Raw genomic sequence first — 114013 nt, 5'->3', positions numbered from 1 at the left:
AAAGGCGATCCCGTTCATCATGGCGGGCGAAGCCATCGATGCGGCGGCCGCCCGCGATCTCGGCCTCATTGATGAGGTATTGCCAGAGGGGGTCGACGTGGATGACGCGGCCATGGCATACGCACGACGTCTGGCGGCCCTCCCCAGGGCTGCGGTGCGTGCTGCGCTCAGCGCATCGAAAGCCGCACATGAACTCCCTCTCCGCGAAGGTCTGGTTGCAGAACGCAGGCTTGCTTACTTGACTGGCCAGTTCAACTACGACTAGCGTGAAGTTGTCACTCAACGTGGAGGTGCGCTCAAATGGAGCATGGCGACGATCTGGTCGGAAAAATTCTTGGAACTGTGACGTTCCCCGTCGAAGCGGGAAAGGTTCGCGAGTTCGCGAAGAGCCTTCACGATCCCAACCCTGTATTCCGGGAGACCGAAGAAGCCCAGCGGGCCGGTTTCTCGGCGATTCCAGCCCCTCCGACCTATTCGGTGGTTGCAGCGCACTTCAATGAAGGTGATAGCGCGTTCTCGTCGTTGGGTCTCGACCTGGCTCGGGTCCTTCATGGCGAGCAAACTTGGACTTACCACAGGACGCCCGTCGTGGGCGACGTTCTCACCGGACAGACCCGAGTCGTGAGTGTCGAGAAGAAGCCCGGCAGTCGCGGCGGGGTGATGACTTTAGTCAAGCTCGGAACCGAGTATCGGGACCAGAATGGGGAGCCTGTTCTCACCGAGGAGTCGACAGTCATCGAGACTGCTGCCGTTGTCGGAGGTGGGGAGAAATGAACACCGATGCAGCCAAGCCGCTGAGCGCGAACGAGGCGGAGGTCGGACTGACTTCTCCCGTTTACACTGTTGGGCCGATCGGACGTACGGACATCGTCAAGTACGCCGGTGCCGGTGGTGACTTCAACCCCATTCACCACGACGAGGTCTGGGCCGTATCCATCGGGCTCCCGTCCGTATTCTCCATGGGCCTGTTCCAGGGTGGGCTGTCATCACGGCTGGCGTCAGACTGGATTGGACTGAAGAACCTGACGAGCTTCGGAACACGTTTTCGCAGCCAGGTATGGCCGGGCGAAGTGCTGAAGATCCGCGGGGAGATTATTGAGGTTGTCGCCGGGCCAGACGGCACTGCTGTAAAGGCCGCGATTACCGTGACCAATGAAGACGGGACCGACGTTAAGGTTCAGGCGTTGGCGACTGGAGTCCTTCCGCGTTAGGAAGAAGTGGCCGTTCCGTGCCACGACGTTTCGAGTAGAGAGAGTTATCGATGCAGTTCGAACTTAGCGAAGATCAACTGGACTTTCAGAAGAGCCTGCGGCGGATGATCTCCGATCGCTCGCCGATGAAGATCGTCCGGGAGGTGATTGAGACCGAGCCGGGCTGGGACGAGGGTCTGTGGCGGCAATTTGCCGAGCAGGCCGGATTGCCCGCATTGCTGGTGCCCGAAGAATACGACGGTGCGGGCGCGTCTCTCGTGGAGGCCATGATCGTGATGGAAGAGCTCGGCCGCGGCCTCGTTCCATCCCCCTTCTTCGCCACCACCGCGTTCGGAGTGGTTCCGATCCTCACTTTCGGCTCCGAATCCCAGAAGCAGGACTTGCTCCCAGGCATCGTCGCTGGGGAAATCACGGCCACCACTGCGATCACCGAGCCGTCCGGCAATTGGAGCCCTGATGGTGTGGAGATGGCTGCGGACGGTAGCGATGATTCCGTCACCTTGACCGGGACGAAGTCGTTCGTCATCGATGGTCACACGGCCAACAAGATTCTCGTGGTCGCACGATCGGGCGACCAGTATGGTTTGTATGTCGTCGATGGCGATGCCCCAGGGCTCTCTCGTACGAAGCAGACGACTCTCGATCTCACGCGCCCAATGGCGACGCTGGAGTTCGACAATGTCGCCGCTACCGCTCTCGGCGAGCCCGGAAGCTGGGACCGCATCTCGCACATGATCGACGTCGCGGCGACGCTCCTTGCCGCCGAGATGGTCGGTGCGATGGAAGCAGCGATGACCATGGCAGTCGAATACGCGAAGGTTCGCAATCAGTTCAGTCGCGCGATCGGCTCGTTTCAGGGCATAAAACACCGCCTGTCTGAGATGGCATTGGAAGTCGACACGTCTCGGGCTGCGACATGGTACGCGGCCCATGCGGGCGCCGAAGAACTTGAAGACTTTCCGACTGCGGCGCTCGTGGCGAAGGCAACAGCGGCAGCCGGCTTTGCGTTCACCGCGTCCTGGGTAGTTCAGGTCCACGGTGGTATCGGCTTTACATGGGATCATGACGCCCAGCTCTACTACCGCAAGGCCAAGTCCACCGAGTTGCTCCTGGGTTCGACCGCTGATACCTGGCTACAGTTGGCCGACCGGCTTGGAGTCTGATCGGAATTACGTCCACACTTGCTGCCGAGTTTCGCCCGATCAGAGACAGGAGTTGTACTTCGTGACCTCATTGTTGGATATTCTCTCCGTCGAACCGCAGGGACATGACATGTTTCTGGGGTCCTCCTCGGGGATGATCCAACATCTGTTCGGCGGGCAACTTCTCGGACAATCGGTGGTTGCTGCAGCCCGCACTGTGGAGGGGCGCGAGATCAATTCGCTGCACGGTTATTTCTTGCATGCCGGCGATGGTAGGCGCCCCGTTCAGTATGAGGTGCAGAGAACACGGGATGGCCGTTCGTTCAGTTCCCGTCGGGTGGTGGGGTATCAGGACGATCACAAGATATGGACGGCGGATCTGTCGTTTCACACCGGCGAGGCGGGCATCGAGCGGGCTGAGGAGCAGCCCCCTAGTCTCGCACCGGAAGAACTTCCGTCCTTCATGGACGGGATGAGATCCACGGTGGGTACCGGTAGCGAGTGGAATGACCTCGACATCCGGTGGGGTGGACCTTGGCCACCTGCGGGTAGGGCCCCCGCGGGTATGTCACCACGGAATAGCTTCTGGTTCCGGTTCAGCAAGGAACTTCCGGACGATGATGCGGTTCTCCACGCAGCCGTTCTGGCCTATGTCTCGGATCTTTCGTTTCTTACGCCCGTTATATTACCTGATGGTGCGTTTATGTGGTCTCCAGGAGTTCGGGCGACCTCGCTAGACCATGCTGTGTGGTTTCATCGTTCATTCTCAGTTGACGAGTGGCTGCTCTACGATCAGTACTCACCGGTCGCATCCCGAGGCCGAGGCTTTGCGATAGGCGGAATTAGTGCAATCGATCGTGGGCGCGTCGCGAGCACTGCTCAGGAGGGATTGTTTCGGTTCAAGAATGAGGTTCGATGAGCGATGTGGACAGTAGGCCGGTCGCTCTCGTCACTGGAGCGTCCCGCGGTATTGGCAGGGCGATCGCGATTGATCTTGCGGCGGCCGGCTTCGACTTAGTACTCGGTTATCACAGCGATAGACAAGGCGCTGAAGAAACCGCCGGTCGAGTAGCATCCGGCAGCTCAGCGGTTTCAGTCGGAGCCGACCTTCGCGACCTAAGCTCAGGCAAGGTTTATGTCGACGCGGCGCTCGGGCGTTTTGGTCGTCTGGACGCACTGATCAACAACGCAGGCATTGCTCGCGACCGACGTATCCGCCGTATGACGGACGCGGACTGGGCGGATGTTCTTGCGGTGGATCTGGGCGGGGCGTTCAGTTGCTCACGTGCAGGTGCCAGCGCCCTTGCCGAGTCTCCGCGAGGCACCATTGTCAACGTGTCGTCGATTGTGGGGATGAACGGTAACGTGGGGCAGGCGAACTATGCCGCTGCTAAGGGTGGACTGCTGGCGATGACGAGATCACTCGCTCGTGAGTTCGCACCCCAAGGCGTCACGGTGAATGCTGTCGCGCCAGGTTTCGTGCTCACCGACATGACGCTGACGCTGCCTGCGGAGATCATCGAGGCGAACATCGCGGCGACTCCTCTGGCGCGTCCGGGCGAACCTGAGGACATCGCATCCGTGGTGGCTTGGCTGGTCTCGAGTGCCGCGCGCTTTGTCACGGGTGCGGTGATCCCGGTCGATGGCGGCCTGTCTCTCTGACGTGGCCACGTCGAGGAGACTACTCGGTGGCCACGCCTCGGAGATAGTCGATATGCATCGCTGTCTGTGCGACAGCCGAGAGGCGCATGTATCCGTGGAGGTGCTCCCAGCCCGCCGTCCAATGCACCTGTTCGGCGACTCGCCAGACACTGGGCCTCTTCATTTCGGACGACATAATGGACTGCACTTCGTCCGAGCGACGGCGATGATGTCCAGTCGTCTCTTCGACACGGTCGCGAAGTCCTTTGAAGGAGTACCCATGTCCGGGGTGCACCATATCTACGTCCAGGCGAGTGAGCGCTTCCAATGAGTCGAAGTAGCGTGCAAGAGGATCCCGTTGTGACCGCCCGCCACCGACGCCGAGACCAATGCCAGGATGCGCCATCGGCAACAAGGTATCGCCGCTGAACAGGGAGAGAGATTCCTCGTCATGCAGGCAAATGCTGCCCTCAGTGTGTCCTGGAGTGTGAATTACCCGCAGTCGTCGACCAGGAATGTCGAGGACGTCGCCGTGATCAACTAGCACGTCGGCGTTCACGCTGATCCCGTCTCCCAGGTGCCTCTGTCGCCACAGCTCGGTGTAGAGTTTCGTGCGCTCGGCCAACGGTGCGCCCCAGGAACGAAGTCTTCGGAAGAAGTCAACGGCGATGGACAACGAGGCACCACTCCCCGCTGCTTCCGCCTCGGCGCGGTGCATTACTACCGGCGCACCACTCTGCTCCTTGAGCCACGGGGCGAGGCCGGTGTGATCGGGATGGAGGTGGGTGGAAACAATGGTTTTCACATCCGCGAGATGTTTCCCGATTTGCCCGAAGGACGACGCCAGCCTTGCCCGATTGTCAGCGGTATCCCAGCCTGGATCGATGACATGCACTGCTCCATGGGCGTCGGTGACGAGGTAGGTGTAGGTGTGTCGAACGTACTGGTCGCCCTTAAGGGGTAGCGGCACCGCCCAAACGCCCGGCTGGACCTGCAAGGTATCGGGGAGATGGTGACCGGTCCACGCTTCGAACTGGCTGTGATTCGGCCGGAGACTCAACGAATCTCTCCGAGCTCCTGAGCTGAGCCTTGGGTGCCGAGGCCGCCGAGCAATAGCGTGGTGATCTGGCGACTCGCCGAGTCTAGGGTGAGGCTCGAGTTGGGCCGTAACCAGCGCGCCGACCATCCTGTGAGGCCGATAACAGATTGAGCAGCCACGAGCGGGGTGATGTCTTTGCGTACCGAACCATTCTCCTGCCCCCGCTCGATGAGGCCACTAACGTTCGTCACGAAGGTTTTCATCCAGGTTTGGTACGAGGCATCGAGGTCCTCGGGGAGCTCGCGCTGGTCGCCGTAGATGACGCCGTAGTAGTCCCGATAGATCATTGACAACCGGATCTCGCCTTCGATGAGGCATGTGAGACCCTCGAGTGGGTCGGGCTTGGAAAGAGCTTCGGCAACGACAACGTCCGCGCGGCGGAGGACACGCTCGAAGACCTTGCCAAGAAGAAATCCTTTGCTCTGCGCGTGCACATACAAGGTTGGCTTCGCGATGCCCAGCTCACTAGCGAGCATCTGCATCGTCGTGTTCTGATACCCGTGCGAATGGAATAGTTCGGCCGCAACCCTCACGATGGTCTCGAGATCCGGGGTGTTCGCCCGCCGCGTGGTAACCGCTGAGCCCGGAGCAACGTCGAAAAAGGTTTCCGCACTCGCTTGTGCGTCTGACATCATTCACCATCCTCGATTTGCCGAAGAGCATCGGTTCAACGGCTCATTCACTGTCAACCCCACCAGGCATTGCCGCCCGCCCGAGGAGCGAGTGAGGGCCGTGACGGATACTTCGATCATGCCATGACCTCACCAGCCAGTTGTGCGACGCCCGTGGTGAGTCCTACTTGCGACCAGCTCGCTACGTCGGCGACGCTGGAGAACTGGTCAGTTTCGGCGTGTGAAGAGTGAACAGTTGCGGGGCAGCCTAGCGAGGGTTTCGCCGCGGTCGTGAGATGCGTCATCGCGGTTCCTGGCGCCGAGCAGCACGACGTTCTGCGCCTCGAGCGGGAGCTCTCCGGATGCGAGGCCGGCAATCTGCTGCCGATCGGTCGGTTGGGCGTCCCAATCGAAGTACTCGAGAGTCTTCCGGGCCGAGAACCCGGCCGCCTTGATCCGCACTCCGTGCTGGAAGCGTTCCGCGCACTCACTTGACGTTCGAGAACGGCAGCGAGGTAGTCCTCGAACGACGAACCCGCGTCCCGTGCATGGTCGGCCATACGAGCGGCGGCCTCGGTGATCCAGCGAGGTTTGAGCGCCCTGGCGAGATCAATGATCTGCCTCACGGCTTCCGTGGTCTGGCCGACGCCATCAGTTGTTCCGGTCGTCGATAACCAGCCCGAAGTCCCGGTCGCGGTCGGCCAGGTCCCGGGTCAGGTCGTTGTCGACCGCGACGGCAGAGGGGTTGCGGAGACGGGCGGCGGTCTCCACGTGGGCCGGGTAGTCGGTGACCGCCGCCCCACACGCTGAATCCCTCGCGTGGTCAGCGACGATCCACCCGTCGGTGCTGACTTTCACCCGCTCCAGGTCGGCAGTGACGTCGACCGTCTCCCGATCACGGAAGGGTCCAAGGACTGGTAGTTGGTGTCGAGGGGAACGTAGTAGTTCCGACCCAACGGATGCTGTTGCGCCAGCCCAAATGAATTGGGATCGGTGGCAACGGCAGCATCGCGGCCCGGTCCGCGTCGAGCCGGTCCACGGGAAGACGTGGATACTGCGGACCATGCGGGAGTTCGCTCTTTGTTCATTGGGTCCTGGAACTGCGTGTTGAAGTCCGCCGGGGAGGTGAAGGGCCGGCCCGGCATGAAGGAGGCCTCGCGCCAACCGTTGCGCCGCGCGACGAGACCCTTGGACTCCGGATCCCGCGGCGTCAGCAACACCCAAATGCGGGGCCGTGATCACCAACACGCGCAAGCAGCTTCGCCGTGCCCGTCTTCGAGCGGGATCTCTTCGGAGGGAACCAGCGATCACACCGCAGCGCATCTGCCGGACGCCACGTCAGCTGGTCCGCCGGGTTGATCGGGCGGAACTCCGGCCGCAGGCATTTAAACCGGCCGGGAACCAGGTTTTCGGCCAGTCCCAGCCGAGCCCGCTCGGCGAGCAACGTCGCCGGCATATCCGGCGTCTCCGCGAGCAAACCTCGCACCCGCGGTTCGAAGGCGACTAACGAGGACTCCGTCGGAGTCCTTCATACTGTGCAGCGCATCCGATCGGACCGCGTTGTTCATCGTCTTCCCACGATACGGGGCGTTGTGGAAATTGTACTCATGAGGTAGATTCAAATTGTACTCGCGTGGTAGATTACTAGCGAAGATGCGCCCGGCGATATGGCAATGCCAGCCGAAAACGTGCTGTTGCGCTCGCCGAGCGCCCGGTCTTGACACAATCCAATGGAGGATAGCTCGTGGGACGTCTGGAAAACCGAGTTGCTGTTGTTACCGGAGCCGGTGGCGGAATCGGCGCCGAGATCGCAAAATTGTTCGCCAGTGAGGGCGCGAAGGTGGTGGTTAACGATCTCGGGGCCCAGGTCGATGGCTCGGGAGTCGACGTCGGGCCCGCACAGTCGGTCGTGAATGAAATCGTCGCGAACGGCGGTGAGGCGGTCGTCAACGGCGGCGACGTCAGCAACTACGATTCTGCGGGAGAAATTGTACAGACTGCCATCGACGAGTTTGGCAAGCTCGACATCCTCGTGAACGTCGCCGGAATTCTTCGCGACAGGATGCTGGTCAATCTCGGCCCGGAGGATTGGCAGGCCGTGCTAGACGTGCATCTCACCGGCACCTTCAATACCAGCAAGCATGCAGCCGTTTACTGGCGGGAGCATCGCGGAGAAGGTCAGTATCGACTCATCAACTTCACCTCAGGGGCAGGACTTTTTGGCTCGCCGGGTCAACCTAATTACGCGGCCGCGAAGCTTGGGATCGTCGGTTTCACGTTGTCCTGCGCTCACGCGCTCGACCGGTATGGCGTCACTTCCAACGCGATCGCGCCGGCGGCAGCGACGCGAATGACGGGCACTATCCCACCGGAACGTGCTGCCGAGATGGGGATCAATCTCGCTGACCTCGCTCCGTCCGCGATAGCGTATCCAGTCGCCTACCTCGCAAGCGAGGAGTCCGGGTGGCTGAATGGTCGCGTCGTCGGTGCACAGGGCGGTCGTGTCACCCTCTACGAAAACTATCGCCCCGAATCAACGTTGGTTTCTCAAGACGCATGGACCATCGATGGAATCTTCGAGTCGTTCCCTCGCGCCTTCCACCCGGAGAAGCAGGGCCTTGCTGGCCTAGCGTGACGCTTCCCCTTACTGGTTTCAGGAAGGCGGATCAAGACCGTGACTGAAAGAAGTGATCTCGACGAGGGATTCCGAATGCTGACGAGACTGACCAATGTCGACCTCGAAACACTGTCCATCGGGGCCAGGGTCAGAGTCGCTTGGAACGACCAGGGCGCGGTTTCGCTGCCCGAGTTCGAACCCTTGGGCTGAACATTGGAAGAGTCCGATTTCACCCGCACAGGTGTCCTCGCGCGACACCCTCACACCGCGGGTAAGCCCACCGCAGGGAGGATTCGAATGGATTGTCACCTTCACACGGTGCGTTCCGGAGATGCAGCGACCACACCGGAGCAAATGTTGCGTTGCGCTCGCTCGGCGAAGCTAGATGTCATTGCCGTGACCGATCACCACGCGGTGGATGCGGCGAAGCGGATGCAGGATTCTGCGATCGAATATGGGGTTCGGGTGGTGGTCGGTGAGGAGATACGGACGCCCCTCGGGGAAATCATCGGCTTGTTTCTTCAAGAGCGCGTACCCTACGTTCTGCCGCTCGCAGAGGCTGCCGCGCGCGTTCACGACCAGGGTGGGGCCGTATATGTCCCCCACCCGTTCGATCCGAATCGATCTGGATTGGGACGTCGTGGAATCGATCAACTCGCGGACTCTGGTTTGCTCGATGTGATCGAGGTCTACAACGCGAAGATGACGGCCGAGGTCTCGAACCAATTGGCCGCATCGGCTGCTGCCGAGTTCGACGTGCCGGGGGGCGCTGGCTCCGACGCGCACGATCCCGAGGGAATCGGCGCAGTATTCATGGAACTCGATGATTTCTCCGATCGAGACGGATTCATCCGGTCGCTCGGCGATGCCACTATCCAGGGCCATTTATACGCCCACAGCAAACGGTTCCGAAGCCGGAAGCCGACACAGTTCGGATCTGCGCGAAAGCAATACACACCATGAAAGGAAGCAAAAATGGATCTGACCTATCCGCCTGAGGCCGAGGAGTACCGTACCCGCGTCCGCGGGATCATTGAGGGTGCCGTGCCATCTGGATGGGAGGGTATCGGCGCCATCTCCGATGAGGCCGAGCGCAAGGCATTCATGCAGCACTGGCGGAAGGTGCTTGCTGACGAGCAACTGCTCGCTGCGTCGTGGCCGAAGGACTATGGGGGACCCGGGCTTAGCGCGATCGAGCAAGTGGTGATCGCCGAGGAGTTTGCCCGCTACGGTGTACCCGCTGGCGATGAGAACGACATGTTCGGAATCAGCCTCCTGGGCAACACGCTCACTGTGTGGGGTACCGACGCGCAGAAGGCACACTACCTTCCGCGGATTCTCTCTGGGGAGGACCGGTGGTGCCAGGGATACTCCGAACCTGGAGCGGGCTCCGACCTGGCAGGGTTGCGAACCAGCGCGGTGCTGGAGAACGGCGAATGGGTGGTGAATGGTTCGAAGATCTGGACCTCAGCCGGCCACTCTGCCGACCACATCTTCACCCTTGTGCGCACCGATCCCGAGGCTGAGAAGCACCGCGGAATCAGCCTGCTTTTGATTCCGATGGACCAGTCGGGGGTGGAGGTCCAGCCGATCATCAACATGGCCGGTGACCACATCTTCAACCAGGTCTTCTTCACCGATGCCCGCGCGGCCGAGGAAAGTATCGTCGGACCGGTGAATCAAGGGTGGAAGGTCGCGATGACTCTGCTGGGCTTTGAGCGAGGCTCCGGTGCGACCACCGACGCCATCCGTTTTCAGAACGACCTCGACAGGTTATTTGAGATTGCGAAGACGACGGGAAAGAACAAGGATCCGAAGGTCCGAGAGCTGCTCGCCTGGTGCTACAGCCGCGTCGCCATCATGCGGGCTCGGGGCTATCAGACGCTCACGAAGTTCCTCAAGGGGGAGAACCCGGGGGCGGATGCGGCGATTGCGAAGTTGGTCTGGAGCGAGTACTTCCAGCGTTACACCGAACTCGCACTGGAGATTCTGGGAATGGATGCCGTTGCCCCGTCTGGTGCCGGTGCTGGCGGCGCGCTTCAGACGGCAGATGTGGGGACGCCCAATACTTCTCGGGCATGGGTGGAAACGGCTCTGTCGGCACGAGCCGCAACGATCTACGCGGGGACCTCGCAGGTTCAGCGCAACATCATCGGCGAACAGTTGCTCGGTCTCCCGAAGGAGCCGAAGGTGGACGCAGGTGCGTTCCGAGAGCTCATCAACACTTGACGAGGAGCGATTCCGCGGCGCTGATTTCGCGGGACTCGGCGTCGGGCTCGACTAATTAGACATTAGCTGAGTGGGAAAGTCACATCCGGTACGAGAAGGAGAAAAGCAATGAGGCTTTTTGAAGGAATCCGGGTCATCGAAATTGGCGGCGGAATCGCTGTTAATTACGCGACCAAGCTGTTCGGTGATTGCGGCGCCGAGGTGATCAAGATCGAACCGCCAACGGGCGACCTGGTTCGGAGGATGGCTCCGTTTGTTGGAAATGAGCCAGATGACAATGGGTCGGCGGTGTTTCTGCATACCAATACGAGCAAGAAGTCCGTGGTGCTCGATCTCGAGCAAAGCGATGCGCGAGACTCCCTCCTGAAGCTGGTAGCGACCGCGGACATTGTCGTCGAGGGACTGAAGCCCGACGCGCTCGCGGCGATGGGGCTTGGCTTCGATGATCTGGTCAAGGTGCAGCCCACACTCGTGATGACGAGCATCACGCCGTTCGGACAGGACGGGCCATACGCGCAGTATGAGGGCTCGGAACTCATTTACTACGGTATGGGTGGGCCGCTGGGGGGCAACGGCGTTGAAGATGATATCCCGGTCAAATTGGGCGGGTACATGTCCATCTATCAGACCGGCAACTCGGCAGCTACCGCCACCCTGGCGGCACTGCTTGTCGCGGAGGGCCAGAATGAGCCCGTGCACGTCGACGTCTCGGGCTTCGAAACCGGCCTTAGTTCCTCGGATCGGCGCACAACGTTTCTGCTCAACTACGCCTACAACGGCGAGTTGACCGGGCGCGGTAATGTGCTGGGAGGGATCCTGCCCAATGGCGCGTTTCCCACGGATGACGGCTATGTCCAGACGGTTGTGACTCAGGCGTGGTTGCCTCGAATGCTCGAGACCATCGCGGACGACGACCTGACGGCGTATTTCGCCAAGGTAGCGCAGGATCCGTCGATGTTCGCGACGATGGAGACAAAGGAGGCCATCGACGCGGCCCTTTACCCGTGGCTGCTACAGCGGACGCGGCAGGAAGCCATGGAGGAGGCCCAGCGACACAAGTGGCCGCTGACAGCCATCAAGACACCCACAGAGGTGCTCGAAGATCCGCATTACAAGATGCGTGGATTCTTCACCGAAGTGACCCATCCGATCGGTACGGTCGTGCACCCGGGCAGTCCGTTCAATATTGAGGATGGCTGGAACCCCAGCGCAGCGCCTCGGCTCGGCGAGCATACCGTCGCCGTACTGGCCGAATTCACCAGTTGAGTCGCAGCTAGCGACCGAGATTGTACAAAGGAGTATGATGTCTCACCTTCCTCTCGAGGGACTTCGCGTTATTGACATGACCGTTGTCTGGTCCGGCCCGACCGTCACGATGCTGCTATCTGACCTCGGTGCCGAAGTGATCCGCGTCGATAATCCATGGCTCTTCCCCAGTAGCACGCGCGGATTGGTGGCTCGTCCCACCGAAGCACAGATGAAGATGATGGGGACGATGGGCCGGGCATATCCGGACGGGCAGACTGGCGATCGCCCGCAGGATCGTCACGCCATGTTCAATTGGCACGCGCGGGGCAAGAAGCTCATGACGCTTGATCTGCGTAAGAAATCAGGGCGCGAGATCTTCCTTGAAATGATCAAGTCGGCGGACGTGTTCGTCGAGAACAACAATGTTTCCGTGCTAGAACATCTCGGCATCGACTGGCCGGTTCTGCACGAGACCAATCCCGCCCTGATCCTGCTGCGGATGCCGCCGGCCGGTATTGGCGGGAAGTACTCAACGTACTTGGGATTCGGCGCCCATTTCGAAGCGTTCTCTGGGATTACCGCTGTCCGCGGTTATGCGGACAGCGCGCCCGCGACGACCACGAGCGTGTTCCAAATGGACCCTGCGTCAGGCTCCGTCGGCGCCTTCGCGGTGATGGCCGCGTTGCGTCGCAGGCAGACCACTGGGCAGGGCGATCTGATCGTCCTCCCGCAGGTGGAGAACGAGATGAACCATATCGGTGAGATGTTTATAGACGCTGCCGCAAACGGTCATGACAGCCAGCCCATGACGAACCGGGACCTCAACTTCGTCCAGGGCGTCTACCCCACGAATGAGGACGATCGGTTCGTGTCCATCACCATCAGAGACGATGACGAGTGGCATCGTGCGACTGAAGTGATGGGGAACCCTGATTGGGCAGCGGACGACCGCTTCCTCACTCAGGCGGGGCGCCTCGCCTCGCAAGACGATATCGACGCCGAGATCACCAACTGGACACGCACGCGCACGCGCAACGAGGTGTTCACCTTGTTACAAAACGCTCACGTGCCCGCGGGACCAATCATGCTCGAAGATGATGTTTTCTCTGATCCGCACGTCAAAGCGCGAGGATTCTTGCGCAAGAATACGGGCTCCGCAACCGGTACGCATCTCTATCCTGGACATCAGTGGAAATGGAGCGGGCCACCGATGAAGTGGTCCCCGATCGGTGGACTAGGCGCAGACAACGAGTACGTCTACAAGGAGGTTCTCGGGTTCAGCGACGAACAATACGCCGATGCTGACCGAGAAGGTCACATTGCCGTGTCTTATCTAGACGCCGCTGGCAACCCAATCTAGTGGATTTCGTAGCGAGCAAGATGGAGGATTTATGAACCTGGCAGTCGTTGTCGACATCCCCGCCATGATCGTGCCCGATGATGTGGCGGTATTCGGAGATGGACACGAGAAAACGTACCAAGTGCTGAGGGACGAGGCCGCGCGACAGGCGGCGTTGATGGAATCGCTGGGTGTTTCTCGCGGCGACCGGGTGGGGCTCCTCTCGACCAACAGGGCCGGGGCGCTCAGTTCGTTCTTCGGCATTCTCATGGCTGGCGCGACAGTCGTACCGATGAATTACCGTGCCCGCGGAAGCGAGCTGGCCCACTTGGTGAGCGATTCCGGAGCGTCGCTGGTCATCGCGGAGGAAAGATACATTGATGGCATTTTGGCAGCGGGGATGACTCGCGACAGGGTGCTGACTCTCGAAGAGGCGCACTCCCGATCCGCTGGACTCGAGCCGAAGGACGAGCCTGCAGACGTCGACGATTCTGATGTCGCGGTCATGCTGTACACCAGCGGCACGACATCGCTTCCCAAGGGCGTCCTGCTCACGCATGGGGGATTCACGCAGTACGTCATGAGCCAGGGGGAGGCGGCAGACGGAGAATTCCATGGCAGGGTTGCTGTGGCCGCGCCGCTCTACCACGTCGCGGGGCTGTCAACGATTGCCGTCTCCCTGTTCTCGGGACGCGAAACCTATCTGCTCGATTTCGAGGCGGGAAGATGGCTCGAAACCGTCCAAAGCCGGAAGATCACTCACGCCTTCCTCGTGCCGTCCATGGTGTCGCTCCTCCTGCGACACCCCGATTTCGATCGGTTTGACTTAACGAGTCTTCAGATGATGACGTACGGTGCCGCTCCGATGCCGCCTGCTGTTCGGCATGCCATGCTCGAGCGGTTCCCGGCGAGCGTGTCGTTCTCGTGCGCTTACGGGCAGACGGAAACGAACTCCACCGTTTCGCTCCTCGGCCCGGACGATCACCGTCTTGAAGGCACGCCGGACGAGATCGAGCTCAAGCGGCGCCGCCTCAGTTCCGTGGGCAAGCCGCTCCCGGACGTTGAGATCCGCGTGACCGACGACGAGGGGAACATCGCCCCCGCCAACGTCACGGGGGAGGTGTTCATCCGAACTGGTCGAGCGATGGCGGGCTACTGGGGCAGGGCTGGAGGCACCCGCGTCACGCTGGACTCTGAACGATGGGTTCACACTGGAGACATTGGACACGTCGACGAGGGCGGCTACCTATTTCTGACGGGCCGAGCGAGTGACCTGATTATTCGAGGGGGCGAGAACATCTCGCCCAGCGAAATCGAAGATGTCCTCGAGCGAAACGAAGAAGTCGAGGAGGCGGTGGCTTTCCCTGTCGCCGATGACCACTGGGGCGAGCGCGTGGAAGCCGCGGTACGCCTTGTGCCGGGAGCGATCGGGACCGTCGACGCCCTCCTGGAAGAATGCAAGGCATCCCTCTCCGGGGCGAAAAGGCCCGACCGAATCCACATTGTTGACGATTTCCCCCGTACCTCGACTGGAAAGGTTCTCCGTCGTGGGCTCAGCAAGCAATTCGGGACGCCGCAGGTCGCGGATGTGGCGGTTTGAGGCGACGCCGTTGCACCATCGGAATGGGCGCTGGGTTCGGCGAGCTCGCATCGAAGTGCGAGTCTCGGGCGCACGGATCGAGCAGATTCGTCCGTTGATGACCGGGCGAAATACCGACAAGTGGGTAATGCTGCCCGGGTTTCATGACTCTCATGTGCATCTGCGTGCGGCGGCAGCCGCGAGGCTCTCTGTCGATTTGAGTGTTGCGGGTTCCATACCGGCGTTGCTCGCCATATTGCAGACGAGCGTCGCCGAATTCAACGGGAGATGGATTCGCGGTTGGGGATGGGACGAGAGCGCTCTCAGGGAGAGGCGGGCACCGACCGTCGCTGAGATTGATGCGATCACAAATGGCCACCCGTGCGCTCTTCATCATCGGACAGGGAAGGTGGTTCTTCTGAACTCGACGGCCAGGCGTATCCTGGCCGGCGCCGGCGATGAAACGGCTCCTACCGGTGAGCTTGTGCGAGCTGACGACCCCTCACTCTTGAGGATGCCGCGACAGCGCGAGCAATCACTCGAATCAAGTCTGAACGCTCTGTCCCGTGAGCTTGCAGCCATGGGACTCACGAGCGTCACAGAGGCTAGCGCCACTAATACCTGGGACGACATCGCGCAGTACGAAACCTGGGTGAATCGTGGCGTCATTCGGCAACGGGTCAACGCGCTTCTCGCCGTCGATCAAGTTTCCGCGGTGGCACGGAACAGGGAGCGCACTCCGAGCCGGGGAGGGGTGCGTGTGCTCGGCGCGAAGGTCGCTGCACCGTCCGACGGCATCGCCGAGTGCGTGCGACACGCACGTGGATTCGGATGGCCAGTCGCAGTTCACGCAACTGAGCCTGATGAGTTGGAGGCGGCGCTGGTCGCTATCGAAGCATCCGGTCCGCCGGCGTGGGGACGCGATCGTATTGAGCACCTCGGCCTTCCCCTGCCGGGTCAACTCGAGCGAATCAAAGCAACGGGGACCGCCGTGACAACGAACCCGGCGTTCTTGACAGAGCGCGCGCCCAAGTACCGGGAACTTCTCAGCCCCGTCGAGCAGGAGTGGCTCTATCCGGTCGCTAGCGTAATCTCGCACGGAATCCCCATGGCCGGCGCGAGCGACCGTCCGGTTACAGTGGCCACTCCGCTGGACACGATGTCGGCGGCCGTCTATCGTCGTCGGCGGGGCAGTGGAACCGAACCGTTGGGCGTCCGAGAACGCATCACACCGGACGACGCTCTCGGCCTCATCACCGATAAGGACGAGGTGGACGGACCGTCGCGTGAGGGTTGGAACCATCGGCGTGCATCGCACTCACCTTGGAGTCGGACCGCTGACACCGTCGTTCTCGGCGACGACCCGCGGCGGATGCTCGAACAGACCCAGGTGATGGCGACGTTCGTCGGAGGCTGCATGATGTGGAGGCGAGAAAAGTGACCTGAGAAGTGGGCTGTGCGAGAATGATAACGCAGAGATGAACATCCCGAAAGGAATGAATCGATCATGAATCAAGCAGGCAAGCGAATGAAGTGCGAAGTGTGCGGTGCGGAATTGGTCGTGACCAAAGGTGGCGACGGAACTCTGCAGTGTGACGACGTCGACATGGTCGCAAAATAAGCCTCCGCATCACACATAGTGTGACACGAACGAAAGGATTGCCATGCTGAAAGTCGGGAAGCGATACACCTGTGAGACGTGCGGAACGCAGGTGCTCATTACGAAACCGGGAGGCCAGTCGGAACCGAAGTGCCACGGGGAGCCGCTCACAATGGAGGAGCCTAAACAGCTTGCATCGTCGGATTAATCCGCGCATCGCATATGTCGCGACTGGCGACTGCGCTCTCCTCACGAGCCCCCCTTCCGCAACTTGTCGAACAGGCTAAGTTCGTTGAAGGTCTTGGATACGACCGTATATGGCTCCCCGAGATCAGCGGTCGAGATGCTTTTGTGACCGCCGCGATCCTGGCGACTCAGACGCAGACAATCGGTGTTGGCCTTGGCGTCATCCCTCTTCCCTCCCGGCCTTTGCCTGCTCTGGAGATGGCGGTTGCAACGCTCGCCGAAAGCGCCCCAGGCAGGGTGGCCGTGGGGCTGGGGGCGGGCCACCGCGAGACGGCGGCTCCCCAGTTCGGGTGGCGCGGACCGGCTTCTCCTGATAAGGTGGGCGAAGCGGTCTTTGCGATCCGCGCAGCTCTCGAGACTTCCACGCTACATCACTATGGCGCCGGGGGCGAGTCGTGCGTACTCAAACTGCGAGGGCAGCATATTGAGGTGCCTCCGCAGCTGTTCGTTGGCGCGCTCCGGCCGCGCATGGTGAAGATCGCTGCGGGAATCGCGGATGGGATGCTCCTCAATTGGGTGACCGAGGCTAGAGCGGCGCGATTGTGTGCTCTCGCTGGCGAGGTGGCGCGAGGACGGATGTTCACCACAGCGGCGTATATTCCGGTGTGCGTCGTCGACAGACCAAAGGATCGTGATCATGCATACCGGAAGGTCGCGAGCCAGCTGTCGTCGTACTTGCAATTGTCTGCCTATGGCGATCCGCTGGCCGACGATGGATACGCGGACGACGTCAAGGCTGTGCGTGAAGCGCGTCGCTACGGTCGCGATGCAACGGCGGCGGTGAGCGAGAGGCTGATCCAAGCGGTCGCTATGATAGGCGACGCGGACGAGATAAGAGCGAGGATTCGAGGACTGCGGGCCGCCGGGATAGATGAACCCGTCCTCGCTCCGGTAACGATCGGCAGGGATTCGGCATCGTCGTTGTTATTGACGTTGACCGCGCTTGCTGAGTGATGGCCAACTTGTGACGCCGTCGTTTAGAACGAACTGTATCGCTCAAAGCGAGTAGCCTTTGCACCGTGGAGCGGCGCTTGCACGATCCGCTCGATCAGTTGCGATTCCGCAGACCGCGATCGGCCGGTTTCTCAGCGGAATGGTTGTACCCCTCGGTACCGTTTCGTACTCTGAGGGCGTGACTATGAGGTTCACGACAACAAGGAAGTTCAGGTGTGCTATGCCGGAAGCAGTCATTGTTGCAACAGCCCGGTCCCCCATTGGGCGGGCCGGCAAGGGGTCTCTTAAGGACATGCGCCCCGACGACCTCGCCGCCCATATCGTGGGCGCGGCCCTGGGCAAGGTTCCGGAGCTGAACCCGAAGGACGTCAAGGATCTAATGCTCGGATGCGGGCTTCCTGGAGGTGAACAAGGATCTAACCTCGGGCGAACCGTGGCGGTGATGCTCGGTTATGACCACCTCCCGGGTGTAACAGTGACCCGGTATTGCGCATCGTCGCTGCAGACGACTCGAATGGCTTTCCACGCGATCCGCTCCGGAGAGGGCGACGTATTCATTTCTGCAGGAGTAGAAACGGTCAGCCGCTTCTCTAAAGGAACCTCCGATTTCATCCCCGGCCAGGATCTGAGCAACCCGTTCTTTCGCGGTGCCCAGTCCCGCACCTCGGAGCGGTCCGAGGCTGGCGCGCTAATGTGGCGGGACCCCCGGGAGGACTCTGAGGTGCCCGACATTTATATTGCCATGGGGCAGACAGCCGAGAATGTACAGCAGGTGATTGGGATGTCGCGGGAAGAGCAGGACCTTTTCGCGGTGCGCAGTCAGAATCTTGCCGAAGCGCAGATAGCCTCAGGATTCTGGGCTCGAGAAATTACTCCCGTGACTCTCCCCGATGGCTCGATAGTCTCCCATGACGACGGCCCTCGACCTGGTGTCACTCTTGAAGCGGTCAGCCAACTTCAGCCGGTATTCCGCCCGGACGGTACGGTGACGGCGGGAAACGCGTGCGCCCTCAACGATGGCGCAGCGGCCCTCGTCGTGATGAGCGACCTGAAGGCAAAGGACCTAGGTCTGGTACCACTGGCGCGGATAGTGTCCACGTCGGTGACCGCAATGTCACCAGAGGTCATGGGTCTGGCTCCGGTTACGGCGATCCCAGCGGCGTTAGCCAATGCCGGGATGAAACTCGAGGACATCGACCTTTTCGAGATCAACGAGGCATTCGCGGTGCAGGCTCTCGGCTCAGCCCAGCGTCTCGGTATTCCTCTTGATTCGTTAAACGTCAATGGCGGCGCGATCGCCGTCGGGCACCCGTTCGGTATGACTGGGGCGAGGATCACTACAACCTTGATCAACTCACTTCAGTGGCACGACAAGCAATTTGGCGTCGAGTCAATGTGCGTTGCGGGCGGTATGGGGATGGCCATGGTGATTGAACGCTTGTCGTGAGCTGGCGGCCCGATTTCATGCGTCGGATTGTTGACCACGCCGCACGGCTACGGCGTCATCGTCAACAACGTCATGGCCGACGCCCAGGTGTATCGCCCCGTGAGGTTGTGAACGCGGTCTGAGGGGGTGGCGCCGCCGATCCCGGTGTGGGCTAGGTGGTGATTGTAGTGATGGACCCAGTCTTGGTAGGTCGCGGCTCGGGCTTCGTCGCTGGAGTAGGTGTCGGCGTAGGCCCATTCCGCGGCGAGCGTGCAGTTGCACCGCTCGACCTTCCCGTTTTTGTGGGGCCGGTAGGCGCGGGTGCGGCGGTGCTTGACGCCGTCGCCGAGTGCGGCGGCGAACGCGAGTGAGCGGTAGCAAGACCCGTTATCGGACATCACCGCCGTCACGGTGACTCCGATGCCGGCGAAGTACGCGTCCGCGTTCCCAGAACGCCGCCACGGTCTCCTTGCGCTCATCGCCGAGGATCTCCGAGTACGCCACCCTCGAGTGATCATCGACCGCGTGATGCAGGAACGCACAACCGCGGCCCCCGCGACCATGCTCGTCGTTGTTCCGCTTCCCGGCCTGCCGGCCCAACGTCCGGTGCCCGCCGCAATCGGGGATCCGGCCGAGCTTCTTGATGTCCACGTGCACCAGCTGCCCGGGTGCGGCCATCTCGTACCGGACCGGCGTGGAGCGTCTCGACTCCGACGCGCATCCGTGCATCGTCGGGGAACTCGAGCGGCAGCCGCCCGGAGATCTCCGCCGGGGTCCACCCGCGCCGAAGTGCGGAGATCACCCAATCCACGAGCTGGTCGTGGAGCATCCGGTACGGCTGGTGCGAACGCGCCGTGCGGGTATCGGCGTGCAGCTGCGCCTGCCCGCCCAGATATAGCCGCTCGTGCGGGCCACGGGTATCGAGTCGGTTGCGCAGGTACGGGCGCAGGTTCGCGTGATCATGTTCGGGCTGCCACGATCCGCGGCGGCGTTCCCGGCTGATGGTGGAGCGGTGCACGCCGATCTGGCGGGCGATCTCCGCCAGGCTGGTGCCCTTCTCGAGCAGCCGCTCGATCTCGATCCGGTCTTCAAGAGTCAGATGACGGTAATGTGCGGTCAAGGAAGCGCAACCCTTCAGGTCGTGAGTGTGAATAACCACAACCTACGAGGTGTTGCGCTTCCGTTCAGAACTCGGGAGGAGGCACTCTCTCAGCCCGCTCGCGTAAAATCAGCCCAATGACCGATGCGCCAGCTGCCGACACCTCCGACTTCGGCGACGGCCTCGACCCGGCTGATCTCGAGACCGTGCTGCGCGTGCTCGCATCCATGGATCAGCTCGATGAGCAGCATCCCGATTACGTCGCCGTCCGTCGCGCGACCGCCGCGATGTTCAAGGCCGTCAAACGCGTGCGCCGCAAAGAGATCCGTGACGCGATCGCCCAAGCCGACAAGGCCGTCGTCGCCAACACGGCGACTGGCGCACCAGACCGCATCGACGACGAGACGCGCGGCAACGACCTGAAGACGACCGTGGACGCCCCGATCGCGGGCGAGCTGCTCAAGCCGCGCAACTGCTACATCTGCAAGCAGCCGTACACGCTCGTCGACGCTTTCTACCACCAGCTCTGCCCCGACTGCGCGCGCTTCAGCCACGGCAAGCGCAATGCCCGCACCGACCTGAACGGCAAGCGCGCGCTGCTCACCGGCGGCCGCGCGAAGATCGGCATGCACATCGCCCTGCGCCTGCTGCGCGACGGCGCCCACACGACCATCACCACGCGCTTCCCGCGCGACGCCGTTCGGCGGTTCTCGTCCCTGCCGGACTCGGCCGACTGGCTGCACCGGCTGCGCGTGGTCGGCATCGACCTGCGCGATCCGGCTCAGGTGATCGCGCTCGCCGATTCGGTCGCGGCCCAGGGGCCGCTCGACATCCTCATCAACAATGCCGCGCAGACCGTCAGGCGCTCGCCGGGTGCGTACTCTCTGCTGGCGGATGCTGAGATGCAGCCGCTGCCGGACGGACCGCTGCCCGAGATGGAGACGTTCGGGCACACGGTCGATCCGCACCCGCAGGCGCTGCAGGCATCCGTCGACTCCAACCCGCTGCTGTCCGTGGCTGCCCTCGGCGGCACTGTGGCGGAGCAGGGCGGCCAGGCGCTGACGGCCGAAGACCTCGCCAGGCTCGCGATGGCGCCGGGGTCGTCGTCACTGGAGAAGCACGCCGACGGAAGCGCGATCGATGCCGGGGGCCTCGTCCCCGACATCAACCGCGTCAACAGCTGGGTGCAGTCGGTCGAGCAGGTCGATCCGCTCGAGATGCTCGAGGTGCAGCTCGCGAACACCACAGCACCGTTCCTGCTCATCAGCCGGCTGCGGGCGTCGATGGCCGCGTCGGACGCGCACCGCAAATACGTCGTGAACGTCTCGGCGATGGAAGGCCAGTTCTCCCGCCGCTACAAGGGTCCGGGGCATCCGCACACCAACATGGCCAAGGCCGCGCTGAACATGCTCACGCGCACCAGCGCGGGCGAGATGCTCGAGACCGACGGCATCCTGATGACCGCTGTCGATACCGGCTGGATCACGGATGAGCGCCCGCACCACACAAAGGTGCGCCTGGCCGAGGAGGGCTTCCACGCCCCGCTCGACCTCGTCGACGGCGCCGCACGCGTGTACGACCCGATCGTGCAGGGCGAGGCGGGGGTCGACGTGCACGGAGTGTTCCTGAAGGACTACAAGCCGAACCCGTGGTGAGCCGTGGTGGCCGTCAAGTCTGGCGGCCAGGTGCAACTCTGGCGGCCGGATCAGCCTGGAATCACCGCCAGAATTGACTTGATCGAGCGATGTCAAGCTGTGTGGAGTCACGCGGCCTTGTTTTGTGGTTTCTCGTTGGGCAGGTTGATCCCGACCGTGCCAGCGGGTGTGGGTGTGCTCGGGCGGGCGCGGAAGCGTTCCGGGTGCGCCTCGAAGTAGCGTTGCAGGGCGTGTTCGCGTGTCTGCCAGGCCTCGCGCCAGGATCCATCGTGGACCTGGGACGGGGAGAACAACGCGATACCGGAGTGCTTGTGCTCCTGGTTGTACCAGGGCACGTACTCGCCGAGATATGCCCTGGCGGAGTCGAGGTCGGCGAAGACTTTCGGGTAGCCCGGCCGGTACTTCATGGTCCGGAATCCCGCCTCGCTGAAGGGGTTGTCATCGGACACGTACGGCCGGCTGTGTGACAGTTCAGTGCCGTGCTGCTCTTTCAGGAAGTCTCGCAGCAGGTTCGATTTCATCGCGGCGCCGTTGTCGGCGTGCACGATGCACGGCGTGCCGTGCATGGCGATCGCCTGCGCGAACATCTCGACGGCGAGGTGGTCGGCCTCACGGTCCTCGACCCGCCATCCGACGATCTCACGGGAGAAGATGTCGGTGATCTTGTACGCCTTGAACACCACCCCACGCCACGGCGAGTACAGGTCACTGATATCCCACGTCCAAACCTGCCCGGGGCCGGTCGCCTTCAGCACGGGTTTGTTCCGCGGCGCCGTGCGCTCCTTACGAGCCGGGACCTTCGGGCGCAGCATCTGGTCCTCGATCTCCGCTGCGATCCGCCACCAGGTGCGGCGGGAGCCGAGCATGATCCCTTGGTCCCATGCCGAGGCGAACGCGTGATCGACGGAGTTCTGTCCCGCCCACCCGGACAGGATGTGCTCGGTGATCTTCTCCCGGTCCGGCTCGCTGATCCGCGACTGGTACGCCCGCTCGGTCTGCGGGATCGGATCGGCGACCCGGTCCCGCGGGTGCTGCCGGTAGTGCCACGTCGACCGGGACACCCCCGTCAGCTCCAGCGCCTGCCGCTGGGATCCGGTGATCCAGGCCAACTCCGCCACGAGGTCGTTCTCCATGCTCAGGAACTCGACGGATCGGTCGTCGTCGGGATCTCGGCGGGCTCTGGCTCGCTCATCGCGTGCAAGAGCCCGATAGCTTTTCCCAGCGCATCGTTGGTGTCCTCCAGCTCCCGCACCCGCGCGGTCAACCGCGTCACCTCGTTCTCATGCGCGGCGCGTTCTCTCGCACGCTGCTTCTCCAGCGCGGTGCGCTTGCTCGGTGGGATCGTCATACCACTACCTTCTCGCGGGACCAGCCCCCGGTCGAGGTCACCCTCGAACACCGCGTCGCGCCACCGCCGCAGCCGGGCATACGACACGCCCCGCGCGGCGAGCCACGGCCGCTTCTGACCGTGCGGCTGCACCTGATACTCGTGCACGATCTCACGGATCTCCGTGGCCGTGAACCCTGGACTGACAGTCATCACCCTGACTCCCTACTGATCATGAACGACTCACAACCAGCTTGACAAAGAGGGGATCCGACACAGTTGATGCGACTCAGAGCCGGTCCACCCCGGTCACCGTCACGACGGCTTCACCCGCCTCGTCCGATGCTGCGAGGTCGATCGTCGCGGCGATGCCCCAGTCGTGGTCACCGGCGGGGTCATCGATGATCTGCCGCACGGTCCAGGTCGCGGAACCCTCGGTCAGCAGCAGGAGTTTCGAACTGCGGGCGTCCGGGCCGGTGAGGATGTCATCGTGCTCGGCGAAGTAGGCGTCGAGGGCGTCGTTCCACCCGTCGGAGCCGAACGTGGGATCGAGCGCCGCCAGGGCGTCGACGTCTTCGCGGGCGGCGAGCTGCACCCGGCGGAACAGTTCGTTGCGCACCAGGATGCGGAACGCGCGCACATTGCTCGTGAGACGCTTCGGCGCGGGCGGCACGATCGGCTCCTGGACGTGCTCGGCGGCCTTGAGAGCATCCAGATCGACGACGCCGTTGTCGGTGCCGGCCCGCAGCTCCTCCCACTCATCCAAGAGCGAGGAGTCGACCTGGCGGACGAGCTCTCCGAGCCACTCGATGAGGTCACGCAGATCCTCGTTCTTCAGATCCTCCGGGATGGTCTGCGACGCCGCGCGATACGCGTCCGACAAGTACCGCAGCACCACTCCCTCTGACCGTGCGATCTTGTAATACGCGACATATTCCCCGAACGACATGGCTCGCTCGTACATGTCGCGAACGACGGCCTTCGGCCGCAGCTCGAAGTCGCGGATCCACGGCTGCGCCGCGCTGTACGTCTCGAACGTCGCGCCCAGCAGCTCTTCGAGCGGCTTCGGATACGTGATCTGCTCGAGCAGCTCCATGCGTTCGTCGTACTCGATGCCCTCGCGTTTCATCTCGGCGACCGCGTCGCCGCGGGCGAGGAACTCCTGCTGGCTCAGCACCGCGCGCGGATCGTCGAGCGTCGCCTCGACGATCGAGATCATGTCGAGCGCGAAGGTCGCGGCATCCGGATCCAGCAGCTCGAACGCGGCGAGAGCGAAAGGCGACAGCGGCTGGTTCAACGCGAAGTTCGGCTGCAGATCGACGGTGAGGCTGATCTCTGGCTCTCGCCCCTTCGACAGGCTCAGGGAGCGAGGCTCCGACTGCTCGACGATCCCCGATTCCCGCAGCGTCCGATAGATTCCCAGCGCCCGCAGCGCCAGCATCCGTTGCCTTGCCCGCGGCTCGTGATTGTCATATACCAGCGCGCGCATATTCGCGAACACGTCTCCGCCGCGACCGATGACGTTGAGTATCATCGCGCTCGTGATCTGCATGTGCGAGGTCAGCGTCTCCGGCTCGGCGTCGATCAGCTTGCGGAACGAGGGCTCACCCCACGACACGAAGCCGTCCGGCGCCTTCTTGCGGATGATCTTGCGCTTCTTCTTCGGGTCATCGCCGGCCTTGCGGATCAGCGCGGCGTTCTCGGTCTCATGCTCCGGCGCCTGTGCGACCACGGTGCCGGCCGTGTCGAAGCCGGCGCGGCCCGCACGTCCGGCGATCTGATGGAACTCACGGGCGTTCAGCTGCCGCATGCGCGTGCCGTCGAACTTCGTCAGTGCCGTGAGCAGCACGGTGCGGATCGGCACGTTGATGCCGACGCCGAGCGTGTCGGTTCCGCAGATCACGCGCAGCATCCCGCGCTGAGCGAGCTGTTCGACGAGCCGCCGATATTTGGGCAGCATGCCGGCGTGATGCACTCCGATGCCCGCGCGCAGGAACTTCGAGAGCGTCTTGCCGAACGCCGTCGTGAAGCGGAACTCTCCGATGAGCTCGGCGATCTGATCGCGCTGCTCGCGGGTCGCGATCTTCATGCTCGACAACGCCTGCGCGCGCTCCATGGCTGCGGCCTGCGAGAAGTGCACGACGTAGATCGGCGCCTGGCCAGTCGTCAGCAGGTCGTCGACCGTCTCATGGATCGGGGTGAGCTCGTAGTAGAAGTGCAGCGGCACCGGACGTTCGACGCCCGTCACGGTCGCTGTCTCGCGGCCGGTGCGCCGACTCAGGTCTGCCGCCAGCGCGGTCACATCGCCCAGGGTCGCCGACATCAGGACGAACTGCGCCTGCGGCAACGTGAGCAGCGGAACCTGCCACGCCCACCCGCGATCCGGGTCGGCGTAGAAGTGGAACTCATCCATCACGACCTGCCCGACGTCAGCCGAAGGTCCCTGGCGCAGAGCGAGGTTGGCGAGGATCTCGGCCGTGCAGCAGATGATCGGAGCATCCGCGTTCACCGACGAATCACCCGTGATCATGCCGACGTTCTCGGGCCCGAAGGTGTCGACGAGCGCGAAGAACTTCTCGCTCACGAGGGCCTTGATCGGCGCGGTGTAATAGCTTCGGCGGCCCTCGACGAGCGCGGCGAAGTGCGCACCGACGGCGACGAGCGACTTCCCGGTGCCGGTCGGCGTCGACAGGATCAGGTTCTGACCCGAGACGATCTCGATGACCGCCTCGTCCTGCGCCGGGTACAGGCGGATGCCGGTGGCCTCTGCCCATTCCACGAACGCCGTGTAGACGGCATCCGGGTCGACTGCCCCCGAGGCGTCGCGCAGGGAGGTCGGATCGAGGCGCGCGGAGGAAGTCATGGTCCTTCGATCATCCCTCACCGCGACCTGGACGAACGTCGGGCACCGCATAACTCCGGAGAATCGGCCGGTTTCGACCCCGGCGACGCCGAAAAGTCGCCGGTCCGCGAGGTTCGTCCGGAGTTATGCCGCATCCGCTCCCCTCATCAGGCAGTCGCCGCGCGCAGAGCGATCTCGATCATGTCTCCGAAGGTCTGCTCGCGCTCCTGGGCCGTGGTCTCCTCGCCGGTGACGATGTGGTCGGAGACGGTGCAGATGCTCAAGGCGCGACGGCCGTAGGAGGCAGCCAAGGTGTAGAGCCCGCTCGTCTCCATCTCGACGCCCAGGGCGCCGTGGGCGACGAACGGCTCGGTCAGCTCCGGCCGCGTGCTGTAGAACTGGTCGCTCGAGAACAGCAGCCCGACGTGCACGGCGGCATCCAGCGACATGGTCTCACTCGCCTCGACCGCCGCGCGCAGGAGTGCGAAATCGGCGACGGGTGCGTAGTCGAGTCCACTGAAGCGCACGCGATTGATGCCGGAATCGGTGCACGCGCCGTTCGCGATGATGATGTCTCGCACCGAGAGATGCTCGGCCAGTGCTCCGCATGATCCGACCCGCACGATCGTCTGCACGTCGTACTCCGTGAACAATTCGGTGGCGTAGATCGCCATCGACGGCTGCCCCATGCCCGAGCCCTGCACGGAGACACGGTGCCCCTCCCAGGTGCCGGTGAATCCCAGCATCCCGCGCGTCTCCGAATACAGCGTTGCGTCATCGAGGAAGTTCTCGGCTATCCACTTCGCCCGCAACGGGTCACCCGGGAACAGGACGATGGGGGCGATCTGACCGGGCTCGGCGGCGATGTGCGTGCTCATGAACTCAGCCTAGGGTCAGCCCTCGCGGCGCTGGACGATCTCACCGATCCAGATGGGAGCGAAGGGAGAAGTGCAGCCCGGGGCGGTGGGGTAGTCGGCCAGCACCTGCAGCCGTTCGCCGATCTCCAGAGCGCGGGCGCGCAGGTGCGGGTGGTAGATGCCGATCTGCGCGAGCGTCTCGTTCATCGACCACTGCGGCCGTGCCGGCGCATCCTTCATGTCGCGTTCGATGCGGTCCAGCAGATCCTCGAGATCGAGCCCCTCCGGGTTCTTCGCCACGCGCTCGCTGGTCAGTGACCATGCCGCCGCAGCGACCGTCGGATCGGCGTCGTCGAACCACCGCTGTCGCATCTCTTCGGCGAGCGGCGACTTCTTGGCGATGTAGTTCACGAACCAGTCGTTGACCTTCGGTGCCCGCGTCTCACGAAGCATTGCATCGAGCTCGTCGGCCGTGAACTCCTTCGGTTTGCAGATCAGCAGGGCGAGCAGACGCGGTGCGGTCTCGCCGGTCTCCCAGAGCTCTTTCGCCAGAGCGTGGTTCGTCTTGACCTTCTTGGCGAGCGCACGCAGCTTTGAGAGGTTGATGCCGTGATCGTCGCCGCGCTTCTCATTCGCGGCGCGCATCTTCGGATCCTCGAGAGCGGCGAGCTGTGTGAGGACGTCGGGGACGGTGATCGTGTCGGACATGGGACCAGCGTAATCTCGGTCAGATCACTTGCACGGGGCAACGGATACCTGGTGCTGCAGCAATGCGGCGGTCGCGGGTGAGGAGCGCACACTCGAGCACCTCGGCGAGAGCGACATACGTCGCGTCGTACACCGTCAGGTTCTCGCGAAGTTGCATAGCTCGCGGGATCAGCATGCTCGAGGCGAACCGATCGGCTTCGAACCGCGCGAGGTCGTCGATCGTCGTATGCACACGCTCTTCGGTGACTTTGTGCCCCAGCCATAGTCCTCGCAGCGCTGATGCGACCTCGACGTCGAGCAGATCGGGAGCAGCCAGGTCGGCGCCGTCGATGCGTGTGGACACGGCGGCATCAAGGTCGCCGAGTAAATGGTCCAGAACAATGGACGCGTCGACGACGATCATCATTCCGATCGTCCACGTCGGATGGCTTCCATAATCTCTTCTGCGCTGAGAGAAATGCGATCGCCGCGCGCGCTGATTGCGGCAGTCAACTCTGCATTGTCCCTTTTGCGCGCCAGCCGAGTCAGCTCTTGCGTCAGATACTGCTGCAATGACTGGCCGTTGTGCTCAGCGCGTTGCGCCAGCACGGCGTGCACCTCGGGCGGAAGATCACGGATCAGAACGTTGGGCATGCTTACAGTATGCAAGCAAACCTCCTTCCGTGGGATGGATTCTGAAGAGTTCAGCGCAGCAGCGAGTGCGCGAATGCGCGCACGGCCGGAGTGAAGAGCCCGTAACCACCGTGGCCGCCGAGCGGAGCCAACACCTCCATGAGTGAGGTCACGGCCTGTTTCGCCGATGATTCACGTTCGGCATCGGTCGTCTGCCGGTACGGATACTCCTGGTTCTCATCCAGCGCCGCCAGCCCGTTCATGACGCGCTCGTTCAGATCCACGGATGCGGTCGCCGTTCCGTCGGCGACCGCGAGCAGCGCCAGTGTCTCCGCATGGTCCGGTTGGCCAGACCACGAGTATCCCTGGGACCTCCTCTGCGCTCCACTGCCGAGTTCGCGAACAGCGCGGAGCGGGTTGGCCGACAGCTCTCTGGTGTGCGCGACGGGTATGACGCGGCCCTTGAAGCGGCGGATGAACCGTAACGAGCGCGCGGTGCTGAGCAGCGCATGCCCGGGCGATGGTGGAGCACCGGGTGCCGGCACCCATTCCAGCGCCTGTTCTGCTTCCCGAGCGAGTTCGACCGGTAGCCAACCGTGTTCGTCCTGCTCCATGCCTTCCGCGCCGATCCGGTCGATCAGCCAGGCGAGGCCGTGCGTGAGAGAACGAGCCGCCGCGGCGTCGATCAGTGGAGCGGTCATGAGCTCGGCATCTTCCAGGTGCGAACGCAATGCCAGCCGCTGCAACGGCGCGAGAGCTTCTGCCAACGGCCGCAGTGCAGAAGCATCACCGAACGCACGGCTCATCTCGTGGAAACAGACGGATTCGCGATCGGGGAGAACCAGCCCGAACTCTCGTGTCAACTCGTGCTGCACATGATCGATATGGAAGCTGGCAGGCGACAACTCCCATGCGGCTACTGCGCGCGGCGTATCCGGCGTGCCATCGACGATCCGCACATGCGGTTCGCCGACGACGGTGGCAGTGGCATCATCGAGCACCTCAACCCTGCAGTCGCCAGCCATTCCCGGGATGCTCAGCGTCGGTCCGGCCTCCGGCTCGAGTGGCATCCCTCCGTACTGCCACGAGGCGCGGGGGATGATCGAATCGACATCGCCGTACCAGCCGGACTCTTCGTCGGGGCCGTCTGGCCGCGTCCGGCCGGTCGAAAGCAGGAACGACTCGCCCAGCCAGGACAGCGGGGCGCCTCGGCAGATGTCGAAAGTTCGTGAGATGGGCGGATCGGTTGGCGCGGTCACGCGGAGGCGCAACGCGGAGTGGCTGTGCACGAAGGATGCGTAGTCGGGATCGAAGAACATGCCGCAACGCTAAATGCCCACGCCGACCCCACGACCCCGTATCCACGCGACCCGTGCGCAACTGCCGCTGTCCCGCAACAGTGCAGGAGAAGTCACACCCTGTCACTCCTCGCCGACGAGCTCGTCGCGGATGCGGCGCAGGTCTTCCATGAGCGATCCGATCAGGATCCAATGACCGGATGCCGGTGGCTTCACCCGCAGCGGAGCGGTCAGCGCCGGGATGGCCGAGGTCTCTGACGACGGCTCAGGCGCGACGTCGGCGACCTGCACCGCGAGGCGCACATCATGACCCGCACGGCGAAGCTGCTCGGCGATCGCATGCACCGTCGGTTCCTCGGCGAGGGCGTCGTCGTAGTGGTCGAAGTACGCCCGCGTCATGCCGATCACCTGCGTGACGATCGGGGAGAGCCTGTCCAGAAGTGCGCGCATCTCGGCGAGGTCGCCGCGCTGCGCACGGCGCGGATTGAGCGTGAGCGATTCCTCACCTGCGGTGATGGATGCTTCGGCGGCATCGCGCATCGGTCGCAGCAGTCGCGCTTCCACCATCAGCCCCTGAAGTTGCGCAGGCGTCTGCGCAGTGGGCAGCGCCGAGGCCAGCCGGTCGAGACTCGCGGCGATCTCCGCGCCGAGCAGCCCGAGGTCGCGCCGCGCTGGTGCGGTGAGCACCGGCGGCACGATCAGGGCGTTGACGATGATGCCGATCGCGACGCCGATCAGAGTCTCGATGATGCGGTCCAGGGCGTACTGCGGGCTGGACGATCCGAGCGCGAGGACGAGCATCGCCGAGATCGCGACCTGGTTTCCCATGCCTGGGGTGGCGCGGAAGACCCATGCCACCAGCATCGCGACGACGATCGCGAGCAGGACCACCCAGCTCTGCGGCCCGAGCAGCAGGCTCAGCCCGGTGGCGATCACGACGCCGACGATCACGCCGAGGCTGCGTTCGATCGCCTTGGCGAACGACTGGTTCACACTCGGCAGCACCACGAGCAGAGCGGCGATCGCGGCGAACACCGGCAATGGACCGGGCACCAGCCATCCCGCGATGAGCCAGGCGCCGATCGTGGCCACTGCCGACTTCACGACCTGCAGCAGAGGAGCGCGTTTCGCGCTGCGCACAGCCGATGTCATCCCCATGCACCCACGTTAGCCCCGCGGTGTCATCCGCCTCGGCGTATGAGGCGATCCTAACTTCTGATAAATTAGGGCAGGCTTACCAAAGAGCCCGACGCTTTTGCGTCATCCCCCCGACCACCCGAAAGGGAAACACCCGTGCGCATCTCTCGTCTTCTCGGCCTCGGCGCCGCCGTGGTCATGGCAGCAGGCCTCGCCGCCTGCGCGGCCCCCGCCACCTCCGACAGCTCGGACTCCGACTCCCTGATCGGCACCAACCCGGCATCCGCCGACGCGTTCCCGGTCACTGTCACGCACGCGTTCGGTGAGACGACGATCAGCGAGAAGCCCGATCGCATCGCGACCGTCAACTGGGCCAACCACGAGGTACCTCTTGCCCTCGGTGTCGTGCCGGTCGGCATGAGCAAGGTCGCCTGGGGCGACGACGACGACAACGGCGTTCTGCCGTGGGTCGAGGACAAGCTCGACGAGCTCGGCATCGACGTGTCGCTGATGGGCGACAAGGATGCCGAGAAGGCGGGTGAGGTGCCGGTGCTGTTCGACGAGGCCGACGGCATCGACTTCGAAGCCGTCGCCGACACGAACCCCGACGTGATCCTCGCCTCGTACTCCGGCCTCACGCAGGAGGACTACGACACCCTCTCCAAGATCGCTCCTGTCGTCGCGTACCCCGAGGTCGCATGGGGCACCTCGGTGCAGGACATGATCACCATGAACTCCGAGGCGATCGGACTCGCCGACGAGGGCCAGGCACTGATCGAGGATCTGGATGCCCAGACGCAGGCGGCACTCGACGCGCGCCCCGCGCTGAAGGACGCGAAGCTGCTCTTCAGCTACATCGACCCGAACGACCTCAGCCAGGTCGGCTACTACACGCGCATCGACACCCGTCCCGGCTTCCTGCTCGAACTCGGTCTGCCAGAGCCGCAGGTCGTCGCCGACAACGCCGACAGCACCGACTTCTACCTGATGGTCAGCGCAGAAGAGGTCGAGAAGTTCGACGACGTCGACGTCTTCATCACCTACGGCGACGAGTCGATCATCCCGGTGCTGCAGGCCGACCCGCTGCTGGGCAAGATCCCCGCGATCGCCGCCGGCAACATCGCCATCCTCCCCGACGCATCCCCGATGGCGAACTCCGCCAACCCGTCGCCGCTCTCTATCCCGTGGGGCATCGACGACTACTTCGCGATCCTCGAAGCACCGCTGCTCGACGAGTGACCTCAGTCGCCCACGCTTCGACGTCGGGCGCCGCGAGACTGCGGCGCCCGACGTCGGTGCGTGTGCTCTGGCTGCTGATCGGCGCCGCCGTCATCGTCGTCCTGTGCATCCTGTCGGTCTCGTTCGGTGTGCGCACCGTGTCGCTCGACGACATCGTCGCCGCGCTCAGCGGGCAAGACGACACCGTCTCTCAGGCCGCGATCATCAAGCGGATTCCCCGGACCGTGCTCGCCATCCTCGTCGGGGCCGCTCTGGCGCTCTCGGGTGCCGCGATGCAGGCCGTCACCCGAAACCCGATCGCCGACCCCGGCATCCTCGGAGTCACCAATGGGGCCTCGCTCGCGGTCGTGTTCGGCCTGGCCTTCTTCGGGCTCGCGAATCCGTTCAGCCAGATGGCCGTCGCCATCGTGGGTGCGGGGATCGCAGCCGTCTTCGTCTACTCGGTCGGCTCGCTCGGCCGCGGCGGTGCGACGCCCCTCAAACTCGCCCTCGCGGGAGCCGCGACCTCGGCGGCCCTCGGCTCGCTGATCAGCGCGGTCATGCTGCCCCGCGTCGACCTGCTGCAGACGTTCCAGTCCTGGCAGGTCGGCGGCGTCGGCGGCGCGGAGTGGCCGCGCATCGCGATCACCGCTCCCGTGCTCGCCCTCGGCGCTCTCATCTGTTTCATGTGCGCACGAGGCATGAACTCCCTCGCCCTGGGCGACGACATGGCGGCGGGCCTCGGCGAGCGGGTCTTCCGCACGCGCCTCGTCTCGGCAGCCGGCGCCGTGATCCTCGCGGGCGCAGCCACGGCGATCGCCGGTCCGATCGGCTTCGTCGGCCTCGTCATCCCGCACATGTGCCGGATGCTGATCGGCACGGACCACCGCTGGCTGCTGCCCTTCTCCGCGCTCGGCGGTGCCGCGCTGCTGCTCGTGAGCGACATCATCGGCCGGGTGATCGCGCCGTCGTCGGAGGAGATCCAGGTCGGCATCATCACGGCCGTGATCGGCGCACCGTTCTTCATCTGGATCGTCCGCCGCCAGAAGGTGCGTGAGCTGTGACCCTCGTACAGGCCCAGGGCCCGGCCGCGATGCAGGGCCCGGCCGCGATCATGGCCGGTCGCCGCGCCCGCCACCGCCGTCACGCCGTGGCCACCATCGTGCTCGGCCTGCTGCTCTTCGCGCTCGCCGCGGTCGCCCTGATGTTCGGCAACTCGTTCTACACACCCGGCGAGATCATCCGCGTCATCCTGGGCGAGACGGTGCCAGGCGCATCCTTCACGGTCGGAGAGCTGCGCCTGCCGCGCACGGCGCTCGCGATCCTCGCCGGATTCGCCTTCGGGATCGCCGGTGTCACCTTCCAGACGCTGCTGCGCAACCCTCTCGCCTCGCCCGACATCATCGGCATCACCGAGGGTGCGAGCGCCGCGGCCGTCGTCGGCATCGTCGTGCTCGGGCTGAGCGGCCCCGCCGTCTCGGCGATGGCACTGGGCGGAGCGCTGATCACCGCGATCGCGATCTACCTGCTCTCGAACAAGGGCGGCTTCTCCGGCATCCGTCTGATCCTGATCGGAATCGGTGTCGCCGCGATGCTGCAGAGCGTCGTGTCGTACGTGCTCTCGCGTGCCGCCGAATGGGACATCCAGATGGCGATGCGCTGGATCACCGGCAGTCTGAACAACGCCGCGTGGGACGACGTCATCCCGCTCGCGATCGCCAGCATCGTGATCCTGCCGTTCCTGTTCAGCCAGGCGCAGGCGCTCGGGATGCTGCAGCTCGGCGACGACTCGGCCTCCGGCCTCGGCGTACGGGTGACCGTGACGCGGCTGATGTTCATCATCGGCGCCGTCGCGCTGCTCGCGTTCGCGACGGCGGGCACCGGACCGATCGCGTTCGTCGCTTTCATGGCCGGACCCATCGCCGCGCGCATCACCGGGCCCGGCGCGAATCTACTGCTGCCGTCGGCATTCGTCGGAGCTGTGCTCGTGCTCGGCGGCGATTTGATCGGTCAGTTCGCGTTCGATGCGCGCTACCCGGTCGGCGTCATCACCGGTGTGCTCGGCGCCCCATACCTGATCTACCTGCTCATCCGCACCAACCGCTCTGGGGGCTCGCTGTGACCGAGGCACACACACTGACCGCCGAGGGGGTGACTCTCGCCTACGGCGACCGCACGATCATCGAAGGCCTCGACCTCCGCGTCGCACCGGGAAAGATCACCTCGATCGTCGGGGCGAACGGATGCGGCAAGTCGACGCTGCTGCGATCGCTCGCGCGCCTGTTGTCGCCGGCATCCGGTCAGATCGTCCTCGACGGCAAGTCGGTGCACTCCAGGCCCACCAAGGAGGTTGCGCGCGTGCTCGGACTGCTGCCGCAGTCGCCGATCGCTCCGGAGGGGATCGCCGTCGCCGACCTGGTCGGGCGGGGGCGGCATCCGCATCAGAAGGTGCTCGCCCGCTGGACCGCGCACGACTACGAGGTCGTCGCCGACGCGCTCGCCGCCACCGGGATCGCCGACCTCGCCGACCGCAGCGTCGACGAGCTTTCGGGCGGACAGCGGCAGCGCGTGTGGATCGCGATGGCGCTCGCGCAGGAGACCGACATCCTGCTGCTCGACGAGCCGACCACGTTCCTCGACGTCGCGCACCAGGTCGAGGTGCTCGACCTGCTCACCGACCTCAGCGTCTCGCGCGGCACGACCATCGTCATGGTGCTGCACGACCTCAACCTCGCCGCGCGCTATTCCGACGAGCTCGTCGCGATGCGCGGCGGCCAGGTGCATGCGCTCGGCGCCCCGGACGACATCCTCACTCATACGCTGGTCGAAGAGGTCTTCGGCATGGCGAACCAGATCACCACCGACCCGGTCTCCGGGAAGCCGATGGTGACCCCGATCGGAAGGCATCATGTCCGCTGAGACTCGTACTCGCACCCCTTACGTTCTTGCACGTGCCGAGGTGCGTGCGGTCGACCGCGTCTCGCCGAACTTCGTGCGCGTCACCTTCGGCGGTCGCGACCTCGAGGAGTTCGGCACCCCCGGTGATGTCTACGACGCGCGGATCAAGCTGGTCTTCCCGCCGGCATCCGGCATCCTTCCCGACCTCGATCGCGACACCGATGACTGGTGGGGCTCGTATCTCGCGGTTCCGGAAGACGAGCGCGGATCGATGCGCACCTACTCGGTGCGCTCGCTTGACGTCGTTCCGTCCGCTGAGCTTGTCGTTCCGTCCGCTGAGCTTGTCGAAGCGTCCGCGACCGAGGTCGTCGTCGACTTCGTGCTGCACCTGGCGCCTGGCCTCACCGGACCCGCCTCGCTGTGGGCGAGCGCTGCCGGCGTCGGCGACGAGGTCTGGATGGTCGGACCGCGCCGCGGGCGTTCCGAGCGGGGCGGAATCGAGTACGCGCCGGGTTCGGCATCGTCCGTGATGCTGGTCGGCGATGAGACCGCAGCACCGGCGATCGCCCGCATCCTGGAGGACGCCCCGCGTGATCTGCGAGGGCTCGCGTTCATCGAGGTGCCGACCGCCGAAGACATCCTGCCCATCGATGCGCCGGACGGCGTCGAGGTGCACTGGCTGCCGCGTGGGGACGCCGCGCACGGACTGCGCCTCATCCCCACCGTGCTCGACTGCCTCGGCGGCAGTGCTCACTCGAAGTCTGGCGACAGCGAGATCGTCGTGCAGGATGCTGAGGGGGAGGACCTGGTCTGGGAGACGCCGATCTATTCGGGCAGCGGCGAGGACGTCGCCGAGGCAGCATCGGGCGAGCGATACTTCTGGATCGCCGGCGAGAGCGGCGTCGTCACGACGCTGCGCCGTCACCTCGTGAAGGACCTGGGCATCGACCGCGCGCAGGTTGCGTTCATGGGCTACTGGCGCCGCGGTGTCGCGATGCGCGGCTGAACTGCGCGGGAGGCTCGGATCGCGGCTTCGACTCCCTTCGGTCGCTCAGCCCGTTTCGTCTCCTCGCTCCGCTCGTCGCTCAACGCCCCGTGAACTGCCCCGCGGGTCGTTGAGCAACACTTCGACTCCCTTCGGTCGCTCAGCCCGTTTCGTCTTCTCGCTCCGCTCGTCGCTCAACGCCCCGTGAACTGCCCCGCGGGTCGTTGAGCAACACTTCGACTCCCTTCGGTCGCTCAGCCCGTTTCGTCTTCTCGCTCCGCTCGTCGCTCAACGCCCCGTGAACTGCCCCGCGGGTCGTTGAGCAACACTTCGACTCGCTGGACTCGCTCAGCCCGTTTCGTCTCCTCGCTCCGCTCGTCGCTCAACGCCCCGTGAACTGCCCCGCGGGTCGTTGAGCGACACTTCGACTCCCTTCGGTCGCTCAGCCCGCTTCGTCTCCTCGCTCCGCTCGTCGCTCAACGCCCCGTGAACTGCCCCCGCGGGTCGTTGAGCGACACTTCGACTCCCTTCGGTCGCTCAGCCCGCTTCGTCTCCTCGCTCCGCTCGTCGCTCAACGCCCCGTGAACTGCCCCCGCGGGTCGTTGAGCGAGCGCAGCGAGACGAAACGCGTTGAGCGAGCCGTAGGCGAGTCGAAACGTCGCAGCCGCGTGGTTCGATGGATGCATGGACCAGACGCAGCGGATGAGACAGGAATCCCGTGCAGTATGGGCGACTGTCGTCTGCTTCCTGGTCGGCACCGGCATCGGCACGCTGCTGCTGTGGGGCAATCCGCGACCGATCGCCGGAGATGGCTCGGTCGGTATTCCGGCAGCCGCAGTCGCGGGGGCGATCGCCGCGGCATCCTTCGTGGTCAGCACGTTCCTGCACCGTCGGGGTGAGCACGCGTCGATGCCGCGCTGGCAGACGATCATCTCTGCTGCTTCTGCCGTCGCCCTGACGATCGCATTCGCGGGAGTGACTGCGCTTGGCGTGCTGCTAGCCAGCGAGGTGCTCGGCGTCGGATTGCAAGGGCTCGAGCTGCCGGCGCTCGGCGGCGGCATCGTCACAGGGGTCGCCAGTGCTGTCGCCGGCCGGTTGACGTTCGCCGCGGGAATCGGCTTGCACACCGCCGACCTCGCCACGCTGCTGTTCAGCTACCTGGTGATCGGCACGCTGTTCGCGATGCTCACCGCCGCGAACCCCCGTTGGTGGGAGACGAACTTCTCGCAACTCGGCATCGGCGTCGGATCCTGGGCATTCAACGGCACGCTCGTCGTCGCCGGTGTCCTGATCGCCACCGTCGGCTCATACATCGGTCGCGATCTTCATCGCATCCTCGGAGACGGCGCGCTGGGACGGATCGCCTGGGTGGTCGCTCTGTGGGCGGCGACCGGCATCGCGCTCGCCGCGGTCGGGCTGTTCCCTCAGGAGAACATCGTCCTGGTTCATAACATCGCCGCCGTCTCGACGCTGGTGCTGTTCGTCGCGTCCGGGGTGCTCACGACCACCGTGATCCCCGGCCCTCCGCGGCCACTGTTGATCACTACAGTCGGAGTCGCCCTGCTGCTGGTCATCGCCTTCGTGCTGGCCGACAGCTTCAATCTGTACTCCTTGACCGTCCTCGAGGCGATCGTGATCGGTCTCGGGCTGCTCTGGCTCACGACGCTGGTACGCGTGCTCGCGGTGCTGACGCCGGACACCAGCCGGCCGTCGGCACGCTGGTCGCTGCTGCGGGGGTGATCGGCGGGCTCAGGCGCTCTCGCGCACCACGAGCTCGGTGTCGAGGATGACCGATCGCGGTTCCGCCCCTGCGATCGCGTCGAGCAGAACGGATACCATCTGCGCGCTGATCTGCTCCCACGGCTGCCGCATGGTCGTGATGGTGGGTTCGTGCGTCGCGGCCAGACCAGAGTCATCGAACCCGGCGACCGCGACATCATCCGGCACTCGGAGCCCTGCCCGGCGGACGGCGGCGATCGCACCGGCGGCCATTCGGTCGTTCGCGGCGAACACGGCATCCACCCCCCGCTCGAGCAGCCGGGTCATCGCGGTCTGACCGGATTCGAACGAGTAGTCGCCCATCTCCACGAACGCGTCGTCGAAGTCGTCGCCGAGTTGCTCTCGGAAGCCGACCAGCCGGTATCGTCCGCCCGGCGTATCGTCCGGTCCGGCGATCATGCCGATGCGCTCGTATCCCTTCTGCTGCAGGTACGCGACCATGGTCTTCGCCGACGCGACCTCTTCGACAGAGATGGTCGAAAGCTCTCTCTCATGCCCGAGTGGCACACCGCAGCTCACGATCGGTACCCCGGAGTCGAGCAACTGGTCAAGCAGCGGCTCCGACTCGTGCGATGAGATCAGCAGCACGCCGTCGACATGGCCAGCGCTTATGAAGTGCGCCACGCTCTCCCGCTCGGCGGGCGTGCCGGCGACGAGCAGCACCAGGGTCATCGCGCGCTGCGCCAGAGCCTCGGCCGCGCCGCGCAGCAGCAGAGCGAATGTCGGGTCGTCGAACAGCAGCTGCTGGGGCTCGGTGAGCAGGAACGCCATCGACCCCGCGCGCCCGGTGGCGAGGCTGCGCGCATGATGGTTGGCGGTGTAACCCGTGGCGACGATCGCCTCTTCGACGGCGACGCGGGCGTCAGGTGAGACCCAGTGCCCGCCGTTGATCACGCGCGAGACCGTGCTGCGGGAAACCCCCGCCTGCACCGCCACATCGCGGATCGTCGGCTTGCGCCGTGCCGTTACTTCGCTCATCGCAATGACTCTACTCACTCCACGCAGGGTCTCAGTGCGCCACCCTGGGACCGGTCTCAGTTGGGTAACGGTTGGTGGACCGGATGCTTCGATCCACTCGTTCATGAGGTAGAACTGAGACCGGTCCCAGTACACGTTTCCACAGAACTGAGACCGGTCCCAGCCCCTCGCGCAGCGGCTGAGCACAACCCGAACCGACCCGATGGAGTGACGATGACCACCCCCCACGCCTGGCCCGAACTACGGGGAATCGCCTATGGCGGCGACTACAACCCCGAGCAGTGGTCGCGGGAGACCTGGCGTGAAGACGTCGAGCTCATGCGTGAGGCGGGCGTGAACCTGGTCAGCGTCGGCATTTTCTCCTGGGCGCTCATCGAAATCGCCGAGGGCGAGTTCGACTTCACCTGGCTCGACGAACTGCTCGATCTGCTGCACGCGAACGGCATCGCAGTCGACCTTGGTACGCCGACTGCATCACCGCCGGCGTGGTTCTTCGCTGCGCACCCCGATGCCAGGGTCATCGACCGCGACGGACGCACGATGGGCTTCGGCTCCCGCGGCATGGCGTCGCACTCGTCGCCGGCCTACCGCGAAGCCATCTTCCGCTACGCCGACACGCTCGCGACGCGGTACGCGCAGCATCCGGCCGTCGTCCTCTGGCATGTGCACAACGAGTACGGCGTGCCCGTCGGAGAAGACCACTCGGCGCATTCCGCTGCCGCCTTCCGGGTCTGGCTCGAGGAGAAGTACGGCACGCTCGACGGACTCAACAAGGCGTGGGGCACGGCCTTCTGGGGCCAGCACTACACCGATTGGCAGCACATCAACACGCCGACGGTCGCGCCCAGCGTCGTCAATCCTGCTCAGCGTCTCGACTTCGCCCGCTTCACCGACCACCAACTGCGGGAGTGCTTCATCGTCGAGCGCGACGCGATCCGCGCGCACGCCGATCAGCCGATCACGACCAACTTCATGGCCAACCAGAGCTGGACGACCGACCTGTGGGCCTGGGGCCGTGAGGTCGACGTCGTCTCGGACGACCACTACCTCTGGGCGGCAGACGAGGACGCGCACATCGGGCTGGCCATCGCCGCCGACCTCAGCCGCTCGGTCGGCGGCGGCAAGCCGTGGATCCTGATGGAGCACTCCACCTCAGCCGTCAACTGGCAGCCGCGCAACATCGCCAAGCGTCCTGGCGAGATGGCCCGCAACTCACTCACCCATCTCGGGCGCGGTGCCGACGGCATCCTCTTCTTCCAGTGGCGAGCCGGTCGCTCCGGCGCCGAGAAGTTCCACTCCGCGATGCTGCCGCACGCCGGAGTGAACTCCCGCGTGTTCCGCGAGGTGACGAAGCTCGGTACGGATCTGAAGCGCCTCGATGAAGTGCAGGGCAGCACTGTCGAAGCCGATGTCGCGATGCTGTGGGACTTCGAATCGTTCTGGGCGCAGGATCTCGAGTGGCGCCCCACCGACGACCTCTCACATCAAGAGCGCATCCGCGCCTTCTACGAGCGGCTCTGGCGCGACGGCATCACCTGCGACTTCGCGCTGCCTGGGCACGACCTCTCGCAGTACAAGCTCGTCATCGCCCCGGCCCAGTACCTGCTCACGGCAGCGGATGCCGAGAACCTCACCCGCTACGTCGAAGGTGGAGGCACGCTGCTGGTGTCGTACTTCTCGGCCGTCGTCGACGAGAACGACGCCGTGCATCCCGGAGGCTTCCTCGCGCCGTTGCGTGACGTGCTCGGAGTGGATGTCGAAGAGCACCTGCCGCTGCGCGCCGGACAGACGGCGTCGGTACAGACGTCGTCGGGCGACACGCTCGGCTCCGACCACTGGCAGGAGGCGTTGCGGCTGAGCGGTGCAGAGGTCGTGGGCACGTACGCACAGGGTCCGGCCGCAGGTGAACCGGCCATCACTCGCAACGTCCACGGTGAGGGCACGGGCTGGTACGTGAGCACGAGGCTCGATGCCGCCGGCCTTGAGCACGTCATGTCCGCGGTCTACGCCGACGCCGGAGTCACCTCGGATGACCTGCCCGAAGATCTCGAGGTCATCACCCGTCACGCTGACGACGCGGTCTACCGCATTGCCGTCAATCACGGCGATGAGGATGCCGTGGTGCCGGCCATCGGCCGTGAACTGCTGACCGAGTCCGACATCGAAGACACCTTCACGATCCCAGCGGGCGGCGTCGCCGTCATCCGCAGCTCGAAACCCCGCACCACCTGACAACCGAATCGCGGCAGGCCACTCGGCCGTCGCACACCACCCGGTCGTGACGATGCGGCTCGCACTCGGAAGCGCATCGACGACCACAACAGATAGGAAATCGCATGCGCAAGCACATCGCAGTCGGCGCCTTCGCGTTGGCAGCGGCCGTCGTCCTGACCGGCTGCACATCGAGCACTCCAGAGAGCGCCGGCGACGCCCCCGCGGGCGACGGCGCGGAGCTGGTCATCTGGACGGATGCCGAGCGCGAAGCCGCGCTCACGGCCGCCGCCGAGTCGTTCGAAGAGGAGACCGGCGCGAAGGTCACCCTCGTGCAGAAGAACTTCGAAGACCTCCGCAACGACTTCATCGCCCAGGTTCCGACCGGTGAGGGGCCCGACATCACCGTCGGCGCGCACGACTGGCTCGGCGCGCTTGTCGCTGCCGGTGTCGTCGACACCATCGACCTCGGTGACACCGCGAGCGAGTTCGAACAGGTGGCGCTGGACGCCATGACGTACGACGGACAGCTCTATGCTCTGCCGTACTCGCTGGAGAGCATCGCCCTCATCCAGAACGTCGACCTCGTGGGCGACGCAGCGCCGGCAACGTGGGACGAGATGATCCAGAGCGGCATCGCGTCGGGCGCCGAGCGTCCGTTCGTGATCAATACGGCCGGTGAGACCGGTGACGGCTACACGATGTACGGCCTTCAGACCTCGTTCGGCGCACCGGTGTTCGTGCAGGACGAGTCAGGTTCGTACACGACCGAGGTCGGGATGGGCGGTGCCGCGGGCGAGGCGTTCGCGAACTGGCTCGGCGCCAACGGCTCCGCCGGCACCGGTTACATCTCCACCACGGTCGACTACGACATCAACAACGAGCTCTTCGCCACCGGCAAGGCGCCGTACACGATCCAGGGCCCGTGGGCGATGAGCCTGTTCGAGGACATGAACGTCGCCGTGAACCCGATCCCGTCCGCCGGTGGCGAGACCGCCGCGCCCTTCGTGGGCGTGCAGGGCTTCTACCTCTCCAGCGACAGCAAGAACGCGCTGCTCGCTCAGGAGTTCCTCGTGAACTACCTCGGCACCGAAGATGCGCAGCGCGCGCTCTACGAGGCAGATCCTCGCATCCCCGCGTGGTCGACCCTCGCGGAGGAGGTCTCCTCCGACCCGATCATCGCCGGATTCGTGGCGTCGACCCAGGGCGGCGTGCCGATGCCGTCGATCCCCGAGATGGGTTCTGTCTGGGACTTGTGGAACGCCGCTCAGGTGCAGATCATCAACGGCGCTGAGCCTGCTTCGACGTGGAACACGATGGTCGCCGACCTCCAGGCCACTCTGGCCGGTTGACACGCAGGGTCGGGAGGCGACTGCGCCTCCCGACCTTCCGACCCGAACAAGGAGTGATGGATGTCGACCGAGGCACCGACGACTGATACCGCGCAGCCGAATCCGGCATCGCGGCGCGAACCGCACGCGCGACGCTGGCGCGGCCCCGGCTGGGGGTTCCTCGTCAAACTCGCTCTCATGGCGCTCGTCAACGCCTTCGGCATCCTGACGGTGATCTCGGCCTGGCGGGCGGAGTCATGGATCGTACTGAGCGTGGTCGTGGCGCTCGTCGTGATCGCCGACATCGTCTACTTCGGCAAGCGTGCGCTGCCGATGAAGTACCTGTTACCCGGCCTCGTCTTCCTGCTCGTCTTCCAGGTGTTCATCTTCGGATACACCGCGTACATCGCCTTCACGAACTACGGCACCGGCCACATCGGTTCGCAGGAGCAGGCTGTCGAGGCCGCTCTCATCCAGGGCGAGCGCCGAGTCGATGGCTCACCGACGTATCCGCTCTCGGTCGTGCAGCGCGGCGATGAGCTGGGGTTCGCGATCGTCACCGACGATGACGAGGTACGCGTCGGATCGGCGATCGAGCCGCTCTCCGAGGCGTCGGATGCTGAGATAGGAAGCGGCGGAGCACCGACCGAGGTGCCCGGTTGGACGGTCATCCCCCGCGCGACACTTCTGACGGATGCCGCGCTGCAGGCGCAGATCACCGAACTGCGCGTCCCGGTCTCTGACGACCCGAACGACGGCTCGATCCGCACGCGTGAGGGATCGTCCGGAGCGGTCTACGAGTCGACCCTGGTGTGGGATGCCGAGGCGCAGACCATCACCGACACCGCCAGTGGCACGGTCTACGGCGCGAATGACCGTGGCACGTTCGTCTCGGAGGACGGCGAGGAACTGCCCACGGGCTGGTTCGTCAACGTCGGTTTCGAGAACTTCATCCGGCTGTTCACGGATTCCATGCTCGCGGGAACTCTCGGGAGCGTGACGCTGTGGACCTTCGCGTTCGCGATCCTCTCCGTGGCACTGAGCTTCGCCGTGGGACTCGGCCTCGCGATGGTCTACAACGACCCGCGGGTGAAGGGGCGCCGCATCCTGCGCGCGTTGTTCATCCTTCCGTATGCGTTCCCGGCATTCATGGCCGCACTCCTGTTCCGCGGTATGTTCAACGCCGAGTTCGGCGTGATCAACGACCTGTTCCTCTTCGGCAGCCAGATCAACTGGCTCGGCGATCCGTGGCTCACGAGGGCCGCGGTGATCTTCGTGAACGTCTGGCTCAGCTATCCGTACTGGTTCCTGGTGTGCACCGGAGCGCTGCAGTCACTTCCGGGTGACACGCTCGAGGCCGCCGAGATCGACGGTGCCAACAAGTGGCAGCGGTTCCGTTCGATCGTGCTGCCACTGCTGCTGGTGTCGACGGCCCCGCTGCTGATCGCCTCGTTCGCGGTGGCGTTCAACAACTTCACGGTCATCTACACGTTCAACAACGGCGGTCCGGCGATACCTGGGGCACCGTATGCGCTCGGTTCGACGGACATCCTGGTCTCGGCGATATACGACGTCTCCGGAATCTCCGGCGGCGCGTCCGACTACGGCCTCGCCAGTGCTCTCTCCATCGTCGCCTTCATCGTGGTCGGAATCATCTCAGCGGTGAGTTTCCGCCAGACCCGCAAACTCGAGGAGTACCAGTGATGTCCATGCACACGCGAGCAGTCGTGACGGGTTCTTCGAAGGATGCTCTGGCGGCCCGCGCGGGCGCGCGTCGGCGTCGATGGTGGGCCGAGGTCGGCTGGAAATACGTCCTCGCCGCGGTCGTTCTGTTCATCGCGGCCTTCCCTCTCGTGTACGTGCTGTCGGCGTCGCTGAATCCGAAGGGCAGCCTGGCGGCGAGCAACGACCTGTTCGCGATCATCGACATCGCGAACTACATCGCGCTCGGTCAGTCCAGCTACTGGGTGTGGTTCGGCAACACCCTCACGATCGGGGTGATCACCGCTGTCGCATCCGTGATCATGGGCGCCTCAGCCGCCTATGCGTTCTCCCGGTTCCGCTTCACGGGGCGACGTGCGAGCCTGACGACGCTGCTCGTCGTGCAGATGTTCCCGCAGGCACTCGCGTTCGTCGCCATCTTCCTGATGCTGCTGACGATCGGCGAGGTCGTGCCGGCCCTCGGCATCAACTCCAAGCTCGCCCTGATCTGCGTCTACCTCGGCGGCGCTCTGGGCGCGAACACCTTCCTCATGTACGGGTTCTTCAACACGATCCCGATCGAGATCGACGAATCAGCGAAGATCGATGGCGCGAGCCACGCGCAGATCTTCTGGAAGCTGATCATGCCCCTGGTCGTCCCGATCCTCGCAGTGGTCGCACTGCTGTCGTTCCTCGCGTGCTTCGGCGACTTCATCCTGTCGAAGATCATCCTGACCTCCGAGGACAACTGGACCCTCGCCGTCGGCATGTACCAGTGGGTGTCGAACCAGCTGGCCTCGCGCTGGGGGTTGTTCGCCGCCGGTGTCGTGGTCGCCGCTATCCCCGTGCTCGCCCTGTTCTTCTCCCTGCAGAAGTACATCGTCGGCGGCCTCACCCAGGGCGCCGTCAAGGGCTGACCCGTATTCAAGTCGCACCGTCCACGTCTACCGAAAGGCCGTCATGCACTGTCGCACACGTCCACTTCTGTCCGCAGCGCTCGCCGCCGTGGCCGCTCTCGCGATGCTCGGAGCCGGTATCGCACCGGCGACCGCCATCGCATCCGAACCGGTGGACGCCACGATCACCGTGCCCCGCGTCGAGAACCTGCCCGCCGACTTCATCGGCGGCGTCGATGTCTCGTCTGTGCTGTCGCTGGAGGCATCCGGCGTCGTTTTCCGCCATTCCGACGGCACACCCGGCGACCTGTTCGACGTCCTGGCGGCGTCCGGCGTCACCGACGTCAGGGTGCGGGTCTGGAACGATCCGTTCGACGTGGCTGGCAACGGGTACGGCGGCGGGAACGTCGACGTCGACCGTGCGGTCGAGATCGCCACGCGGGCGACGGATGCCGGGCTCGGCGTGCTCGTCGACTTCCACTACTCCGACTTCTGGGCCGACCCGGCGAAGCAGCATGCGCCGAAGGCATGGGCGGGGATGGACGCTGACGAGACGGCCGCGCAGGTCGAGGAGTTCACCCGTGATGCCCTTCGCAGGATGATCGCCGCGGGCGTGGACCTGAGGATGGTCCAGGTGGGCAACGAGACGAACGGCGGTGTCGCGGGGGTGAGCGGCTGGGACGACATGTCGAAGGTGTTCTCCGCCGGTGCGGCGGCCGTGCGCGCCGAGGCACCGGACGCACTCGTGGCCGTGCACTTCACGAACCCCGAGCGGGCCGGCTTCTACGCGAACGTCGCCGCTCAGCTCGACAGCCGCGGCGTCGACTACGACGTCTTCGCATCGTCGTATTATCCGTTCTGGCATGGCACGCCCGAGAACCTCACTGCGGTGCTGAAGAACGTGGCGGAGACGTACGACAAGAAGGTGATGGTGGCTGAGACCTCGTGGGCCTTCACTCTCGAGGACGGCGACGGCCACGGCAACGTGATCGATCTGCCGGAAGAGGCCACGCAGTACTCGGTGAGCAGGCAGGGCCAGGCGAACGCCATGCGCGATGTCGTGCAGGCCGTCGCCGATGTCGGAGAGGCTGGGATCGGCGTCTTCTACTGGGAGCCGGCATGGCTTCCGGTGGGCGCTCCGGCAGAGCTCGAGCAGAACCGTGCGCTGTGGGAACGCGACGGGTCGGGGTGGGCATCGAGCTACGCCGGCGAATACGACCCCGACGACGCGGGGCAGTGGTTCGGGGGTTCCGCCTGGGAGAACCAGGCGCTGTTCGAGTTCGACGGCACCGCCTCCGACGTGCTGAACCTCTACACGTACGTGCGCACCGGGGCTGTCGCACCCCGTGAGGTGGAGGCTGTGCTTCCCGTCGTGATGACAGTCACGGAGGGCGATGCCGTCGAGCTTCCTGCCGAGGTCACGGTGACGTACACCGACGGCACGAGCGAACAGCATCCGGTCACGTGGTCGGATGCTGATCTCGATGCTCCAGGCGTTCACACGGTCGAGGGCGTGACCGACGGCGGGTTCGCGGCGTCAGCCACGATCACCGTCAGGGAGCGGAACTTCTTGCACAACCCCGGGTTCGAGGACGACGACGTCAGCATGTGGACGGTCGCCGGGACGGGGCTGACTCTGCGTTCGTGGGACGACCCGCGATCCGGTACGCACTCCGCGCACTTCTACGCGGGTGCCGCATACTCGTTCGAGTTGTCGCAAGCCGTCTCCGACCTGGCCGCGGGCTGGTACGTCGTGCGCGGCGCGCTACAGGGTGATGGAGAGGGCGCGGACGGCGGTGTGACGCTCGCGCTGTCGACGAGCACGCAGACCGGAGAGTCTGTCACGTTCGCCCTTGACGGTTGGCGGGCGTGGTCCACTCCGACCACCGGCGCCGTCTACATCGGCGCGGACGACCGTGCGGTCGTGACGGTGAAGGGCGAGCTTCCAGGCGGAGCATGGGGAACGGTCGACGATCTCGAGCTCGTGCGAGTGGCCGGTCCGTCAGATGGCGCGACGGCCGTACCTGCACGCGCCGTGCTCTCGCACGACAACGGGCACGACACCGGACTGCTCGACGGTGACTACGTCGTGAGCATGAACCTGTGGTGGGGACAGAACGCCACCGCGCTGCGAGTCCTCGAGAACGGCATCCCGATCGCGACGGTGCCGCTGGCCTACGACGGCGTCGCGGCGCAGTCCGCGCAGATCATGGTCACCGGCAAGGCGAACGGGACGTACGAATACACCGGTGAGCTCGTCAACTCGCAGGGTACGACGGCCGTCGCGCCGGCGACCGTGACGGTGAAGGATGCCGCCCCTGGCGTCCCTGTGCTCTCGAGTGACAATCGCGATCGCGACGGCGACTACACGGTCACCGCGAACCTGTGGTGGGGGACGAACGCGACCGGTTACCGCCTGTTCGAGGACGGCGTGCTGCTGGCGGAGGGGACGCTGACGGCCGCGACGCCGGGCGCACAGCGGGTGGCGGTTCCCGTCGCCGATCGAGCCGTCGGCACCCACGTCTATCGGATGGAGTTCGTGAACGCGGCCGGCGCAACCTCGAGCAAGACGCTCAGCGTGAAGGTCGCCGCGCGCTGAGCACAGGGCTGGCACCCGGCATCCGTCCCTGTCAGTATCGGGGGACCGACCTCCACGAAAGGACGACGATGTCCGACCAGATATTCATCTTCATCGCGCTGGGCCTCTACTTCGCGGCCATGCTCGTCATCGGCTACCTGGCGTTCCGCCGGACGACCGACCACGAGGACTACATGCTCGGAGGGAGGGACCTGCCACCGTGGGTCGCGGCGCTGAGTGCCGGAGCATCCGACATGTCCGGCTGGCTGGTGATGGGCCTTCCCGGAGCGATCTATCTCTCCGGACTGATCGAGGCATGGATCGCGGTCGGCCTCACGATCGGCGCGTACCTGAACTGGCTGCTCGTCGCCCCGCGGCTTCGCGCATACACACAGGTGTCGCGCAACTCGATCACTATTCCGAGCTTCTTCGAGAACCGGCTGCGCGACTCGTCCCGTCTGCTGCGGATCCTCGCCGGCGTCGTGATCCTGGTGTTCTTCACCCTGTACATCTCGTCGGGTATGGTCGCCGGTGGCTTCTTCTTCGAGAGCTCGTTCAACTCCGATTACCTGCTGGGCATGGTGCTGGTCGGCGGCGTCACGCTCCTTTACACACTGTTCGGCGGCTTCCTCGGCGCCTCATTCACCGACGTCGTGCAGGGGGTCATGATGCTGATCGCCCTGATCGTCGTTCCGGTTGCAGCGATCATCGCCGTCGGCGGTTTCGGCGAGGTGGCCACCTACGTCGACGACCTTGCTCCGAACCACATCTCGCTCATCGGCGGAACGGCACTGACCGGCGGAACGATCCTGGCAATCGTCGGGTCGCTCGCCTGGGGCTTGGGCTACTTCGGCCAGCCGCACATCATCGTGCGGTTCATGGCGCTGCGCAACCCCGGCGAGGCAAAGACCGCCCGCCGTATCGGCATGAGCTGGATGATCATCTCGCTTGTCGGCGCCGTGTTCTCCGGATTCGTCGGCATCGCCTACATGGCGCACCAGGGCATCGATCTCGCGAACCCTGAGACGGTGGTGCTGGTGATGGCGCAGACGCTGCTGCATCCGTTCATCGCCGGTCTCGTGCTGGCCGCGGTTCTTGCCGCGATCATGAGCACGATCTCCAGCCAGCTGATCGTCGCCTCCTCCGCGCTCGTGGAAGACCTGTTCAAGGTCGCCAAGAAGGAGCCATCGCCCAAGCTGCTGATGATTCTCGGGCGAGGGACCGTACTCTGCGTCGCCATCATCGCCATGCTGCTGGCGCTCATACCCAACGACACGATCCTCGGGCTGGTCTCGTTCGCATGGGCAGGCTTCGGTGCGGCGTTCGGCCCGCTGATCCTGCTGAGCCTGTTCTGGCGCAAGCTCACCAATTGGGGTGCCTTGGCCGGAATGTTCGTCGGCGCCGCCGGTGTCTTCATCTGGAAAGCGGTGTGGCCGGAGATGTACGAACTGCTGCCCAGCTTCATCTGCGCGACGATCGTCGCCGTAGTCGTGAGCCTGCTCACCCACAAGGACGGCGAGCGTCAGAACGAGATCCTGCAGGAGTTCACCGAGACGGGCACGCTATTGACGGTGAACGGCGTCGGACGAGGCGCGCGCACCGACCGGATGACGCCCTAAGCCACGCAACTCTGGCGGCCTCGCGCAACTCTGGCGGCCGGAAAGCCGCGGTCGGGCCGCCAGAGTTGACTTGGGCCGCCAGAGTTGCTGTCTGAGGCAACCGGGCCCCCGGAAATACCGTGCGCGCACCCCATCTTGGACCGGATACGCGCCTGGTTCGGCGGCCGAGCGGATGCAAGACCGCGAGCGTGCACGTCTCGGCGATTCTGCGCAAGCTCCGTGTCGGGACATCAACCGAGGTGGCGCTGGCGGTCGCCAGACGCTGACCGGCAGGGGGTTCAGAGCACCAGCCGGTAGCCCATTCCCGACTCTGTCAGCAGATACGCCGGCTCGGCGGGCGACGCCTCGAGCTTCTTGCGCAGCTGCGACATGTACAGCCGCAGGTAGCCGGAATCAGACACCTGTTCGCTTCCCCAGATCCCCTTCAGCAGATCCTGGCGCGTGACGAGCGCGCCAGGATTGCGGGCGAGATGCTCCAGCATCCGCCATTCAGTCGGTGTCAGGTGCACTCTGGATCCGCCACGGTTCACCGACTTCGCGGCGAGATCGATCACGACGTCGCCGAAGCGCACGGTCGACTCTCCCGTCGCGGGCGTCGCCCGACGTGACAGTGCCCGCAGCCGCGCGAGCAGTTCGTCGATCTGGAACGGCTTGGTGACGAAGTCGTCCGCGCCGGCATCCAGCGCGTCGACCTTCTCGGCCGATCCGGTGCGGCCGGAGACCACGATGATGGGCACCGTCGTCCAGCCGCGGATGGCGTGGATCACTTCGATTCCGTTGAGTCGCGGCATCCCGAGGTCAAGCAGAATGATGTCGGGGTGCGTCTGCGCCGCTGCGGCGATCGCAGCCGCACCGTCCGCGGCCGCCACAACCTCATATCCGTGCGCGGCGAGAGTGATGCGCAGGGCGCGCACCATCTGCGGGTCGTCGTCGGCGATGAGCAGCTTCACTCCGCCTCCTGGATGTCGGGCGTTCCCGCAGCGAGAGGCAGGGAGATGACCATCGTGAGGCCGCCGCCCGGGGTGTCCTCCGGAGTCAGGCTACCGCCCATCCCTTCAGTGAAGCCCTTCGAGAGGGCGAGCCCGAGTCCGAGGCCGGCCGTGTTGTCGGTGTCACCGTAGCGCTGGAAAGGCTGGAAGATGCTGCTCTGACGTTCGGGCGGCACCCCTTCACCGCGATCGATGATGCGAATTTCGGCGCGGTCTCCCAGGCGACTCGTCGACACGATCACGCGCTGATCGGCGGGCGAGTACCGGAAGGCGTTCGTCAGCAGGTTCACCAGCACGCGCTGAAGCAGCACCGGATCGGCCTGCAGCGGGGGGAGTTCGGGATCGAGCGCCAGTTCGACGGCATCGGGGCCGAGCGACAGCTCGTCGAGGGCGGCGAGGATGCCGGCGGAGGCGTCGACCGGCGTGGCGGAGACGGCCAGCACACCGGCCTCGACGCGGCTCACGTCCAGGAGGTCGGTGACGAGCGCCGACAGCGCGGCAAGGCTCTCATCCGCCGTGGCGAGCAGCTCATCGCGGTCGGATGCCGAGAGATGGTGGGCTCCGCGCAGACCGCCGATCGCAGCGACGGCGGCGGCCAGCGGGCGACGCAGGTCATGGCTCAGGGCGGACAGCAGGGCGCTGCGCACCTGATCCGTCTCGGCAAGGGCCTCGGCCTCTTTCGCCGTCGCGCTGAGGTCGGTGTGCTCGATCGCCGCCGACAGCTGTGCGACGATCACATCGAGCAGCCTGCGAGACGGGGTGTCGAGCGTGCCGCCGTGCAGCTCGAGGAGGGCGCGCGGTGCGCGGTCGCCCGCGCGACCGACGGGGATCGTGGTGGCGCGGCCGTCGCGCAGGGGTTCTCCGTCGGTGGCGATCACTTCGCCGTCCGGCGCGACCAGACGCACACCGCTCAGGGCGAAGGCCTCTCTCGTCCGAGAGACGATCGCGAGCGCCGCGCTGTCGCCGCGCAGCACGTTGCCGGCGATGGATGCCAGCAGCTCGGCCTCGGCCGTCGCACGCTGGGCGGAGCGCGCGCGACGAGCAGCCTGATCGACGATCAGACTCACGAGGACGGCGATGACGACGTAGAGCGCGAGCGCGATCGCGTGCAGCGGATCGGCGACGGTGACGGTGAACAGCGGCGCGACGAAGAGGACGTCCAGCGTGATCCCGGAGAGCACGGCGGCGAACAGCGCCGGTCGCAGCCCGCCGATGAGCGCGACGATGACAACGAGCAGCTGATACGACAGCACGTCTGAGGTGATCGACTCCGGAGAGCGCAGCGTGAACAGCAGCCACGACAGTAGCGGTCCGCCGACGAGCGCGACGACGAAGCCGAGCACTTGACGGCGCCATCCCAGCGCACCGCCGGTCATGCGCGGCAGCGCGGTGCGGCGGCCGGCGTGCGCATGCGTGACGATGTGCACGTCGATGTCGCCGGAGCGCCTGATGACCTCCGCGCCGATGCCCGGGCCGGTCAGCATGGCGGCCAGGCGGCCGCGGCGGCTCACGCCGATCACGAGCTGAGTCGCATCGACCGACTGGGCGAATGAGACGAGCGTCTCCGGCACGTCGTCGCCGATGATCTGGTGGTAGCTGCCGCCGAGCGATTCGACCAGTGTGCGCTGGGCGGTCAGTGCCCCTGGCGCCTCGGCGCGCAGTCCGTCCTGCGTGGACACGTGCACTCCGAGCAGCTCGCCTCCTGCGGAGCGCGCCGCGATCCGTGCGCCCCGACGCAGCAGGGTCTCGCCCTCCGCCCCGCCGGTGAGGGCGACGACGACGCGTTCTCTCGCCTGCCACGCGCCTTCGATGCCCTGCTCCGCGCGATAGCTGCGCAGTGCGCTGTCGACCTCGTCGGCGAGCCACAGCAGAGCGAGTTCTCGCAGTGCCGTGAGGTTGCCGAGGCGGAAGTAGTTCGAAAGTGCCGCGTCGACACGTTCGGCGGGGTACACGAGGCCCGCGGCCAGACGGTCCCGCAGCGACTGCGGGGCGAGGTCGATGACCTCGATCTCGTCGGCAGCTCGCACGACGGCATCCGGGATCGTCTCCTGCTGGGCGACGCCGGTGATCTTCTCGACGACGGCGTTGAGCGATTCGATGTGCTGCACGTTGACGGTCGTGACGACGTCGATGCCCGCGTCGAGCAGCACCTGCACGTCTTCCCAGCGCTTGTGGTGCCGGGATCCGGGGATGTTGGTGTGGGCGAGCTCATCGACCAGGGCGATCTCGGGTGCGCGGACCAGCACGGCGTCCAGATCGAGCTCAGTGAGCGACACCCCGCGGTGCTGGTCGAGGCGGCGCGGCACCTCCGGCAGTCCCGCTGTCTGGGCCAGGGTCGCGGTACGGTCGTGGGTCTCAACGATCGCGATCACGACATCGTGACCCTCGTTCTGAAGCCTGCGCCCCTCGGCGAGCATCTCGAATGTCTTGCCGACGCCGGGTGCAGCACCCAGGAGCACGCGGAGCCGGCCGCGCCGTGGCATCCGCTCAGCGTGCATCAGCCCTCCAGGTCATAGAGTGCGAGATTGAGCTCTGCGACGTTGATGCGCTCCTCGCCGAGGAAGCCCAGGTCCCGCCCTTGAATCCTAGACTCCACCGCATCGCGCACCTCCGCCTCCGAGAGCGCGCGCGCCGAGGCGACTCGCGGCACCTGGAGCAGGGCGTAGGCGACGATGATGTGGGGGTCGAGCCCGGATGCGGATGCCGTCACCGCATCCGCCGGGATCGTCGAGGGGGAGACCCCTTCACGTTCGGTGACGTGCGCCTTGCGATCCTCGATCGTCGTCATCAGGACGTCTGATCGGCGCAGCAACATGCGGCGATCCTGGTGCCGCGAACCGCATTCCGACGTCGAATTTCGGTAGCGGATGCCGCTTTGTGCAGCGCGGGGAATATTGTTCGGAAAAGTTGTCTGATCAGCCTGAAACGGGGGGTGGAATGTCGGTGGCCCGGTGTTGAATGGTGGGTATGAACAGCATCGTTGCTCGGTTTCGGGATCTTGAGGAGTCCCTCGATTCCGTGGTGCGTGATGCGTTCGGTGCGGAGCAGATTCCTGGAATGTCTGACGCGGACGTGGCCGAATTGCTGGCTGTGGCCGGCCGTGTTCAGCGACGTATGGAGGGTGTGCAGGTCGAGGCGACGGTGCAGGTGGGTGGCCGGTCGGCGGGGCTGAAGGAAGAGCGGATGACGACCCGGTACGGCTGTGCGAAGCCGGCCGATCTCGTGCGGATGCTCGTCGGCACCGACACGCGCGGTGCGGCGCGGCTGGTGCGGGCGGCCCGCCTGGTGCGGCGAGACCGTGGGATCACGGATGGGGTGTTCCTGCCGGCGCGGTATCAGGCGCTGCGGGAGGTGATGGTCGACGGTGACCTGGGGCTCGCGGGGTTGTTGGCGGCGACGGATCCGATCGAGCAGTCCGCCCGGCGCATCAGTGACGAGAACCGTGTCGAGGCGGACCGGCAGCTTGCCGACTTCGCGCGCGGCATCGACGCCGGTGCCGACGGCGACGCTCCGCGTCCGGTCCCCCTGCCGGAAGATCTGGGTGTGTTGGCGCGGGTGATGGTCGCCTATCTCGACCCGGATGGTGCGGAACCGGCGGAAGAGGCCGCGATGCGGGGGCGATACTTCTCGATCGGGAAGGTCAAAGACGGCGCCGCACCGGTGCGCGGGAGCCTGCTGCCCGAAGTCGCCGCGCAACTCGCGCTGCTGATCGACAGCCTCCTCAACCCGAAAGTGAACGGGGCGGACGACCCGGAACAGGGCGGCGAGTCGGCGAACGGCACGTCGACGGACGCTGGAACAACGGACGGGGAATCGACGGACGGGGAATCGACGGGCGCTCGCGGGGGAGTGCGGTTCGAGCCTTCCGCCGATGAAGAGACAGAAGAAGGCCCGATCTTCACAGACACCCGCACGCGGGGGCAGAAAGTGCACGACGCTCTGGCGGCGATCTTGAACACCGCGGCCCGCACCGATCTGTTCCCGCACCTCGGTGGTGCCGCGCCGACACTCACCGTCTCGGCGACCGCCGCGGACCTCGCCGCGGGTCACGGGTGGGCGCGGATCGGGCATACCGGTGACCTTGTTCCGCTGACGGCGGCACTGCAGACCGGGTGTGCGGGTGGGATCCAGAGGATCCTGTTCGACGATCACGGGAGGATCGTGTCGATCGGCACCAGTGGTCGTATCTTCAACGCCCTGCAACGCCGGGCGATCACGATCCGTGATGGCGGGTGTGTGATCCCCGGGTGCACGATCCCCGCGACGTGGTGCGAGGTCCATCACGTCCAAGAACATGCCGACGGTGGACCGACGCATACCGATAACGGGGCGCTGCTGTGCTGGTTCCATCACCGCACCCTGCACCTGACCGAATGGGTGATCCGCATGAACCACGGCGTGCCCGAAGTCCGCGGCCCCGCATGGTGGGACCCCCACCAGCACTGGCACCGTACCCGAAGCCCACACCACCGACAACCCGCACCAGGATGAGGGGCGAGCCGGCCGAAAAGGGTCGGATCCGGGTGAGACGCGCTCACCCCTCAGCCGGCGGTCCAGCAGGTCGATGCGCGCGTCGCCCGGTGGTCGAGGTGAGCACCGGCCGCCCAGCGCGCTCCTGCCCCGGAACCGGTCGGGAGCGCCGTCCGTAGATCAGCTCGGACGAGTCCAGAAGCCATGGCACGAGCGTGATCGATACGCCATGCACGAGCATGAGCTGGTTCGCCATGCGTCGCGCGCGTCGATTGTGCAGGAAGCTCTCCCACCAGTGGCCCACGATGTACTGCGGCAGGTACACGGTCACCACGGACGAGCCGTGCTTCTGGCGATACTGCTTGATGAACTGCGCCACCGGCTGCGCGAACGATCGGTACGGCGACTCCACGATGATCAGCGGGATCGGGATGCGGTGCTCCGCCCATTCCTGTTGCAGGTGCTCCGCATCATCGTCGGCGACCGCTATGTGCACGGCGAGCGTCTTCCCGTGCTTCGCCGCGATCGCGTAGTCGATCGCCTTGATGACGGGCTTCTGAAGCTTGCTGACCAGCACCAGTGCCACGTCGCCGCTCGCGCCGAAGTGGGTCGTGTCGTCTACCGCGATCTCGTGCTCGACATCGCGGTAATAGCGCTTCACGCCCATCATCAGGAACGCGAGGATCGGGATCGCGAAGAACACCAGGTACGCCCCGTGCGTGAACTTCGTGATCGTCACGATCAGGAGGACCAGGATCGTGAGCGTCGCGCCGGCCGAGTTGATGATCAAGCCGATCCGTGCTGACCGGCGATCGGATGCTGCGGCATCGTCGACCGTGACGTCGACGTCGCCCTTTCCTGAAGCCGTGGTCCGCAGGACCCTCCGCCAGTGGCGCACCATCCCGATCTGGCCGAGCGAGAACGACACGAATACGCCGATGATGTAGAGCTGGATGAGGGTCGTCAGGCGGGCCTGGAAGACCACCAGTACGGCGATCGCTGCGATGCCGAGCAGGATCATCCCGTTCGAGAAGACGAGTCGGTCACCGCGCGTGTTCAGCGCCTTGGGCGCGTAGCCGTCGCGGGCGAGAACGGAACCGAGCAGCGGGAAGCCGTTGAATGCTGTGTTCGCCGCGAGCAGCAGCACGCAGGCCGTGGCCGCCTGAATGATGAAGAACAGGATGCTGCCCCCACCGAACGTCGCCGCCGCGATCTGCGCCATCAGGCTCGGCTGCGGGTTCGAGCAGTCGAAACCGACCAGATCGCAGGGGTTCTCGGCGTAGTGCACACCGGTGATCAGCGCGAGGGCGGTGAGACCGGCGAACAGGCAGATGGCGATGGATCCCATCAGCACGAGCGTGGCCTGTGCATTGCGCACCTTCGGCGTGCGGAACGCGGGCACGCCGTTGGAGACCGCCTCCACGCCGGTGAGCGCCGAGCATCCGCTCGAGAACGCGCGAAGCACGAGCAGGATGACGGCGGCCTGGCTGAGATCCTCGGAGTTCACAGCGAACTCGGCGCTCGATGCCACCGGAGCGTTGCCGAGGAACGTCTGGACGAGACCCATGACGATCATGAACCCGACGGATGCGATGAACACGTAGGTCGGGATCGCGAACACCGATGATGCCTCACGGACACCCCGCAGGTTGACGAGGATGATCAGAATGACGAACCCGACGGCCAGCTCGACCCGCCAGGCGTTCAGCCCCGGCACGGCGGAGATGATGTTGTCGACGCCGGACGCCACCGACACCGCGACCGTGAGCACGTAGTCGACCAGCAGCGCGGCGGCGACCACGACTCCGGGGATCTCGCCGAGGTTCTTCGAGGCGACCTCGTAGTCGCCGCCGCCGGACGGATATGCCTTGATGAGTTGCCGATAACTGAGCACCACGACGATCAGCAGCACGATGACCGCCACCGCCACGAGCGGCGTGAACGACAGGAAGGTCAGCCCTCCGATCAGCAGGATCATCACGAGCTCCTGCGGGGCGTAGGCCACCGAGCTCAGTGCATCCGATGCGAAGATCGGCAGCGCCATCCGCTTGGGCAGCAGCTGGTCATCGACCTGCTTCGAGGTGAGCGGGTCGCCGAGGAGGATGCGCTTCGCGAGCGGCGGAGCATCCGGGAGTGCGCGCGTTTCTTCTGTCACGAAGCGTGACACTACGCCGATCCGCGCCATCCTCACGGGATCCTTACGCAATCCCTACGCCCGGGCGCTGTGCGCATACGGAATCCTCACGTCACCGGCATCCGCCCACAGCGAAACGCACAGCGCGTTCTGATCACGATCACGTAACGTCGAGGACATGACGACCATCGAGGTCAGCGAAGACGATATCCGCCAGACGCGGGAACTCCGTGACGAATTCCAGAAGTTCCTGCGCGAGTACGAGTTCGGGATGCGCGAGGTCGAGACGAAGATCTCGATCCTGCGGGACGAGTTCCTGCACGATCACGCGTACAACCCGATCGAGCATGTGAAGAGCCGGATCAAGACGCCGGACAGCATCGTCGAGAAGATCGCCCGCAAGGGGATCGAGGAACCCGACTTCGAGCGCATCCGCGAGAAGATCACCGACATCGCCGGCGTTCGCGTGACCTGCAGCTTCGTCGCCGACGTGTATCAGCTCTTCGACCTGCTCACCCAGCAGGACGACGTCACGGTGCGCGCTGTGAAGGACTACATCAAGAACCCCAAGCCCAACGGCTACAAGAGCCTGCACGTCATCATCGAGGTGCCGGTGTTCCTGTCGACCGGACCGCTGCTGGTGCCCGTCGAGGTGCAGTTCCGCACGATAGCGATGGATTTCTGGGCGAGCCTGGAGCACAAGATCTACTACAAGTTCTCCAACCAGGTGCCCTCGCACCTCGTCGAGAGCCTGTCGGACGCTGCGGATGCCGCAGCCGAGCTCGATTCACGGATGGAGCGGCTGCACCGCGAGGCGCACGGCGTGCCCCAGCGTCAGCTCGACCCGCCCCCGCCGCCGCGCATCGTCGAGGTGTAGTCGAGCGCGGCGCAACTCTGGCGGCCCACTGCAACTCTGGCGGCCACGGATGCCGTTTGTGGCCGCCAGACTTGCGCGTGGCCGCCAGAGTTGCGCGTGGCCGCCAGACTTGCGCGTGGCCGCCAGAGTTGCGAGGCCGGGCTCAGCCCATGAACTCCCGCACGGCCGTCGCCATCGCCGTGACCCCGACTTCGATCGTCGGGTGGATCTCGGGCGCGAACAGCGGTGAGTGGTTGGTGGGGATGTCATGGGCGACCGTGCCGCCGGCGACCGCCGCTGCGAACGTCGCCGGGTCGACACCGCCCCAGAACCAGAACACCAGGGGAGCGCCGGCGTCGCGGGCGAACCATGAGACATCCTCGCTGCCGGTGATCATCCCCGGATCGATGACGGCGGCTTCTCCGAGGGCGCGCTGGAACGCGGTCGTGACCCGTGCCACGGCATCCGCGTCGTTGATGGTCGGCGGCAGGGTGTGATCGGTGCGGATCTCCGGCTCGCGCTCGGCGCCGGATGCGAGGGCCTCGGCCCGGACGATCCGCTCCACGCTCGCGAGCACGTTCGCGCGGGCCTCATCGTCCGGATATCGCAGACTGAGTTCGAGCGTCGCCTCGGCGGGGATGATGTTGTTCTTCAGCCCCGCATGGATCGAGCCGACCGTGACGACGGCGACACCCTGCGGGTCCGTCTCGCGTGAGGCGATCGTCTGCAGACGCATCACGGTGGCAGCCGCCATCACCACCGGGTCGACGGTCGTGTGCGGCCTTGATCCGTGCCCGCCGCGGCCGTGCAGGGTGACGGTGAGACCGTCGGATGCTGCCATCTGAGTGCCGCTGCGGACGCCGATCACCCCGGCGGCGAAGGGCGTGACGTGTTGGCCGAGCACGATGTCGGGCTTCGGGTAGCGGTCGAGGATGCCGGCATCCAGCATCGCTCTGGCCCCTGCGCCGTATTCCTCGGCCGGCTGGATGACGACCACCAGCGTGCCTGACCATTCCGCCTGCTCGGCGACGATCCGCTCGACGGCTCCGATCATCGCGGTGACATGCATGTCGTGCCCGCAGGCGTGCATCACGGGAACCGTGTGGCCGGCCGGGTCGACCCCGGTCGCCGTGCTCGCATACGCGAGGCCGGTCTGCTCTTCGACGGGGAGTGCGTCCATGTCGGCGCGCGCCCACACGGTCGGCCCCTCACCGTTGCGCAACACCCCGATGACGCCCGTGATGCCGATGCCCTCTTCGACTTCGAGTCCCAGATCGCGCAGGTGCTGGGCAGCGATGCCGGCCGTGCGCGTCTCCTGGAAGGAGAGTTCGGGATGCTGGTGCAGGTCGATGTACAGCGCTTCGAGGTCGATGCTCATGAGCTGAGCCTACTGTCGGGCCTCGCGGACGTACGTCTCCAACTCGGGCGCCGGATGCAGCACGGAGTTCACGATCGCGCGGATCGCGAACTCGCTCGCCTCGCCGAGCCCCACGACGTCCGGATGCAGCAGCCATTGCAGCTGCAGGCCGTCCATGACGGCGAGGATGCTGGCGGATGCCGCGGCGACCGTATCCGGCTCGATCACGCCCTCCTGCCTGCACAGCTCGCGGAACGCCTCCGAGACCTCGCGGCGGAGCGTCGTGTAGCGCTCCTCGAAGAAGCCGCGTGCGGGGTGGTCGTCGGTCACGGATTCATTGGAGAGCACGGTGTACGCCTGCACGATGCCGGGGCGCCGCTCGTTGGCGAACGCCGTGCGCACCAGGTGCAGGAAGAGCTCCGGCCCACCGGGGATGTGCTTCTCGTCGAGTTCGGCGACGTCGGCCTGGTCGCGGTAGGCGAGCACCTCGAGCAGCAGCTTCTGCTTCGAGCCGAAGTGATGCAGGACCCCGGCGTGAGTCATGCCCACCTGCTCTGCGACGTCGGCGAGCGTGCCGTTCGTCGAGCCCTTGTTGCCGAAGATCTCGACTGCCGCTTCCAGGATGTCGGTGCGTTTCTGCCTGGTCGCCGGGCGCGTGCGCGCCGAATTCTCTGTAGCCACGGCATCCCCCTCTGAGGTGAGTGTAACGGTCTGGTATCTCGCACTTGCAAGCTTACTTACTTGTCGGTAACCTCGCCTCAGTTTACTTTCTCATGAGTAAGCCGGAGCGTCACATCGACGCGTGCCACACCTGCACAATGACCCGTGTCCTAGGAGAAGCAATGAAGCTCAGCAGATCCCTGATCGCGATCGGCGCGATCGCGACCCTCAGCATCGGCGTGCTCGCCGGATGCTCGCCCGCCGCAGATGGCGGCGGCGGAGAATCCGGCTCGTCCACCGCCGCACTCACGATCGCCAAGCCGGACGGAGCGATCACCACAGAGTCGCACAACCCGTATCTCGGCGACTCGTCCGCATCGAAGTACGGCTACGCCAAGGTCATCTTCGAGCCGCTCGCTCTCGTGAACCCGACCGGCGACCTCGGCACCACGCCGTGGCTCGCGGAATCGGTCGAATGGAACGACGACTACACCGAACTCACCGTCGTCCCACGCGGCGGCGTCAACTGGAGCGACGGCGAGCCGTTCACCGCCGACGACATCGTGTTCACGTTCGATCAGTTCCTCAACGGCAAGCTCACCGACTCGTCCGGGCTTAATTACCAGGGTGCGACGGTCGACGGCGACAAGGTCACGCTGAAGTTCGCCGACTCGAAGTTCACCGCCCAGTCGCGCGTGCTGCACACCCCGATCGTGCCGAAGCACATCTGGGAGAACATCGAAGACCCCAACACCGACCCGCTCACCGAAGACGGCCTCGCCGTCGGCACCGGCCCTTACGTGCTCGACAGCTGGACCACGGAATCGGTCACTCTGACGGCGAACGAGGACTACTGGGGCGGCGAGCTGGCCGTGCCAGAGCTGAACTACGTCTCGTACGGCGACAACGCGGCACTCACCACGGCTCTCGCATCGGGCGAGGCAGACTGGGCGCAGGCGTTCCTGCCGCAGATCGAGGAGAGCTACCTGTCGGTCGACCCCGACAACCAGTTCCTCGTCTCGCCCACCGCCGGCGCCGGCACGCTGTTCATGAATCTGCAGACCAAGCCGTTCAACAACCCCGCCCTGCGCGAGGCCCTCGCCTGGACGATCGATCGCGACGCCTACGTCGACATCGCCCGCGAGGGTGCGAGCGAGGCCGTCTGGAACGTCACCGGTCTCGGCACGCTGCTCGCAGACGAGATCATCCCCGAGTACCAGGATGCCGAGTATTCGGTCGACATCGACAAGGCGAAGCAGATCCTCACCGACGCCGGCTACACCTGGAAGAGCGACAAGCTCATGGACCCCGACGGCGAAGCAGTCTCGTTCTCGGTCTCGGTTCCCGCCGGATGGAGCGATTGGAACACCGAACAGGCGCTCCTCGCCGAAGAGCTCGGCAAGGGCCTCGGCATCGAGGTCAAGGTCGACCAGCCCGACTGGGGCGGCTGGGACGCCGCCCGCCAGGAGGGCACCTTCCAAGCGATCATCCACTGGCTCGAGGACACCGGCAACGTGTACGGGCTGTACACCTCGACCATGGACCCGAAGTGGATCGTCGACGACAAGGCGCAGTACAACTTCGGCCGGTTCGACGACCCCGCGGTCACCGAGGCGCTGAACACCTACGCCAACGCCTCCTCGGACGAGGATCGCGCGGCAGCCTCGGCCGTGCTGCAGACCGCATTCGCCGAGAACGTGCCGGCCATCCCGCTCGGCGCGCACCCCCTGCTGGGCGAGTTCAACACCCGCAACTACGTCGGATGGCCGAGCGAGGACGACCAGTACGCGTCGGCCGACCCGACCCAGCCGGCGATCGTGCAGATCCTGACGAAGCTCGAGGCGAAGTAAGACGGCGGAGCGACGTTTCGACTCGCGCTGCTCGCTCAACGCGTTTCGTCTCGTCGCTCCTGCGTTTCGACTCGTCGCTCCTGCGTTTCGACTCGTCGCTCCGCTCCTCGCTCAACGACCGCCTCGCTCAACGACCCGCGGGTGTCCCCGGGTATGCCCCGGAGGCTCCCGCCGGGGAACTCCACTGCGGGTCGTTGAGCGAGCGAAGCGAGACGAAGTCGCACCGCAGTCCCCAGACAAGGAACCTCAATGCCAGACCCCCTGTTGTCCATCCGCGACTTCTCGGTCGTGTACGACGTCGATCCGCCTGTCGCGGCGGTGAAGAACGTCACCCTCGAACTGCGGCGCGGCGAGATCCTCGGCCTCGCCGGTGAGAGCGGCTGCGGCAAGACCACGCTCGCGTACGGCGTGCAGCGCCTGCTCAAGGCTCCTGCGGTGATCACGAGCGGATCCGTCGTCTTCCACGACAGCGATGGCGACGACATCGACGTCAACGCCCTCGGCGCCGAGCAGATGCGCCGCTTCCGCTGGGACAAGATCTCGATGGTCTTCCAGGGCGCGATGAACGCGCTGAATCCCGTGACCACGATCGGCGCGCAACTCGAGGACGTGTTCGAGGTGCACCGCCCGAGCATGAGCAGGAAGCAGCGGCGGGATGCGGTCGCCGAGCTGCTCGAGATCGTCAAGGTCGGCGCGCAGCGCGCCCGTTCCTTCCCGCATGAGCTCTCCGGCGGCATGCGTCAGCGCGTGATGATCGCGATGGCACTGGCGCTCCGGCCGCAGTTGATGGTCATGGACGAGCCGACGACGGCGTTGGACGTGCTCGTGCAGCGCGAGATCCTCCGGCAGATCTCGCAGCTGAGGGCGGAGTTCGGATTCTCGGTGATCTTCATCACGCACGACCTTCCGCTGCTGCTCGAGATCAGCGACCGCATCGCCATCATGCGCGAGGGCGAGATCGTCGAGATCGCCACGGCGGAGCGCATCTGGAACGCCCCGCAGGACGAGTACACGAAGACACTGCTGTCGTCGTTTCCGAGACTGACCGGAGAGAAGGGGGTGGTGGTGCGATGAGCACTCTCGAAGTACGCCACGTCACGAAGACCTACAACGTCCGCGGTGCCGGTCAGCTCAAGGCGCTCGACGACGTGAGCTTCACGCTCACCTCTGGCCAGACCATCGGCCTGGTCGGTCAGTCCGGCAGTGGCAAGTCGACGATCGCGAAGATCCTCACCCAGCTCGAGACGCCGACCAGCGGCGAGGTGCTGCTCGACGGCCAGCCGATCCCCCGCCGCGGCCGAGGACTCGGCACCTACCGGCAGCAGTTGCGGATGGTCTTCCAGGACCCATTCGCATCGCTCAACCCGTACCACTCGATCCGTTACCACCTCGAACGCCCGCTGCGACTCGACGACGTCGTCCCGAAGGCCGAGACCGAGGCAGAGGTGCGCCGGCTGCTCGAACGGGTCCGGTTGGTCCCGGATGCCGTGATCGATCGCCGTCCGCACGAGCTCTCCGGCGGCCAGCGGCAGCGCGTCGCGATCGCCCGCGCGCTGGCGTCGCGTCCGAAGATCCTCGTCGCCGACGAGCCGGTCTCGATGCTCGACGTCTCCATCCGCCTCGGCGTACTGAACCTGCTGTCCGACCTGCAGCGCGAGGAGGGCCTGGGAGTGCTGTACATCACGCACGACCTCGCCACCGCTCGCCATTTCAGCGACGAGATCATGGTGCTCAACCAGGGGCGCATCGTCGAGCACGGGCCTGCCGACGACGTCATCCTCCGTCCGCAGGACCCGTACACGCAAGAGCTGCGCGCAGCATCCCCAGATCCAGAGCGATTCTTCGCCGACACCAGCGGAGGTGCACGATGACCGCCGTCGAACCCCAACTCCCCACCTTCGAGACGCGGACGGATGCCGACGCCGTCGAGCTCGGCACCACCGCGACCAAGGTCGTCGCCGGTCGCTCGCGCATCCCCTGGCGCTTCCTCGGCGGTCGTGCCGCGTTCTACCTCTTCACGCTCTGGGCCGCGCTCACGATCAACTTCTTCCTGCCGCGCATGATGAAGGGCGACGCGGTCAGCCAGTACCTCTCGCGCAACCGCAACGTCTCTCCCGAGGCGGCCGAGGCGCTGCGTTCGCTGCTCGGGCTCGACACCGACAAGTCGCTCTTCCAGCAGTACCTCGACTACTGGGCTCTGCTGCTGCAGGGCGACCTGGGCGTCTCGCTGCTGCACGGCCTGCGGCCGGTCACCGAGGTCGTCGGTCAGGCGCTGCCGTGGACCGTGGGCCTCGTCGGCTTCGCGACCATCGTGTCGTTCGCGATCGGCACGATCGGCGGTGCGGTGATCGGATGGCGCCGGGGCAGCCGGCTCGACGCACTCATCCCGATCACGACCTTCCTCAGCACGATCCCGTACTTCTGGCTGGGTCTGCTCGCGATCGCGGTGTTCTCGGTCAACCTCGGCTGGTTCCCGATCGGCAAGGCGTACGGCGTCGGGATCGTGCCCGGCTGGAACCTCGAGTTCGTCGGCCAGGTCATCCACCACGGCACGCTCCCCGCGCTGACGATCGTGATCGCATCGCTCGGCGGATGGATGCTGGGCATGCGCAACATGATGCTCACCGTGCTCGATGAGGACTACATCACGGTCGCGCAGGCGAAGGGCATGCCGAATCAGCGCGTGCTGTGGCGCTATGCCGCCCGTAACGCCGTGCTGCCGCAGATCCAGAGCTTCGCACTCTCGATCGGATTCATCGTCGGCGGCACGATCGTGATGGAGATGGTCTTCAGCTATCCGGGCGTCGGCAAACTGCTGCTCGATGCCACGAACGCGAAGGACTACGCACTGATGCAGGGCGTCTTCCTCGTCATCACCCTGTCGGTGCTGGTGGCGAACATCCTCGCGGATATCGCCTACGCATTCCTCGACCCGCGCACGCGCCAGACGGAGGCCTGAGCCATGACCACGACAGACAAGGCCGGACGGCGCCAGGCGAGCGCTCCGGACACATTCCTCATCCGCACCAGCGGCGCCGGCAGCGGAAACGGCAGTGAGCGCCAGGGCTTCTGGGCGAAGCTCGTCTCGGCGTTCGCGATGTTCCGCAACGGCAAGTCGATCGCCGGGCTGGCGATCCTCGGATTCTTCGTGCTGATCGCGATCTTCGCCGACGTGCTGGCACCGTTCTCGCCGACGCAGATCGACAACTCCGCCCGCCTGCAACCGCCGTCCGCCGCGCACTGGCTGGGCACGACGCACATCGGTGAAGACGTGCTGAGCCAGGTCATCCACGGCACTCGCGGGGTCATCGTCGTCGGGTTCCTCGCCGCGCTGATCGCCACGGTGATCGCGATCACGGTCGGTGTGATCGCCGGATACCTGTCGGGCTGGAAGAGCGAGGCGCTGTCGGCGCTGACCAACGTGTTCCTCGTGATCCCCGGTCTTCCGCTGATCATCATCGTCGCCTCGATGTTCGAGGACCCGCCGCTCGTGCTGATCGCCGCAGTGCTGGGCATCACGGGGTGGGCGTGGGGCGCCCGTGTGCTGCGCGCGCAGACCATGTCGCTGCGCAACCGCGACTTCGTGCAGGCCGCCCGTGCCAACGGCGAGCCCCTGCGCCGCATCATCACGGTCGAGATGCTGCCGAACCTCATGGCGCTGATCGCCGCGAGCTTCGTCGGCACGGTGACCGCCGCCGTCCTCGGCCTCACGACGCTTTCGTACATCGGCGTGATCCCGGTGACCACGTACAACTGGGGCACGATCCTGAACTGGGCATCCGCGCAGGGCGCGTTCGGGCAGAACCAGTGGTGGTGGTATCTGCCGCCAGGGCTGTGCATCGCCGCGATCGGCGTCGCGCTGTCGCTGATCAACTTCGGCATCGACGAGTACGTCAACCCGCGCCTGCGCTCGGCCGGTGAGCGGGCGCGCGCGATGAAGAAGAAGGGCCTGAACGTGAACGACGCGGTAACGGCCGTGCGCACCGACGACGCGGCCGCTGTGGCTGCAGAGCCTGCATCATCCATAGAGAACGCGAAGTGATGACCTCCGAGACCCTGACCCTCCCGTATCTGAATCCCGATCTGACCGTCCCGGCGCGCGTCGCCGACCTCCTCGAGCGCATGACACTCGAGGAGAAGATCGGGCAGATGCTGCAACTCGACGCACGCGACGATCTCGACGACCATGTGCTCCGGCGCATGGTCGGATCGATCCTGCACACTTCGCCGGAGCGGATCGTCGCGGCCCGCGAGCTGACCCTGCGGACGCGCCTGCAGATCCCGCTGCTCGTCGGCGAGGACTGCGTCCACGGCCACTCGTTCTGGCCGGGAGCGACGATCTATCCGACGCAGCTCGGGATGGCGGCGTCGTGGGATGCGTCACTGCTCGAGAAGGTCGCGCGCGCGACTGCCATCGAGGTCGCGGCGACCGGCATCCACTGGACGTTCTCGCCGGTGCTCTGCATCGCCCGTGACCTGCGCTGGGGCCGGGTCAATGAGACGTTCGGTGAGGACCCGTTCCTGCTCGGAGAGCTCGCATCCGCCATGGTCCGCGGCTACCAGGGTGAAGGGCTCGAGGATCCGACGGCCATCCTCGCGACGGCCAAGCACTTCGCCGGCTACTCCGAGACGCAGGGCGGTCGCGATGCCAGCGAGGCCGACATCTCGCGGCGGAAGCTGCGATCGTGGTTCCTGCCGCCGTTCGAGCGCGTCGCCCGCGAGGGGTGCCGTTCGTTCATGCTCGGGTACCAGAGCATGGACGGCGTGCCGATCACCCTCAACGACTGGCTGCTCAGCGACGTGCTGCGCGGCGAGTGGGGCTACACCGGCACGCTCATCACCGATTGGGACAACGTCGGGCGCATGGTGTGGGAGCAGCAGGTGCAGCCCGACGTCATGCATGCGGCGGCCGCCGCCGTGAAGGCCGGCAACGACATGATCATGACGACGCCCACCTTCTTCGAGGGCGCTCTGGATGCTGTCGCGCAGGGCCTGCTCGCATCCGATGCCTTCGATGCCGCGGTCGAGCGGATCCTCACGCTGAAGTACGAGCTCGGGCTGTTCGAGAACCCGCGGACCCCGGTCGACGGACTCGAGCAGATCGTCGGGACCGCAGAGCACGCGGCGTTGAATCTCGAGATGACGCGCCGTTCGCTCGTGCTCCTGGAGAACGACGGCACGTTGCCTCTGCGGCCGGCTGCGCCTGGTGAGTCGGTCGCCTCGGCCGGGGCCACCCGCGTCGCCGTCGTCGGGCCGCTCGCGGATGATGCGCAGGAGCAGCTCGGCGACTGGGCCGGCGGCTCGGGTCAGGCCGGCTGGCTCGACGGGCAGCCGCGCGAGATGATCGCGACCGTGCTCGACGGACTGCGCGAGATCGCGTCCTGGGAGGTCGTGCACGCTCGCGGCGCGGACGTCCTCACGCTCGAGCCCGACCCCGCCGGCGCGACATGGCCCGACGGGCAGCCGCGCCCTCCGGTGGTGAAGCCGTGCGCACCGGATGCCGCGCAGATCGCCGAGGCGGTCGCTGCCGCGGAGACGGCTGACGTGTGCGTGGCCGTCGTCGGTGATGCGCAGGGACTCTACGGCGAAGGCCGCTCGACGGCGACTCTCGAGCTCATCGGCGGCCAGAACGCGCTGCTCGACGCCGTCATCGAGACCGGCACGCCGGTGGTCGTGGTGTTGATGGCGTCGAAGCCGCTGGTGCTGCCGGCATCCGTCGCGAGGGCCGCCGCGGTGCTGTGGGTCGCGAATCCCGGCATGCAGGGCGGGCGCGCGATCGCCGAGTTGCTGACCGGAGCCGTCGAACCGACCGGTCGCCTGCCGATCTCGTTCGTGCGGCACGCCGGGCAGCAGCCGACGTACTACAACCAGATCCGTGGCCAGCACGGCGATCGCTACGCCGACCTCACGCAGTCACCGGCGTGGGCCTTCGGCGAGGGACTGTCGTACACGACCGTCGAGTACTCCGACCTCGCGTTGACAGAGACGGCGCTCGCCGCATCCGACACCGTCATCGCCGACGTGACCGTGACCAACACGGGCGAGCGGGCGACCATCGAGACGGTGCAGGCGTATGTGCGGGATGCCGTCACCAGCGTGAGCTGGGCAGGCAAGGAGCTCAAGGCCTACCGCCAGGTGTCGCTGGCGCCGGGCGAGAGTACGCGCGTGCGCATCGATCTGCCCGTCGCGTACTGCACGATCGTGGATGTCGCCGGCGACCGCATCGTCGAGCCGGGCGAGTTCGCGCTGCTGGTGGGGCCGAGCTCGCGCGACGAGGTGCTGCTGAGCGCGGGGTTCACGGTCACCTGACGGTATCTCGACAGGGATGAGTGTTCCCCCGTCATCTTCTCCGCAATCTGTTCAGACTAAGTTTCGTAAAGTGTACAGTTTCTTTGTCGCAAAGTGTACAGTTTCACCATGGTCACCTATCTGCCCCGCGTAGCCGACGGCGAACTCGAGGCGAAGATGCGTTCTGTCGGCGGCGTACTGATCGAAGGTCCGAAGGCGTGCGGAAAGACCGCGACCGCGTCGCAAAGGGCCGAGACGGTGTTCGATATGGATCGAGATGCGACAGCGCGCGCCTCGATCGAGCTCAATCCGAGCTTCCTCTTCGAAAGGCCGACGCCGATTCTCTTCGATGAGTGGCAGGTCGCACCCGATCTGTGGAATCAAGTACGCCGCGCGATCGACGACTCAGATCGCGGACGTGGGATGTACTTACTGACCGGTTCGGCGACGCCGCGGGATGATGCGAAACGACACTCAGGGGCAGGGCGGATCGGATTGCTGCGGATGCGACCGATGAGTCTGTTCGAGTCGGGGCATTCCACGGGCGAGGTATCGCTGGCCGCATTGTTCGATGGGACCTCGCAGCCGGGGGTAGGGACGCGTGCGTCCGTGCCCGACCTCATGAGCAGAATCGTCATCGGAGGATGGCCGGATCTGCTCGGTGCGGAGGAGCGCGAAGCCAGGGTATGGATGGATGACTATCTGCGCCAGATCGTGGAAGTCGATGTGCCGTCGTTCGTAGGGCGACGGGATCCACGCACTCTGAAGCGCGTCCTTGCGTCCCTGGCGAGATTCGTCGCGCACAGCCCCGCCACCCGAGCCATCGCCGCGGATGTCGGCGGTGACCGAGGCCCCATCTCCCCGACCACCGCCTACAGCCACCTCGACGCCCTGGATCGGCTGCACCTCCGCGATGACTCGGACGCATGGCAGCCCCACATGCGTTCACGTGCACGGCTGCGCACCGCGCCTACGCGCTACTTCGTCGATCCTTCGGTCGGCACGGCGGCTCTGCACGTCGGCAGTGAAGACCTGCTGCGGGATCTCGAGGCGGCCGGATTCCACTTCGAAGCGTTGGTGGTCCGGGACTTGCGCATCTATTCGCAAGCACTGGGGGGCCGGGTCGATACCTGGCGTGACGAGTCGGGCAACGAAGTCGACGCAGTCATCACGCTCGCTGACGGGCGATGGGCTGGCGTCGAGATCAAACTCGGTCAGGCGCAGGTGGATTCCGCAGCATCCGGCCTGCTCGCGTTCGCAGAACGCGTGGATACGGCGAGGCAGGGCGTTCCATCCGCGCTCATCATCATCACCGCGACGGGCTCAGCGGGGCGACGGGCGGACGGCGTCCACGTGACGCCGATCACCGCGCTCGCTCCATGACACAAGCACATCACCGCATTCATTCCCGAGCCCTTCCGGTGTCGTAGGCCCACATCGCCGCCTCCACACGATTGCGCACGCCCAGCTTCGTCAGGATCGCGCCGATGTGGGCCTTCACCGTGCCCAGCGACACGAACAGCCTCTCGCCGATCTCGTCGTTCGTGAGGCCGGAGCTCAACAGTGCGACTCCCGCCTGAGACATCGGCCGATCGGCCAGGATGTCGACGGCTCACGTGTTCGAGGCTGCTCTCGTCAGGAATAGGGTTGACTCTCGTGACCACAGCCGACGAACGCACCCGCTACCGTGCGAACCCATCAGTGCTCACTGCACTGAAGTCGCCGCGCATACTCACCCGTGAGGTGCTCGCCGGCCTCGTCGTCGGCCTCGCGCTGATCCCGGAGGCCATCGCCTTCTCGGTGATCGCCGGGGTCGACCCGAAGGTCGGGCTGTTCTCGTCGTTCATCATGGCGGTGGCGATCTCGTTCCTCGGTGGGCGACCGGCGATGATCACCGCTGCCACCGGCGCCGTCGCCCTCGTCATCGCGCCGGTCGCGCCCCTGTACGGCATCGACTACTTCATCGCCACCGTGCTGCTCGCCGGCGTCTTCCAGGTGCTGCTCGCGGTGCTCGGCGTCGCGAAGCTGATGCGCTTCATCCCCCGCAGCGTCATGACGGGGTTCGTCAACGCGCTCGCCATCTTCGTCTTCAGCTCGCAGGTACCGCACCTGCTGAACGTGCCATGGCTGGTGTATCCGCTCGTGGCGCTCGGCATCCTCGTCATGATCTTCATGCCGAAGATCACCAAGATCATTCCTGCGCCGCTGGTCTCGGTGGTCATCGTCACCGCCGTGGTCATCGTGTTCGCGATCAACGTGCCGACCGTCGGCGATCAGGGCGAGCTGCCGCGCAGCCTTCCCGAGCTGTTCATCCCGAACGTGCCGCTCACCTGGGAGACCTTCACGATCATCGCTCCGTTCGCCCTCGGCGTCGCCGTCGTCGGGCTCCTCGAATCGCTGATGACCGCGAAACTCGTCGACGAGATCACCGACACGCACTCCCGCAAGACGCGTGAGGCCTGGGCGCAGGGCGTCGCGAACGTGCTCTCCGGCATCTTCGGCGGCATGGGCGGCTGCGCGGTGATCGGCCAGACGATGATCAACGTGAAATCCGGGGCCCGCACCCGCATCTCGACGTTCTTCGCCGGTGTCTTCCTCTTCCTGCTGGTCGTCGTGTTCGGCGACTTCGTGGCGACGATCCCGATGGCCGCGCTCGTCGCGGTGATGATCATGATCGCGATCGGGGCGTTCGACTGGCACAGCATCCGTCCGTCGACTTTGAAACGGATGCCGAAGAGCGAGACCTTCGTCATGCTCGTGACCGTGCTGGCGGTCGTCATCACGTACAACCTCGCCATCGGCGTCGTGGCCGGCGTGATCGTGGCATCCGTCCTGTTCGTCAGGCGCGTCGCGCACTTCGTCACCGTCACCCGCACCGTATCGGATGACATCGCGCACTACGTCGTCGACGGCGAACTGTTCTTCGCCAGCAGCAACGACCTCACGACGCAGTTCGAGTACGCGGCGGATCCCGACCGCGTCATCATCGACATGTCGCGCTCGCACGTGTGGGACGCCTCGACCGTCGCCGCGCTCGATGCCATCGAGACGAAGTACGCCCAGCATGGCAAGAGCGTGCAACTGTTCGGGCTGAACGAGGCCAGCGGATTGTTCCACGGCAGGCTGAGCGGCGGCTTCCCGCCGGCGTGATCAGAAGGCGCTGGACGCTGATTCAGGCGGAGTCGATCTCTTCCGGGATCCGCACGGCGTTGCCCGTGGTGTGGTCGCGTGGGTCATGGCTGACGGTCCGACTCGCACTCTTCGGCCTTCCGGTAGCGCCGATTGCGCACCCCGAGCACGACCGCCGCGAGCACCGCGGCCAGGGCGGAGGCGGTCAGGATCGCCACCTTGCCGTGATCGTAGTGCGGGCTGCCGGCGGCGAAGCTCAGTTCGGCGACGAGCAGTGAGACGGTGAACCCGATCCCGGCGAGCACTCCGACGCCGGCGATGTCGATCCACTTCAGGGACGGATCGAGGTTGATGCGGCGGATCCTGGTGATGAGCCAGGTGGCTGCCGTGATGCCGAGGGGTTTGCCGATCACGAGACCGAGGACGATCCCGATCAGTACCGGATCCGTGAGCGCGGAGACGAAGCCCTCGGGACCGCCGATCGCCACGCCGGCGGAGAAGAACGCGAACACCGGGACGGCGAATCCCGCGGACAGCGGGCGGAATCGGTGTTCGAAGAGTTCGGCGAGGCCCGGTCCGGCATCCTCCGACCGATCCGCCTTCTTGTGCAGCACGGGGATCGTGAATCCGAGCAGCACGCCGGCGATCGTGGCGTGGATCCCCGACGCATGCATCAGGGCCCAGGCGGTGAATCCGATCGGCAGCAGGATCAGCCACGCGGCCCCAGGACGAACATCGAACAGCTGTCGGAAGCGCTGTGCGATCGCGCCGTAAACCGCGATCGCGACCAGCGCGAGCAGCAACGGTATGAGCTCGATCGACTCCGTGTAGAAGATCGCGATGATCCCGATCGCGATGAGGTCGTCGACGACGGCGAGCGTGAGCAGGAAGATGCGCAGCGCGCTGGGCAGGTGCGATCCGATGAGCGCGAGGACGGCGACGGCGAATGCGATGTCGGTCGCCGTCGGGATGGCCCATCCGCGTGCTTCGCTCGTCGTCGTGCCCACCACGGCGACGTACAGGAGCGCGGGGACGGCGACGCCGCCCACGGCGGCCACCACCGGCACGATGGCGGTGCTGGGCTTTCGCAGGTCGCCGGCCACGAACTCGCGCTTGAGCTCGAGTCCGACGAGGAAGAAGAAGACCGCGAGCAGGCCGTCCGCGGCCCACGCGCCCAGCGAGAGCCGCAGCTGCCACGGTTCGTAGCCGATCTCGAAATCACGGATCGCGAAGTACGAGTCTGCCCAGGGCGAGTTGGCCCAGATCAGCGCGATGGCCGCGAAGACGACCAGCAGGATGCCGCCGACCGTCTCCTTGCGCAGGATCTCGGTGACGCGGATCGATTCCTCTCGGGATGCCGAGGGGAAGATGCTTCGCACACGGGCGAAGCGCGGGGGAGTGGGCGACATGAGTGCCATTCTGGTCGACGAACGATGACGTCGACCAGGCTTCCCGACACTCCGAGATGCAAGTCTAGTCGCGATGACCTCGCTCAGCGACGTTGAGCGGATCGCTCCGCGACGGTGGTCATCCGCAACAGGATCCTGACGAGATCTTCACGCCGGTTCGCCGACGTCGAGAACGGGATCCTCACTGAATCCCCGCGCTCTCGCCGTCGTTGCTCGCACGATGAGCTCGTACGGCAAGGCGCCGGGGGCGGGGACGAGCGGGGCGTCCTCGAGCTTCGCCAGCACGGCTGCGGCCGCCCGCTCTCCCTGACCGAGTGGGAACTGGTCGACCGTCGTGAGCTGGAAGAACTCGCCGAGTTCGTGACCGTCGATGCCGACGACCGAGAGGTCCTCCGGCACGCGGAAGCCGAGATCGCGCGCCGCGAGGATCGCACCGATCGCCATCTCGTCGGATGCCGCGAACACGGCGGTCGGTCGTGGTCCTGGCCTGCCGAGCAACTGCTTGGCGGCACGGTACCCGCCGTCGACGGTGAAGTCGGCCGGTTCGAGGAACGCGGGGTTCAGCATTATCCCGGCATCCGCCAGCGCCTTCTCGAAGCCGAGCCGGCGCTGGGACGGGATGTGGAAGTCGATGTCGAACTCGGGATTCGCACCGATGTGTGCGATCGCCGTGTGGCCCAGCCCCAGCAGGTGCTCGGTCGCCAGCTGCGCGAGCGCGCCGTCATCGACCGTCAGTGTGTCGAGTTTCGGGTTCGGCCCGCCGATCGCGATCACAGGGAGTCCGAGTTCGAGCAGACGGGTCGTCTCGTCGTCGTCGAGTTCGATGGACACCGCGATCACGGCATCCACCCGTTGACGCCGCAGTGCCGTATCGAAGACGTTGCGACGCACGTCCTCGTCGGCCGTGATGTTGTACAGGGTGATGTCGTAGCCGGCGCGCATCAATGCGCTGGAGACGCCCGACAGTACCGTGCTGAAGAACCAGCGATCGAGGTAGGGCACCACCACGCCGATGTTCCTGGTGCGGCCGGAGGCGAGCGATGAGGCGCGCGACGACACCACGTAGCCGAGGGTCTGCGCCGCGGCGCGCACGCGGTCGCGCGACGCCGCGGAGACGTGACCGCGACCGCTGAGGGCGCGCGAGACCGTCGCCGTGGAGACGCCGGCCAGTCGCGCGACCTCATCGATGCTCACCATGGAATGCGATCAGGCCTTCGTGTACCAGGCGGCGTGGTCGACCGGCAGGGCGGTGCCGTCGAACGGCTGGCTCTGCACGACGAAGGTGACGTCGTCACCGAGCTCCAGCGGCTCCGTTCCGATGTTCACCGCGACGTGCAGGTCGCCGCGGTGGAACGCGACTGCGGACGAGGCGAGGTCCTCCCAGACGAGCGAACCCACACCGAGCGCACGCTCGCGGCGCAACTGCAGCAGCTGCTTGTAGAGGTTGAGGGTCGACGTGCCGTCAGCCTCTTCGGCATCGCGGGCGAACGACGCCCATTCCGCCGGCTGCGGCAGCCACGCATCACCGGTCGTGTTGAAGCCGAAGGCCGGCGCCGCCGCCTCCCACGGGATCGGCACGCGGCATCCGTCGCGCCCGTACCGCTTGCCGTTCGTGCGGTACCAGGTCGGGTCCTGACGGAACTCGTCGGGGATCTCCATCGCTTCGGGCAGGCCGAGTTCCTCACCCTGGTAGAGGTACGACGAGCCGGGAAGCGCGAGCATCACGGTCGTCGCGGCGCGTGCGCGCGAGAGGCCGACGACCGGGTCGGGCTTGCCGGCCGACTCGGGTCCGATGCCCTCGCCCTGCGGGTTGTCGGCCGTGAGCGCCAGGCGCGACGCGTGCCGGACGACATCGTGGTTCGAGAGCACCCAGGTGCTCGGGGCGCCGACCTTGCCGAACTCGTCGAGTGATTCGCGGATGACGTCGCCGATCAGCTCGGCATCCCACGCGGTCATCATGTACGGGAAGTTGAACGTCTGATGCATCTCGTCCGGACGCACCCAGAGAGCGGTCTGCTTGAGCGTCGGCAGCCAGGCCTCGCCGCAGAGGGCGCGGTCGCCGTCGTATTCGGCGAGCACCTTATGCCAGTCGCGGTATATGTCGTGCACGCCGTCCTGACCCCAATAGGGCACGCTGGCTTCGCCGCCGCCCATCGAGTCGGCGTCCGCCACCGGGGCGTAGTCGGGGAGACCGGCTTCCTTGACCATGCCGTGGGCGACATCGACGCGGAAGCCGTCGACGCCGCGGTCGAGCCAGAAGCGCAGGATCGAGCGGAACTCCTCCTTGACCTCCTCGTTCGTCCAGTCGAAGTCGGGCTGGCTCGCATCGAAGATGTGCAGGTACCACTGGCCGGGGGCGCCGTCGGCTTCGGTGACCCGCTCCCACATGCCGCCGCCGAAGACGCTCTCCCAGTTGTTCGGGGGCAGCTCGCCGTTCTCACCCTTGCCGTCGCGGAACACGTAGCGGGCGCGCTCGGGGCTGCCGGGGCCGGCCTTGAGAGCCTGCTGGAACCAGACGTGCTGGTCGGAGGAGTGGTTCGGCACGAGGTCGACGATCAGGCGGATGCCGCGGGCGTGCGCCTGCGCGATCATCTCGTCGAAGTCGGCGAGGGTCCCGAAGATCGGATCGACATCGCGGTAGTCGGCGACGTCGTAGCCGGCATCCTTCTGCGGGCTCGTCATGAACGGGCTCAGCCAGATCGCGTCGACGCCGAGTTCCTTCAGCGAATCGAGGCGGCCCGTGATGCCGGGAAGGTCTCCGATGCCGTCACCGGATGCATCCGCGAACGAGCGCGGGTAGATCTGGTAGATGACGGCGCTGCGCCACCACTCTGCTCCGGGGGCGGCGAACTGCTCAAGCTCTGTCATGCGACGAGCCTACTGCAAGCGCTTACAGTTCCGCGAGCGCCCGGATCGAATCGGTTCGAATCGGTTCGGTGAGGCCGGTGGGGTGTCAGCGGCCGTCGATCACGACGTTCACCGGAGCGTCGCCGCGCAGCATCCGCTCGATCTGCTTGCGGATGAGTCTGGCGATGCGCGGATTCATCGCGGTCGAAGCGCCTCCGACGTGCGGTGAGATGAGAACGCCCTCGGTCTTCCAGAGCGGATGCTCCGCCGGGAGCGGCTCGGGATCCATCACGTCGAGCGCGGCGCGGATGCGTCCGTTCTGGCGCACAAGGGCATCCGTGTCGATGAGCGTGCCGCGACCGACGTTGACGATGAGCGCGTCGTCGGGCAAGAGCGCGAGCGTCTCATCGTCGAACAGGTGGCGCGTCTCGTCGCCGCCGGGCAGCGCAAGCACGACGATCTCCGCCTTCGGCAACAACGAGGCGAGCTCTTCGATGGCATGCACCTGCACTCGTCCGAGACGTTCGTGCCACACCGGGCGGGCGGTGCGGGCGACGACGGTCAGCTCGACCTCGAACGGTTCGAGGCGCATGGCGATCGCCTCGCCGACGCCGCCGAAACCGACCAGCAGCACGCGGCGGTCGGCCAGGCTCTCGGCGAAGACCGGGGCCCATTCGCCGTGCTCTTGTGCGAGCACGAAGCGGGAGAACTGCCGCTGCGCGGCCAGGGCCAGGGCCAGGGCGATCTCGGCGGTCGAGGTCTCGTGCACGCTCGCCGCGTTCGCGAACGGGATGCCGGAGGGCAGCTTCTCATCGATACCGTCGTAGCCGATCGACTGGCTCTGCACGAGGCCGACGTCGAGTCCCATCAGCGCCGACAGAGCCGACGATCCGCCCATGTACGGCGGCACGACGAGGTCGATCCTCTGCCGAGGCGCGGCGGACTGGAAGTCCCACACCTCGAGCTCAACGCCCTCGGGCAGCGCGCCGATGTTCTCGGCGAGGCGGGCGGTGGGAACGGTGACGAAGAGACTCACACGTCGAGCCTATCGATCCCGCTCGGTTCAGGGAGTAGCGTCAGCGGCAGAGGCGACCCCCGGTCGCTCGAGTGCCGAGGAGGAGCCATGATTCCGGAGATCAACTACTGGGCGGTGCTGCTGGCGATGATCTCGAGCATGATCGTCGGGTCGGTCTGGTACACGCCGAAGGTGTTCGGCACCCGCTGGGCGAAGCTCGCGAACGTCGACATGACGGGCTCGGCGAAGAACGCCGTGTGGCCGATCGTCACCACCGTGATCGTGAGCTTCGTGACCGCATGGGTTCTCGCCGGAGCATCCGCCATCGCCTGGCACTTCTACGAGGGCTCGTTCTTCGTCGCAGCGGTCGTGACGGCGATCCTGCTGTGGGCAGGCTTCACCGCCGCCCGCTTCATCACCCACGACGCATTCGAGGGTCGACCGACCGCACTGACCACGATGAACATCGCGCACGAGCTCGTCACGGTCGTGATCATGGCCGTGCTGATCGGCGTCTGGCCTCCCGCGGGGATCTGACTCGCGTCTGGCGAAAGCGCGCGGCCGGAGTGCCTAGGCTGAGAGAGTGAATCCTCCTGACCTCGGACTCCTTCTCGACGTCGACGGCCCCGTCGCCAGCCCAGTCACTCGCACCATCGCGATCGGATCGATCGCCCGCGACATCGTCGAGCTCGTCGCGGAGGGCGTGCCGATCGCCTTCATCACCGGGCGTTCGCATGAGTTCATCGCCGACGTGGTCATCCCCGCTCTTCAGGATGCCGGGCTGCGCGAGGCTCTGAGTCGACCCGGAGCGCGCATGTTCGGCGTGTTCGAGAAGGGCGGCGCCTGGTCGACGATCGCCGCCGACGGCATGGGTGAGCCGACGATCGATCAGACGGTGGCGCTCGGTGCGGATGCTGTCGATGCGATCCGCGAGCTGGTCGAACGGCGCTTCGCCGACACCATGTTCTTCGATGAGACCAAGCGCGCGATGATCTCGGTGGAACAGCGCACGGATGTCGGGCCCGAGGAGTACCGTCGAGCTCAGCAGGACTTCCAGGACGAGGCCTTCCGCATCCTGACCGCGCAGGGCATCGGGCTGCGCTACGCGGCTCTGTCGGCGCCCGACGCCGACGGTGCTGTTCCCTTCCGCATCGACCCGACCGTGATCTCCACCGACATCGAGTCGATCCGCCTCGACAAGGATCACGCTGCGCAGCGCGCGTTGGAGCACTTCCGCGCGCACGGGCCGATGCCCCGCCGGTGGCTCAGCGTCGGCGATTCACGCAGCGACTACCTGATGGCCGATCAGCTCCACGCCGAGGGATTCGACACGGCGCATCTCGACGTCCGCCCGGGCGACGGCATACTCGAGCGGCCGTACCGGGTACTCACCGAGGATGACCTCATCCACGACGAGGCGTTCGCCGCGCACCTGAGCCGCATCAGGACAGAGCTCGGCGTCTGATCGAAGTCAACTCTGGCGGCCACTGTCAACTCTGGCGGCCACGGGTGGCATCTGGGGCCGCCAGAGTTGCGATGGGCCGCCAGAATTGCGGGGGCAGCGGCTACGCCGCGACGCGACTGACGGCAGCGATCGCGCTCGTGAAGAACGCCAGGCCGTCGGTGCCGGAGCGCATGGCCTCGGAGGTGTTCGGTCCGAAGCCGGCTTCGGTCGCGTGCTCGGGGTGCGGCATGAGGCCGACGACGTTGCCTGCTTCGCTGGTGAGGCCGGCGATGTCGCGCAGTGATCCGTTGGGGTTCACGCCCGCGTAGCGGAACGCCACGAGGCCTTCGCCCTCGATGCGATCCAGCGTCTCCTCCGAGGCGATGTAGCCGCCGTCTGCGTTCTTCAGCGGGATGACGATCTCCTGGCCGGCGGCGAATTCGCTCGTCCAGGCCGTTGAGACATTCTCGACCGTGAGCTTCTGGTCGCGGCGGACGAAGTGCTGGTGGTCGTTGCGGATCAGTCCGCCGGGCAGCAGGTGCGCCTCGACGAGCATCTGGAAACCGTTGCAGATTCCGAGCACCGGCATGCCCGATGCGGCAGCATCCTTCACCTCGGTCATGATCGGTGACAGCGCCGCGATGGCTCCGGCGCGCAGGTAGTCGCCGTAGCTGAAGCCGCCGGGCAGCACCAGAGCATCGACGCCCTCGAGATCGTGCGAGCCGTGCCACAGGGCGACGGGCTCGGCACCGGCGAGGCGGATCGCGCGCTGCGCGTCGCGGTCGTCGAGCGATCCCGGCCAGGTGATGACGCCGATGCGGACCGTCATTCGACGACCTCGATGCCGACGACATCTTCGATGACCGCGTTGGAGAGCACGTCATCGGCGAGCTTCTTCACCTCGGCGAGCACGGCATCCGTGACCTCGCCGTCGACCGTGAGCTCGAAGCGCTTGCCGATGCGCACATCGCTGAAGCCCTCCACGCCCAGACGCGCGAAAGCGCCGGAGACGGCCTTCCCCTGCGGGTCGAGCAGTTCGGACTTGGGCATGACGTCGACGACGATGGTGGGCATTGAAGGCTCCGGAAGTCGCGGGAAGGCGGGCCGTTCCAGTCTAGCCGTCCGGGTGGTGACCGACGGATGCGCAGGGTGGAGGCGCCTACTGTCTGGCGGGAGTGCCCGAGCGGATGACGCACCCCCTTGGTGTATCCGCCCGGGCAAGTCGATGACCCCCCGATCATCGAAGCTCCCGCCCGCGCATCCCCAGCGGCGACAGAGTCCCTCCACTGGCAGGCTAGAGTCATCGCACAGAAGTCGCATCGTGGAGAGTTGCAGGGCTCGCCACTCTCCAACGGTCGACCTCGAGGGGGAGGACGCATGAAGCTCAAAGAGCTCGCCGTGCAGAGTGGAGTCAGCACGACGACCCTCAAGCACTGGATCCGAGTGGGGATCCTGCCGAGTGGACGGCTGCGCAATCGCACCACGGCGGTGTACGAGCAGCGGCACGTCGATCGGGCGCGATTGATCGTCGTGCTGCGTGATTCGTACAACGCCTCGACGGCCGCGATCAGGTCGCTCACCGATGTGATCGACTCGGATGCGGCGACGCTCGAGGTGATGAACGCGTGCCAGGCGTTCGCGCTCGGAATCTCGGAGGGAGTCGCCTCCGACCCTGACCACGAGGTCTTCCGTGAACGCACGCATGAGCTGATGCGGCGCCGCGACTGGCGCGGTTATCCCGGTGCGGCAGAGCAGGGCCTCGCGCTCGCGCTCGCACAGGCGTCGGCGGTCGGCCTGGACTACGACGTCGAAGAGCTCATGGAGTACGCCGACGCGCTCGAGCCGCTCGTCGGTCGCAACATCGCCGCGCTCCGGCCGGACGGGTCGCGTGACGAGGTCGCCAGGAGGATGCTTCTCGCCGTCAACGCGCGTGCTCGACAACTCGTCGCGGTGAGCAGCCTGGCGCATGCCGCGGCATCCATCCGCTCCGCGATCGATCGCGGCGTCGCGCCGGCCGACCTCGCGATGCCTCCGGCCGCATCCGGGAAGTAGTGCCGGGGCGTCAGGCCGAGTGGAAGACGGTGTGCAGGTCGCCGATGAGGTCGCGCCCGCCCAGCCCGTCGATCTCGAACAGCACGGAGATGCCTGTGACGTGCGATCCGAGTCGCTCGATCAGCTGGCGTCCGGCTGCCAGCGTGCCGCCGGTCGCGAGAACGTCGTCGATCAAGAGCACTCGTGAGCCGATCGGCAGATCGTCGTGCATCTCGACCGTCGCGGTGCCGTACTCGAGGGCGTAGTCGACGGATGCCGCGGGCCGGGGCAGCTTGCCGGCTTTGCGGATCGGGATCAGGCCGACGCCTGCGGCGATGGCGGCTGCGCTCGCGATGAGGAATCCGCGTGCCTCGATGCCGGCGATGACGTCGAACTGACCGGCGAAGGGCTCGATGATCGCCTCGGTCGTCACGCGCAGCGCCTCGGCATCCGCCAGCAGCGGAGTGATGTCGCGGAACAGGATGCCGGGTTCCGGGTAGTCCGGGATGCTGCGGATCAGTGATTCGGCGCGGGTGAGAGCGGGGGACAGTTCGGCGGAGGGCACCGGCCAAGGCTACTTCAGTTGCGCGGATCCGACGGATCCCGGCCTCGTGAAGGCTGACGCTTGACATCCGTGGGAGCGCTCCCATAAAGTGGCATTCACGTTCGTGGGAGCGCTCCCACAGGAGCGGGTACCGCACGACGCGAACGCACATCCCGAACCACCACTGCATGACCCACAAAGGAGTGACCTGTGAACACACGCGCCCGCCGACGGATCCTGACGACAGTCGCCGTCGCATCCGTCTCCGCTCTCGCCCTCGCCGGCTGTTCAGCAGCTGCAGACGGCGACACCCCCGGCGGCAACGCCGATGAAGACGTCACGCTGACCATCACCACGTTCGGCACGTTCGGCTACGAGGACCTCTACAAGCAGTACGAGGAAGAGAACCCGAACGTCACGATCGAGGCGACCAACATCGACACCGGCGGCAACGCCCGCACCGACACCTTCACCAAGATCGGTGCAGGCGGCGGCCTCAGCGACATCGTCGCGATCGAAGAGGGCTGGCTCGGCGAGATCATGGGGGTCTCCGACCTGTTCGTCGACCTGCGCGACTACGGCATCGAAGACCGCAAGGACGACTGGTTGGAGTGGAAGTACGACCAGGGCACCGACGCCGACGGCCGTGTGATCGGCTATGGCACCGACATCGGCCCGAGTGGTATCTGCTACAACGGACCGGCATTCGAAGCTGCGGGCCTCCCCAGCGACCGCGAATCGGTCGCAGAGCTGCTCAACGGCGACTGGGAGAACTACTTCAAGGTCGGCCAGGAGTACACGGATAAGACCGGCAAGGCCTGGTACGACCACTCCGGCTTCGTCTGGAACTCGATGGTCAACCAGCTCGACGAGGGCTACTACACGGCAGACGGCGAGCTGAACGTCGAGGGCAACGCCGAGCTCAAGGAGCGTTTCGAACTGCTCGGTGCAGCGACCGAGGGCGGCCAGTCCGCCGCAGAGGCCGCATGGGACTGGAACGGCGGCAAATCGTTCGTCGACAGCAGCTTCGCGACCTTCGTCTGCCCCGGCTGGATGCTGGGAAACATCGCCGGCAAGCTCGAGTCAGGCGGCGGCGACGCTTCGACGGGTTGGGACTTCGCTGACGCGTTCCCCGGGGGACCGACCAACTGGGGCGGCTCATTCCTCACCGTTCCGGAAAGCTCTGAGCACAAGGAAGCAGCCGCGGCGCTCGCCGACTGGCTGACCCAGCCTGACCAGCAGATCAAACAGTCCACGGCCGCAGGTAACTTCCCGTCGACGATCAAGGCGCAGGAAGATATCGCCGCTGCCGCGGCGCCGAACGAACTCTTCAACGACGCACCCACCGGTGCGATCCTCGCGGAGCGTGCAAAGGGCGTCGTCGCGCAGTTCAAGGGCACGGATGACTCCGTCATTCAGGAGAACGTGTTCGGCCCGCCGCTGAGCGCTCTCGACCGTGGAGAGACCGACACCAACGGCGCGTGGGAGCAGGCTCTCACACTGCTGAACGAACTCGTCGACTGACCCATCCGATCACGTTCAGGTCGCACTTTCTGTCGCTTTGGCGCCGCCATACCGACAAGAAGTGCGACCTGAATCGTGCAATCCTTCCGAGGCAGGACACATGACTCTCACCGCCCAGCGCCGGGACAAGGTAACCGCGGCGCCGAAGAACCCGATCGACGCAGGGAAGCCCTCCTGGCGTCATCGTGTCTCGCGTTTCGATCAGAACGCGTCGCCCTACTTCTACATCTCGCCGTTCTTCCTGGTGTTCGGTCTGGTCGGGCTGTTCCCGTTGATCTACACCGTCTACGTGGCAGTGTTCGACTGGGACCTCCTCACAGGCCAGGGCGATTTCGTCGGCTTCGGCAACTTCAGCGAGGTTCTCGGCGACTCGATGTTCTGGAACTCGATCCTCAACACCCTGAGCATCTTCCTGCTCTCCGCAATTCCGCAGCTCGCTGTCGCACTGGCCGTGGCCTACCTGCTGGACCGCGGACTTCGCGCACCGACGTTCTGGCGCATGAGTGTTCTCATCCCGTTCGTGGTGACACCTGTTGCCGTCGCGATCATCTTCTCCAGCATCTTCAACGAGGCCGACGGCCTCGCCAACAACCTGCTGAACCTGATCGGCATCGTCGATCAGGAGTGGAAGAACAACACGTTCCTCTCCCACTTCGCAATCGCGACCATGGTGAACTTCCGGTGGACCGGCTACAACGCCCTGATCCTGCTCGCGGCCATGCAGGCAGTGCGCCGCGACCTGTACGAGTCCGCTGCCATCGACGGCGCCGGCCCGATCCGTCGATTCTTCTCGATCACCATCCCGACCATTCGTCCGACCCTCATCTTCGTGATCATCACCGCGACGATCGGTGGTCTGCAGATCTTCGCCGAACCGCGCCTGTTCGATGTGTCCACGGCAGGAGGCACGGGCGGCAGCGATCGCCAGTTCCAGACCACTGTGCTGTTCCTCTGGGAGATGGCGTTCTTCCGCCGGAATCTGGGCGAAGCATCCGCCGTCGCAATCCTGCTGTTCCTGCTGATCGTCGGGATCGGCGTGATCAACTTCCTCATCTCGAGGGGCATCTCGACGGGTGACGCACCCAAGAACAGGGCTGCACGACGCCGCGCCCGCCGCACGACGAAGGAGCTGACTCGATGAGCGCCACCCAGGCCCTGAGCGTGCCCGAGAAGATCCGCCGCCGACGAGGGATGACGGGTGGCACTGCCGGCATCGGCAGCCGCCCCGGATTCCTCACCTATGGATTGCTCGCCGCGTTCATCATCGGAAGCGTGTACCCGCTGTGGTGGTCGATCGTCGTCGCCAGCGGCACGAACGCCACGCGCGGCGAGACGCTTCCCCTCATCCCCGGTGGCAATTTCTTCACCAATGCCGCCAAGGTCCTCGACGCCATCCCGTTCTGGCTGGCCCTGGGCAACTCGGTTCTCATCTCCAGCGTCATCACACTGTCGGTGGTGACTTTCTCCACCCTTGCCGGCTACGCGTTCGCGAAGCTGCGTTTCAAAGGACGCGACGGTCTGATGATCTTCGTCATCGTGACGATGGCGATCCCGACGCAGCTCGGCATCATCCCGTTGTTCATGGTGATGCGCGAGCTCGGCTGGACCGGATCCGTCGGCGCGGTGATCATCCCCACGCTCGTCACGGCGTTCGGCGTGTTCTTCATGCGTCAGTACCTCGTCGACGTCATCCCGGATGAGCTCATCGAGGCGGCGCGCATGGATGGCGCGAACCAGTTCCGCACGTTCCTCACTGTCGGCCTCCCCGCCGCACGCCCGGCGATGGCGATCCTCGGTCTGTTCACATTCATGACCGCATGGACCGACTACCTCTGGCCGCTGATCGTTCTCCCGCCCCAGAACCCGACCCTGCAGACCGCGCTGAGCCAGTTGCAGTCGGGATACTACGTCGACTACTCGATCGTGCTCACCGGCGCTGTTCTCGCGACCCTGCCCCTGCTCGTGCTCTTCGTGGTCGCAGGCAAGCAGCTCGTCAGCGGGATCATGGCCGGCGCGGTGAAAGGATGACCTCTATGACCCGCCCCTTCCCCGAGGACTTCCTGTTCGGAGCAGCGACTGCTGCCTACCAGATCGAGGGCGCCGCCCACGAGGACGGTCGCACCGATTCGATCTGGGATGCGTTCGCCCGCGTTCCCGGTGCCGTCGTCGGAGGTGAGAGCGGCGACGTCGCGTGCGATCACTATCACCGTTACCCCGAAGACGTCGCGCTCATGACCGAGCTCGGCCTGCAGACGTACCGCTTCTCGACCTCGTGGTCGCGAGTGCGCCCCGACGGCGGCGCGGTCAACGCAAAGGGTGTCGACTTCTACAGCCGACTCGTCGATGAGCTGCTCGGCGCCGACATCCTGCCGTGGCTCACGCTCTATCACTGGGACATGCCGCAGGCGCTCCAGGACAAGGGCGGATGGACGAACCGCGACACGGTCGACCGCTTCCTCGAGTACGCAGGCAACATGCATGACGCGCTCGGCGATCGGGTGAACGTGTGGACGACGTTGAATGAGCCGTGGTGCTCGTCGTTCCTCTCATATACGGGCGGTGAGCACGCGCCGGGTCACACGAGCGTGGCCGAGGGTCTGCTGGCCTCGCATCATCTGCTGCTCGCGCACGGCCTGACGGTGCAGGAGTTGCGCGGCCGCGACGCTTCGCTGAACCTCGGCATCACGCTGAACCACACGGTCGCCGACCCCGCCGATCCCGACAGGCCAGCCGACGCCGACGCTGTGCGCCGAGTGGACGGCCAGTTCAACCGATGGTTCCTCGACCCGATCTACCGCGGCTCGTACCCGGCAGACATCGTCGAAGACATCCGTGGCGTCGATCCGGATGCCGTCGCGCGGTTCGAGGCGGCGATCCACGACGGCGACCTGGTGTCGATCTCGCAGAAGATCGACACCCAGGGTGTCAACTACTACCACGGCGATCTTCTGTCCGGTCGGGCTCCGGCCGTGCCTCCCGTATCCGGTGGGCCGACGACTGAGAGGGCGAGGCGCAGCCCGTACCCGTCGAACGACGGCATCCATTCGGTCGAGCGCGGGCTGCCGCGCACGGCGCAGAACTGGGAGGTGCAGCCGGAGGGGCTCACTCGCCTGCTGCAGCGCGTCTGGACCGAGTACGCCGAGCCGGCGGGAACCGTGCTGTACATGACCGAGAACGGCGCCGCGTACGACGACGTCGCCGTCGTCGAGGACGGCGAGACGCGCGTGCACGATGCGGATCGCACCGAGTTCCTGCGCCTGCATCTCGGTGCGGTGCTGGATGCGGCCGATGCCGGTGTCGACGTGCGCGGCTACTTCTACTGGTCGATGTTCGACAACTTCGAGTGGGCCTGGGGCTACGACAAGCGGTTCGGCATCGTCCGCGTCGATTACGACACCCAGGCGCGCAGCCTCAAGGACAGCGGTCGGGAGTACGCTCGCATCATTGCCGCGCGGGCTCTCTGACCGCGTCGACCGAAGGGAGAGCAGTGCCGTCACGCGCGACGATCGAAGAGGTGGCGGCCACCGCCGGAGTGTCACGCTCGACCGTGTCGCGGGTGGTGAACGGGTCGACTGCGGTCAGCCCCGAGGCGCTCGCGGCCGTGCAGACGGCGATCGCCGACCTGAACTACGTGCCCAATCGCGCAGCGCGTTCGTTGGCGTCGAAGCAGACCCACGCGATCGCCCTGATCGTGCCGGAAGACACGACGCGCTTCTTCGGCGACCCCTTCTTCGCATCGATCGTGGCCGGTATCACCGGTGCGCTCCGCGGCTCGGACTACCTGCTCAACCTGTTGATCGCGAGCGATGACCCTGGCGACAAGATGACGAGCTTCGTGCGCAACGGCGGCGTGGACGGCGCACTGATCGTCTCGCATCACACGAGCGACGCATTCATCGATCGCATCGCGGATGCTGTGCCGGTCGTCTGGGGCGGGCGTCCGCTGCGCCGGCGTCCGAGCGACTACGTGGTCGACGTCGACAACGTCGCTGCGTCTCGCACCGCGACGCAGCACCTCATCGATTCAGGCCGCACGCGTATCGCGACGATCTCGGGTCCGTTGAGCATGCTCGCGTCGGTCGATCGCGTGCAGGGCTTCCGCGATGCGCTTTCGGATGCCGGACTCACCCCGTTCGCGGAGGAAGAGGGCGACTACGGCGAGACGAGTGGTGCGGAGGCTGTGCGCCGCATCCTCTCGGTCGGCACTCCGGACGCGATTTTCGTCGCGAGCGACCTCATGGCGCGCGGTGCGCTGAACGCCATGCGGTCGGTGGGGCTTCGGGTGCCGGAGGACGTCGCGCTGCTCGGGTTCGACGACTCTGCAGTGGCGCTTTCGACTGATCCGCCGCTGACGACGATGCGTCAGCCGATGTACCTTCAGGGCGAGACCATGGCCGCCGTACTGCTCTCCCGTCTCGCCGGGGGCGAGCCGGAGAAGATGACGATCCTGCCGACCGAGTTGGTGGTGCGCGCGTCGGCGTGAGCCGCTCGAGATCGGTGTCTCACAACTAACGGCTTGTACCTGGAATCGCCCAGGAACTTGTGACACATAGTTGTGAGACACGGCCGCATCCGGCGTTTTCGGAATTGTGCTGTTACCAGGCATTACGGGATGAGGCGTCTTGTAAGCGTAGCGTTGTGCGACACCTCAACGCACACGCACCGCCCAACGCTTTGGCGGAAACTAGCAACGGTTAGAGCACACCGAAAACGATCGTTTCTGGCGCGGGTGTCACTTGGTTGCCCGGGCGGTCGCCGCTATTGGGAGCCGGAACCCCGTTCTGGCAGGGGCCTTCGGCTGCTGCCGCGGCCGGACCTGCTAGCGGTCGAGCTGAGGGTGCGTTCGTGGTGGGCGTACTCTTGCCCGATGACCCGACCGCTCACGAATTGGCATTCCGCGCACGCAGAGCAGCTCACTCGTGGGGAGCGTGCGGCTGACCGGCTCCGCAACGGCATGGGCTCCTGGTTCTTCATCGGCGGATTCGTCGTGTTCATGATCGTGTGGGCCGCAGTCAACGTCACGGCCGTCACATGGGATCCCTACCCGTACATCCTGCTGAACCTGTTCCTCAGCATGCTCGCCGGTCTGCAGGGGGCGATCCTGCTGATCGCGGCGAAACGCCAGGACGCCATCGCGGCGGCCCTCGCCGAGCACGACTACGAGACGAACCTCGCAGCGAAGCGGGAGATCGAGGAGCTGATGGGAATCAATCGGATGCAGCTCGACCTCCTGCGGGAGCTTCGTCGGGATGTGCCTTCCATCGCCGCGCCGGGAGAGGGAGCGGGACGATGATGTCGGCGACGCATCCGGGTGAGCCCCACCGCGGCGACCTCGCTGGGCGGCTCAACTGGCTCAGGGCCGGGGTGCTCGGTGCGAACGACGGCATCGTGTCGGTCGCGTCGCTCGTCGTCGGTGTCGCGGGGGCGACGACCGATTCGGCGACGCTGCTTGCGGCGGGTGTCGCCGGCCTCGTCGGTGGGGCGATCTCGATGGCGCTCGGGGAGTACGTGTCGGTGAGCAGTCAGCGAGACAGCCAGCGGGCTCTGATCGAGAAGGAACGAGGCGAGCTGGCCGATGATCCTGCGACCGAGCTCGAGGAGCTGGTGGGCATCTATCAGGCGAAGGGTCTCCGCCCGGCGACCGCGCGCCTCGTGGCGGAGGAGCTCACCGCGCAGGATCCGCTGACCGCGCATCTCGAAGCGGAGCTCGGCATCTCCGAGAACCAGGTGGTCAGCCCCTGGGCGGCGGCGGGGGCCTCAGCGCTCGCCTTCGCGCTCGGGGCGATGCTTCCCCTGCTGGCGATCCTGCTCCCGCCTCCGGAGATCCGCGTGCAGGTCGCGTTCGCAGTGGTTCTGCTGGCGCTCGCGCTGACCGGGTTCATCAGCGCGAGGATCGGCGGGAACCCCGCGCTCAGGCCCACGATCAGGGTGGTGCTCGGTGGTGCGATCGCGCTAGTGGTCACATTCGCGATCGGGACGCTCCTAGGGACGAGCGGCATTGCCTGAGAGACAGCTATGAGTCCTCTATCGGGGGCGCTTCCTTAGACCCGTCTCAGAGTCGGGACAGCACGATTCCCCTATGACCACTCTGACGACGAGAACCCGTGCTTCCGCCCCCGCCGCTTCCCCGGTGCCACAGCGGGCGACCCGTGGCCGCGCGCAGGTCTGGCGTGTAGCGGCGATCACGGCGATCTGGGCGACCAGCCTGTTCGTCGTCGCTCTGTGGGTCGCCGGCGGTGGAGTGACCGCAGTCCTGGGCGTCAACGCCGAGACCGTCACGACGTTCGGGCGCCTCACCGGGCTGGTCGCGGCGAATCTGCTGCTCTATCAGGTGCTGCTGATGGCGCGCGTTCCGCTGTTCGAGCGCGGATTCGGTCGCGACGGGATCACGCGGCTGCATCGCTTCGTCGGATTCTGGTCCTTCTGGTTGATGGGCGCGCACATCGCGCTGCTCGCGGTGGGCTACGCGATGGCAGCCGGCATCAACCCTCTCGTCCAGCTCTGGTCGTTCGTCTGGGACTACCCGGGCATGCTCCTGGCCACGGTGGGCACGCTGCTGATCCTGCTCGTGGTCGTCACCTCCATCCGGCGTGCTCGGCGGCGCTTGCGCTACGAGTCCTGGCACCTCCTGCACCTCTATGCATACCTGGGCGTCGGGCTCGCGCTGCCGCACCAGCTATGGACGGGCGCCGACTTCCTGTCCTCGCCGATCGCGACCGCCTACTGGTGGTCGATCTGGGCCCTCGCCGCGGGATCGGTGCTGGCGTTCCGCATCGGCATGCCACTGCTGCGGTCCACACGTCGGGCGCTGCGGGTGGCAGGGGTCGAGTGGGACGGTGCTCGGGGGGTCACCATCCGGGTTACGGGTCGCGACCTTCCGACGCTCGGCGCTAGGGCCGGTCAGTTCTTCGTCTGGCGATTCCTCGATGGGCCGGGCTGGACCCGCGGACACCCGTTCTCGCTCTCCGCTGCGCCGGGAAGCGAGCTGACATTGACCGCCCGTGTGGTGGGCGACGGTACACGACGCCTCACCGCGCTGCTCCCCGGCACCAGGGTCATCGTGGAAGGACCATACGGAGAGATGACCGGCGAGCGTCGGACCGGGTCGAAGCTGCTCATGATCGGCGCAGGCGCCGGGGTCGCACCGCTCGTCTCGCTGCTAGAGACGGAACTCTACGGACCGGGAGATGCGATGCTCATCACCCGGGAGTCCGCGGCAGAGGACGCACTTCGGCAAGAGGCCATCGCTCACCTCATCAGCACCCGTGGCCTGAGCTACCTGCCGTTCATCGGCCCGCGATCCTCTGGCGCATCGAGCTGGATTCCCGCCACGCACGAGGCATGGTCGGGCGCAGATCTCCTCCACCACCTCGTGCCGGAGCCGAAGGACCACGACGTGTTCATCTGCGGCGCTGAGGCCTGGATGAAAGACCTCAGGCGCGACCTGGTTGACGCCGGGTTCCCCGCCCATCGCATCCATTCCGAATCGTTCACTATCTGAGCAGGGAGACGGCCATGAAGAAGATCCTCTACACGCTGCTCGCGACCGTCAGCGGCCTCGTGCTGCTGTTCAGCTACCGAACGTCTCTGGAGGCGGTCACCCCGACCGACGCCAGTGCGGCGACAGCGGGCAGTTCGTCGACGACCGCCGACACCGGCGCGAGCGGCTCGGGAACCACGTCGAGCTCAGGAACCACGTCTTCGAACTCGGGAACCACGTCTGCCACCGGCCTCGCCGACGGAACCTACACCGGCACATCGTCGCAGACTCGCTACGGGCCGGTGCAGGTGCAGATCACCGTCTCGGGCGGACGGATAACGGATGCGCAGGCGGTCGACTACCCGAACAGCAACGGCCGGGATCGGCAGATCAACGGCACCGCGATCCCGAGGCTCGTCTCGGAGACGATCCAGGCTCAGAGCTCGAAGATCCAGATGGTGTCCGGCGCCACCTACACGAGCGATGGCTATCTCTCGTCGCTGCAGAGCGCGATCGACCAGGCGCAGAGCTGATGCGTACCGCGAATGAGGGGACGCGGGCCTGGGTCGAAGAGATCATGGGCATCCCGATGAGCATCCACCTGATCGGCCCGGAGGAGACGACCGACGCGGGCGCCGACCGGGCTGTGCAAGCATGCTTCGACGAACTGCGCGAGATCGATCGGGTGTTCTCGACGTATCGCGCCGATTCCGACATCAGTCGCATTCGCCGCAGTGAGCTCGCTATCGCGGATGCGGACAGCAGGATGTCGCTGGTCGCAGATGCCTGCGAACGCGCCGAACAGGACACCGGCGGACTGTTCTCCGCCCGGTGGCGCGGATGGTTCGACCCGACCGGATACGTGAAGGGCTGGGCCGTGGAAGCAGCGAGCCGTCGGCACCTCGAGCCGCTGCTGTCAGCTGCGACCGCGGTCGGGATCAACGCCGGCGGAGACCTGCAGCTGTTCACGGCGGCGGGAGTCGACTGGCGATGGCAGGTGGGAATCGCCGACCCGCACGACCGTAGCCAGATAATCGCGGTGATCGACGTGGTGAACGGCGCGGTGGCGACCTCAGGGACGGCGGAGCGCGGGCATCACATCCTCGATCCGCGCACCGGCCGCCCCGCGACGGGTGTCGCGTCGGCCACGATCGTGGCCGACGGTCTCACACAGGCGGACGTCTGGGCGACCGCTGCTGTGGTGGCCGGTCCAGCGGACCGCTCGTGGATTGCGGCCGCGGGATCCCGCACCGGCATCGTCGTCGACGATGATCGTCGGGTGACCCGCTGGCTCGGCACCACGATGGTTGATGTGCAGACGACGACGGCCGGTGCGCAGCCGATCGGGGGATGCGCACTCGTTCAGGGATGAGCCGGCAGTGTGAGCAGGAAGGTCGTGCCGGATGTCGTCGATCGTTCGACCTCGATGGAACCGCCGGCACGGCGGGCGACATCCCGCACGAGTGAGAGACCGAGACCGAAGCTGCGGGGGCGTCCACTCTCGCGCGGACGCGCGAACCGCTCGAAGACCTGGTCCGGGGAGATGCCCTCGATCCCGGAGCCCTCGTCGATCACGCGCACCGTCACGTTCCGGAGGTCTCTCCCGATGTGGATCGAGACAGTGCCGCGGGCGGGGGAGTGCTGCACTGCGTTGTCGAGCAGCGCGACCAGGATGCGGACGAGCGTGACGACCGGCAGCTGCACCTCCGCCTCCTGATCCACCGTGATCGTGAGCGAGACCTCGGAGTCCTGTGCGCTCGTCGTCACCGCGGCTACGGCTGCGGCTGCCGCTGTCGCAACGTCCGCGTTCCCATCGGGAATCGATTCCCCCTCCGCAGCGATCAGCAGATCGTTGAGTACGTCGGCCATCATGTCCGCATCGTGCCGGAGGTCGGTGAGGCCCGCCCCGATATCTTCGCCGCGATCGTGACGGCGTTGCAGTACCTGGACGCGGCTTGTCAGTGTCGTCAGTGGCGTGCGGAGCTCGTGACTCGCGTCGGCCACGAAGTTCCGCTGCCGACGCAGCGCCTCCCCGAGCGGGCGGACCGACCGTCGCGCGGCGACCGCGGCGACCACCCCGAGCAGCACCACGCCGATCAACCCGAGGATGATCACGGTCGGCACGACCACGTCGATGTCGACGATGAAGTCGTCTCTCGTCCCGGCGGGACCGCCGACCCAGCCGCCGCCGTGCTCCTCGCCTTCGCGGCGTGACGTGGAGAGCACCACGGCGATCAGCACTCCGATGCCGATCGCGACGATCACCCCGGACGAGATCCCGACCCAGAGCCCGATGGACAGCGCTGCGCGTCGCACCCGCCTCGTATCGGCGTCGCTCATGACGGTGTTCCCGCACGGTAGCCGCGCGCGCGGACGGTCTCGATCATGTCGGGAGTCGTCTTGCGCCGCACATAGTGCACATACGTATCCACCGAACTCGTCGTGTCTCCTTCATGGAACACGGCGCGGAGGATCTCGTCCCGACTGAACACGTGCTCGGGGCTGGTGCTCAACAGCTCCAGGAGCGCGCTCTCCGTCGCCGTCAGCGCCACTCGGATTCCCGATGGATCGTACGCGGCCTGGGCGTCCGGCGTGAACACCCACTCGCCGAGGCGCCGACGCACCCCCTCAGCGCGGAACGCGCGCCGCAGCGCCCGAAGGCGCGCCAGCAGCTCGTCATAATCGAAGGGCTTCACCAGGTAGTCGTTCGCTCCGCCGTCCAGCCCCGTGACACGATCGTCCACGGTACCGAGCGCGGTCAGCATCAGGATGGGGGTCGTGATGTGCGCGGTGCGCACGGCACGGATAAAATCGACGCCGTCCATGCCGGGGAGCCGTCGATCGACGAGCATGGCGTCGTATCGCCTGCTCAGCGCGAAACGGAGCGCGGTCTCGCCGTCCGAGGCATGCTCGACGTCGTACACGTCTTCCAGCACTTCGACGGTCAGCGCAGCGATGTCGGCGTCATCCTCCACGTAGAGGAGCGAACTGCGCGGCCTCTGTGCCGAGTCACCCATGGTCGGCGTCCTGTCGTCTGCGATCGAGACCATCAGCGTACGCCCGACCCAAACCCGGTCGGGTATCGCAGACTGATCTTCCGCATGCCGTCGCCGTCCGGCCAGAAACGATCGTTTCCGGCGCGGGTAGGCGAGGCGGCCCGAATCGGCTGCCGCTAACGCAGGCCATTACCCCTTTTCGGCGGCAGCTTTCGGCGCACGTGATCATGCGTCGTTGTGCTCGTCTGCAGACAGGAGTTCATTCAGGATCTTTGCGTGGCGGACGAGGAAGGTCCGCTCGTCCAACTTCTTTCGACGAAGCCACGCGGTGACCTCGCCGTTGTGTTTGCTCGCGTTACACGACGCGCAGGCCGGGACCACGTTTTCGAGGGTGTAGCGGCCACCGCGAGAGATCGGCATGATGCAGTCGCGCTGCAAGGCAGCGTTCGACCCCTGGCAGTAAGCGCAGCCGCCCCATGCATCGCGAAGGCTGGCCCACTGCGCGGGCGTGAGGTCGTTGTCCGCTCGAGCCAGCCGTTGCTTTCTTCGCTTGGCATACCTCGCGCGGGCCGCGGCCGACCGTGCAGCGGGAGGGAATCTGCGACCGGAAGGCACACGTTCACCGTACTGCGCAGGGTCGCTCCCGACGCGATCGACGGTGCGGCGTGGCCCAGTCCTAGTCGTACACGTTCCAGGGATCGGCCCGCACGCGCTCATCGATTGCGGCCGCGTCATCACCGATGATCACTCGCCACGATCCGTGTTCGATAGCGCGAAGAATCGTATTCGCCGCTGCTTCGCTCGTCGCCGGCTCATACTCCGCAAAGAGACCGCCAAGCGCGCGTTTCCAGGTGCGCGGCGGCGCAGGCATGCCCGTTCTCACATGACCCGCCAGGACGAGCACTGCGGAAAGATGAGGTGCATTCCGCTGGAAATCGACAATGAGCGACTCGGTGAACCCCCGCACTGCGAACTTCGCCGAAGAGTAGGCAGAGTGAGGGGTGCGAGGACCAAGACTCGCCCAGACGGCGTTCACCGACGCCGTGTTCACGACCACACCCTGATCGGCGGCGAGAAGCATGGGCAGGAACTCTCGTGTGCAGTTATAGGTGCCCGACCATGACACTGCGAAAGTGCGCTCCCACTCCTCCGGCGGCGCGGTCACGAAAGACATCCCGCCGATAGCGCCCGCATTATTGAACAGGAGATGGATATGGTCCGTGCCGTGTTCACGTGCGACCTCGTGCTGAAGGCCCTTCACCGCAGCGCGATCCGACACATCACACATATGCGCGGTAACTCGCACCTTCGAGGCGAGGCGCTGAGCACGACGAACCGCGGACTGAAGCTTACGCTGATCAAGATCACACGCAGCGACGTGAACGCCACGTTGCACAAGCGCCAGCATCAGATCCAGCCCAATTCCGGATGCAGCCCCGGTGATGACTGCGAGGCGATCGCTGAAACGCTCGAACACGGGCACACGGCCAGGATACTGATCGAGGTGTGCTCGACGGTATGCCGAAAACGATCGTTTCTGGCAGATGGCCGGTCAGCCTCGGTTCCCGATTGCCGCAAACGTGAACCAGAATTGGCTTTCGGCGGACGTTTCCGGCAGCTTTAGACCGACAGAATCTTGGCTACTGCGTGAGCAACGCTCGGTTGGCGGATGTTGAACGCTGGACTCCCGGCCGGTGCTTCAGTGTCTAGAGGGGCGATCCACGCCGTGCGCAGCCCGGCTGTCGCTCCGCCGAGGACATCGTGTTCGAGGCTGTCGCCGATCATCCATCCATCGAGTTCGCAATCGACGCGCTGAGCCAGCAGCTCGAAGATCCTTGAGTCGGGCTTGCGCACCCCGGCTTCGCTGGAAACGACCCACCCGTCGACCAGGGCGGCGAGCCCGGACGCACGGATCTTGCCCTCCTGGTTATCGGCCATGCCGTTCGTGACGATCCCGAGAGTCCAGCCTGCAGCTCGAAGGTCCGTGAGTGCTTCCTTGTCTTCCGGTGAGCACCGTACGAGATGCGGCATCCGAGCCCGATATGCGGCCCACAGCGAAGCACCCGACAGGGGCAATGACCATTCCTCGACGATGCGCTCGAAGACGAGATCCTTCGGGCCCCGTTGGCCCAACGCAGAGGCCACCGACGCAATTGCATCGCCAGGTAGGTGCCACTGCGCGCCGAACTCCTCAGCCCAGAGTCGGGCAGCCCGTACCTGGTCGATGAGAGTTCCGTCGAGATCCAATGCAACTAGGGGCACGCGGTGAGCTTAGCGTCGCATGACTCATCGAGACCGGATGCTGGCCGGCTACGAATCCTGGGCGGGCAGAGTCAGGTCCTTCGAAAACAGCAGTTCAGCTACCTCGCCGGGCAATAACAGCACACCGGCGTCGCTATACCCCCGCCGCCGGTAGAGATGTTGAGAACGCTCGTCCGCGGCGGTTGAGATGAGCGCTCGCGTGTATTGGCTGTTCTTCATCTCGCGCTCCCAGACGTCCAGCAGCAGACTTCCGAACCCGATCCCGCGATGCTCTGCCAGTACGTAGATCATGTTCAGGAAGGGATGCTCGTCCCAAAATAGCGTCCACCGAAGCCAGCCCTTCAGGGTTCCGTGATCGTCAAGAACCAGTACACGGCCGTCCGAGACGGCGCGCACGAGCGCTTCGGCCGTCGGGTGGTGGTCGTGGTGGTGCAAGAAATCGAGGTCGCTTTCCTCGGCCCGACGAATGACCGGCTTCATGGTTACAGCCTCGCACGAACCCAGCGCGGTCGTTCGGTCAGTGTCGGTAGCTGCCGTAAACGATCGATTCCGGCGCTCACGCCGACGATGACGATCAAGTGCGCGACACGCCGAAGCGTGAGCCGCCGAAACCCCCCACCGAAACTTAACCGCGCCGAAACGCGTGTGGTAGGTATTCGGCGGAGCGCCGGATAACTGCTCTCGACGTTGGATGCGTCGATCACGATTACGTCGGAAGGTCCGGAACGAACAACTCCCCAGCGCTTTGTGGACTTCCTCAATCGGTCCGTGATTTCAGCTCGTCGAGGTGTCTCGTAACCTATCTGCCTCATAACCCATGGGTTTCGAGACACCTTGGTTGCGAGACACGCAGTCGGCCGACGCGGTTCACTTGAGGCGTCGAGTTGTCGCAGTCGTTTATGGCTGGAGAGAGATCAAAGTGGTGTACCAGGAAGGCTCAAAACGGTGGACTAAGCGTGCCCATAATGGTAGCTTGGAAACGATCAAAATGGTGTACTAGTTGAGGTGGGCAGGAGATCATCACAATGGATGGGTACAAGAGACGGATCATCGATGACTCAATCGACGAGCTTTTTCCTTCGTTCGCTGCAATCTCTATCGATGGAGCTCGCGCGATCGGGAAGACCTCCACCGGGAGGCAGCGAGCGAAGACAATTCTTGATTTGGATCTCCCCGAAATGCGGGAGTTGATCCAAGCGGATCCAAAGCACTTGAACCGAGTAGACACTCCCGTCCTCATCGATGAATGGCAACATGTCCCCGAGGTCTGGGACCGTGTCCGCCGCCTTGTCGACAGTGACTCGACCGGCGAACGGTTCATCTTGGCCGGCAGCGCGGCCCCCGTTGGCACCCATCTCCACTCAGGCGCCGGCCGCATCATCAGATTCCGGATGCGACCTCTCTCCATCGCGGAACGTAACTTGGAAATACCCACCATCCGAGTCCGCGATCTGCTCAGCGCAGACGTCCCGGACATCCACGGGTCCAGTGACGTCGAACTGCGCGACTACGTCCGCGAAATCGTCACCTCAGGATTCCCGCAACCCCGGCAAATGAGTGATCGTGCCCGCGGAGTTTGGCTGGATGACTACATCGAGCGAGTCATCACTCATGACTTCACGGAACAGGGGCACCGCATCCGTCGGCCTGAACTGCTGCGCGGCTGGTTGCGGGGTTACGCCGCGGCCACGGCCTCCGCAACCACGTTCGCGAAGATCGGTGCCAGTCTCGACCCAGGTGTACCAACTGGACCGACGAAGAAGACGTCGATCGCCTACCGCGACGTCCTCAGCAGCCTCTATCTGCTCGACCAAGTCGACGCCTGGTCACCCAGCCAAAAGCTCCTGTCACGAACTGCCCTCGCGCCGAAGCACTTTCTCGCAGATCCGGCACTCTCCGCGCGCCTACTCAATCTCAATGAGGTCAAACTGTTGTCGGCCGCCCAACCGGTGACCAACAACCGGGATCGAACTCGCCTCGGCGATTTCTTCGAAGCACTCGTCGCCCTCAGCCTCCAGACCTATGCGGCAGCGAACGACGCGCAGGTGTCTCACTTCCGTGACCATGATGGGCGGCACGAGATTGACTTCATCATCCACCGAGGACACGCAGAAGCTGTCGGTGTTGAGGTGAAGCTAAAATCCGCGATCACCGACCACGACGTTCGCCACTTGCTCTGGCTGAAGGAGTCGCTCCCCGACCAGATCGTCGACCTCGTCGTCATCAACACGGGCGCCCACGCCTATCGTCGACAGGATGGCGTGGCGGTTGTCCCGCTCGCGTTGCTCACCTCCTGAGAACGCCCCGCGCAGCAGGTCCTCAACACTCGTGTGCATCAGCCGATCCCACGAGGCGGGCAACTGTCTCGAATCCCATGGGTTACGAGACAACTGCCGTCGCCTTGCCACGTGCGTAAGGTGCTCAGCGCGTCTTCACACGATCAGCCGGAAACCCTTGCCGTTTGGTGGCTATGACGAGCGTTTGCGGCAACCGTTCCGAGCCCGATGTCGGGATCGCGCCGTAAACGATCGTTTTCGGCAGACGTGTGCGAGCCTTGAGCGCTGAGTCCATGGGAAAGCGGATGATCCAGGGGCGCGAAGTCTCCGACGAACAGGTACAGGCGTGGGCTGACGAAGCCGAGGCCGGTTATGACGTCGACGAACTGCAGAAGCGGTGGGGGCGTCCACCGCGGGCCGAGCGCGCGTCGCAGGTGGTGCCGACGCGGTTCTCTGACGCGGAACTGACTGAGCTTATGGCGCGCGCCGATCGCGAGGGCCTGGATCGCTCGGCGGCAATACGGGCTGCTGTGCGAGCGTGGGCGCACGTGTGATCGCCTCCCATCTGCACGCAAGCACGGAATCAGCGACGAGGACGCGAAGGCGGCCGCGCGATCGGTACTCGCGGGTGGCGCTTTGGACGACGAGAACCCGCAGCGCGAATTGCGCTTCGGGTTGGATGCCTCAGGGCGATTGCTCGAGATCGTCGTGCTGCTCTGGGATGACGGAGAGGTTGAGATCATCCACGCGATTAAGGCCCGAGCTGAGTATCGACGCCTCGTTCTCTGACAGGTCTGAGTGCCGGCGTGTCCGATGTCGCCAGCCCAAACTGGGAGACTTGAAGCGTGGCGGGAATTCATCATGTGGAGATCTGGATCGCAGATGCGGGGTCCCTCGCCGAAGGGGGTTGGTTGCTCCGCGAATTGGACTTTGTGCGCGAGGGCAAGTGGGCTGAGGGAGAGTCGTGGGCAGCAGGCGGCGCCTATGTAACGTTTACGACGTCACCGAACGTGAGCAGGTTGCCACACGACCGCAGGGCTCCGGGTATGAATCATCTCGCATTTAAGGCGGAGACCCCCCGCGCTGTGGATGCGATTATGGCAACCGCCGCGGCACACGGTGGCGACCGCTGTATCAGTCGCGGTCCCAGTACAGTTCGATGCCGTTGCCCAGGGCTCCGGCGAGTGCTGCCTGCGACTCGAACACGATCGCCGTGTGGAACAGTCCTGCCGAGCCCGGACTTGCATGCCGCAGCGTCGGCGCGTGGCGGAGGATCACCAGCGGTGTTCCGGCCCGCCCGAGCGTCACCGCGTCACCCGCAGCATCCTGCACCTGGAGCGTGACGACGTCGCGATAGAACGCGGTCATGGCGTCGAGGTCGGCGACCAGCAGGGAGACGGCCCCATCGAAGTTGCCGCGGCAAGTTTTTCATTCATGTCCGTGGAAACCAACGCCGATCGGAAAGTATCCCGCGCTAGCCGCGGCCCATGCGCGCGAACGCTCCGAGAACGGTGCGTTCCGACGAGATGAGGTAGCTCTCAAGCGCGTCGGCCGCCACACGCGGACCCTCTTCGAGAAGCGTCTTGAGCACGACGCGATTCTTGCGCACGAACGGCTCGTGCAGTGCGCGGGGGTCGTCGATCTCGAGGAACACGAGTCGAAGCTCCGCCGCGACGTCACGATATGTGCGGGCGAGTCGCGGACTGTCCGCGAGCGCGACGATCGCGTCGTGGAAGGCCATGTTCGCGCTGCCCACGCGGTGCCACTCCTCCGTGAGGAGATGCTTCTCGGCCTCGGCGAGAGCAGCGCGCATCAACTGCACGGCGGGATGCTCGGGCTCCGACTGCCGGAGCGCCGAGCACTCGATCACGCGGCGGGCGCGGTAGATGTCGACGACATCGGCGATCGACGGCGCAGCCACCGAGACGCCACGGTGCGGGATGTGCTCGATGAGCCCCTGTTCCGCCAGCACGCGGAACGCCTCCCGCAACGTGTTGCGCGAGACCTCGAACCGCTCGGCCAGCGCCGCCTCTGAGAGGCGGGCCCCCGGCGCGAAATCGCCGTTGATGATGCTCTGACGCAGCACATCCGCCAGCGCTCCCTGATGGTTCACGCCTTCATGCTAAGCGGGTGGGACCCTGCGCGTAGCATCCCGGAAACAAAATTGTTGAACAATCAGTCCCAATCCGTTCTACACTCGGTGTCACCCGACACCCGCCGAAGACGATGGGAACCCCCTTCATGTCCGAGCAGTCCCCGACTGACGCCCAGACCGATCCCGAAACCGCCGCCAAGCTCGCCGCGGTGAAGAAGCGCGTCGGCCGCAGCGCCGTCATCGGCGCGATCTTCCTGATGGCCACCAGCGCCATCGGTCCCGGATTCATCACACAGACCGCCACCTTCACCGCATCGATGGGAGCGGCGTTCGCCTTCGCCATCCTCGTCTCGGTGCTCATCGACATCGCCGTTCAGCTCAACGTCTGGCGCATGATCACCTCGTCCGGCAAGCGCGCGGGCGAGCTCGCGAACTCGGCCATCCCGTTCTCCGGACACGTGATCGCGGTCCTCGTCGTGATCGGCGGTCTCGCGTTCAACATCGGCAACATCGCCGGTGGCGGCCTGGGGCTGAACGCGCTGCTGGGCATCGACCCCAAGATCGGCGGCCTGCTCACCGGGGCCCTGGCGATCGTGATCTTCCTGATCAAGAAGGCCGGCAAGGTGATGGACATCGTGCTGGTGATCCTCGGCATCGGCATGATCGTCATGACGGTCGTCGTCGCGATCATCGCCCAGCCGCCGATCGGCGACGCGCTGCGTCAGACGTTCGTTCCGGACGAGCTGAACTTCGCCACCATCACCACGATCGTCGGCGGCACCGTCGGCGGCTACATCACCTATTCCGGCGCGCACCGCTACCTCGACTCCGGCCACACCGGTCCCGAGTACGCGGGCCCGGTCATGCGGGCAGCGGCCAACGGCATCCTGATCACCGGCATCATGCGCTACGTGCTGTTCCTCGCGATCCTCGGCGTCGTCGCATCCGGTGTCGCCCTCGACCTGTCCAGCCAGGCCGCCAACCCCGCGGGTCAGGCCTTCGGGTCTGTGCTGGGTGACGCGGGTCTGCGCATCTTCGGTGCGATCTTCTGGGCGGCCGCCCTCAGTTCGGTCATCGGCGCCGCGTACACGTCGGCGACATTCCTGTCGTCGTTCCACAAGCGCTTCCTCGGCGGCTGGTCGCTGCAGATCGCCACGGTGGCGTTCATCGTCGTCTCTCTGATCGTGTACCTGTCGATCGGCACCGCACCCGCGGCGATCCTGGTCTTCGTCGGCGGCTTCAACGGACTCATCCTCCCGATCGGCCTTACGGTATTCATGTACATCGGATGGTTCCGCCGCGACCTGCTCGGCACGAAGAAGTACCCGCTGGTGCTGCTGATCGCCGGCACACTGGTGACGCTGCTCACCTGGTACATGGGCATCGTCTCGGTCGGCCCCATCTTCGCCTTCCTCGGAACCGGAGCGTGACCATGCCCACCATCGACCTGAACTCCGACCTCGGCGAGAACGTCCCCGACCGCATAGTCAGCGACGACGTCGCGATGCTCGAGATCGTCACGAGCGCGAACGTGTCGTGCGGGTTCCACGCGGGCAGCCCGGAGGGCATCCGCGAGACTCTGGATGCTGCGGTGCGAAGCAGCGTCGTGATCGGCGCCCACCCCGGTTACCGCGATTACGAGAACTTCGGCCGCACGAACGTCGAGATCGACTCCCCGACGCTGCAGGCGCACGTCGAGTACCAGCTCGGCGCGCTCATCGGCCTGGCCTCTTCGGTCGGCGGCAAGGTCTCATACGTCAAGCCGCACGGTGCGCTGTACAACACGATCGCCCGAGACGAGCGGCAGTCCGCCGACGTGGTCGCGGCGATCAAGGCGATCGATCCGAGCCTCGTGCTGCTCGGCCTCGCGGGCGGCGTCGTGCTCGAAGTGGCAGCGAAGGCCGGACTCGCCGTCGCCTCCGAGGCCTTCGCCGATCGCGCGTACATGCCGGACGGGCAGCTCGTCTCGCGCACCCAGGACGGCGCCGTGCTGCACGACCCCGCCGCGGTCGCCGAGCGCATGGTGCGACTCGCGTCCGACGGTGTGATCCGCGCGATCGACGGTTCGGACGTGCGTGTCGACGCGCAATCGATCTGCGTGCACGGCGACAGCCCCGGCTCGATCGAGATGGCGGCGGAGACGAAGCGGATGCTGCAGGCAGCAGGCATCACGATCGCACCGTTCGCCGGAGTCTGAGATGGGCGTGCTTGCTTCTTCCGATCAGCTCGCGACCGCGCGGGCGGCGCGTGGCGACTACCGTGCGGGACGTGCGGTGCCGACCAGCGGTGTCGCGGCCGGTCTCACGCAGGCGAACCTCATCGCGGTGCCGGCGGATTGGGCGTTCGAGACACTGCTCTATGCGCAGCGCAATCCGAAGCCGTGCCCGGTGCTCGAAGTCATCGAGCAGGGGCAGGTGGAGTCGGTGATGGCACCAGGCAGCGACATCCGCACCGACGTCGGCCGTTACCGGATCTGGCGCGACGGCGAACTGACATCCGAGGTGAACGACGCGACGGAGGCGTGGGACGAGCATCCGGATCTCGTCGGCATCGCCGACCTCTCGCGTCCTGACTTCGGTGACGCACCGGAGGTGCGTGAGGGGGAGATCCCGGTGTTCTGGGCCTGCGGTGTCACCCCGCAGGCGGCGATCATGGCGTCCAAGCCGCCGTTCGCGGTCACGCATGCACCCGGCTACATGTTCATCACCGACGTGCCGGATGCGGAGTACATCGTCTGATGCGCATCCTCACAGCATCCGACCGCACTCTGCTCGTCGAGGCGAAGGGCCTCGACGAAGCCATGCGGCTGAACCTTGCCTGGGACGGCGTGCCCGGCATCGTCGAGCGCATCCCCGGCGCCCGCACGGTGCTCGTGCGGTTCGATCCGCTGCGCACGTCGGCTGCCGCGCTCGCCGAGGTGCTCTCGGCGACGCCGGTGGACGCCGAGCACGTGCCGCACACCCGCGAGGTCACCGTGCCGGTGCACTACGACGGCGAGGATCTCGCGGAAGCCGCGTCGCTGCTGGGGGTGTCCGCCGAGGAGCTCGTGAACCGGCACCTCGCGGCCGACTGGCAGGTCGCGTTCTCGGGCTTCGCGCCCGGGTTCGGCTACGTCGTGAGCGGGGATCCGCTGTTCGACGTGCCGCGTCGTTCGTCGCCGCGCACCAGGGTGCCGGCGGGGTCGGTCGCGCTCGCCGGAGCGTTCACCGGCGTCTACCCGCGGGAGAGCCCCGGTGGCTGGCAGCTGATCGGGCGCACGGATGCCGTGATGTGGGACATCGACCGCGACCCGCCGGCGCTGCTGTCGCCTGGGGCGCTGGTTCGGTTCGAGCGGGCGGGGCGGGAGGGGCTTCGATTCCCTCCGGTCGCTCAACCCGTTTCGTCTCCTCAGGCTTCGCCGTCGTCGCTCAACGACCCGCACCAAGGTTCCCCGCAGACAGAGTCCCATGCAGGCGCTGAACTCCGCGGGGCGTTGAGCGAGCCGGAGGCGAGACGAAACGGGTTGAGCGAGGTGGTCGTTGAGCGAGCCGTAGGCGAGTCGAAACGCAGCAGCGACGAGTCGAAGCCTCGCTCTTCCGACCCGCAATCTCCTTTGGTCGAGATCGTGCGGGCTTCCCTGCAGTTGCTGGTGCAGGATGCCGGTCGGCCCGGACACGCGGCACTCGGAGTCTCGGCATCCGGGGCCGCCGACCGCACGGCGCTGCGCGATGCCAACCGGGCAGTGGGCAACGCATCGGATGCCGCGGTGCTCGAGAGCGTCGGCGGCCTGACCCTCCGCTTCCACGGCGACGGCGTCGCGGCCGTCAACGGCGCGATCGGCGAGCTCACCCTGACGGACGCCGAGCGCCTCACCCGCAGCATCCCCCACGGTGCGCCCTTCGCCACCGTCGACGGCGACGAGCTCACCCTTGGCCACCCGACGCATGGCCTGCGCTACGTCGTCGGCGTACGGGGTGGGCTTGCTGCAGCATCCGCTCTCGGCAGCCGAGCCAGCGACACGCTCGCGGGCCTCGGGCCAGACCCGCTCGCGGCGGGTGCGATCGTCGCGGTCGGCGACGCGGGCGTCCACGCGGTCGATCCCGTCGCCACTCCGCGCGAACTGCCGGCACCCGGCGATCTCGTCGAGCTCGACATCACGCTCGGCCCGCGGGACGACTGGTTCACGGCATCCGCTCTCGTGGCCCTGACGACGCAGGAGTGGCTGGTCACGCCGCGGTCCGATCGGGTCGGCATCCGACTGCAGGGCGATGTGCCGCTCGAGCGCGCGACACAGGGCGAATTGCCCAGTGAGGGCGCCGTGACCGGCGCGATCCAGGTGCCGCCCGACGGGCAGCCGGTGCTGTTCCTGCCGGATCATCCACTCACCGGCGGGTACCCGATCATCGGCGCCCTGACCGATCGCTGCCTTGATCTCGCCGCCCAGTTGCCGCCGGGTGCGCGCATCCGTTTCCGCACTCCCCGCAACGAAGAAGGACTGTCATGAAGAAGGTGCTGATCGCCAATCGCGGCGAGATCGCGGTGCGCGTGATCCGCGCATGCGCCGAGGCCGGCTACGCCTCGGTCGCCGTGTACGCCGATCAGGATGCCGACGCGCTGCACGTGCGTCTGGCCGACGAGGCGGTGGGGCTCGGAGGTACGACCGCCGCCGACACGTACCTCTCGATCGCCGCGTTGCTGCGTGCTGCCGCCGACAGCGGGGCGGATGCCGTGCACCCTGGCTATGGATTCCTCTCGGAGAGCGCGGAATTCGCCCGCGCGGTCGAGGGCGCAGGATTGGTCTGGGTCGGACCGACGCCTGCGAGCATCGACGCGCTCGGCGACAAGATGACCGCACGGCGCATCGCGCAGAGGGTGAACGCACCGCTCGCGGCAGGCACGGATCAGCCGCTCTCAGGGCCGGCCGAAGCCGTCGCGTTCGCCGAGGAGCATGGGCTGCCGATCGCGATCAAGGCCGCGTTCGGAGGCGGAGGACGCGGGCTGAAGGTCGTCCGCGAGCTGTCGGAGGTGGCAGAGGCGTTCGACGCCGCGACCCGCGAGGCGATCGTGGCGTTCGGGCGAGGGGAGTGCTTCGTGGAGCGTTTCCTCGAGAGCCCGCGGCACATCGAGGTGCAGGTGCTCGGCGACGGCCAGGGTGAGATCGTGGTCGTCGGCGACCGCGACTGCTCGATGCAGCGACGCAATCAGAAGCTGATCGAAGAGGCTCCGGCGCCCGGGCTGACCGCTGCGCAGCGCGCCGAGATCCACGACGCCGCGCGCCGGATCTGCGCCGAGGTCTCTTACCGCGGGGCGGGAACCGTCGAGTTCCTGCTCGCCGCGGACGGCACGATCTCGTTCCTCGAGGTGAACACGCGGCTGCAGGTCGAGCATCCGGTGACCGAGGAGGTCACGGGTGTCGACCTGGTGGCCGAGCAGTTCCGGATCGCGTTCGGGGACGGGCCGTCTGTCCGTTCGACGCCCGAGCCGCGGGGGCATGCGTTCGAGTTCCGGATCAACGCGGAGGATCCCGGTCGCGGGTTCCTGCCCAGCCCCGGTGAGGTGTCGACTCTGCGGATTCCCGGCGGACCAGGCGTGCGGTGGGACAGCGGGATCGAAGCGGGGGATGCCGTGCAGTCGGCGTTCGATTCGATGATCGCGAAGCTCGTCGTGCATGCGGATTCGCGGGATGCCGCGCTGGTGCGCGCGCGCCGTGCCCTGCGTGAGCTGTCGGTCGAGGGGCCGGCGACCGTCATCCCGTTCGATCGCCTGGCCGTCGACGAGCCGGAGTTCCAGAGCGCGACGTTCGCCGTGCACACGCAGTGGATCGAGAGCACCCTGTTGCCGCGGCTGGAGCCGCAGCTGCGACCGGCGCCCGTCGAGGATGCTGCGCTGCAGCGCTTCCCCGTCGAGATCGACGGGCGTCGCGTGATGCTCGGAGTGCCCGTGGGGTTGCTGCGAGGGTTCGCAGGTGCGGCCGTGCCGGTGGATGCTGCGGCATCCGTTGATCCCGCCGAGTTGCGGGCGCAGGCTCCCGGCACGCTGGTGCGGTGGCTCGTGGATGACGGAGCTTCCGTCGAGGAGGGGGATGCCGTCGCCGTGCTCGACGCGATGAAGATGGAGACGCAGGTCAGCGCACATCGTGCCGGCGCGCTGGTGCACGCGGCATCCGTCGGGGAGGCGATCGCCGCTGATGCTGCGATCGGCCGTATCGGCTGAGCGCGGCATCCGCCTCGAACCGGAGGAGATCTCCCCGATGGGAGGAGATCCGGGCCTGCGCCGCATCAGCCCGCCCTGATGTTACGCACTGCGGAGGTTGTCACGCCGGTCGGAGGCTTTCGATCAGAACCTCCGACGTGCGTGACAACCTCCGACAGGTGTGACGCGCCGAGCGTCTACTCCGGGTCGCCGCCCAGCGGGCCGACGGCCGGGATGGGGCCGCCGTCATCTGCTCCGGTCTTGCGCGCACGGGCGATCGCGTTGCCGACGTGATAGACCAGCAGGGCCGCGACCGTGCCGATCACGATGGCGCCGAGTTGGAACGCGCCCCACTGCATCGCGAACCCGCCGACCGCCATGACGAACGAGATCGCGACGGTGTATTGGTTGACCGGGCGGGAGAAGTCGACGCGGTTGTCGACCCAGATCTTGATGCCGATGACGCCGATCAGGCCGTAGAGCGCGGTGGTCACGCCGCCGAGAACTCCGGGCGGGATGGTGTTGAAGATCACGCCGATCTTCGGCGAGAAGGCCAGCAGGATCGCGGCGAAGCCGGCCACCCAGTACGCGGCGGTGGAGTAGACGCGGGTGGCGGCCATTACGCCGATGTTCTCGCCGTACGTCGTGGTGGCCGAGCCGCCGAAGCCGCCGGCGAGCGTGGTGGCGAGGCCGTCGGCGATGAGGGCGCGCCCGGTGTGCTTGTTGATCGACGGGTCGTTCGTCATGGTCGCGACGCCACGCACGTGCCCGACGTTCTCGGCGATGAGCACGAGCGCGACCGGGAGGAACATCGGCACGAAGGCCCACGCCATGGGGTCGGTGACCGCGGCGAGGTGGAAGTCAGGCAGGCCGATCCACGCCGCGTCGGCGACGCCTTCGAACGAGACCTGCCCGGTGAAGATCGCCACGACATATCCGACGATCACGCCCAGGAAGATCGAGATGCGCCCGAGGAACCCGCGGAACAGCACGCTGAACAGCACTACCGCGATGAGCGTCACAGAGGCGAGCTCGGGCTGCAGCGTGAAGTTGTTCCACGCGGCGGGTGCGAGGTTGAAGCCGATCAGAGCGACGATGGAGCCTGCGACGACGGGAGGCATGAACCGGTCGATCCACCCGACGCCCACGGCCTGCACGAGAAAACCGATGCCGGCGAGCAGCACACCGACGACGAGCACACCGACGAGGGCTTGGGTGATCTGCTGAGCGGTCTCCAGCGCCTGCCCTGCATTGATCGCGGTGATCGGGGCGAGGAACGCGAAAGACGAACCCAGGTAGCTGGGCAGGCGGTTCCGCGTGATCAGCAGGAAGAGCAGGGTGCCGAGGCCCGAGAACAGCAGCGTCGTCGACACCGGGAAGCCGGTGATGATCGGCACCAGGAACGTCGCGCCGAACATCGCGACGATGTGCTGCGCGCCGATCGCGAAGGTGGCGGGCCAGTTCAGGCGCTCTTCGGGCTTGACGACTGCACCGGGGGCGACGGTGTGGCCGTCGCCATGGATCTTCCACACGGGCATGGGGGCTCCTCGGAAATCGGGGTGAGGGGGAATCGGGGTGGGGATGCTGGAGAAACACTATCGAGTCGCACGAGGCGGCGACGTCGGAGGCCGAGGGTAGAAAGGTGGTGGTGATGGTAGAAAGATGCGAAAATGGGGAGTATGAGCCTCAACATCAAGAACGAACGGGTGCACGAGATGGTGCGCCGGCTCGCCGAGCTCACCGGGCAGAGTCAGACGAGTGCGGTTGAGGATGCTGTGCGGCGAAGGCTGGAAGAAATGGGCGAGGCGGCGGAAGGCGCGGAGCAGCGACGACGCGAAGAATTCGACGCGGCGCTGAAGAGGCTTCAGTCCCACACGCCGATCGGACCAACGTATGAAGAGATCATGGATGACATGTACGACGAGCTCGGCCTACCGCGATGATCGTCGACACGTCGGCGCTGCTGGCCATCGCGCTGAAGGAGCCCGAGGCGCCCCGGTTCATTCAGTTGATTCGTGAAGAGGGCATCGCGATCTCCGCATCGACACTGTTGGAGTCGGAGATCGTCGTTCGGGCGCGTCTCGGCGTCGATGCACTGAACGACCTCCGAGATTTTCTTGACCGGGGCCCCTCTGAGGTCGTGCCCTTCGACGCTCGCCAGGCCCGCATCGCGAGCGAGGCTCACGCGCGCTATGGGCGAGGATCGAAGCATCCAGCGAAGCTCAACTTCGGCGACTGCTTCAGCTACGCGCTCGCGATGGCGCGTGACGAGCCCCTGCTGTTCAAAGGTGACGATTTCATTCACACCGACGTGCGGGTCGCCGCGCCCTGACGCTTCGACAAGCTCAGCGACCGGAGTGTCACGCCGTAAGGCGTTCGATGAGTTCGCGGTAACGGTCGGCCGTGCGCTCGACGATCTCGTCCGGCAGCGCGGGCGGCTCGCCCTGCTTGTCCCAGTTCGATGCCAGCCAGTCGCGGACGATCTGCTTGTCGAAGCTCGCCATGCGCTCGGTCGGGGTCGTTCCGGACTCCCATGTCGCAGCATCCCAATAGCGCGACGAGTCGCTCGTGAGCACCTCGTCGGCCAGGCGCAGGATGCCGTCGGCATCCGTTCCGAACTCGAACTTGGTGTCCGCGAGGATCAGCCCGTGCTGCTCGGCGATCGCCGCTGCCTTCGCGTAGATCGCGAGCGAGGTGTCGCGCAGTTCGGTCGCGCGCTCGGCGCCGACCAGTTCGACGACGCGTTCGAAGGTGATGTTCTCGTCGTGCTCGCCCATCGGTGCCTTGTACGCGGGGGTGAACAGCGGCTTGGGAAGACGGTCGCCGTTCTCGAGCCCCGAGGGCAGCGGGATGCCGCACACGGTTCCGCTCTGCTGGTACTCGGCCCATCCGGTGCCGGTGATGTATCCGCGGACGACGCACTCGATCGGCAGCATCTCCAGCGACTGCGCGAGCATGGCGCGGTCGGCGACAGCATCCGGAATCTCGCCCTCTGCAAGATGATTCGGGAAGTCGAGCTGGGCGAACCACCATCGGCTGAGCGTTGTCAGCAGCGCACCCTTATCAGGGATGCCGGGGGAGAGCACGAAGTCGAACGCGCTGACCCGGTCGCTCGCGACGACGAGGATGCGGGTGTCGGCGGGATCCTGCGATGCGTAGAGGTCGCGGACCTTTCCCGAGTAGAGGTGACGCCAGCCGGGGATGTTCAGTGCATCGCTCATCCGCCCATTATCCCTGGCGGAGTCCGCGTGTGTCGGCGCCTGATCCACGGAGCCTCGGTGTCGGAGGCCGGGTGTAGCGTTGCCGGGTGACTGACTCCTCGGCATCCTCCGGCCCTTCCACCGGCACCTACGCCACCGGGCAGCGTCCGAGCAGCCCATGGCCGGCCCTTTGGGCGATGGTCATCGGATTCTTCATGATCCTCGTCGACACGACCATCGTCGGGGTCGCGAACCCTGCGATCAAGGAAGCGCTGGATCCGACCTCGAACAGTCTCGACCGCGTCGTGTGGGTGACGAGTGCCTACCTGCTCGCCTATGCGGTGCCGCTGCTGATCACCGGACGGCTGGGCGACCGCTTCGGACCGAAGAACCTCTACCTCATCGGCCTCGCAGTGTTCACGCTCGCCTCGCTGTGGTGCGGTCTGTCGACGACATTGGACGGCCTCATCTGGGCTCGCGCCGTTCAGGGACTCGGTGCGGCGCTGCTGACGCCGCAGACGATGGCGGTCATCACCCGCACCTTCCCGCCGGAGCGCCGCGGCGCGGCGATGGGGCTGTGGGGCGCAGCATCCGGCGTCGCCATGCTCGTCGGGCCGCTCGCCGGCGGATTCCTCGTCGACGGTCTCGGCTGGGAATGGATCTTCTTCATCAACCTGCCGGTCGGTGTCATCGGGTTCATCCTGGCGTGCATCCTCGTGCCGAAGCTGCAGACGCACAAGCACCGCTTCGACGTGCCAGGCGTCTTCCTCAGCGCGATCGCCCTGTTCCTCATCGTCTTCGGACTGCAGGAGGCGGAGGCGTACGACTGGGGCGTCATCTGGGGTCCGATCTCGGTGTGGAGCCTGATCATCACCGGCGTCGTCGTGCTGGTGCTCTTCCTCTGGTACCAGTCGCGCACGAAGAACGAGCCCCTCGTCCCGCTGGAGCTGTTCCGCAACCGCAACTTCGCCTGGTCGAACATCACGATCGCGATCGTCGGATTCACGGTGACCGCGCAGGGGCTGCCGCTGATGTTCTTCCTGCAGCTCGCTCGCGGGCTGACTCCGACCGAATCCGCCCTGTTGCTGATTCCGATGGCGATCGCTGCCGGCGTCATCTCCCCGTTCGCCGGCAAGCTGCTCGATCGGATCGACCCGCGCCTCATGCTCGTGCCGGGGCTGCTGCTCGTATCGATCTCGCTGTTCCTGTTCGCCACGATGATGAACACCGAGATCCCTATCGGCTGGTTGCTGGTCCCGTCGCTGATCCTCGGGTTCGGCAACGCGGGTATGTGGGGTCCGCTCGCCACGACTGCCACCCGTGACCTGCCGCCGCGTCAGGCCGGCGCAGGTTCGGGCATCTACAACACGATGCGCACAGTGGGCTCGGTTCTCGGCTCGGCCGCGATCGCCGCATTCATGCAGAACCGCCTCGAGACGAACCTGCCCGGCGCTTCGGATGCCACGGGTGGATTCGGTGGGGGTCAGATGCCGGATGCTGTCGCCGGGCCGTTCGCGGATGCGATGGCGCAGACCATGCTGCTGCCCGCGGCCGTCATCCTGCTGGGCGTCGCCGCCATGCTGGTGCTGCGTCGGCCGAAGCACCTGGCCGCGCGCGCGTCGCGGGCATCGCGAACAGATCGAGGAGGCGTGGCATGAGCACTTCCGTTGATGGCGCTGTCGTTATCGATGTGGTGGTTGACGACGAAGAGGTGCGCGTGCGGGTGAAGGACGGTCGCACTGTCAGCGCCCCGCTGAGTTGGTTCCCGCTACTCTCTGCCGCGAGCCCGACCCAGCGTTCGGACTGGCGCCTGATCGGTGAAGGCGAAGGAATCCACTGGCCTCAGCTCGATGAAGACATCTCGGTCGCTGCGTTGCTGCACGGGCACGATCGATAGCTCGCGCTGAGCCCCGAGATCCTGCCGCAGAGCTTCAGCCTCGCCGACTGAGGTCGAAGCCTCGCGCGGGCGAGCCCGGTCCGCGTGCTACTCCGCGACGCGGGCGGCGATGTCGCTGCGGAAGTGCGCACCGTCCAGGCCGATGCGGCCGATCGCGTCGTAGGCCTGGGTGCGGGCCACGGCGAAGTCTGATCCGACGGCGACCACGTTCAGCACGCGGCCTCCGGTGGCGAGCAGATCGCCGCCTGGAGCATCCGGTCCGGCGGTGGCTGCGTGGACGATCCGCACGCCCTCGACGCTCGCGGCATCCGACAGCCCTGAGATCTGGCGGCCGGTCTGCGGCGCCTCGGGATAGCCCTCGCTCGCGAGCACGACGGTGATCGCGACGTCGCCCGAGAACACGGGGTCCGGCTGGTCTTCGAGAGTTCCGGATGCCGCGGCGAACAGCAACTCGGACAGCGGGGTCACCAGACGCGGCAGCACGACCTGGGTCTCAGGATCGCCGAAGCGGGCATTGAACTCGATGACCTTGATGCCCTTGTCGGTGAGGATGAGTCCCGCGTAGAGGAGCCCGATGAACGGTGTGCCCTCGGCATCCAGCTGGCGGATCACCGGCAGCGCGACCTGGTCGGTGACCTGCTGCACGAAAGCCTGCTCGCTGCCGAACTGCTCGTCGAGCCACGGCAGTGGCGAATACGCGCCCATGCCGCCGGTGTTGGGGCCTTCGTCGCCGTCGAAGGCGCGCTTGAAGTCCTGTGCAGGGCTGAGTGCGCGCACGGTGTCACCGTCGGAGAGGAAGAACAGCGACACCTCGGGACCTGAGAGGAATTCCTCGATCAGCACCGGTCCCTGCGGAAGGTAGTGCGATGCGTGGGTGAGTGCCTCGGCGCGGTCCGACGTGACGATGACGCCCTTGCCGGCCGCGAGGCCATCGGCCTTCACGACGTACGGTGCGCCCAGATCGTCGAACGCCTTCTCGACGTCGGAGACGGATGCTGCGCGCACGGCGCGTCCGGTCGGCACTGATGCCGCTTCCATCACGCGCTTCGCGAAGGCCTTCGAGCCCTCCAGCTGCGCGGCGGCCCTGCCGGGGCCGAACACCGGGATGCCGCGTTCGCGCAGTGCATCCGCGACACCGGCGACGAGTGGAGCCTCCGGGCCGATGACGACGAGGTCGATCCCGTTCTCGTTCGCGAAGGTCGTGACCGCGCCGCCGTCGAGCTGGTCCACGGTGGCGAGCGCGGCATCCTGCGCGATCCCCGCGTTGCCCGGCGCGGCGACGATCTCGTGCTTCGCACCGCCCGCCTGCTCTGACTCTGCCTTCAGGGCGAGGATGATCGCGTGCTCACGGGCACCGGAACCGAGGACGAGGATCTTCACCCGTCCAGACTACCGAGCCGGTCGAGCCCCGTCAGACGGTCACAGGACGTTCGTCGCTCTCATCCCATGGCACGGTCCACCCGCAGGTGTCGAACAGGCGGTCGAGCACCATCGCCGTGAATCCCCACACGATCGTGCCATCGACGTCGAACGCCGGTCCGCTGAAGCGGAACCCGTCGCGGGTGATGACCGAGGTGAAGCGCGTCGCGGGGTCGAGCAGCTGCGCGACCGGCACACGGAACACCTCGACGGTCTCGGCATGGTCGACGGCGGCGACCTTCGACGGCTTCGTCCACCAGCCCAGCACCGGCGTGACGAGGTGGTTGCTGGCTGCGAGGGGGAGTTCGGGGAGTACTCCGAGGATCTCTACCCCGTCCGGGTCGAGGCCGGTCTCTTCTACCGCTTCGCGCAGCGCGGTGGCGACGAAGTCCGCATCGGCCGTTTCGCGCCCTCCGCCGGGGAAGGACACCTGGCCAGGATGCGATGACAGAGTCGATGCGCGTCGCTGGAGCAGCACGTCGAGATCCTTCGCGACTGCCGCATCGATCACCGGGGCCGGAGTGCTGTCGAGCACTCCGAACAGGATCAGGACGGCGGACTCTCGAGCCGTGTGCGGATCGGCGAGCTGCGGCAGGATGCCCCAGCTGTCGGACCGCGCGGCGGCGAGCAACGCGGCGCGGGCGCCCTCCGGATGCTGCGAGACACTCATCCTTTCGAGCATACGCGGCGCCCGAAGAGCGTGGCCGCTGCCCGCCGCGCGCGTCGTCGTAGGCTGATCCCGTGGCCAGGAAGATCGATGTGAGCGACGGGCGCGACGCGCTGGATGCTGTGCGCGTGTCCCGCACCGCGGACACGAAGCCAGCGCGCACCGCGCTCGCGACGGCCGTGCGCTACCTGCTGCAGCTGCTCGATGAGAAGGCGCCTGGCAACAGCGTCGAGGTGCGGGTGCCGCCGTTCGGCGCGGTGCAGGTCGTGCAGGGTCCCCGCCATACTCGAGGCACGCCGCCGAATGTCATCGAGATGGATGCCGCGACCTGGATCGATCTCGCCACGGGTGTCGAGACCTGGGAAGAGGTCGTCGCCGCAGGTCGCGTGCAGGCATCCGGCACGCGCGCAGATCTGTCGGATCTGATGCCCTTGCGTCCGTAGCGGTCGCACACTCGCGGGTCGTTGAGCGCAGGCGGCGCAGCCCCCGGTATCGCGGGTCGTTGAGCGCAGGCGGCGCAGCCCCCGGTATCGCGGGTCGTTGAGCGCAGGCGGCGCAGCCCCCGGAGACGAAACGCGTTGAGCGAGCCGCAGGCGAGACGAAACGCCGTCGGAGAGGCTTCGACTCCCTTCGGTCGCTCAGCCCGTTTCGTCTCGCTGCGCTCGCTCAACGACCCGCGGGAGCTGGTCGCTCAGCCCGTTTCGGGCCGCGGGAGCTGGTCGCTCAGCCCGTTTCGTCTCGCTGCGCTCGCTCAACGACCCGCGGGAGCTTTCCGCTCAGCCCGTTTCGGGCCGCGGGAGCTGGTCGCTCAGCGACTGGGCGCCACCGCCCTGCGCTACGCCGCGGGGCCACCATCTCGGCGGAGACCGGAGGGTTCCCGATCTGGGCGTGGCTGCTCGTGGTCGGCGCGGGTGTCGGCACCGGTGTCGTCGTCAAGCGGCGTCGGGATGCCGCGTCCGCCGCCATCGGGGAGGATTGACTCATGACAACCACCGATCGTCCTCAGCGGCGCCCCCGTCCTCAGATCGTGCTCGAGGTCATCGATTCCATCCGGCTGACACCCCACCTGGTGCGCATCATCGCCGGCGGACCTGGCATCGCGGCTGTCGAGGACAAGGGCTTCACCGACGCCTACACGAAGATGCAGTTCGCGCCGGCGGAGGCGAACCTGACGCCGCCGTACGACATGGAGGAGCTGCGGGAGAGGCTGCCCGTCGAACTGCTGCCGTCGGTGCGCACCTATTCGATCCGCCGTTTCGACCTCGACCGTGGACAGATCTGGATCGACTTCGTCACGCACGGCGACGAGGGGGTGGCGGGGCAGTGGGCGGCGAGCGCCAAGCCGGGCGATCCGGTGGTTCTCGGCGGTATCGGCGGCGGCTACGCACCAGACGCGACAGCGGACTGGCATCTGCTCGTCGGCGACGAATCGGCGATCCCTGCGATCTCGGCGGCGCTCGAGGCGATGCCGGCGGATGCTGTCGGCACGGTGCTGCTCGAGGTGCAGGACGAGGCCGAGCATCTCGCGCTGACCGTTCCGGAGGGGATCGAGGTGCGCTGGCTGCACCGCGGTGATCGTGAGGCCGGGACGACCACCGAGCTCATCGACGCCGTGCGAGCTCTCGAGTGGCGTTCGGGTCGGGTGCAGATCTTCGCGCACGGCGAGCGCGGCGCGATGAAGCAGCTTCGCCCGTTCCTCACCGATGAGCGCGGAGTGGAGCGCACGCAGCTCTCGCTGTCCGCGTACTGGGCCTATGGCCGCCGCGAAGACGCGTTCCAGGCGGAGAAGCGCGAGGCCGTCGGGCAGGTGTGACGCTCCCGCGAGGGCCGGAACAGTGGGATAATGGATGCATGTCCTCCACCGATTCTCACGAGACCGTCGAGGCGACCGTCAGGCGGGTGCCCCGCTACGGCGTGTTCATGGGCATCGGAGTCGTGCTCGGGATCATCGCCGCCGGCATCCTGACCATGGTCGGAGGCTACGAGCCGTCTCAGGCGCTCGACGTCGTCTACCCGCCCAGTCAGGTGTTCGGATTCGCACTGCTGTGGACGGTGCCGATCGGCCTCGCTCTCGGTGGCGTCGCCGCGATCGTCCTGGAGCGTTTCGCCCGTCGCCACGACCGTGTCGTGCGCGTCGACCGCGAGACGATCATCGCGGCGGACTGACCGTACTCGTTTCGACTCGCTGACGCTCGCTCAACGCGTTTCGTCTCGCTGACGCTCGCTCAACGCCCCGGGGCGTCGCCTTGTCGGATCAAGTCAGGCGAGCTCGGCGATGATCGGCCGGATGGCGGCGTCGAATGCGACCACGTCGCGTCTGAGCCCATCCGTG

108 protein-coding genes and 2 pseudogenes (2 of these 110 running past the window's edge) are annotated in these 114013 nt (G+C 65.9%); 68 read left to right on the top strand and 42 right to left on the bottom strand.

The window, feature by feature from the left end; genetic code table 11:
- The 6 genes from JF52_RS0105645 to JF52_RS16820 all read left to right on the top strand — a co-directional run.
- Positions 1 to 265 carry the end of an enoyl-CoA hydratase/isomerase family protein gene (locus JF52_RS0105645; protein ID WP_052166779.1) on the top strand. The gene continues 473 nt to the left of window position 1, outside the view, so only the last 265 of its 738 coding nucleotides appear in the window; its start codon lies beyond the left edge, outside the window; the stop codon is at positions 263 to 265.
- 35 nt (positions 266 to 300) lie between these two features.
- Positions 301 to 774, top strand: coding sequence for a MaoC family dehydratase N-terminal domain-containing protein (locus JF52_RS0105640; protein ID WP_033105378.1), 474 nt, complete (start codon positions 301 to 303; stop codon positions 772 to 774).
- Positions 771 to 1211, top strand: a complete 441-nt coding sequence (locus tag JF52_RS0105635; RefSeq protein WP_052166778.1) for a MaoC/PaaZ C-terminal domain-containing protein — start codon at positions 771 to 773, stop codon at positions 1209 to 1211. The genes JF52_RS0105640 and JF52_RS0105635 overlap by 4 nt, the downstream gene beginning before the upstream one ends.
- 50 nt (positions 1212 to 1261) lie before the next feature.
- Positions 1262 to 2374 (top strand): acyl-CoA dehydrogenase family protein, encoded by a 1113-nt coding sequence (locus tag JF52_RS0105630; protein ID WP_033105377.1) that lies wholly within the window; start codon positions 1262 to 1264, stop codon positions 2372 to 2374.
- A 61-nt stretch (positions 2375 to 2435) separates the two neighbouring features.
- Entirely contained in the window at positions 2436 to 3272 is an 837-nt protein-coding gene (locus tag JF52_RS16825) for an acyl-CoA thioesterase (protein WP_160175032.1), read from the top strand.
- Positions 3269 to 4015: a 3-oxoacyl-ACP reductase family protein gene (locus tag JF52_RS16820; protein WP_033105376.1), complete on the top strand. Its 747-nt coding sequence runs from the start codon at positions 3269 to 3271 to the stop codon at positions 4013 to 4015. The genes JF52_RS16825 and JF52_RS16820 overlap by 4 nt, the downstream gene beginning before the upstream one ends.
- Before the next feature lie 19 nt (positions 4016 to 4034).
- Here JF52_RS16820 and JF52_RS0105620 read toward each other — a convergent pair whose 3' ends face one another.
- The 3 genes from JF52_RS0105620 to JF52_RS0105605 form a co-directional block, all read right to left on the bottom strand.
- Positions 4035 to 5054 carry an MBL fold metallo-hydrolase gene (locus JF52_RS0105620; protein WP_033105375.1) on the bottom strand — a complete coding sequence of 340 codons (1020 nt, stop codon included), beginning with the start codon at positions 5052 to 5054 and terminating at the stop codon, positions 4035 to 4037.
- A complete protein-coding gene (locus JF52_RS0105615; protein ID WP_033105374.1) occupies positions 5051 to 5728 on the bottom strand; it encodes a TetR/AcrR family transcriptional regulator in 678 nt (225 codons plus the stop codon). Before JF52_RS0105615 ends, JF52_RS0105620 begins: the two co-directional genes overlap by 4 nt.
- A 627-nt stretch (positions 5729 to 6355) precedes the next feature.
- Positions 6356 to 6562 carry a hypothetical protein gene (locus JF52_RS0105605; RefSeq protein WP_033105373.1) on the bottom strand — a complete coding sequence of 69 codons (207 nt, stop codon included), beginning with the start codon at positions 6560 to 6562 and terminating at the stop codon, positions 6356 to 6358.
- An 886-nt stretch (positions 6563 to 7448) separates the two neighbouring features.
- Here JF52_RS0105605 and JF52_RS0105600 point away from each other — a divergent pair.
- From JF52_RS0105600 to JF52_RS0105555, 11 genes are all read left to right on the top strand, one after another.
- Complete coding sequence (locus JF52_RS0105600) at positions 7449 to 8339, top strand: SDR family NAD(P)-dependent oxidoreductase (RefSeq protein WP_033105372.1); 891 nt, start codon at positions 7449 to 7451, stop codon at positions 8337 to 8339.
- 39 nt (positions 8340 to 8378) lie between these two features.
- Positions 8379 to 8531 carry an OB-fold domain-containing protein gene (locus tag JF52_RS17990; protein WP_206494999.1) on the top strand — a complete coding sequence of 51 codons (153 nt, stop codon included), beginning with the start codon at positions 8379 to 8381 and terminating at the stop codon, positions 8529 to 8531.
- An 87-nt stretch (positions 8532 to 8618) separates the two neighbouring features.
- A complete protein-coding gene (locus JF52_RS16805) occupies positions 8619 to 9284 on the top strand; it encodes a PHP domain-containing protein (protein WP_084595603.1) in 666 nt (221 codons plus the stop codon).
- Positions 9285 to 9296: 12 nt separating this feature from the next.
- Positions 9297 to 10550 (top strand): acyl-CoA dehydrogenase family protein, encoded by a 1254-nt coding sequence (locus tag JF52_RS0105585; RefSeq protein WP_033105369.1) that lies wholly within the window; start codon positions 9297 to 9299, stop codon positions 10548 to 10550.
- A gap of 108 nt (positions 10551 to 10658) precedes the next feature.
- A complete protein-coding gene (locus tag JF52_RS16460; protein WP_052166775.1) occupies positions 10659 to 11816 on the top strand; it encodes a CaiB/BaiF CoA transferase family protein in 1158 nt (385 codons plus the stop codon).
- Entirely contained in the window at positions 11743 to 13158 is a 1416-nt protein-coding gene (locus JF52_RS0105575) for a CaiB/BaiF CoA transferase family protein (protein WP_084595601.1), read from the top strand. Before JF52_RS16460 ends, JF52_RS0105575 begins: the two co-directional genes overlap by 74 nt.
- A 31-nt stretch (positions 13159 to 13189) precedes the next feature.
- Complete coding sequence (locus tag JF52_RS0105570; protein WP_033105367.1) at positions 13190 to 14737, top strand: class I adenylate-forming enzyme family protein; 1548 nt, start codon at positions 13190 to 13192, stop codon at positions 14735 to 14737.
- A complete protein-coding gene (locus tag JF52_RS16800) occupies positions 14724 to 16157 on the top strand; it encodes an amidohydrolase family protein (RefSeq protein ID WP_084595599.1) in 1434 nt (477 codons plus the stop codon). The genes JF52_RS0105570 and JF52_RS16800 overlap by 14 nt, the downstream gene beginning before the upstream one ends.
- 66 nt (positions 16158 to 16223) lie before the next feature.
- Complete coding sequence (locus JF52_RS17985; RefSeq protein WP_084595597.1) at positions 16224 to 16337, top strand: hypothetical protein; 114 nt, start codon at positions 16224 to 16226, stop codon at positions 16335 to 16337.
- A gap of 201 nt (positions 16338 to 16538) precedes the next feature.
- Entirely contained in the window at positions 16539 to 17516 is a 978-nt protein-coding gene (locus JF52_RS0105560; protein ID WP_084595595.1) for an LLM class flavin-dependent oxidoreductase, read from the top strand.
- 220 nt (positions 17517 to 17736) lie between these two features.
- Positions 17737 to 18963 (top strand): acetyl-CoA C-acetyltransferase, encoded by a 1227-nt coding sequence (locus JF52_RS0105555; RefSeq protein ID WP_033105364.1) that lies wholly within the window; start codon positions 17737 to 17739, stop codon positions 18961 to 18963.
- 47 nt (positions 18964 to 19010) lie between these two features.
- Here the strand turns inward: JF52_RS0105555 and JF52_RS16790 are convergent.
- Positions 19011 to 19647: pseudogene (locus JF52_RS16790) on the bottom strand (integrase core domain-containing protein); the annotation flags it as partial.
- Positions 19634 to 20062 (bottom strand): annotated as a pseudogene (locus tag JF52_RS18060) (transposase); the annotation flags it as partial. The pseudogenes JF52_RS18060 and JF52_RS16790, both read right to left, overlap by 14 nt.
- 116 nt (positions 20063 to 20178) lie before the next feature.
- Between JF52_RS18060 and JF52_RS0105545 the strand changes: the two are divergent.
- The gene (locus JF52_RS0105545; RefSeq protein WP_033105363.1) at positions 20179 to 21696 is read left to right on the top strand and encodes an SDR family NAD(P)-dependent oxidoreductase; all 1518 of its coding nucleotides are present in this window, start codon (positions 20179 to 20181) and stop codon (positions 21694 to 21696) included.
- Positions 21697 to 21803: 107 nt separating this feature from the next.
- Here the strand turns inward: JF52_RS0105545 and JF52_RS0105540 are convergent, their stop codons facing one another.
- From JF52_RS0105540 to JF52_RS0105500, 9 genes are all read right to left on the bottom strand, one after another.
- Complete coding sequence (locus JF52_RS0105540; protein WP_152594825.1) at positions 21804 to 22829, bottom strand: DDE-type integrase/transposase/recombinase; 1026 nt, start codon at positions 22827 to 22829, stop codon at positions 21804 to 21806.
- 2 nt (positions 22830 to 22831) lie between these two features.
- The gene (locus tag JF52_RS0105535) at positions 22832 to 23236 is read right to left on the bottom strand and encodes a hypothetical protein (RefSeq protein WP_033105362.1); all 405 of its coding nucleotides are present in this window, start codon (positions 23234 to 23236) and stop codon (positions 22832 to 22834) included.
- A gap of 76 nt (positions 23237 to 23312) precedes the next feature.
- Entirely contained in the window at positions 23313 to 25886 is a 2574-nt protein-coding gene (locus JF52_RS0105530) for a DEAD/DEAH box helicase (RefSeq protein WP_033105361.1), read from the bottom strand.
- Between the two features lie 146 nt (positions 25887 to 26032).
- Positions 26033 to 26743 (bottom strand): purine-nucleoside phosphorylase, encoded by a 711-nt coding sequence (gene deoD, locus JF52_RS0105525; RefSeq protein WP_033105360.1) that lies wholly within the window; start codon positions 26741 to 26743, stop codon positions 26033 to 26035.
- Between the two features lie 15 nt (positions 26744 to 26758).
- Complete coding sequence (locus tag JF52_RS0105520; protein ID WP_033105359.1) at positions 26759 to 27430, bottom strand: DNA alkylation repair protein; 672 nt, start codon at positions 27428 to 27430, stop codon at positions 26759 to 26761.
- A 19-nt stretch (positions 27431 to 27449) separates the two neighbouring features.
- Positions 27450 to 27836 carry a type II toxin-antitoxin system VapC family toxin gene (locus JF52_RS0105515; protein ID WP_235272324.1) on the bottom strand — a complete coding sequence of 129 codons (387 nt, stop codon included), beginning with the start codon at positions 27834 to 27836 and terminating at the stop codon, positions 27450 to 27452.
- The gene (locus tag JF52_RS0105510) at positions 27833 to 28063 is read right to left on the bottom strand and encodes a FitA-like ribbon-helix-helix domain-containing protein (protein ID WP_033105357.1); all 231 of its coding nucleotides are present in this window, start codon (positions 28061 to 28063) and stop codon (positions 27833 to 27835) included. The genes JF52_RS0105515 and JF52_RS0105510 overlap by 4 nt, the downstream gene beginning before the upstream one ends.
- A gap of 50 nt (positions 28064 to 28113) precedes the next feature.
- Complete coding sequence (locus JF52_RS0105505; RefSeq protein WP_033105356.1) at positions 28114 to 29361, bottom strand: hypothetical protein; 1248 nt, start codon at positions 29359 to 29361, stop codon at positions 28114 to 28116.
- Between the two features lie 102 nt (positions 29362 to 29463).
- Positions 29464 to 30498, bottom strand: coding sequence for an FUSC family protein (locus tag JF52_RS0105500; RefSeq protein ID WP_033105355.1), 1035 nt, complete (start codon positions 30496 to 30498; stop codon positions 29464 to 29466).
- A gap of 135 nt (positions 30499 to 30633) precedes the next feature.
- On the opposite strand from JF52_RS0105500, the gene JF52_RS0105495 reads away from it, so the two are divergent.
- The 6 genes from JF52_RS0105495 to JF52_RS0105470 all read left to right on the top strand — a co-directional run bounded on the left by JF52_RS0105495 (position 30634) and on the right by JF52_RS0105470 (position 37318).
- Positions 30634 to 31716 carry an iron-siderophore ABC transporter substrate-binding protein gene (locus JF52_RS0105495; protein WP_033105354.1) on the top strand — a complete coding sequence of 361 codons (1083 nt, stop codon included), beginning with the start codon at positions 30634 to 30636 and terminating at the stop codon, positions 31714 to 31716.
- Positions 31713 to 32759, top strand: a complete 1047-nt coding sequence (locus JF52_RS0105490) for a FecCD family ABC transporter permease (RefSeq protein WP_033105353.1) — start codon at positions 31713 to 31715, stop codon at positions 32757 to 32759. The genes JF52_RS0105495 and JF52_RS0105490 overlap by 4 nt, the downstream gene beginning before the upstream one ends.
- Before the next feature lie 29 nt (positions 32760 to 32788).
- Positions 32789 to 33817, top strand: a complete 1029-nt coding sequence (locus tag JF52_RS0105485) for a FecCD family ABC transporter permease (protein ID WP_033106347.1) — start codon at positions 32789 to 32791, stop codon at positions 33815 to 33817.
- Complete coding sequence (locus tag JF52_RS0105480) at positions 33814 to 34614, top strand: ABC transporter ATP-binding protein (protein ID WP_033105352.1); 801 nt, start codon at positions 33814 to 33816, stop codon at positions 34612 to 34614. Before JF52_RS0105485 ends, JF52_RS0105480 begins: the two co-directional genes overlap by 4 nt.
- Positions 34604 to 35599, top strand: coding sequence for a siderophore-interacting protein (locus JF52_RS0105475; protein ID WP_033105351.1), 996 nt, complete (start codon positions 34604 to 34606; stop codon positions 35597 to 35599). The genes JF52_RS0105480 and JF52_RS0105475 overlap by 11 nt, the downstream gene beginning before the upstream one ends.
- A gap of 681 nt (positions 35600 to 36280) precedes the next feature.
- Positions 36281 to 37318 carry a DUF998 domain-containing protein gene (locus JF52_RS0105470; RefSeq protein ID WP_033106346.1) on the top strand — a complete coding sequence of 346 codons (1038 nt, stop codon included), beginning with the start codon at positions 36281 to 36283 and terminating at the stop codon, positions 37316 to 37318.
- Between the two features lie 9 nt (positions 37319 to 37327).
- Here JF52_RS0105470 and JF52_RS0105465 read toward each other — a convergent pair whose 3' ends face one another.
- Positions 37328 to 38335: a LacI family DNA-binding transcriptional regulator gene (locus tag JF52_RS0105465; RefSeq protein ID WP_033105350.1), complete on the bottom strand. Its 1008-nt coding sequence runs from the start codon at positions 38333 to 38335 to the stop codon at positions 37328 to 37330.
- A 213-nt stretch (positions 38336 to 38548) separates the two neighbouring features.
- On the opposite strand from JF52_RS0105465, the gene JF52_RS0105460 reads away from it, so the two are divergent.
- The 6 genes from JF52_RS0105460 to putP all read left to right on the top strand — a co-directional run bounded on the left by JF52_RS0105460 (position 38549) and on the right by putP (position 48671).
- Positions 38549 to 40567, top strand: coding sequence for a beta-galactosidase (locus JF52_RS0105460; protein ID WP_033105349.1), 2019 nt, complete (start codon positions 38549 to 38551; stop codon positions 40565 to 40567).
- Positions 40568 to 40671: 104 nt separating this feature from the next.
- Complete coding sequence (locus JF52_RS0105455) at positions 40672 to 41898, top strand: sugar ABC transporter substrate-binding protein (protein ID WP_033105348.1); 1227 nt, start codon at positions 40672 to 40674, stop codon at positions 41896 to 41898.
- A 60-nt stretch (positions 41899 to 41958) separates the two neighbouring features.
- Complete coding sequence (locus JF52_RS0105450; RefSeq protein ID WP_033105347.1) at positions 41959 to 43581, top strand: ABC transporter permease subunit; 1623 nt, start codon at positions 41959 to 41961, stop codon at positions 43579 to 43581.
- On the top strand, positions 43581 to 44495 hold the full coding sequence (locus JF52_RS0105445) for a sugar ABC transporter permease (RefSeq protein WP_033105346.1): 915 nt from the start codon (positions 43581 to 43583) through the stop codon (positions 44493 to 44495). The genes JF52_RS0105450 and JF52_RS0105445 overlap by 1 nt, the downstream gene beginning before the upstream one ends.
- Positions 44496 to 44538: 43 nt before the next feature.
- On the top strand, positions 44539 to 47073 hold the full coding sequence (locus JF52_RS0105440) for a glycosyl hydrolase 53 family protein (protein WP_052166771.1): 2535 nt from the start codon (positions 44539 to 44541) through the stop codon (positions 47071 to 47073).
- Positions 47074 to 47141: 68 nt separating this feature from the next.
- Positions 47142 to 48671 (top strand): sodium/proline symporter PutP, encoded by a 1530-nt coding sequence (putP, locus tag JF52_RS0105435; RefSeq protein ID WP_033105345.1) that lies wholly within the window; start codon positions 47142 to 47144, stop codon positions 48669 to 48671.
- A gap of 278 nt (positions 48672 to 48949) precedes the next feature.
- Here putP and JF52_RS0105430 read toward each other — a convergent pair whose 3' ends face one another.
- From JF52_RS0105430 to JF52_RS0105420, 3 genes are read right to left on the bottom strand one after another with little or no spacing between them, the layout of a single operon-like run.
- Complete coding sequence (locus JF52_RS0105430; RefSeq protein ID WP_033105344.1) at positions 48950 to 49621, bottom strand: response regulator; 672 nt, start codon at positions 49619 to 49621, stop codon at positions 48950 to 48952.
- Positions 49618 to 52143, bottom strand: coding sequence for an ATP-binding protein (locus tag JF52_RS0105425; RefSeq protein WP_033106344.1), 2526 nt, complete (start codon positions 52141 to 52143; stop codon positions 49618 to 49620). Before JF52_RS0105425 ends, JF52_RS0105430 begins: the two co-directional genes overlap by 4 nt.
- 14 nt (positions 52144 to 52157) lie before the next feature.
- Positions 52158 to 52475 carry a potassium-transporting ATPase subunit C gene (locus JF52_RS0105420; RefSeq protein WP_084595591.1) on the bottom strand — a complete coding sequence of 106 codons (318 nt, stop codon included), beginning with the start codon at positions 52473 to 52475 and terminating at the stop codon, positions 52158 to 52160.
- Between the two features lie 242 nt (positions 52476 to 52717).
- Here JF52_RS0105420 and JF52_RS16445 point away from each other — a divergent pair, with 242 nt between their 5' ends.
- On the top strand, positions 52718 to 54151 hold the full coding sequence (locus tag JF52_RS16445) for an HNH endonuclease signature motif containing protein (protein ID WP_160175026.1): 1434 nt from the start codon (positions 52718 to 52720) through the stop codon (positions 54149 to 54151).
- A 43-nt stretch (positions 54152 to 54194) separates the two neighbouring features.
- Here the strand turns inward: JF52_RS16445 and JF52_RS0105410 are convergent, their stop codons facing one another.
- Positions 54195 to 56315 carry an APC family permease gene (locus JF52_RS0105410; protein ID WP_200880951.1) on the bottom strand — a complete coding sequence of 707 codons (2121 nt, stop codon included), beginning with the start codon at positions 56313 to 56315 and terminating at the stop codon, positions 54195 to 54197.
- A 127-nt stretch (positions 56316 to 56442) separates the two neighbouring features.
- On the opposite strand from JF52_RS0105410, the gene JF52_RS0105405 reads away from it, so the two are divergent.
- Entirely contained in the window at positions 56443 to 57141 is a 699-nt protein-coding gene (locus tag JF52_RS0105405) for a GTP pyrophosphokinase (RefSeq protein ID WP_052166769.1), read from the top strand.
- Positions 57142 to 57283: 142 nt separating this feature from the next.
- Here the strand turns inward: JF52_RS0105405 and JF52_RS0105400 are convergent, their stop codons facing one another.
- Together JF52_RS0105400 and JF52_RS0105395 are read right to left on the bottom strand one after the other, a co-directional pair.
- Complete coding sequence (locus JF52_RS0105400; protein WP_033105343.1) at positions 57284 to 58498, bottom strand: amidohydrolase; 1215 nt, start codon at positions 58496 to 58498, stop codon at positions 57284 to 57286.
- A 9-nt stretch (positions 58499 to 58507) separates the two neighbouring features.
- The gene (locus JF52_RS0105395) at positions 58508 to 59158 is read right to left on the bottom strand and encodes a TetR/AcrR family transcriptional regulator (protein ID WP_033105342.1); all 651 of its coding nucleotides are present in this window, start codon (positions 59156 to 59158) and stop codon (positions 58508 to 58510) included.
- A 161-nt stretch (positions 59159 to 59319) separates the two neighbouring features.
- Here JF52_RS0105395 and JF52_RS0105390 point away from each other — a divergent pair, with 161 nt between their 5' ends.
- From JF52_RS0105390 to JF52_RS0105360, 7 genes are all read left to right on the top strand, one after another.
- Positions 59320 to 60987: an ABC transporter substrate-binding protein gene (locus tag JF52_RS0105390; RefSeq protein ID WP_033105341.1), complete on the top strand. Its 1668-nt coding sequence runs from the start codon at positions 59320 to 59322 to the stop codon at positions 60985 to 60987.
- A gap of 249 nt (positions 60988 to 61236) precedes the next feature.
- Positions 61237 to 62061 (top strand): ABC transporter ATP-binding protein, encoded by an 825-nt coding sequence (locus JF52_RS0105385; RefSeq protein WP_033105340.1) that lies wholly within the window; start codon positions 61237 to 61239, stop codon positions 62059 to 62061.
- Positions 62058 to 62858 carry an ABC transporter ATP-binding protein gene (locus JF52_RS0105380; protein ID WP_033105339.1) on the top strand — a complete coding sequence of 267 codons (801 nt, stop codon included), beginning with the start codon at positions 62058 to 62060 and terminating at the stop codon, positions 62856 to 62858. Before JF52_RS0105385 ends, JF52_RS0105380 begins: the two co-directional genes overlap by 4 nt.
- Complete coding sequence (locus tag JF52_RS0105375; protein WP_033105338.1) at positions 62855 to 63946, top strand: ABC transporter permease; 1092 nt, start codon at positions 62855 to 62857, stop codon at positions 63944 to 63946. Before JF52_RS0105380 ends, JF52_RS0105375 begins: the two co-directional genes overlap by 4 nt.
- Positions 63947 to 64084: 138 nt before the next feature.
- Positions 64085 to 65029: an ABC transporter permease gene (locus JF52_RS0105370; RefSeq protein ID WP_235272364.1), complete on the top strand. Its 945-nt coding sequence runs from the start codon at positions 64085 to 64087 to the stop codon at positions 65027 to 65029.
- Positions 65029 to 67296 (top strand): exo-beta-d-1,3/1,6-glucosidase, encoded by a 2268-nt coding sequence (locus JF52_RS0105365; RefSeq protein WP_200880950.1) that lies wholly within the window; start codon positions 65029 to 65031, stop codon positions 67294 to 67296. The genes JF52_RS0105370 and JF52_RS0105365 overlap by 1 nt, the downstream gene beginning before the upstream one ends.
- 108 nt (positions 67297 to 67404) lie before the next feature.
- Entirely contained in the window at positions 67405 to 68658 is a 1254-nt protein-coding gene (locus tag JF52_RS0105360; protein ID WP_033105336.1) for an ATP-binding protein, read from the top strand.
- A 19-nt stretch (positions 68659 to 68677) separates the two neighbouring features.
- Here the strand turns inward: JF52_RS0105360 and JF52_RS0105355 are convergent, their stop codons facing one another.
- Positions 68678 to 68860: a response regulator transcription factor gene (locus JF52_RS0105355; RefSeq protein WP_033105335.1), complete on the bottom strand. Its 183-nt coding sequence runs from the start codon at positions 68858 to 68860 to the stop codon at positions 68678 to 68680.
- Between the two features lie 62 nt (positions 68861 to 68922).
- Here JF52_RS0105355 and JF52_RS0105350 point away from each other — a divergent pair, with 62 nt between their 5' ends.
- On the top strand, positions 68923 to 70425 hold the full coding sequence (locus tag JF52_RS0105350) for a SulP family inorganic anion transporter (RefSeq protein ID WP_033105334.1): 1503 nt from the start codon (positions 68923 to 68925) through the stop codon (positions 70423 to 70425).
- A gap of 83 nt (positions 70426 to 70508) precedes the next feature.
- On the opposite strand, the gene nhaA is transcribed toward JF52_RS0105350, so the two are convergent.
- From nhaA to JF52_RS0105330, 4 genes are all read right to left on the bottom strand, one after another.
- Positions 70509 to 71813: a Na+/H+ antiporter NhaA gene (nhaA, locus tag JF52_RS0105345; RefSeq protein ID WP_372959215.1), complete on the bottom strand. Its 1305-nt coding sequence runs from the start codon at positions 71811 to 71813 to the stop codon at positions 70509 to 70511.
- A 147-nt stretch (positions 71814 to 71960) separates the two neighbouring features.
- Positions 71961 to 73010 carry a LacI family DNA-binding transcriptional regulator gene (locus tag JF52_RS0105340; RefSeq protein ID WP_052166768.1) on the bottom strand — a complete coding sequence of 350 codons (1050 nt, stop codon included), beginning with the start codon at positions 73008 to 73010 and terminating at the stop codon, positions 71961 to 71963.
- Between the two features lie 9 nt (positions 73011 to 73019).
- On the bottom strand, positions 73020 to 74681 hold the full coding sequence (locus tag JF52_RS0105335) for a glycoside hydrolase family 13 protein (RefSeq protein WP_033105332.1): 1662 nt from the start codon (positions 74679 to 74681) through the stop codon (positions 73020 to 73022).
- 85 nt (positions 74682 to 74766) lie between these two features.
- Positions 74767 to 75696, bottom strand: coding sequence for a 2-hydroxyacid dehydrogenase (locus JF52_RS0105330; RefSeq protein ID WP_033105331.1), 930 nt, complete (start codon positions 75694 to 75696; stop codon positions 74767 to 74769).
- An 87-nt stretch (positions 75697 to 75783) separates the two neighbouring features.
- Here JF52_RS0105330 and JF52_RS0105325 point away from each other — a divergent pair, with 87 nt between their 5' ends.
- Together JF52_RS0105325 and JF52_RS0105320 are read left to right on the top strand one after the other, a co-directional pair.
- Positions 75784 to 76212, top strand: a complete 429-nt coding sequence (locus JF52_RS0105325; protein ID WP_033105330.1) for a DUF1761 domain-containing protein — start codon at positions 75784 to 75786, stop codon at positions 76210 to 76212.
- A 46-nt stretch (positions 76213 to 76258) separates the two neighbouring features.
- Positions 76259 to 77140 (top strand): hypothetical protein, encoded by an 882-nt coding sequence (locus JF52_RS0105320; protein WP_033105329.1) that lies wholly within the window; start codon positions 76259 to 76261, stop codon positions 77138 to 77140.
- A gap of 100 nt (positions 77141 to 77240) precedes the next feature.
- Here the strand turns inward: JF52_RS0105320 and purQ are convergent, their stop codons facing one another.
- Together purQ and purS are read right to left on the bottom strand one after the other, a co-directional pair.
- A complete protein-coding gene (gene purQ, locus JF52_RS0105315; protein WP_033105328.1) occupies positions 77241 to 77948 on the bottom strand; it encodes a phosphoribosylformylglycinamidine synthase subunit PurQ in 708 nt (235 codons plus the stop codon).
- Positions 77945 to 78193, bottom strand: a complete 249-nt coding sequence (purS, locus tag JF52_RS0105310; protein WP_033105327.1) for a phosphoribosylformylglycinamidine synthase subunit PurS — start codon at positions 78191 to 78193, stop codon at positions 77945 to 77947. Before purS ends, purQ begins: the two co-directional genes overlap by 4 nt.
- Positions 78194 to 78496: 303 nt before the next feature.
- On the opposite strand from purS, the gene JF52_RS16440 reads away from it, so the two are divergent.
- Complete coding sequence (locus tag JF52_RS16440; RefSeq protein ID WP_052166767.1) at positions 78497 to 79171, top strand: MerR family transcriptional regulator; 675 nt, start codon at positions 78497 to 78499, stop codon at positions 79169 to 79171.
- A 10-nt stretch (positions 79172 to 79181) separates the two neighbouring features.
- Here JF52_RS16440 and JF52_RS0105300 read toward each other — a convergent pair whose 3' ends face one another.
- Positions 79182 to 79715 carry an adenine phosphoribosyltransferase gene (locus tag JF52_RS0105300; RefSeq protein ID WP_033105326.1) on the bottom strand — a complete coding sequence of 178 codons (534 nt, stop codon included), beginning with the start codon at positions 79713 to 79715 and terminating at the stop codon, positions 79182 to 79184.
- 189 nt (positions 79716 to 79904) lie between these two features.
- On the opposite strand from JF52_RS0105300, the gene JF52_RS0105295 reads away from it, so the two are divergent.
- From JF52_RS0105295 to JF52_RS0105250, 10 genes are all read left to right on the top strand, one after another.
- Complete coding sequence (locus tag JF52_RS0105295; protein ID WP_033105325.1) at positions 79905 to 81218, top strand: ABC transporter substrate-binding protein; 1314 nt, start codon at positions 79905 to 79907, stop codon at positions 81216 to 81218.
- Positions 81219 to 81318: 100 nt separating this feature from the next.
- A complete protein-coding gene (locus tag JF52_RS0105290; RefSeq protein WP_033105324.1) occupies positions 81319 to 82359 on the top strand; it encodes a carbohydrate ABC transporter permease in 1041 nt (346 codons plus the stop codon).
- A complete protein-coding gene (locus JF52_RS0105285) occupies positions 82356 to 83246 on the top strand; it encodes a carbohydrate ABC transporter permease (protein WP_033105323.1) in 891 nt (296 codons plus the stop codon). Before JF52_RS0105290 ends, JF52_RS0105285 begins: the two co-directional genes overlap by 4 nt.
- A 5-nt stretch (positions 83247 to 83251) precedes the next feature.
- On the top strand, positions 83252 to 84682 hold the full coding sequence (locus JF52_RS0105280; RefSeq protein WP_200880949.1) for a GH1 family beta-glucosidase: 1431 nt from the start codon (positions 83252 to 83254) through the stop codon (positions 84680 to 84682).
- Between the two features lie 23 nt (positions 84683 to 84705).
- A complete protein-coding gene (locus JF52_RS0105275; protein ID WP_033105321.1) occupies positions 84706 to 85701 on the top strand; it encodes a LacI family DNA-binding transcriptional regulator in 996 nt (331 codons plus the stop codon).
- A gap of 384 nt (positions 85702 to 86085) precedes the next feature.
- Positions 86086 to 86511, top strand: a complete 426-nt coding sequence (locus tag JF52_RS0105270; RefSeq protein ID WP_033105320.1) for a DUF1003 domain-containing protein — start codon at positions 86086 to 86088, stop codon at positions 86509 to 86511.
- Positions 86508 to 87224 carry a VIT1/CCC1 transporter family protein gene (locus JF52_RS0105265; RefSeq protein ID WP_033105319.1) on the top strand — a complete coding sequence of 239 codons (717 nt, stop codon included), beginning with the start codon at positions 86508 to 86510 and terminating at the stop codon, positions 87222 to 87224. Before JF52_RS0105270 ends, JF52_RS0105265 begins: the two co-directional genes overlap by 4 nt.
- Positions 87225 to 87297: 73 nt before the next feature.
- A complete protein-coding gene (locus JF52_RS0105260) occupies positions 87298 to 88719 on the top strand; it encodes a ferredoxin reductase family protein (RefSeq protein WP_143187220.1) in 1422 nt (473 codons plus the stop codon).
- Positions 88720 to 88733: 14 nt separating this feature from the next.
- Positions 88734 to 89231, top strand: a complete 498-nt coding sequence (locus tag JF52_RS0105255; protein ID WP_033105318.1) for an FMN-binding protein — start codon at positions 88734 to 88736, stop codon at positions 89229 to 89231.
- On the top strand, positions 89231 to 90070 hold the full coding sequence (locus JF52_RS0105250) for an FAD:protein FMN transferase (RefSeq protein WP_033105317.1): 840 nt from the start codon (positions 89231 to 89233) through the stop codon (positions 90068 to 90070). Before JF52_RS0105255 ends, JF52_RS0105250 begins: the two co-directional genes overlap by 1 nt.
- Here JF52_RS0105250 and JF52_RS0105245 read toward each other — a convergent pair.
- From JF52_RS0105245 to JF52_RS0105220, 6 genes are all read right to left on the bottom strand, one after another.
- Positions 90061 to 91038: a sensor histidine kinase gene (locus tag JF52_RS0105245; protein WP_033105316.1), complete on the bottom strand. Its 978-nt coding sequence runs from the start codon at positions 91036 to 91038 to the stop codon at positions 90061 to 90063. The two genes, JF52_RS0105250 and JF52_RS0105245, sit on opposite strands and share 10 nt — an antisense overlap.
- Positions 91035 to 91715 (bottom strand): response regulator transcription factor, encoded by a 681-nt coding sequence (locus JF52_RS0105240; RefSeq protein WP_033106335.1) that lies wholly within the window; start codon positions 91713 to 91715, stop codon positions 91035 to 91037. The genes JF52_RS0105245 and JF52_RS0105240 overlap by 4 nt, the downstream gene beginning before the upstream one ends.
- 204 nt (positions 91716 to 91919) lie before the next feature.
- Positions 91920 to 92411 (bottom strand): HNH endonuclease, encoded by a 492-nt coding sequence (locus JF52_RS0105235; protein WP_084595587.1) that lies wholly within the window; start codon positions 92409 to 92411, stop codon positions 91920 to 91922.
- Positions 92371 to 93177, bottom strand: a complete 807-nt coding sequence (locus JF52_RS0105230; RefSeq protein ID WP_052166766.1) for an SDR family NAD(P)-dependent oxidoreductase — start codon at positions 93175 to 93177, stop codon at positions 92371 to 92373. Before JF52_RS0105230 ends, JF52_RS0105235 begins: the two co-directional genes overlap by 41 nt.
- 137 nt (positions 93178 to 93314) lie before the next feature.
- The gene (locus JF52_RS0105225) at positions 93315 to 93956 is read right to left on the bottom strand and encodes an HAD family hydrolase (RefSeq protein ID WP_084595585.1); all 642 of its coding nucleotides are present in this window, start codon (positions 93954 to 93956) and stop codon (positions 93315 to 93317) included.
- A gap of 48 nt (positions 93957 to 94004) precedes the next feature.
- A complete protein-coding gene (locus JF52_RS0105220; RefSeq protein WP_033105314.1) occupies positions 94005 to 94436 on the bottom strand; it encodes a GNAT family N-acetyltransferase in 432 nt (143 codons plus the stop codon).
- Positions 94437 to 94981: 545 nt separating this feature from the next.
- On the opposite strand from JF52_RS0105220, the gene JF52_RS0105215 reads away from it, so the two are divergent.
- The 3 genes from JF52_RS0105215 to JF52_RS17720 all read left to right on the top strand — a co-directional run bounded on the left by JF52_RS0105215 (position 94982) and on the right by JF52_RS17720 (position 97021).
- Complete coding sequence (locus tag JF52_RS0105215; RefSeq protein WP_033105313.1) at positions 94982 to 96253, top strand: ATP-binding protein; 1272 nt, start codon at positions 94982 to 94984, stop codon at positions 96251 to 96253.
- A gap of 257 nt (positions 96254 to 96510) precedes the next feature.
- Positions 96511 to 96786, top strand: coding sequence for a CopG family transcriptional regulator (locus tag JF52_RS0105210; protein ID WP_307823505.1), 276 nt, complete (start codon positions 96511 to 96513; stop codon positions 96784 to 96786).
- Between the two features lie 82 nt (positions 96787 to 96868).
- Positions 96869 to 97021 (top strand): toxin-antitoxin system toxin subunit, encoded by a 153-nt coding sequence (locus JF52_RS17720; RefSeq protein WP_234000355.1) that lies wholly within the window; start codon positions 96869 to 96871, stop codon positions 97019 to 97021.
- 345 nt (positions 97022 to 97366) lie between these two features.
- On the opposite strand, the gene JF52_RS16280 is transcribed toward JF52_RS17720, so the two are convergent.
- Both JF52_RS16280 and JF52_RS0105195 read right to left on the bottom strand, forming a co-directional pair.
- Positions 97367 to 97600 (bottom strand): VOC family protein, encoded by a 234-nt coding sequence (locus tag JF52_RS16280; protein ID WP_033105310.1) that lies wholly within the window; start codon positions 97598 to 97600, stop codon positions 97367 to 97369.
- Positions 97601 to 97706: 106 nt separating this feature from the next.
- Positions 97707 to 98345 carry a GntR family transcriptional regulator gene (locus tag JF52_RS0105195; RefSeq protein ID WP_033105309.1) on the bottom strand — a complete coding sequence of 213 codons (639 nt, stop codon included), beginning with the start codon at positions 98343 to 98345 and terminating at the stop codon, positions 97707 to 97709.
- Between the two features lie 128 nt (positions 98346 to 98473).
- Between JF52_RS0105195 and JF52_RS0105190 the strand changes: the two genes are divergently transcribed.
- The 5 genes from JF52_RS0105190 to JF52_RS0105170 are packed head-to-tail and all read left to right on the top strand — an operon-like array spanning position 98474 to position 104519.
- Entirely contained in the window at positions 98474 to 99757 is a 1284-nt protein-coding gene (locus JF52_RS0105190) for an NRAMP family divalent metal transporter (RefSeq protein WP_033105308.1), read from the top strand.
- Between the two features lie 2 nt (positions 99758 to 99759).
- On the top strand, positions 99760 to 100524 hold the full coding sequence (locus JF52_RS0105185; RefSeq protein WP_033105307.1) for a LamB/YcsF family protein: 765 nt from the start codon (positions 99760 to 99762) through the stop codon (positions 100522 to 100524).
- A gap of 1 nt (position 100525) precedes the next feature.
- Positions 100526 to 101065: a D-glutamate cyclase family protein gene (locus JF52_RS0105180; RefSeq protein WP_033105306.1), complete on the top strand. Its 540-nt coding sequence runs from the start codon at positions 100526 to 100528 to the stop codon at positions 101063 to 101065.
- Entirely contained in the window at positions 101065 to 102810 is a 1746-nt protein-coding gene (locus JF52_RS0105175) for a 5-oxoprolinase subunit B/C family protein (RefSeq protein WP_033105305.1), read from the top strand. Before JF52_RS0105180 ends, JF52_RS0105175 begins: the two co-directional genes overlap by 1 nt.
- A complete protein-coding gene (locus JF52_RS0105170; RefSeq protein ID WP_033105304.1) occupies positions 102807 to 104519 on the top strand; it encodes an acetyl/propionyl/methylcrotonyl-CoA carboxylase subunit alpha in 1713 nt (570 codons plus the stop codon). Before JF52_RS0105175 ends, JF52_RS0105170 begins: the two co-directional genes overlap by 4 nt.
- Before the next feature lie 176 nt (positions 104520 to 104695).
- Here the strand turns inward: JF52_RS0105170 and JF52_RS0105165 are convergent, their stop codons facing one another.
- Positions 104696 to 106036, bottom strand: a complete 1341-nt coding sequence (locus tag JF52_RS0105165; protein WP_033105303.1) for a uracil-xanthine permease family protein — start codon at positions 106034 to 106036, stop codon at positions 104696 to 104698.
- Positions 106037 to 106177: 141 nt separating this feature from the next.
- Here JF52_RS0105165 and JF52_RS0105160 point away from each other — a divergent pair, with 141 nt between their 5' ends.
- Positions 106178 to 106441, top strand: coding sequence for a type II toxin-antitoxin system VapB family antitoxin (locus JF52_RS0105160; protein WP_052166763.1), 264 nt, complete (start codon positions 106178 to 106180; stop codon positions 106439 to 106441).
- Positions 106438 to 106830 (top strand): type II toxin-antitoxin system VapC family toxin, encoded by a 393-nt coding sequence (locus JF52_RS0105155; protein WP_033105302.1) that lies wholly within the window; start codon positions 106438 to 106440, stop codon positions 106828 to 106830. The genes JF52_RS0105160 and JF52_RS0105155 overlap by 4 nt, the downstream gene beginning before the upstream one ends.
- Positions 106831 to 106858: 28 nt before the next feature.
- Here JF52_RS0105155 and JF52_RS0105150 read toward each other — a convergent pair whose 3' ends face one another.
- The gene (locus JF52_RS0105150) at positions 106859 to 107719 is read right to left on the bottom strand and encodes a phosphoribosylaminoimidazolesuccinocarboxamide synthase (protein ID WP_033105301.1); all 861 of its coding nucleotides are present in this window, start codon (positions 107717 to 107719) and stop codon (positions 106859 to 106861) included.
- A 176-nt stretch (positions 107720 to 107895) separates the two neighbouring features.
- Between JF52_RS0105150 and JF52_RS0105145 the strand changes: the two genes are divergently transcribed.
- Together JF52_RS0105145 and JF52_RS0105140 are read left to right on the top strand one after the other, a co-directional pair.
- A complete protein-coding gene (locus JF52_RS0105145; protein WP_084595584.1) occupies positions 107896 to 109356 on the top strand; it encodes a DHA2 family efflux MFS transporter permease subunit in 1461 nt (486 codons plus the stop codon).
- On the top strand, positions 109353 to 109595 hold the full coding sequence (locus JF52_RS0105140) for a DUF2442 domain-containing protein (RefSeq protein WP_033105299.1): 243 nt from the start codon (positions 109353 to 109355) through the stop codon (positions 109593 to 109595). The genes JF52_RS0105145 and JF52_RS0105140 overlap by 4 nt, the downstream gene beginning before the upstream one ends.
- Positions 109596 to 109682: 87 nt before the next feature.
- Here the strand turns inward: JF52_RS0105140 and purD are convergent, their stop codons facing one another.
- Complete coding sequence (gene purD, locus JF52_RS0105135) at positions 109683 to 110975, bottom strand: phosphoribosylamine--glycine ligase (RefSeq protein ID WP_033105298.1); 1293 nt, start codon at positions 110973 to 110975, stop codon at positions 109683 to 109685.
- Between the two features lie 31 nt (positions 110976 to 111006).
- Positions 111007 to 111684, bottom strand: coding sequence for an NUDIX hydrolase (locus tag JF52_RS0105130; protein ID WP_033105297.1), 678 nt, complete (start codon positions 111682 to 111684; stop codon positions 111007 to 111009).
- A 71-nt stretch (positions 111685 to 111755) separates the two neighbouring features.
- On the opposite strand from JF52_RS0105130, the gene JF52_RS0105125 reads away from it, so the two are divergent.
- From JF52_RS0105125 to JF52_RS0105115, 3 genes are all read left to right on the top strand, one after another.
- Positions 111756 to 112124, top strand: a complete 369-nt coding sequence (locus JF52_RS0105125; protein WP_033105296.1) for a sterol carrier family protein — start codon at positions 111756 to 111758, stop codon at positions 112122 to 112124.
- A 539-nt stretch (positions 112125 to 112663) separates the two neighbouring features.
- The gene (locus JF52_RS0105120; protein WP_033105295.1) at positions 112664 to 113494 is read left to right on the top strand and encodes a siderophore-interacting protein; all 831 of its coding nucleotides are present in this window, start codon (positions 112664 to 112666) and stop codon (positions 113492 to 113494) included.
- Positions 113495 to 113532: 38 nt separating this feature from the next.
- Complete coding sequence (locus JF52_RS0105115) at positions 113533 to 113847, top strand: hypothetical protein (RefSeq protein WP_033105294.1); 315 nt, start codon at positions 113533 to 113535, stop codon at positions 113845 to 113847.
- A gap of 93 nt (positions 113848 to 113940) precedes the next feature.
- On the opposite strand, the gene JF52_RS0105110 is transcribed toward JF52_RS0105115, so the two are convergent.
- Positions 113941 to 114013: the 3' portion of a hypothetical protein gene (locus tag JF52_RS0105110; protein ID WP_033105293.1), read on the bottom strand. The gene runs 533 nt beyond the window's last position; only the last 73 of its 606 coding nucleotides appear in the window; its start codon lies off the right edge, out of view; the stop codon is at positions 113941 to 113943.

It is taken from the genome of Microbacterium profundi (genome assembly GCF_000763375.1).
Classification (GTDB): domain Bacteria; phylum Actinomycetota; class Actinomycetes; order Actinomycetales; family Microbacteriaceae; genus Microbacterium; species Microbacterium profundi.
This window is presented reverse-complemented; position numbering and strand designations above follow the sequence as displayed.

What these genes read in the sequence shown, in the direction of transcription:
- JF52_RS0105615 (WP_033105374.1), bottom strand. Translation starts at nt 5,728, where the DNA reads ATGATGTCAGACGCACAAGCGAGTGCGGAAACCTTTTTCGACGTTGCT.
- JF52_RS0105335 (WP_033105332.1), bottom strand. Translation starts at nt 74,681, where the DNA reads ATGACAGAGCTTGAGCAGTTCGCCGCCCCCGGAGCAGAGTGGTGGCGC.
- JF52_RS0105375 (WP_033105338.1), top strand. Translation starts at nt 62,855, where the DNA reads ATGACCGCCGTCGAACCCCAACTCCCCACCTTCGAGACGCGGACGGAT.
- JF52_RS0105405 (WP_052166769.1), top strand. Translation starts at nt 56,443, where the DNA reads ATGACGACCATCGAGGTCAGCGAAGACGATATCCGCCAGACGCGGGAA.
- JF52_RS0105465 (WP_033105350.1), bottom strand. Translation starts at nt 38,335, where the DNA reads ATGAGCGAAGTAACGGCACGGCGCAAGCCGACGATCCGCGATGTGGCG.
- JF52_RS0105445 (WP_033105346.1), top strand. Translation starts at nt 43,581, where the DNA reads ATGTCCATGCACACGCGAGCAGTCGTGACGGGTTCTTCGAAGGATGCT.
- JF52_RS16460 (WP_052166775.1), top strand. Translation starts at nt 10,659, where the DNA reads ATGAGGCTTTTTGAAGGAATCCGGGTCATCGAAATTGGCGGCGGAATC.
- JF52_RS0105280 (WP_200880949.1), top strand. Translation starts at nt 83,252, where the DNA reads ATGACCCGCCCCTTCCCCGAGGACTTCCTGTTCGGAGCAGCGACTGCT.
- JF52_RS16280 (WP_033105310.1), bottom strand. Translation starts at nt 97,600, where the DNA reads ATGACCGCGTTCTATCGCGACGTCGTCACGCTCCAGGTGCAGGATGCT.
- JF52_RS0105270 (WP_033105320.1), top strand. Translation starts at nt 86,086, where the DNA reads ATGACCCGACCGCTCACGAATTGGCATTCCGCGCACGCAGAGCAGCTC.
- JF52_RS0105440 (WP_052166771.1), top strand. Translation starts at nt 44,539, where the DNA reads ATGCACTGTCGCACACGTCCACTTCTGTCCGCAGCGCTCGCCGCCGTG.
- JF52_RS0105635 (WP_052166778.1), top strand. Translation starts at nt 771, where the DNA reads ATGAACACCGATGCAGCCAAGCCGCTGAGCGCGAACGAGGCGGAGGTC.
- JF52_RS0105220 (WP_033105314.1), bottom strand. Translation starts at nt 94,436, where the DNA reads ATGAAGCCGGTCATTCGTCGGGCCGAGGAAAGCGACCTCGATTTCTTG.
- JF52_RS0105260 (WP_143187220.1), top strand. Translation starts at nt 87,298, where the DNA reads ATGACCACTCTGACGACGAGAACCCGTGCTTCCGCCCCCGCCGCTTCC.
- JF52_RS0105530 (WP_033105361.1), bottom strand. Translation starts at nt 25,886, where the DNA reads ATGACTTCCTCCGCGCGCCTCGATCCGACCTCCCTGCGCGACGCCTCG.
- JF52_RS0105150 (WP_033105301.1), bottom strand. Translation starts at nt 107,719, where the DNA reads ATGAGCGATGCACTGAACATCCCCGGCTGGCGTCACCTCTACTCGGGA.
- JF52_RS0105325 (WP_033105330.1), top strand. Translation starts at nt 75,784, where the DNA reads ATGATTCCGGAGATCAACTACTGGGCGGTGCTGCTGGCGATGATCTCG.
- JF52_RS0105540 (WP_152594825.1), bottom strand. Translation starts at nt 22,829, where the DNA reads ATGGAGAACGACCTCGTGGCGGAGTTGGCCTGGATCACCGGATCCCAG.
- JF52_RS16445 (WP_160175026.1), top strand. Translation starts at nt 52,718, where the DNA reads ATGTCTGACGCGGACGTGGCCGAATTGCTGGCTGTGGCCGGCCGTGTT.
- JF52_RS0105380 (WP_033105339.1), top strand. Translation starts at nt 62,058, where the DNA reads ATGAGCACTCTCGAAGTACGCCACGTCACGAAGACCTACAACGTCCGC.
- JF52_RS0105640 (WP_033105378.1), top strand. Translation starts at nt 301, where the DNA reads ATGGAGCATGGCGACGATCTGGTCGGAAAAATTCTTGGAACTGTGACG.
- JF52_RS0105575 (WP_084595601.1), top strand. Translation starts at nt 11,743, where the DNA reads ATGGCTGGAACCCCAGCGCAGCGCCTCGGCTCGGCGAGCATACCGTCG.
- JF52_RS0105505 (WP_033105356.1), bottom strand. Translation starts at nt 29,361, where the DNA reads ATGTTCTTCGATCCCGACTACGCATCCTTCGTGCACAGCCACTCCGCG.
- purQ (WP_033105328.1), bottom strand. Translation starts at nt 77,948, where the DNA reads ATGACGGTCCGCATCGGCGTCATCACCTGGCCGGGATCGCTCGACGAC.
- JF52_RS0105370 (WP_235272364.1), top strand. Translation starts at nt 64,085, where the DNA reads ATGTTCCGCAACGGCAAGTCGATCGCCGGGCTGGCGATCCTCGGATTC.
- JF52_RS0105560 (WP_084595595.1), top strand. Translation starts at nt 16,539, where the DNA reads ATGTCGCGACTGGCGACTGCGCTCTCCTCACGAGCCCCCCTTCCGCAA.
- JF52_RS0105410 (WP_200880951.1), bottom strand. Translation starts at nt 56,315, where the DNA reads ATGGCGCGGATCGGCGTAGTGTCACGCTTCGTGACAGAAGAAACGCGC.
- JF52_RS0105460 (WP_033105349.1), top strand. Translation starts at nt 38,549, where the DNA reads ATGACCACCCCCCACGCCTGGCCCGAACTACGGGGAATCGCCTATGGC.
- JF52_RS0105290 (WP_033105324.1), top strand. Translation starts at nt 81,319, where the DNA reads ATGACTCTCACCGCCCAGCGCCGGGACAAGGTAACCGCGGCGCCGAAG.
- JF52_RS0105535 (WP_033105362.1), bottom strand. Translation starts at nt 23,236, where the DNA reads ATGACTGTCAGTCCAGGGTTCACGGCCACGGAGATCCGTGAGATCGTG.
- JF52_RS0105585 (WP_033105369.1), top strand. Translation starts at nt 9,297, where the DNA reads ATGGATCTGACCTATCCGCCTGAGGCCGAGGAGTACCGTACCCGCGTC.
- JF52_RS0105570 (WP_033105367.1), top strand. Translation starts at nt 13,190, where the DNA reads ATGAACCTGGCAGTCGTTGTCGACATCCCCGCCATGATCGTGCCCGAT.
- JF52_RS0105170 (WP_033105304.1), top strand. Translation starts at nt 102,807, where the DNA reads ATGAAGAAGGTGCTGATCGCCAATCGCGGCGAGATCGCGGTGCGCGTG.
- JF52_RS0105390 (WP_033105341.1), top strand. Translation starts at nt 59,320, where the DNA reads ATGAAGCTCAGCAGATCCCTGATCGCGATCGGCGCGATCGCGACCCTC.
- JF52_RS0105630 (WP_033105377.1), top strand. Translation starts at nt 1,262, where the DNA reads ATGCAGTTCGAACTTAGCGAAGATCAACTGGACTTTCAGAAGAGCCTG.
- JF52_RS0105545 (WP_033105363.1), top strand. Translation starts at nt 20,179, where the DNA reads ATGACCGATGCGCCAGCTGCCGACACCTCCGACTTCGGCGACGGCCTC.
- JF52_RS0105450 (WP_033105347.1), top strand. Translation starts at nt 41,959, where the DNA reads ATGTCGACCGAGGCACCGACGACTGATACCGCGCAGCCGAATCCGGCA.
- JF52_RS0105515 (WP_235272324.1), bottom strand. Translation starts at nt 27,836, where the DNA reads ATGATGATCGTCGTCGACGCGTCCATTGTTCTGGACCATTTACTCGGC.
- JF52_RS0105235 (WP_084595587.1), bottom strand. Translation starts at nt 92,411, where the DNA reads ATGAGCGCGTGCGGGCCGATCCCTGGAACGTGTACGACTAGGACTGGG.
- JF52_RS0105160 (WP_052166763.1), top strand. Translation starts at nt 106,178, where the DNA reads ATGAGCCTCAACATCAAGAACGAACGGGTGCACGAGATGGTGCGCCGG.
- JF52_RS0105555 (WP_033105364.1), top strand. Translation starts at nt 17,737, where the DNA reads ATGCCGGAAGCAGTCATTGTTGCAACAGCCCGGTCCCCCATTGGGCGG.
- JF52_RS0105265 (WP_033105319.1), top strand. Translation starts at nt 86,508, where the DNA reads ATGATGTCGGCGACGCATCCGGGTGAGCCCCACCGCGGCGACCTCGCT.
- JF52_RS16820 (WP_033105376.1), top strand. Translation starts at nt 3,269, where the DNA reads ATGAGCGATGTGGACAGTAGGCCGGTCGCTCTCGTCACTGGAGCGTCC.
- JF52_RS0105175 (WP_033105305.1), top strand. Translation starts at nt 101,065, where the DNA reads ATGCGCATCCTCACAGCATCCGACCGCACTCTGCTCGTCGAGGCGAAG.
- JF52_RS0105185 (WP_033105307.1), top strand. Translation starts at nt 99,760, where the DNA reads ATGCCCACCATCGACCTGAACTCCGACCTCGGCGAGAACGTCCCCGAC.
- JF52_RS17985 (WP_084595597.1), top strand. Translation starts at nt 16,224, where the DNA reads ATGAATCAAGCAGGCAAGCGAATGAAGTGCGAAGTGTGCGGTGCGGAA.
- JF52_RS0105140 (WP_033105299.1), top strand. Translation starts at nt 109,353, where the DNA reads ATGAGCACTTCCGTTGATGGCGCTGTCGTTATCGATGTGGTGGTTGAC.
- JF52_RS0105215 (WP_033105313.1), top strand. Translation starts at nt 94,982, where the DNA reads ATGGATGGGTACAAGAGACGGATCATCGATGACTCAATCGACGAGCTT.
- JF52_RS16440 (WP_052166767.1), top strand. Translation starts at nt 78,497, where the DNA reads ATGAAGCTCAAAGAGCTCGCCGTGCAGAGTGGAGTCAGCACGACGACC.
- nhaA (WP_372959215.1), bottom strand. Translation starts at nt 71,813, where the DNA reads ATGTCGCCCACTCCCCCGCGCTTCGCCCGTGTGCGAAGCATCTTCCCC.
- JF52_RS0105385 (WP_033105340.1), top strand. Translation starts at nt 61,237, where the DNA reads ATGCCAGACCCCCTGTTGTCCATCCGCGACTTCTCGGTCGTGTACGAC.
- JF52_RS0105190 (WP_033105308.1), top strand. Translation starts at nt 98,474, where the DNA reads ATGTCCGAGCAGTCCCCGACTGACGCCCAGACCGATCCCGAAACCGCC.
- JF52_RS0105510 (WP_033105357.1), bottom strand. Translation starts at nt 28,063, where the DNA reads ATGCCCAACGTTCTGATCCGTGATCTTCCGCCCGAGGTGCACGCCGTG.
- JF52_RS0105355 (WP_033105335.1), bottom strand. Translation starts at nt 68,860, where the DNA reads ATGTCTCAGGCGGGAGTCGCACTGTTGAGCTCCGGCCTCACGAACGAC.
- JF52_RS0105165 (WP_033105303.1), bottom strand. Translation starts at nt 106,036, where the DNA reads ATGCCCGTGTGGAAGATCCATGGCGACGGCCACACCGTCGCCCCCGGT.
- JF52_RS16805 (WP_084595603.1), top strand. Translation starts at nt 8,619, where the DNA reads ATGGATTGTCACCTTCACACGGTGCGTTCCGGAGATGCAGCGACCACA.
- deoD (WP_033105360.1), bottom strand. Translation starts at nt 26,743, where the DNA reads ATGAGCACGCACATCGCCGCCGAGCCCGGTCAGATCGCCCCCATCGTC.
- JF52_RS0105365 (WP_200880950.1), top strand. Translation starts at nt 65,029, where the DNA reads ATGACCTCCGAGACCCTGACCCTCCCGTATCTGAATCCCGATCTGACC.
- JF52_RS0105145 (WP_084595584.1), top strand. Translation starts at nt 107,896, where the DNA reads ATGGTCATCGGATTCTTCATGATCCTCGTCGACACGACCATCGTCGGG.
- JF52_RS0105120 (WP_033105295.1), top strand. Translation starts at nt 112,664, where the DNA reads ATGACAACCACCGATCGTCCTCAGCGGCGCCCCCGTCCTCAGATCGTG.
- JF52_RS0105285 (WP_033105323.1), top strand. Translation starts at nt 82,356, where the DNA reads ATGAGCGCCACCCAGGCCCTGAGCGTGCCCGAGAAGATCCGCCGCCGA.
- JF52_RS0105180 (WP_033105306.1), top strand. Translation starts at nt 100,526, where the DNA reads ATGGGCGTGCTTGCTTCTTCCGATCAGCTCGCGACCGCGCGGGCGGCG.
- JF52_RS16800 (WP_084595599.1), top strand. Translation starts at nt 14,724, where the DNA reads ATGTGGCGGTTTGAGGCGACGCCGTTGCACCATCGGAATGGGCGCTGG.
- JF52_RS0105340 (WP_052166768.1), bottom strand. Translation starts at nt 73,010, where the DNA reads ATGGTGAGCATCGATGAGGTCGCGCGACTGGCCGGCGTCTCCACGGCG.
- JF52_RS0105250 (WP_033105317.1), top strand. Translation starts at nt 89,231, where the DNA reads ATGCGTACCGCGAATGAGGGGACGCGGGCCTGGGTCGAAGAGATCATG.
- putP (WP_033105345.1), top strand. Translation starts at nt 47,142, where the DNA reads ATGTCCGACCAGATATTCATCTTCATCGCGCTGGGCCTCTACTTCGCG.
- JF52_RS0105240 (WP_033106335.1), bottom strand. Translation starts at nt 91,715, where the DNA reads ATGGGTGACTCGGCACAGAGGCCGCGCAGTTCGCTCCTCTACGTGGAG.
- JF52_RS0105155 (WP_033105302.1), top strand. Translation starts at nt 106,438, where the DNA reads ATGATCGTCGACACGTCGGCGCTGCTGGCCATCGCGCTGAAGGAGCCC.
- JF52_RS0105245 (WP_033105316.1), bottom strand. Translation starts at nt 91,038, where the DNA reads ATGAGCGACGCCGATACGAGGCGGGTGCGACGCGCAGCGCTGTCCATC.
- JF52_RS0105255 (WP_033105318.1), top strand. Translation starts at nt 88,734, where the DNA reads ATGAAGAAGATCCTCTACACGCTGCTCGCGACCGTCAGCGGCCTCGTG.
- JF52_RS0105455 (WP_033105348.1), top strand. Translation starts at nt 40,672, where the DNA reads ATGCGCAAGCACATCGCAGTCGGCGCCTTCGCGTTGGCAGCGGCCGTC.
- JF52_RS0105475 (WP_033105351.1), top strand. Translation starts at nt 34,604, where the DNA reads ATGTCCGCTGAGACTCGTACTCGCACCCCTTACGTTCTTGCACGTGCC.
- purS (WP_033105327.1), bottom strand. Translation starts at nt 78,193, where the DNA reads ATGCCCACCATCGTCGTCGACGTCATGCCCAAGTCCGAACTGCTCGAC.
- JF52_RS0105400 (WP_033105343.1), bottom strand. Translation starts at nt 58,498, where the DNA reads ATGAGCATCGACCTCGAAGCGCTGTACATCGACCTGCACCAGCATCCC.
- JF52_RS0105520 (WP_033105359.1), bottom strand. Translation starts at nt 27,430, where the DNA reads ATGTCCGACACGATCACCGTCCCCGACGTCCTCACACAGCTCGCCGCT.
- JF52_RS0105470 (WP_033106346.1), top strand. Translation starts at nt 36,281, where the DNA reads ATGAGACAGGAATCCCGTGCAGTATGGGCGACTGTCGTCTGCTTCCTG.
- JF52_RS0105130 (WP_033105297.1), bottom strand. Translation starts at nt 111,684, where the DNA reads ATGAGTGTCTCGCAGCATCCGGAGGGCGCCCGCGCCGCGTTGCTCGCC.
- JF52_RS0105500 (WP_033105355.1), bottom strand. Translation starts at nt 30,498, where the DNA reads ATGGGGATGACATCGGCTGTGCGCAGCGCGAAACGCGCTCCTCTGCTG.
- JF52_RS0105420 (WP_084595591.1), bottom strand. Translation starts at nt 52,475, where the DNA reads ATGTTGCTGCGCCGATCAGACGTCCTGATGACGACGATCGAGGATCGC.
- JF52_RS0105115 (WP_033105294.1), top strand. Translation starts at nt 113,533, where the DNA reads ATGTCCTCCACCGATTCTCACGAGACCGTCGAGGCGACCGTCAGGCGG.
- JF52_RS0105360 (WP_033105336.1), top strand. Translation starts at nt 67,405, where the DNA reads ATGGTCACCTATCTGCCCCGCGTAGCCGACGGCGAACTCGAGGCGAAG.
- JF52_RS0105485 (WP_033106347.1), top strand. Translation starts at nt 32,789, where the DNA reads ATGCAGGGCCCGGCCGCGATCATGGCCGGTCGCCGCGCCCGCCACCGC.
- JF52_RS0105425 (WP_033106344.1), bottom strand. Translation starts at nt 52,143, where the DNA reads ATGCCACGGCGCGGCCGGCTCCGCGTGCTCCTGGGTGCTGCACCCGGC.